Source organism: Nonomuraea sp. NPDC050556, assembly GCF_044457355.1.
Classification (GTDB): domain Bacteria; phylum Actinomycetota; class Actinomycetes; order Streptosporangiales; family Streptosporangiaceae; genus Nonomuraea.
Map to the genome: position 1 here is coordinate 619,476 of NZ_JBITGU010000002.1, position 113,127 is coordinate 732,602.

A 113,127-nucleotide genomic window follows, 5' to 3' on the forward strand; every position below is an offset into this window, starting at 1 on the left:
TGCCGGGCAGGTTCTCCCTCCTGAGGAAGCCGAGCAGCTCGCCGTGGTCCTCGTAGCGCGGCAGGGCGACCCTGGGGATGCGGTTGCCCGACAGGGTCTCGCGCCAGAGCGGGGTGTGGATCTCCCTGTCGCGTACCTTCACCACCAGCTCGTCGGCGGTGTACTGCTCCTTCAAGGCGGGCCACTCGTCCAGCAGCGCCCGGCTCTCGGCGCTGAGCTCGGTCTTCTTCAGGAGCTCGGCGATCTCGTCGCTCGCCGTACTGAGAAGCGCCTGGACGGCGGTGAGCTGCTGGCGGCGGCGGGCGAGCTCGGCCTGGAGCCTGGTCTCCTCGTGGTAGTCGCGCACGGTCTCGGCGATGTCGGCCAGGTAGCGGACCCTGGACGGCGGGACGATCGCCGCGGCGGCCTTGGAGGTGCGCCCCTCGACCTGCTGAAGGTGCTGCGGACCCTCGGGCAGGCCCTTGGCCAGCAGGAGACCGCGCAGCTCGTGGTAGAGCGCGGTGACGCCCGCGTCGTTGTAGCGGGAGGCGATGGTGCCGAAGACCGGCATGTCCTCAGGCTTGACGCCGAAGGCGGCCCGGTTGCGCACCATCTGGCGGCGCACGTCCCTCAGCGCGTCCTCGGCACCGCGCCGCTCGTACTTGTTGATCACCACGGCCTCGGCGAAGTCCAGCATGTCGATCTTCTCGAGCTGCGAGGCGGCGCCGAACTCGGGGGTCATCACGTAGATCGGCACGTCCACGTGGTCGACGATGCCCGCGTCGCCCTGGCCGATGCCGGGCGTCTCCACGATCACCAGGTCGTACCCGGCGGCCCGGCAGGCGGCGATCACGTCGTCGAGGCCGTTGGGCACCTCGTTGGGCGCGCCGCGGGTGGCGAGCGAGCGGAAGTAGGTCTGGCCGCCCAGGCTGTTCATGCGGATGCGGTCGCCGAGCAGCGCGCCGCCGCCCTTGCGCCGGGTGGGGTCGATGGCCAGGACGGCGATGCGCAGCTTGTCGTCGTTGTCCAGGCGGAAGCGGCGGACCAGCTCGTCGGTGAGCGATGACTTGCCCGACCCGCCGGTGCCGGTGATGCCCAGCACGGGTGCGCTCTTGCCGGTGCGCAGGCCGTCGAGGAGCGACTGCGGGGCCCTGCCGGACTCGATGAGCGTGATGGCGCGGGCCAGCGCGTGCTGGTCACCGGCGACCACGTCCTCGGGCTGCGGCGGGTCGCCCAGCTCGACGTCGCACTCGGCGATGAGCTCGTTGATCATGCCGGGCAGGCCGAGGCGCTGGCCGTCCTCCGGGGAGAAGATCCTGGTGACGCCATGCGCGTGCAGCCTGGCGATCTCCTCGGCGACGATCACGCCACCGCCGCCGCCGTACACCTTGACGTGGCCGGCGCCGCGCTCGCGCAGCAGGTCGACGAGGTAGGAGAAGAACTCGACGTGACCGCCCTGGTAGGAGCTGATCGCGATGCCCTGGACGTCTTCCTGGATGGCCGCCGTGACGATCTCGTCGACCGAGCGGTTGTGGCCGAGGTGGATGACCTCGGCGCCCTGGCTCTGAAGGATGCGCCGCATGATGTTGATGGCGGCGTCGTGGCCGTCGAACAGTGCCGCCGCGGTCACGAAGCGTACGGGATGGACCGGAACGTGCACGCCAGATCACTCCTTCGTGAGGTGCCCTCACTCACGAAGATACTAGGACGTCCTACTATTTGGATACTTGGACGTCCTACTATTTCCCCAGAGGTGCAGTGTCCCTCCTCACAGGCCGGGGCTTCGTCTCGTACGGCTTGCGCCGCGTGTTCGTCTGGTGCACACGCACAACTTCGGCGGGGGCGTGTTGCGCGGGTTTCCGCGCCACCGCAGGGGCGGGCTTTCCGGTGGCGGGCTGGGGCTTGGCCTTGGCGGGCGGCTTGGGTTCTGCGGCGGTCGGGCGCTTGGTGGCGGCCGAGGGCTGGGCGGCCGTCGGAGGCTTGGGCTTGGCTGCCTGCGGTGTGGCCGGGGCCGGAGTGAGCCACTTGAGGACCCCGCGGCGGTGCCGCCCCGCCCGGGTCCCGGCGAAGCGGAACGACACCACGATCGTCGTGATCACCATCAGCGCCAGCAACGCCTGCGGCGTCCCCAGCAGGTCGAACGGCGACCCCCCGCGCTCCCCCACCACCGTGAAGGTCTGCAGGGGCGCGTCGTCCACCAGGACCGGCGCGGAGGGCTGCACGTCGCGCAAGGCCTTGATCTTGCGCGGCAGCCCGTACCCGACCACCTTCTCCGTGTCACGAAATTTCCGCTTCAACCACACGCGGTCGACGTTCGCCTCGATGGTGTGGATCTTCCCGCCCTCGACCCGCTCGACGATCCCCACGTGGTCGATGCCCTTGTACGACTTCCCACCGCTCCAGTCGTAGAACACCAGCGCCCCGGGCTCAGGCACCGACGACCACGCGCCCTGCTTGATGAACCAGGACGCGTGCGAGGGGGTCCATGCGAACTGCCCGACATAGTCAGCGATCCCGGCCTTCTGTGCGGCCCAGGCGATGAACATGTCGCACCATGGCGCGTTCCGATACTGGGGATCCTGTGAACGATCCGCGTACCACTCGCCGAACTTCGTGTACTGGCCGCTCTTCTCCCGGTAGCCGAGCTCAGAGCGCACCGTCTGTAGCAGATCTTCAGCGATCGGGTCCAGGACGACTCCTCCCCAGAGGACCGGCGCAGCTAACGATGGACTGTAGTAGCCACACCGCGACCGCGCGCCGCTCATCGAGAAGTTGTCTAGCTATGTGGAGAAATATCGCCCCTGTGACAGGTGGGACTCGCTACTATTTTGGATAGTTATGCGCCCGCCCCCACGCGGTAGACCTGCGAGTCGCCCTCCCCCGGCGCCACGACGTCCGCCACGATCACCGTCACGTTGTCCGGAGACCCGCCCTGATTGGCCAGATCGATGAGTCGCTGGACGGCCGCCTCAGGCTCTGTCACCGTGGTCAGCACCTCGTGCAGGACCTCCGGCCCGAGCACGGTGGTCAGCCCGTCAGAGCAGAGGAGGTAACGGTCGCCTTGTTCCGCCTCGCGCAACGCCATGTCGGGCTCGGCTCTGCCCTCGCTGCCCAGCACGCGCAACACCATCGACCGGCGCGGATGCACCGCGGCCTGGTCCTCGGTGATGCGGCCTTCGTCCACCATCGACTGGACCAGTGTGTGATCCTTGGTCATCTGGTAGAGCGCGCCGTCGCGAAGCAGGTAGCCGCGGGAGTCACCAAGATGGGCAAGCGCGAATCGGGAACCGTCCCAGACCATCGCGGTCACGGTCGTGCCCATCCCCCTGCGCGAGGGGTCGATGTCGGCCAGCTCGACCAGCCGCCTGGCCGCCTCGTGCACGGCCCCTTCAAGCGCGGCCTCCAGATCGGCGCCCGCTTCTGGAAGCTTGGCATCCAGCTCGCGCAGCACGGCGATCGCCGCGGAGCTCGCGAGCTCACCGGCCGCGTGACCGCCCATCCCGTCCGCCACCGCTTGCAGGCGCACGCTCGCGTAGCCCGCGTCCTCATTCTGCTCCCTGCGGCGGCCCACATCTGACCCGGCGGCATAGCGGATGTTGTGCTTCATACCTAGCAGTAAATCATTGGTTGAAAGACTTCACAAGCAGATGCGCTGAAGACTGTTGTGAACTACTGTGGCTCTCATGAGCCATGACCCGACCGTCACCGCCGGGGACATCGCCCGGCTCGCCGGGGTCGGGCGGGCGGCGGTGAGCAACTGGCGGCGACGCCACGACGACTTCCCCGTGCCCATCGATGGAACGGCCAACCAGCCGCAGTTCTCACTGCGCCAGGTCGAGGCGTGGTTGCGGCGCTATGGGAAGTCCTACCAGGTCTCGCTGGCCGATCGGGTGTGGCAACGCCTGAAAGCAGCGGGAGATTTGCGCCTGGGCGAGCTCGTGGCCGACGCGGGCGCCCTGCTCACCGGCGGAGAGAGCGCTCTCGAACCCGAGCTGGCCGTGCTGGTCGAGGAACTGGCCGAGCAGCTCGGCCCGCTGGCCGCCTACGAGTTCCTCGTCGAGCGCTACCTGGAGGCCCACTCGCGGCAGCTCTCCGTCACCCGCGACGAGGTCGCCGAGCTGATGGTACGGCTGGCGGGCGCGGCAGGTCAGACCGTGTTCGACCCCGCGTGCGGCGTCGGCACCCTCCTCCTGGCGCCCAAGGCCGGCAGGGTCTTCGGCCAAGACCTCAGCACCACCTCCGCCTGCATCGCCGCGGCCAGGCTGCGGCTGCGCGGCGTCGAGGCGGAGATCGCCGCGGGCGACTCCATGCGCCACGACGGCTTCGCCGACGAGCGGGCCGACGCGGTCGTCTGCGATCCGCCGTTCAACGAGCGGGCCTGGGGCTTCGAGGAGCTCACCGGCGACCCGCGCTGGGAGTACGGCCTGCCGCCGCGCGGCGAGCCCGAGCTGGCCTGGGTGCAGCACTGCCTCACCCACGTGAAGCCGGGCGGCCTGGTCGCCATCCTCATGCCGGCGGCCGCCGCGAGCCGCAGGTCCGGCCGCAGGATCAGGGCCAACCTGCTGCGCAACGGCGCGTTGCGCGCGGTCATCACGCTGCAGGGCTCCGACCTGTGGCTGCTGCGCAGGCCCAGGACGGGCGACCGGCACCCGTCCGAGGTGCTGATCATGGAGGCCGACGTCAAGGACGTCGAGCCCGCGTGGGAGGCCTACCTCGCCAACCGCTCCGACAACGGCGTGCGCATCATCGACCTGCTGGTGGAGGACGTCGACGTCAGCCCGGCCAGGCACCGCCGCCCCGACGGGGACAACCTGGGCAGGGCGTTCGTCGAGACGCGCGAGCGGTTCCTGGCCGCGGTAGCCGTACCGCCCGACCTGAAGGTGCTCGACCAGCCGCTCGACCAGCCGATGACCACGGTCGGCGACCTGGTGAAGGCGGGGCTGGTGACGATCCTTCAGGCCCCGGCCAAGATGCGGGTGAGCGGCGGCGACCTGCCCGTGCTGACCGCCGACGACCTGGCCTCGGGCACCGGGGCCACGGGCAGCACCGAGGCGGAGTCAGGCCTGGTCCTGCTGGAGGCGGGCGACGTGGTGGCGTCCTTCTCCAGCGTGCGGGTGATGGCCGAGAGCGGCGCCGTGCTCGGCCCCTACCTGACCGCCTACCGGGTCGACCGGTCGAGCCTCGACCCCGACTTCCTCGCCGGATACCTGCGGGCCGCCGGCGGGCGGGCAACCTCGGGCTCCAGCAGGTTCGACGCGCGGCGCACCCGCCTGCCGCGACTCCCCCTCCCGGCCCAGCGCGCGTACGGCGAGGCCTTCCGCCGCCTCGTCGCCCTGGAAGACGCCCTGCGCGAGACGAACGCCCTCGGCCAGCAGCTGATCAGGCTCGGCCTCGACGGCTTGATCGGCGGCCGCCTGCACCCGCCCGCCTGACGGTGTAGTTTTTGCGGAGTAGGCGGGGAGAGGGGCTAAATGGTCATCGGCGACCGCTATGAGCTCGAAGACCTCCCTCTGGGCCAGGGCGGCATGGGAGCGGTCTACGCCGGGCACGACCGCCACCTGGACCGCCGCGTGGCGGTGAAGCTCCTGCGGCTGCCCAGCGGCCCGGACGAGGAGCTGGAGCGCCGGTTCATCCGCGAGGCGCGCATCCTGGCCAGGCTCGAACACCCCGGCGCCCCGGTGCTCTACGACTTCGGCACCCACGAGCAGCGGCTCTTCCAGGTGATGCAGTTCATCGAGGGCGTGACGGTGGCCGACCTGGTCGGCGAGCACGGCCCGCTGCCGGTCTCCTGGGCTGCCGCGATCGCCGCGCAGGCGTGCGCCGTCCTGTCGGCCGCGCACGCGCTGTCGATCTGCCACCGCGACCTCAAGCCGACCAACCTCATGCTCTGCCCGGACGGCAGCGTGAAGGTGCTCGACTTCGGCCTCGCCATGCTGCGCGAATCCGACCTGACGCAGTTCACCAGGATCGGCCAGATCCTCGGCACGCCCGCCTACATGGCCCCCGAGCAGATCCAGCGCGGGGTCGCCGACGCCCGCAGCGACCTGTACGCCCTGGGCTGCGTGCTGCACGAGATGCTGACCGGGCGCCAGCTCTTCACCGGCCCCACCGACTACGTCGTCTTCGAGCAGCAGGTCAAGGAGCGCCCACCGGCCATCCCCGGGCTGCCGCCGAAGCTCGGCAGGCTCCTGGGCGAGCTGCTGGAGAAGCAGCCGGAGGACCGCCCGGACAGCGCGGAAGCCCTGTATGACCGCCTCCAGTCCTTCGCCGTGGATCTCCCCCTCCTGCCGGGCTTCCTGACCGAGAAGAGCTCACCGGGCCGGATGTACGCCAGAGTCCTCGGGCGAGTTCTCGCCTGAGAGAGCGTTCTCTTTCGTTATCTAACCATCATTGACGGGTGCCCGTGGCGCTGCCGTATGGTCCGAGAGAGCGCTCTCTCATCCCCCAACGTCACCTTAGGAGGGCTCCATGCGTCTCATGGCCCCCGTTCTCACGGCATCACTGCTGGTCCTCGGCGTAGCGGCCTGCGGGAGCGGTTCCACAGGCACCACAGCGGCTCCCAAGCCGGCGGAGAAGGTCACCCTCACCATCGGGCTCTTCGGCGACTTCGGCTTCAAGCCGCTCTACGACGAGTACAAGAAGACGCACCCCAACGTCGAGATCGTGGAGCGCGTCACCCAGTTCAACGACCACCACAACAACCTCATCAAGCGGTTGGCCACCAACGCGGGGGCGGCCGACATCGAGGCGGTCGAGGTGGGCTACATCTCCACGTTCACGGCGCAGCCGCAGAAGTTCCACAACCTCAAGGACTACGGCCTCGACAAGCGCCAGGGCGACTACCTGGACTGGAAGTGGCAGCAGGGCCTGGGCAAGGACGGGCAGTCGGTGCTCGGCCTCGGCACCGACGTCGGCGGCCTGGCCATGTGCTACCGCAAGGACATCTTCAAGAAGGCGGGGCTGCCCGACGACCGCGCGGCGGTGGGCGCGCTCTGGCCGACGTGGGAGCAGTACATCGAGACGGGCAAGAAGTTCGCCGCCGCCAACGTCGCGGGCAGCAAGTTCGTCGACAGCCCCGGCGAGATCTTCCGCGCGATGGTGAACCAGGCGCCCACCGGCCTCTACGACGCGCAGGACCAGATCATCGTGGGCACCAACCCCGACGTGAAGAAGGCCTGGGACCTGTCCAACCAGATCACCCAGAACGGCCTGTCGGCCAAGCTCGCCGCCTTCTCCCCGCCGTGGAACACCGGCTTCGCCAAGGGCTCGTTCGCCACGATCATCTGCCCGGCGTGGATGACCGGGTTCATCCAGGAGCAGGCCAAGGACGCCACCGGCAAGTGGGACATCGCCACCGTCCCCGGCGGTTCAGGCAACAGCGGCGGTTCCCACCTGATGCTTCCCCAGCAGGGCAAGCACCCCAAGGAGGCGGCCGAGCTGATCGACTTCCTCACCTCCAAGGAGAACCAGGCCAAGGTCTTCAAGGAGGAGGGCACCTTCCCCTCGATCCCGGCGCTCTACGACGACCCGTCGATCCAGAGCTTCACCAAGCCGTTCTTCGGCGACGCCCCGATCGGCAAGATCTACTCCGAGGCCGCCAAGGCGCTCAAGCCGCAGCACCTGGGCCCGAAGGAGGCCGACGTGCGCGTGGCCATCGGCAACGGCCTGGGCCGCGTCGAGCAGGGCAAGCAGACCCCTGATGAGGCCTGGACGCAGGTCCTCGCGGACGTCGCGAAGATCAAGTAGCGGCATGGCGGACACCCTTGCGGCCCCGCGGCGGCACCGCGGGGCCCACCCCCTGCGCAGGTTCACGCACACGCTCGACGTGAAGGCCTCGCCGTACGCCTATGTCGCCCCGTTCTTCCTGCTGTTCTGCGCCTTCGGGCTGTTCCCGCTGGCGTACACGGCGTGGGTGAGCCTGCACGACTGGACGCTGCTGTCCGACGTGCACACCTTCGTCGGGCTGGACAACTTCGGCACGCTCTTCGGCGACGCCTACTTCTGGAACGCCACGTTCAACACGCTGTCGATCGGCGTGCTGTCCACGGCGCCGCAGCTCGTGCTGGCGATCTGGCTGGCGCACCTGCTCAACCGGCCGCTGCGCTGGCAGACGTTCTTCCGCGTCGCCATCCTCGTGCCCAACGTGACCAGCGTCGTCGCCGTGGTGGTGATCTTCAGCCAGCTCTTCGGCCGCGACTTCGGCCTGATCAACTGGGTCCTGTCGTGGTTCGGCGGTGAAGGCGCGGGCCAGATCGACTGGGCGGCGGGCACGGCCACCTCGCACATCGCCATCTCCACGATGGTCATGTGGCGCTGGACCGGCTACAACGCGCTGATCTTCCTGGCCGCCATGCAGGCGGTGCCGCGCGAGCTGTACGAGGCGGCCACGCTGGACGGCGCGCGCAACCTCACCCAGCTCCGCAGGATCACGCTGCCGATGATCCGCCCGACGATCATCTTCGTCGTCATCGTGTCCACGATCGGCGCGATGCAGATCATCGCCGAGCCCCTGCTGTTCGGCGCGAGCAGCGGCGCCGGCGGAGGAGCGGCGACCGGCGGGCCCGACCGGCAGTTCCAGACGCTGGCGCTGTTCATCTACGAGAAGGGCTTCACCGAGTTCGACTTCGGCTACGCCTCGGCCGCCTCGTGGATCATGTTCCTGATCGTCGTGGTCGTCGCCGGGGTCAACTACCTGCTCTCCAGAAGGATGAAGGGATGAGGCTCCGCTACCTGACGCTCACCGCGGTGGCGTTCTTCTCGATCTTCCCGCTCTACTACAGCGTGGTGGTGGCCTCACGGCACAACTCGGCGCTGGCCGAGGTGCCGCCGCCGCTGTTCCCCGGCGGGAACCTCCTGGCCAACGTGGCGCGCGTCTTCGACACCGTGCCGTTCGGCCTGGCGCTGCTCAACTCCTTCGTCGTCGCTGGAGCGATCGCGCTGGCGGTGATGTTCTTCTCCACGCTGGCCGGGTTCGCCTTCGCCAAGCTGGCGTTCAGGGGCAGGAACGCGATGCTGCTGATCACGGTGGCGACCATGATGGTCCCCGCCCAGCTCGGCATCATCCCGCTCTACCTGCTCATGGTGAAGATCGAGTGGACCGGCTCGATGTACGCGCTGGTGGTGCCCGCGCTGGTCAACGCGTTCGGCGTGTTCTTCATGACGCAGTATCTGTCCAGGGCGCTGCCCACGGAGCTGCTGGAGGCCGGGCGCGTCGACGGCTGCACGACGTGGGGGCTCTTCTGGCACGTGGTGGTCCCCGTCGCGCGCCCGGCCACCGCGGTGCTGGGCATGCTCACGTTCATGTCGGCCTGGAACGACTACTTCTGGCCGCTGGTCGTCCTGACCCCGGAGAACCCGACGGTCCAGGTGGCGCTGTCGACGCTGGCCAGCGGATACGTCAACGACTACGTCCTCGGGCTGGCCGGGACCGCGGTGGGGACCCTGCCGCTGATCCTGGTGTTCGCCCTGCTCGGCAAGCAGATCATCGGAGGAATCATGCAAGGAGCTGTCAAGGGATGACGATGACGACCATGGAGACTCGGGGGACCGTGGTCTTCCCGGAGGGCTTCGTCTGGGGCGCGGCCACCGCCGCCTACCAGATCGAGGGAGCGGTCAGGGAGGACGGCCGCGGGACGTCCATCTGGGACACCTTCTCCGCCACTCCCGGCAAAGTAGCCAACGGCGACACCGGCGAAATCGCCTGCGATCACTACCATCGCTACCGTGACGATGTCGCGCTTATGCGCGAGCTCGGTCTGCGCGCTTACCGGTTCTCTGTCGCGTGGCCCAGGATCCAGCCCGATGGCAGTGGTCCGATTAATCCAGCGGGGCTCTCCTTTTACGACAAACTCGTAGACGAGCTCCTAAATGCCGAAATTTCACCGTACGTCACGTTGTACCACTGGGACCTCCCCCAGGCGCTCGAGGATCGCGGCGGCTGGACCGACCGGGACACCGCCTACCGCTTCGCCGACTACGCGCGAGCCGTACACGACAGGCTCGGGGACCGGGTCGAGCACTGGACCACGCTCAACGAGCCCTGGATCAGCGCCTACCTCGGCTACGGCAACGGCGTGCACGCGCCGGGGCGCAAGGATCCGGCCGAGGCCGTGCGCGCCGCGCACCACCTGCTGCTCGGCCACGGCCTGGCGACCAGGGCGCTGCGCGAGGCCGGCGCGCAGGAGATCATGCTGGTGGTCAGCGCGGCCCCCGTGCTGACGCCCGCCCAGGTCAACGACCCGGACGCGGAGATCTCCGAGGCGGACGCCGAGGCGGTCGAGCGGGTGCACGCGCTGTCCAACGCGCACTTCCTCGACCCGGTGCTGCGCGGCGCCTACCCGTCGGCCGTCGCGCTGGGCGACCACGTGCTCGACGGCGACCTGGAGATCATCAGCGCCCCGATCGACCTGGTCGGGATCAACTACTACAACCCCTGCGTGGTGGAGGCCGACGCGGACGCCCCGGCCGACGCGGCCTGGCCGGGCGCGGCAGGCATCAGGTTCAGCCCAGCCGACGCGCCGACGACCGCGATGGGCTGGCCGATCGTGCCCAGCGGCCTGTCCAGGCTGCTCGTACGGCTGTCGCAGGACTATCCGCAGGTCGGCCTCATGGTCGCGGAGAACGGCGCGGCCTTCGAGGACACGGTGTCCGAGGACGGCCGCGTGCGCGACGCCGAGCGGGTGGCCTACCTCGACGCCCACCTGCGCGCGGCGCACCAGGCGCTGGCCGAGGGCGCCGACCTGCGCGGCTACCTGGTGTGGTCGCTGCTGGACAACTTCGAGTGGGCCTGGGGCTACCGCTGCAGGTTCGGCATCGTGCACGTCGACTTCGAGACGCAGGCGCGCACGGTGAAGGACAGCGGCCGCTGGTATAGCGACGCGATCAGCCACAACGGGTTCTAACTCCGGGAGCGCTCCCATAATCCACGCAACAAGGCCGTAACGTATTTTTCCCGTTATTGACATTGTTGCGTGCGACCACAAAATTTGGAGAGCGCTCTCAACCCTTGACCGGAGGAACTTGATGTCGCTCCTCTCCCGCCCTGCACGAGCTGGCCTCCTGGCAAGCACCGTGGGCGTCGCCATGATCATTACCGGCTGCGGATCCAGCAAGCCGGAGGCCACCAAGGCCACCGGCGGGGCCGTTTCTGCCGAGTGCCAGCCGTACGCGAAGTATGGCAAGCACGACGGCAAGAAGGTCACCATCTACTCGCCCATCCGGGACGCCGAGGCCGACCTGTTCCAGAAGAACTGGAAGACCTTCGAGCAGTGCACCGGCATGAAGATCACCTACGAGGGCACCGGCGAGTTCGAGGCGCAGATCCAGGTCCGCGTCGACGGCGGCAACCCGCCGGACCTCGCCTTCTTCCCGCAGCCCGGCCTGCTGGAGCGCTTCGCCAAGGCGGGCAAGCTCAAGGCGGCCGACGCCGAGGTCACCAAGCTGACCGACGAGGGCTGGTCGGCGGACTGGAAGAAGTACGGCACGGTCGACGGCACCTTCTACGCCGCCCCGCTGGGCGCCAGCGTGAAGTCGTTCGTCTGGTACTCCCCCAAGATGTTCACCGAGAACGGCTGGAAGGCCCCCACGACCTGGGCCGAGCTCATGACGCTCACCGACACGATCGCCGCCAAGGGCATCAAGCCGTGGTGCGCGGGCATCGAGTCCGGTGACGCCACCGGCTGGCCGGCGACCGACTGGATCGAGGACGTCATCCTGCGCGACCTCGGCCCCGACGGCTACGACCAGTGGGTGACGCACAAGATGCCGTTCAACGACCCCAAGGTCGTGGCGGCCGTCGACAAGGTCGGCGCGATCCTGAAGAACGAGAAGTACGTCAACGGCGGCTACGGCCCGGTCAAGTCGATCGCCAGCACCGCCTTCCAGGAGGGCGGCGTGCCGATTACCACCGGCAAGTGCGCCCTGCACCGCCAGGCCTCCTTCTACGCCAACTTCTGGCCCGAGGGCACCAAGGTGGCAGAGGACGGCGACGTCTTCGCCTTCTACCTGCCCGGCAACGACACCAGCAGCAAGCCGGTGCTGGGCGCCGGCGAGTTCGTGGCGGCCTTCACCGACCGCCCCGAGGTCAAGGCCATGCAGCAGTACCTGGCCAGCGCCGACCACGCCAACGGCCGGATGAAGCTCGGCACCTACGTGAGTGCCAACAAGGGCGTCGACCTGGCCAACGCGCAGAACCCCATCGACAAGCTGTCGATGGAGATCCTCAAGGACCCGCAGACGGTCTTCCGCTTCGACGGCTCCGACCTCATGCCGGCCGCCGTGGGCGCGGGCACCTTCTGGAAGGGCATGACCAACTGGATCAACGGCAAGGACACCAAGTCGGTGCTCGACGGCATCGAGCAGTCCTGGCCCAAGTCCTGACCTGATCTGAAGGGGTACGGCTGTCGCCGCCTGGCGACAGCCGTACAGCTGTAAGGAGACCTTCATGGATCTGGACTTCGACTTCGCCGCAGAGCAGCCGAAACTCATCCAGCTCGGGCTCGGCGTGGTGGCCTTCCTGGCCTTCGTCGGGCTCATGCTGCTCGTGCTCGACCGGGCGCCGATGCGGCAGAAGGCCCGCCTGCACGCGGCCATCCTTCTGGCCCCCGCGGTGCTGCTGCTGAGCATCGGCCTGCTGGTCCCCGCCATCAGGACCACGCTGCTGTCGTTCATGAGCGGCGACAGCGCCACCTTCGTCGGGCTGGACAACTACGGCTGGATGTTCACCCAGCCGGAAGCGCTCCTGACCCTGCGCAACACCCTGGTCTGGGTGGTCCTGGTGCCGCTCCTGGTGACCTCGGTCGGCCTGCTGTACGCGGTCCTCGTGGACCGGACCAGGTTCGAGGCGATCGCCAAGTCGCTGGTGTTCCTGCCGATGGCGATCTCGTTCGTCGGCGCGGGCATCATCTGGAAGTTCGTCTACGCCTACCGGCAGAGCGGCGAGGACCAGATCGGCCTGCTGAACCAGCTCGTGGTCTGGCTGGGCGGCGAGCCGGTGCAGTGGCTGCAGGAGCCGCCGCTGAACACGGTCTTCCTCATCGTGGTGATGGTCTGGATCCAGGCCGGGTTCGCCACCGTCGTGCTGTCCGCGGCGATCAAGGGCATCCCGCAGGAGATCGTGGAGGCGGCCAGGCTCGACGGCGCCGGGCCGATGCAGATGTTCTTCAGGGTGACGCTGCCCGCGATCCGGCCCGCGGTGGTCGTGGTGCTGGTGACGCAGTCGATCGGCACGCTGAAGCTCTTCGACATCGTCAGGACGATGACCGGCGGCCAGTTCGACACCAGCGTCATCGCGGTGGAGATGTACAACAACGCCTTCCGCTACGGCGAGACCGGCAAGGGCGCCGCGCTGGCGGTGTTCCTGTTCGTGCTGGTCACGCCGATCATCATCTACCAGATCAGGAACCTGCGGAGGGCCCGATGAGCGCTGCCTCTCGTGTGCGCAAGACGCTCACCAGCCGGACGGCCTCGCTCGTCGCGGTCGTCATCGCCCTGCTGTGGACGACGCCGTCGTTCGGCCTGCTGCTGTCGTCCTTCCGCCCGGAGGACGACATCAAGTCGACCGGCTGGTGGACCTTCTTCGGCAATCCGCAGCTGACCTTGGAGAACTACCAGCAGGTGCTGTTCGGCACGTCGTCCTCCTCAGGACAGCTGGCCAGTTTCCTCGTCAACTCGATCGTGATCACGATCCCGTCGGTGCTGTTCCCGCTGGCCATCGCCTCGTTCGCCGCCTACGCGCTGGCCTGGCTGCCGTTCAAGGGGCGCGACTGGATCTACATCGGCATCTTCGCGCTGCAGGTCGTGCCGCTGCAGATGGCGCTCGTGCCGCTGCTGTCGTTCTTCTCGCAGGGCGTCGAGGTGTTCGGCCTGCAGGTGCTGCCCGCGTGGGAGCTCGGCGAGACCGGGAGGTTCGTCCAGGTCTGGGTGGCGCACACCTGCTTCGCGCTGCCGCTGGGCGTGTTCCTGCTGCACAACTTCATGTCCGAGCTGCCCGGCGAGCTCATGGAGGCGGCCCGCGTCGACGGCGCGACCCACGGGCAGATCATCCGCCGCGTGGTGTTGCCGCTGGTGGCGCCGGCGCTGGCGACGTTCGCGATCTTCCAGTTCCTGTGGGTGTGGAACGACCTGCTGGTCGGGCTGATCTTCGCGGGCGGCACCGCCGAGTCCGCTCCGATGACGGTACGGCTGGCGCAGATGGCCGGGACCAAGGGCAACGAGTGGCAGCGGCTGACGTCGGGCGCGTTCGTCTCTGTCATCATTCCTCTCGTGGTCTTCCTTTCGATGCAGCGCTACTTCGTCCGCGGACTCCTCGCAGGAAGCGTCAAGGGGTGAAGCGACCCACGCTGGAGGCCGTCGCGGCGCGGGCAGGGGTCTCGCGGGCGACGGTGTCGCGCGTGGTCAACGGGCAGACGACGGTCGCGCCGGAGATCAGGGACGCCGTCGTGCGGGCCATCGACGAGCTCGGCTACGTGCCCAACTCGGCGGCGCGCAGCCTGGTCACCCAGCGCACCGACTCGATCGCGCTGGTCGTGTCCGAGCCGCCGACCAGGGTCTTCTCCGAGGACCCGCTGTTCTCCACGGTCATCCGCTCGGCCAGCTACGAGCTGGAGGCGGCAGACAAGCAGGTCGTGCTCATGCTGGCGGGCACCGCCAAGAGCCACGCCAGGGTGGAGCGCTACATCGCCAGCGGGCACGTGGACGGCGTCATGCTCATCTCGATGCACGGCGCGGACCCGCTGCCCGCCGCCCTGGCCAGGCTCCGGGTGCCGGTCGTCTCGTACGGCAGGCCGGCCGTACCGGTCGAGATCCCGTTCGTCGACAACGACAACGTGGGCGGCGCCGAGCTCGCGGTCGGCCACCTCGTGCAGCTCGGGCGGCGCAGGATCGCCACGATCGCGGGGCCCCAGGACATGATCGGCGGGCAGGACCGGCTGGCCGGGTACCGCAACGTGCTGCGCGAGTCCGACCACCGCTCGATCGTGGCCGTCGGCGACTTCACCCGCGAGTCCGGCGCGATCGCGATGCGGCAGCTCCTGCGCGACGACCCACAGCTCGACGCGGTGTTCGTGGCCAACGACCTGATGGCCGTGGGCGCGCTGCAGGCGCTGCGGCAGGCGGGCCGCCGGGTGCCGGACGACGTGGCCGTGGTGGGCTTCGACGACATCGAGGCGGCGAAGTACACCGACCCGCCGCTGACCACCGTGCGGCATCCGATCTTCGAGCAGGCGGCGGCGATGGTGAAGCTGCTGCTCGGCCTCTTCGAGGACGGCCCGACCGACCCGGTGATCCTGCCGACCGAGCTGGTCATCCGCGAATCCGCCTGATTTCGCGGCAACACCTTCGCGCGGGAGCCCTGCGTTCGCCATGGCCAGGCTGCACGTCAGGGCGATCTGTGGGTGCTCAACCTGAGGGCGATATCGTGACATGTGATACGAGTGGCATTGCTGGGGGTTGTCAGGGCGTGGCGTGACGGTGTCGAGGTCGACGCCGGGTCGCCGAAGATGCGGCTGCTGCTCGCCGTCCTCGCGCTGGCCGAGGGCCGGGCGGTGAGCAAGGATCGGCTGATCGACCTGCTGTGGGACGACGAGCCGCCGCGCACCGCGCTCAACTCGCTGCGCACCTACGTCTCCCGCCTGCGCTCCGTACTCGGTGACCGTGCGATCATGTCGGCCGGTGACGGATACGCGCTGGGGTCTTTCGACAGCGATCTGGCCGAGTTCGAGGCACTGGTCGCCGACGGGCGGCCGGGGCAGGCGCTGAAGCTCTGGGCCGGGGAGGCGCTGTCCGGGCTGGAGGGCGCCTTCGCCGCCGGTCAGCGGGCCAGGCTGGAGGAGCTGCGGCTGGCCGCGCTGGAGCTGCGCGCCGAGCAGGACCTCGACGCCGGCAGGCACCAGGAGGTCGTCGCCGAGCTGAGCGCTCTCCACGCCGCGCACCCCCTGCGCGAGCAGCTCAGCCGCCTGCTCATGCTCGCCCTCTACCGCGCCGACCGCCAGGCCGAGGCGATCGCCGTCTACACCGGGACCAGGCAACTGCTCGACGACGAGCTCGGCGTGTCACCCGGCCAGGGTCTCGCGTCGCTCTACCAGCGGATCATCACCGGCGACCCCGGTCTTCTCCTGTCGGCCGCGCCGCGCGTCGCGCAGTTGCCCGCCGACATCGCTGACTTCACCGGGCGCGCCGAACTGATCGACTCGCTGGTCAGGCGGCTGGTCCCCGGCGAGGCGCTGGCCATCGTGGCGATCACCGGCCCCGGCGGGGTGGGGAAGACCTCGCTGGCCGTACGGGTCGGTCACCGGGTGCGTGACCGCTTCCCCGACGGTCAGCTCTACGCCGACCTGGACGCCGACGACGACGTCCTCGGGTCCTTCCTGCGGGCGCTCGGCGTGGCCCGCGTTCCGGACAGCGCCACCGAGCGGGCCGCGCTCTACCGGTCCGAGCTGGCCGACCGCAGGATGCTCGTGGTGCTCGACAACGCGGCGGACACCGCGCAGATCAGGCCGCTGCTGCCCGGCTCCCCCGGCTGCGCGGTGATCACCACCAGCCGGGCCAGGCCGCTGGGCCTCGCCGGGGCGCACGTGGTGGACCTGGACGAGCTGTCGCCCGACGAGGCTCTGGCGCTCTTCGTGGCGGTTTCCGGGCGTACGGGCTCGGCGGCCGCCGCCGAGGTGGTCGCGGCGTGCGGACACCTGCCGCTCGCCGTACGGATCGCCGCCTCCAGGCTGGCGGCGCGTCCGGCCTGGAGCGTCGAGGTGCTCCGCGACCGGCTGGCCGACCAGCGCCATCGCCTGGCCGAGCTCAGGGTGGGCGATCTCGACGTGTCGGCGACCTTCGCGCTGAGCTACGACCAGCTGGGTTACGTCCAGGCGCGGGCGTTCCGGCTGCTGGCCGCCGCCGACGCTCCCGACCTGTCCGTACGGCAGGCGGCGCTGGCGCTCGACGTGACGGAACGCGAGGCGGAGTTCCTCTGCGAAACGCTCGCCGACCTCAGCCTGCTGACCGTGACGGGCCCCGGCCGCTACGGCTACCACGACCTGGTCAGGGCGTTCGCGCTGGGAAAGCTGCAGGAGGAGGAGCGGTCCGAGGCGATGCTCAGGCTGCAGACCGACTGGCTGGAGTCGCTGCGCGCGCACGTGGACTCGGCCGACTACGTGGCCAACGAGGCGGCCTGCCTGGTGGCGATGGTCGAGGGCGCCGCTCCGTGGCCGGGCGAGACGCTGGTGGTGGCGCGGGCGGTGGCGCTGCTGGGCGGCGGCGCCGACCTGGCCGGGATGACGGAGGGGCTGCTCGTCCTGGGCAGGCAGGCGCAGGTGATCGCGGAGGGCCGGCAGCCGTCCGTCGAGGGGGTCCAGCTGACCGCGCTGCGCAACGCGCTGGCCGGGCTGGGGCAGGTACACGACTGATACACGGCGGGCTTTATCGCCCGTCATGCGGGCTCACGCAGGCTGCGTACATGCATATTTCCGGATTCGACTACGACCGCGTCCCCGTCGGCGGCGTCACGCTCAACGTGGCGGCGGGCGGGGACGGCCCAGCCGTCCTGCTCCTGCACGGCTTCCCGCAGACCCACCTCATGTGGCGGCACGTCGCCGCCGACCTGGCTGCCGACCACCGCGTGGTCGCGCCCGACCTGCGGGGGTACGGCGACAGCGACAAGCCGGACGGCGACTACTCCAAGCGGGCGATGGCCGCCGACGTGGTCGGGCTCATGCGGGAGCTGGGCCACGACAGGTTCGCGCTGGCCGGGCACGACCGCGGCGCGCTGGTCGCGTTCCGCGCCGCGCTCGACCACGCGGACGCCGTCACCCACCTGCTGTCGCTGGACGTCGTGCCGACGCTCGACATGTGGGACCTGATGCGCGGCACCAGGGCGGCGATCGGCTTCCACCTGTTCCTCATGGCCCAGCCGCCCGGCCTGGCCGAGCAGCTCATCGCGGCCAGCCCGGACCTGTTCTTCGGCCATTTCCTCGACGTCTGGACCAAGGACCCCGCGGCGATCCCGCCCGAGGTGCGGGCCGCCTACCTCAAGGCGTCGCGGGAGGCGATCACCTCGATCGTGGCCGACTACCGGGCCAGCGCGACCGTCGACGTCGAGCACGACACCGTGGACCTGCGCGCGGGCAACAAGCTGCGGATGCCGGTGAGCGTGGTGCAGCAGGACTTCGGGGCCGTGCTGCCCTACGACGCCCCCGCCCTGTGGCGGGCGTGGGCGCCCGATCTGGAACACACGACGGTCCAGACCGGGCACTTCATGGCGGAGGAGGCCCCAGCCGAGATCGCCTCCGCCCTGCGTCAGCTGCTCAGGAGGTGAGCCAGACCGCGGTGTCGCTCGGCAGGTGGTCGCCCTCCAGCGGCCCGCTGGACAGCACCACCTCGCCCGGCGGCAGCTCCACCGCCGATGGACCGAGGTTGACCACGCAGGTCAGCCCAGAGTCCCTGGTGAAGGCGAGCACGTTCGCGCCCAGGTCCAGCCACTCCATCGTGCCGTCGCCGAGCTGCTCCCTGCGCAGGCGCAGGGCGGTGCGGTAGAGGTTGAGCATCGAGCCCAGGTCCGCGGCCTGCGCCTCTGCGGTGAGCTTGCGCCAGTCCTCCGGCTGCGGCAGCCACGTGTCTCCGGCGCCGAAGCCGTACGGGGGCTCCTCGCCCGACCAGGGCAGCGGCACCCGGCAGCCGTCGCGCCCCTTGACCGTGTGGCCGGAGCGGGTCCACATCGGGTCCTGGCGCAGCTCGTCCGGGATGTCGTCGACCTCGGGCAGGCCCAGCTCCTCGCCCTGGTAGACGTAGACGCCGCCGGGCAGCGCCATCGCCAGCAGCGCGGCCGCCCTGGCCCTGCGGTAGCCGAGCTCCAGGTTCGTCTCGGCGCCGTCCTTGCGGTCGTTGTTGGCCCACGAGGTGTCGGCCCTGCCGTACCTCGTGACCACGCGCGCCACGTCGTGGTTGGACAGCACCCAGGTCGGCGGTGCGCCGACGGTGGCGTGCATGTCCAGCGTGCGGCCGATCACCTGGCGCAGCGCGGCCGGGTCCCACGGGCACGACAGGAAGTCGAAGTTGAACGCCGTGTGCATCTCGTCCTGGCGCAGGTAGCGGGACAGGCGTTCCTGGTCGGGCAGCCACACCTCGCCGACCAGGATGCGCTCGTCGTACTCGTCGGCGACGCGGCGCCAGCTCCGGTAGATGTCGTGCACCTCGTCAAGGTCTTCAAACGCGGTGTCCGACTTGACGCACAGCGCGGCGGAGTCGATGCGGATGCCGTCCACGCCGCGGTCGAACCAGAACCGCAGGACGTCGTGGAACTCCTGGTGCACCTCGGGGTTGTCCCAGTTGAAGTCGGGCTGCTCGGGGGCGAACAGGTGGAGGTACCACTGCCCGTCCTCGACCTGCGTCCACGCCGGGCCGCCGAAGATCGACTGCCAGTCGTTCGGCTCGTCGCGGAACCAGAACCTGTCCCGCTTCGACCTGTCCCTGAGGGCTTCCTGGAACCACGCGCTCTGGTCGGAGCTGTGGTTCGGCACCACGTCAATGATGATCTTCAAGCCGAGCTCGTGCGCCTCGGCGATGAGCGTCTCGGCCTCCTCCAGCGTGCCGAACACCGGCTCGATGTCGCGGTAGTCGGCCACGTCGTAGCCCCCGTCGGCCAGCGGCGACGGGTACCAGGGGGTGAGCCAGACGGCGTTCACCCCGAGGTCGGCAAGGTACGGCAGGCGAGCCCGCAGCCCGGCGAGGTCGCCCACGCCGTCGCCGTTGCCGTCGGCGAAGCTGCGCGGGTAGACCTGGTAGATCGCGGCTCCCCGCCACCACGTGTCGGACATTGTGCTCCCTAACCCTTGAGACTTCCGGCGGTGAGTCCCGCCATGATGTGCCGCTGGAAGACGAAAAAGACAATGATCGTGGGAATGCTGGCGATCACCAGCCCTGCCATGATCTGGTTCTGCGACACCGCGCCCGCGGTCTGCGAGAGCCCGACACTGATGGTCATCTTGTCGCTGTCGGACAACACGAGCAGCGGCCAGACGAAGTCGCGGAACGCCGCGACGACCGTGAAGATCGAGACGACGCCCAGGATGGGCCGCGAGATCGGCAGCACGATGGACAGCAGGATCTTCATGGGTCCCGCGCCGTCGATCTCGGCCGCCTCGATCAGCTCCTTGGGAATGGAGTCGAAGAACCGTTTCAGCAGGAAGACGTTGAAGCCGTTGGCCGCGGCGGGGAACCAGATCGCCCAGGGGGTGTTGAGCAGGTCCCAGCCGAAGATCGGCACGTCGTGCACCGTCAGGTAGGCCGGGATCAGCACCACCATGGGCGGGATCATCAGCGTGGCCAGCATCGCCCCGAGGATGATATTTCCGAACATCGGCCGCAGCTTCGACAGGGCGTACGCCGCCGTGACGTCGACCGCCAGCGTGAACAGCCAGGCGCCCAGCGCGTAGAAGCCGGTGTTGCCCAGCAGCGTCCCGATGTCGAACAGCTCCCACGCCTCGGCGTACGTGCTCAGCGTGGGATGCGCCGGGAACAACGTCGGCGGCATCTGGGCGATCTCCTCGCCCGACTTCATCGCGCCGGTGATCATCCAGTACAGCGGGAAGACGAAGACCAGCGTGAACAGCGTGACGACGCCGATCAGCACGGCCCAGTAGATCCGCTTGCCCCAGCGGGTGTTGCGCTGGTGGGGAGAGACGATGGTACGGATCTCAGACATCGTTGCTCCTCGTCAGCCGCAGTTGCACGGCGGCGAACGCCAGCAGCACGACCATGAGCATCATCCCGAGCGCGCCGCCCGCGCCGTAATTGCCGCCATAGGTGAAGGCGTACTGGTACATGAGGTAGGCGACGGTCACCGTGGCGTTCTCCGGCCCGCCGCCGGTCAGCATGAACGGCTCGATGAAGACCTGCATCGTCGCCACGATCTGTAACATCAGCATGAGCAGCAGGATCAGCCTGGTCTGCGGGATGGTGACGTGCCTGATGCGCTTGAACATGCCCGCGCCGTCCAGCTCGGCCGCCTCGTACAGCTCGCCGGGGATCGTCTGCAGCGCAGCCAGGTAGATCAGCACCCCGCTGCCCAGGTTCATCCAGGTCGAGACGATGACCAGCGAGACCAGCGCGGTGCTCGACGAGTCGAGCCAGGCCAGCGGCGGCAGCCCGAAGAAGTCGAGCACCTGGTTGAACAGCCCGGGTCCCGGGTCGTAGAACCAGCGGAACAGCAGCACCGCCACGATCGGCGGCAACATCACCGGCAGGTAGACCACGAACCGCAGGTACGCCCTGGCGTGCCGCAGCTCGTTGAGCACCAGCGCGATGACGAACGGCACCGCGTACCCGCACAGCAGGGCGAGCAGCGTGAACGCGATCGTGTTCATCCACGCCTGGCCGAAGGCGGGGTCCTCGACGACCGTCTGGAAGTTCTCCAGCCCCACCCAGGTGGGCGGGTCGACGAGGTTGGTCTGCTGGAAGCTGAGGATCAGCTCCCTGACCATCGGATACCAGGCGAAGATCGCGAAGCAGAAGAGGGCGCCGCTCATGAACCCGTAGGCGGTCAGGTTGCGCCTGACCCCCGAGGGCCTCCTGGCTATGGTGTGGATTCCCATGGTTCTCCAGCTCGGAGGGGGTACGGCCGGGCCGTACCCCCTCGTCGGTCAGCTCTTGGCGAGGATGGCGTTGGCCTTCTTCTCCGCGTCAGCCAGCAGTTGGTCGATGTCGGCGTCCTTCCTGCTCAGGACCGCCGACATGGCGACGTCGAGGATGGCGTAGAGCTCCTGGGCCTTCGGCGGCTCCATCTTCAGCGCCACGTTGGCCGAGGCGTCGACGTAGGGCTGGTAGTTCTCGACCGGCAGGGTCGCGTTGTCCTTGCGGCCCTGGACGATCGCCTGGCCGGTGGGCGAGTCACCCATGTACGAGTTGTCCGGCACGCCCACGGGGTTGCCGATGGACTTGCCGCGGGCGAAGTTGAAGCGACCCTGGCCCGGGGTGTTGAACTGGAAGTTGACCCACTCGAGACCGGCCTTGGCCTCCTCGGGAGTGGCCTTGGGGTTGATCATGTAGGCCTCGCCGCCGGACAGCGACGCCTTGCCCTCGGGAATGCCGGTGATGCCGTAGTCGGCCACGTTGCCGTTGAACTTCTGCACCACGTCGGTGATGACGTCGGGCGCGCCCAGCATCATGCCGGTCTTGCCGGCGCCCATCTGCTGCATCAGCGCCTCCCAGGCGATGAGCAGCTTGCTGCCGACGCTGTTGTCGACCCAGCGCATGTCCTTGAGCTGCTGCAGGACGGCCTTGCCCTCGGGGCTGTTGAACGCGGCCGCCTTGCCGTCTGCGCTCACCATCTCGCCGCCGCGGCTGTAGATGGACTGGTTGAAGTGCCAGCCGCCGGTGTTGCCTCCGGCGTACTCGCCGTAGCCCACGTAGCCGGAGCCGAGCGCGGCGATCTTCTTGGCTGCCTCGCGGATCTCGTCCCAGGTCTTGGGCGGGTTGTTCGGGTCGAGACCGGCCTGGGTGAACAGCTTGCGGTTGTAGACCAGGCCGACGCTGTAGGCGACGTTCGGGATGCCGTACACCTTGCCGTCCTTGGTGACGAGGTCGCGGGCGTCCTGGCGGATGTCGCCGAAGTTCTTGACCACGCCGGTGTACTGCGTGATGTCGAGCGCCTGGCCCTTGGAGATCACCTCGTTGTAGTTGGTGACCGGGACCACGAAGACGGTCTCCATCTGGCCGCCGGCCAGCTTGGGGCCGAAGGTCTTGGGGTCGAAGCAGGGCTGCTGGTCGGTGCTGGTGACCTTGACGTTCGGGTGCTCCTTCTGGAAGGTCGCGACGTCGTCGTCCCACGCCTTGCGGTTCTCTGGGGCGGTCTTGGCCGGCTGGCAGGCGACTTTGATGCTTACCTGCTCCGCCGCCGCCTTTGCTCCCGGAGAGGGGGTGGCGGTGGTGCCTCCGCAGGCGGCGGCACCCATACCGAGGCCAGCCACGAGCAGCAGCCCCATCGTCCTGCGGTAGCCCGATCTGTTCATCGATCTGACCCTTCTGATGCATGCGAGAGAGGGCCTTACGATAAGCATCTTCGACAGATGTCCGCAATGTTTCGACAGATGATTGCAAGATAACGACTGCGTCACGTGGTGTGAGAGGTTGGTGCAGACCCGCCTTTATGGGCATGTGAGGGGTTACGTTCTGCGGCATGGGACTGACCGCATTGCTCGCGTTCGTCGCCGGGCTCGTCGGCGCGAACAGCGTTCCGCACTTCGTGAAGGGGATCACTCGGGAGCGGTATCCGACGGTGTTCGGGGACTCGCCGGTGACCAACCTCGTGGCTGGGTGGGCGGGGCTGGTGATCACCGTGTTCTGCGTCCATTGGGCGCATATCGACCGCGCGCCTTGGGTGGCGCTGGCTACCGGGGCGATCGGGGTGCTGGCGATGGGGCTCTTCCACGCCCGCTGGGGGGCGTTCGGCCGCTAACGTGGGCGGGGTGTCCGTCATCGCCATGATCGCGGTTGTCGCGATCGCTTTGTTGCACGTGTACATCCTGGTCCTGGAGATGTTCCTGTGGACCGGGCCCAGGGCGCGGGCCGCCTTCGGGACGACAGCGGAGTTCGCCGCCTCCACGAAGGCGCTGGCCGGGAACCAGGGGCTTTACAACGGTTTCTTGGCTGCGGGGCTCTTCTGGGGCGCGTTCGCCGCGGACCCGGTGGGGTTCCAGGTGCGGGTGTTCTTCCTGCTTTGCGTGGCTGTGGCGGGGGTGTACGGCGCGGCCACGGCGTCCCGCAAGATCCTCTTCGTACAGACGGTTCCGGCGCTGGTCGCACTGGCGCTGGTACTGCTGGGGCGCTAGACGCCAGAGGTCTTGCCAGGAACGCGCCCGGCAAACACGGCGGCCTCACCCCACCGCACGCCAGTGGCCAACCACCCAAAGGACCGTTCGACCATCAGTGGTGAGCAAGTCTCCTGAAAGGAGAGAGCCACGTGTGGGCGGAAGTGCCTGCGGTGGCTCGCCACAGCAGGACCGAGGGCGGGCGGGTTAGGGGCGGGCGCGGGCGGTGCTGGCTCGGACTACGAGTTCGGGTTCGAAGAGCAACTCGTCCGCAGGCACCACGGCGCGGTCGATCTGGGCAACCAGCAGCTCCACGGCAGCCCGGCCCATCGCGTCGATGGGCTGGCGGACGGTGGTCAGCGGAGGCTCCGTGCAGTTCATCAGCGCTGAGTCGTCGTAGCCGATCACTGACACGTCCTGTGGGACTGCCAGGCCAGCTCGGCGGGCTGCGCGGACGGCGCCCAGGGCCAGGAGGTCGCTGGCGCAGACGATGCCCGTCACGCCGCGCTTCACCAGACGGGTCGCCGCCGCGTGCCCACCCTCCAACGAGAAGATCGTGTGCTCCACATCCCCAGGATCCCCGCCGTCAGCCAGGAACGTGTCGAGCTTCCGGCGTGAAGGCATGTGGTCGCGCGGCCCCAGGACCAGCCCGATCCGTTCGTGCCCGAGCGCGCGCAGGTGCCGGATCGCCATCTCCGCAGCCACCACGTCGTCCGACGACACCTGCGGAAAGTGCAGATGCTCCACCGCCGCGTTGACGAGCACCGTAGGCAGCTTGCGCTCCAGGATCAGCTCGTAATGCGCATGCGACGCGTCCGCCTGCGCGTAAAGACCACCCGCGAACACCACTCCGGACACCTGCTGCTGCAGGAGCAGGTCGACGTACTCCGCCTCCGTCACCCCGCCCACCGTCCTGGTGCACAACACCGACGTGAACCCCTGCTGCGCCAGCGCACCCCCCACCACCTCGGCGAAGGCGGGAAAGATCGGGTTCTGCAGCTCAGGCAGCACCAGCCCGACGAGTCTGGCCCGGTCACCGCGCAACTGGGTGGGCCGCTCGTAGCCGAGCACGTCCAGAGCGGTCAGCACCGCTTCGCGGGTGGCGTCGGAGACCCCGGGCTTGCCGTTGAGCACGCGGCTCACGGTCGCCTCGCTCACCCCGACCTTCTTCGCCACTTCGGCCAGTCGTCGCGTCATGCGCAAACTATACGGCAATCGGCGCAAGCACTTGCAAGGGCTTGCGTCCACCTCTGACACCTCGCCCCCGCTGTTTTGTCGCCACTTTCAGCGAGGTGACCAGCACAGGTACGGCCCGCCTAGCCGTACAGCGACAGTCGTGTATTTGCGAAACCAAGTCGAAACATTGCAGTCGACTGTTCGTCATCTTATGGTTCAGCCATCGCACCCCCCGCTCTCACGAGAGAAGACCGCGATGAATGTTCTCTCCCGGCTGACGGCCTGCTTAGCCGTCGCCTGCCTGCTGGTCCTCGGCCTGGTCGCGCCCGCCTCGGCGGCCGGGCCGAACCTGGCCGCCGGAAAACCGGCCACGGCCAGCAGCTACACCGACGTCTACCCCGCCCCCAACGTCACCGACGGCAACCAGGCCAGCTACTGGGAGAGCGCCAACAACGCCTTCCCGCAATGGGTCCAGGTGGACCTCGGCTCAGCGGTCAGCATCGACCAGCTCATCCTCAAGCTGCCGTCGAACTGGGGCTCCAGGACCCAGACGCTGACCGTCCAAGGCAGCACGAACGGCTCCACCTTCACCCAGATCGCGGCTTCAGCCGGGTACGTCTTCAACCCGACCGCGACGATCACCCTCCCCACGACGACCACGCGCTATGTCCGCCTGCTGATCACCGCGAACACCGGCTGGCCCGCCGGCCAGATCTCCGAGTTCGAGGTGTACGGCCCAGCCACCGGCGACACGCAGCCGCCCACCGCGCCGACCGGCCTCGCCTACACCGAGCCGTCGAGCAGCCAGATCCGGCTGACGTGGAACGCCTCGACCGACAACGTCGGCGTCACCGGCTACGACATCTACGCCAACAACGCCCTCAGAGCCAGCGTGGCCGGAAATATCCTGACCTACACCGACAGCCAGCCCAGCACGGCCACGGTCTCGTACTACGTCAAGGCCAAGGACGCCGCGGGACTCGTCTCGGGCCCCAGCAACACGGTCACCCGCCAGGGAACCGGCGGTGGCGGCTCCAACCTCGCGGTCGGCAAGCCGATCACCGAGTCGTCCCACGTCCACACCTTCGTCGCGACCAACGCCAACGACAACAACGTGACCACCTACTGGGAGAGCGGCGCCTACCCCGGCCTGCTCACCGTCCAGCTCGGCGCGAACGCCACCGTCAGCTCGGTCGTGCTGAAACTCAACCCCGACCCCATCTGGGGCCCGCGCACGCAGACGATCCAGGTGCTCGGCCGCGAGCAGAGCGCCTCCGGCTACACGAGCCTGGTGCCCGCAACCGTCTACTCCTTCGACCCGGCCAGCGGCAACACCGTGACGATCCCGGTCTCGGCCACCGTGGCCGACGTGCAGCTGCGCTTCACCACCAACTCGGGCGCGCCGGGCGGTCAGGTCGCCGAGTTCCAGGTCATCGGCGTCCCGGCGCCGAACCCCGACCTGACGATCAGCGCGCTGACGGCTTCGCCGTCCGCCCCGACGGAGACGGACGCGATCACGCTGTCCGCGACGGTCAAGAACATCGGTACGGCTCCAGCCGGTGCCACCAACGTGAACTTCTACCTGGGCAGCACCAAGGTCGGCACCGCGAACGTCGCAGCGCTGGCGGCCGGCGGCCAGGTCACCGTGTCGGCCGCCATCGGGGCCAAGGACGCGGCGACCTACCCGCTGTCCGCCAAGGTCGACGAGGCCGGAACCATCGTCGAGCAGGACGACAACAACAACACCTTCACCGCCTCACCGCTCGTCGTCCGCCCGGTCGACAGCTCCGACCTGGTCGCCTCGCCGGTGAGCTGGTCGCCGAGCAACCCGGCGGCCGGTGACTCCGTGGCGTTCTCCGTAGCGATCAAGAACCAGGGCACGGTCGCGACGGCGAGCGGCGCGCACGGCGTCACGCTCAAGGTCCTCAACGAGTCCGGCGGTACGGTCACCACCCTGACCGGCGCCTACAACGGCGCGATCGCCGTGGGCGCGACCACCCCGCCGATCCCCCTCGGCGCCTGGACCGCGGCCAACGGCAAGTACACGATCCAGACCGTCCTCGCCGACGACGCGAACGAGCTGCCCGTCAAGCGGGCCAACAACACCAGCTCGCTGCCGCTGTTCGTGGGTCGCGGGGCGGCCATGCCGTACGACATGTACGAGGCGGAGGACGGCGTGATCGGCGGCGGCGCGGCGCGCGTCGGGCCGAACAGGACCGTCGGCGACCTGGCCGGTGAGGCGTCGGGCCGCAGGGCGGTGACGCTGAACAGCACGGGGAGCTACGTCGAGTTCACCACCAGGGCGGACACGAACACGCTGGTCGCCAGGTACTCGATCCCGGACGGACCGGACACGACGCTGAATGTCTACGTCAACGGCACGTTCCTCAAGGCGCTCCCGCTGACCGCCCGCTACTCGTGGGTCTACGGCGCCGAGGCCGGCCCGTCGAACTCCCCTGGCCCGAATCCACGCCACATCTACGACGAGGCGAACATCCTGCTCGGCACGACGGTCGCCAAGGGCAGCACGATCAGGCTGCAGAAGGACGCGGCCAACGGCACCACCTACGCGATCGACTTCGTCAACCTGGAGCAGGCCTCCCCCGTCGCCAACCCCGACCCCGCGCACTACGCGGTCCCGACCGGCTTCGGGCAGCAGGACGTGCAGAACGCCCTCGACCGGGTCCGCCAGGACGCCACCCTGACCGGCGTCTACCTGCCCGCCGGCGACTACACCACCTCCAGCAAGTTCAACGTGTACGGCAAGGCCGTCAGGATCGTCGGCGCCGGGCCCTGGTACACCCGGTTCAGGACCCCGCAGACGCAGGAGAACACCGAGGCCGGATTCGACTCCCAGTCGTCGGCCAACGGCTCCACGTTCAGCGGGTTCGCCTTCTTCGGCAACTACACCAACCGCATCGACGGCCCTGGAAAGGTGTTCAACTTCCAGAACACCTCGAACATGACGATCGACAACATCTGGGTCGAGCACACGATCTGCATGTTCTGGGGCACCCACGTCAGCGGCACCACGATCAGGAACTCCCGCATCCGCGACACGTGGGCGGACGGCGTCAACATGACGAACGGCAGCACGAACAACCACGTCGTCAACGTCGAGACGCGCAGCACGGGCGACGACAGCTTCGCGCTGTTCGCCGCCACGGACGCGGGCGGCGGGCCGCAGACGGGCAACGTCTTCGAGAACCTGACGTCGCTGCTCACCTGGCGCGCGGCCGGGGTCGCCGTCTACGGCGGGTACGGGAACACGTTCAGGAACATGTACATCGCCGACACGCTGGTCTACTCGGGCGTCACGATCAGCTCGCTGGACTTCGGGATTCCGATGGACGGCTTCGGTGCCGACCCGCCGACCCGGTTCGAGGGCATCTCGCTGATGCGGGACGGCGGGCACTTCTGGGGTGCGCAGACGTTCCCCGCCATCTGGGTGTACTCGGCGTCGAAGGTGTTCCAGGGGATCAGGGTGAGCGATGTGGACATCGTGGACCCGACGTATCACGGGATCATGTTCCAGACCGACTACGTGGGCGGGCAACCGCTGTTCCCGGTCGCGGACACGGTGTTCACGAACATCTCGATCTCGGGGGCGCAGCGGAGTGGGGACGCTTATGACGCCAAGTCGGGGTTCGCCATCTGGGCCAACGAGCTGCCCGAGCCTGGTGAGGGTCCGGTGCGGGGTTCGGTCACCTTCAACAACCTGCGGATGACGAACAACGCGGTCAACATCCGCAACACCACGTCCACCTTCACGATCACCGTCAATCCGTAGCCACCCGGTGGTTACGGCGCTCGGCCCGTGCGGCCGAGTGCCATGAAGGAAGGCCGCCCGCCCCTTGCGGCGGGTGGCCGTCCCTCGGCTCCGCCGTACCCCCTCTCAAGGCTCATAGAGCTCCTAACACCATGAACCCTCACCTCAAGAGCGCCCAGAAACCCCAAAGGGGAGACCCTCCCATCAATGCCCCTCTCTCCTTCTTGAGGGGAGAGATGTGTGTCGGAGGTCTTTGTTAGGTGTTCCTAGGGAAGGTCAGTTCTGGAAGGGAGGGCTTGCCAGTCGCTTGGGGAGGTTACGGCGAGACCGGCCACATATGCGCCGCGGGACAGTCGCTCGCCCGGGGTCAGCCCCTCCAGCAACGCGCTCAGATACCCGGCCACAAACGCCTCACGAGCTCCGAAAGGGTCGACGACCGGTACGGAGAACGCGGGCGCGTCATAGCGCACCCCCTCCGACCGCACGCTCGCCCCCTTCGCCCCCCGCGTGACGATCACCTCACGCTCCGGCAGCAGCGCAGGCTTGACCAGATCCAGCTCGTCCTGCCCCACGAACAGCACCTGCGACGAGCACGCCAGCTCCCCCAGCATCTCCTCCGCCTCCCGCACCGACCCCCACAACGAGCTCACATAGTCCACGGAAACCGACACCGGCACCCCAGCCGTCCGCGCCGCCCCGATCGCCGTCTCCACCGCGTCGCGCGCGTCCCAGCCCAACGCCACCGTCACCCCGGACACGTGCAGCAGCCGCGAGGCAGCAATCCGGTCGATCGGCACGTTTCCCGGCGCAAGACGCGAACCAGCAGAATCGGTCCGGTAGTGGACGGCTCGCGCAGGACGCCCCAGACGTGACTCCCTGAGTACGAGACCGGTGGACGCGCTCGGATCCATCCGTACGTCGGAGACGTCCACGCCCTCGCCGCGCAGCACCGTCACGATGCGCGTACCCAGCTCGTCTTCGCCGACTTTGCCCAGGTAGCTGATGCTGTGACCGAGCCGGGCGAGCCCGATGGCCGTGGTGAACTCGGGGCCGCAGACGTCCAGCCTGGCCTCGCTCTCATGGCGGACCCGGCCGCTGGAGACGACGCCCAGGGCCTCACCCAGCGTGTAGACATCGGTCATACGCCGAAACTCTACTCATCTCCGGACAGACCAAAATTCTTTTGCCACAAGATCGCAGGTCACGACCGTGATCAAAAAGTTTCCGTAACTTGAGCCAACTTTTTCCCCACCAGATCCATCAAAGTAGTACAAGGGGGTCGGTCCCGAGCCGGTCCCCGCACGTAGTCAACGGGGAGAGGAATCAGCACCCTCATGAAGAGATTCGCAGTAGGACTCACCGCTGCCGTCATCGGCGGCACGATGCTCCTGACGGGTGGCACCGCCAGCGCCGCGCGCACCGCGCTCGACGTAGAGATCGCCGACATCAGCCCCAACCCGGTCGTCGTCCCCAAGGGCGGCGAGGCGACGGTCAAGATCGACGTCATCGCCTCGGACGACGCCAAGAAGGTGGAGCTGTCCGTCAGGCCGCTCGACAGCCAGGCGCGTACCCTCGCGGCGAAGCAGAGCAAGCTCGACCAGCAGGGTCAGCACTGGGTCTTCAGCGTCCCCTTCACCGACGGCGACCCCACGGGCCGCTGGCGCGCGACCGTCATCGCCACCGACAAGGACGGCAAGACGGACACGGACAAGGCGACGTTCGCCGTCGAGGCCCAGCAGGGTAAGGCCGACACCCGCATCGCGCGGTTCGACGCCTCGCCCGAGCCGGTCCGCAAGGGCCGTACGCTCTGGTTCTCCGGCCGTCTGCAGGCCAACGAGGACGGTGACTGGGAAGGCGTGAAGGGCGCCGAGGTCGCCATCTACTTCCGTCGCGACGGTTCGAGCGGCTGGAAGTGGGTCGCGGACACCGAGACCCGCTGGGGCGGCAAGTTCACGGCCAAGACGCGCGCTTACAAGAGCGGCGAGTTCAAGGCCGTGTACGAAGGTGACGACGACACCAACGGTTCCACCAGCGCTCCGGACTATGTCCGCGTGCGTGGTGGCTGGCACCACTAGATCCACCTGAAGCAGCCCTCCTCTCCGTCACGGAGAGGGGGGCTGCTCCCTTTTCCGGGATCCCAACCCCCCCCAAACCCGCAGGACACCGGACATACAGGACCCCAGACCCGCAGGATCCGGACCAGGGACGCCCTGGGGCCCCGACCCTCAGCCCACAGACCCCAGGGCCCCCACCCTCGCGGCCTCGCCCCTAACGACTCCGGTATCTCGGAGACCTCAGGCAATAGACCCTTGGGACTGTGGTTTCACAGCCCAAGTGCAGGGGTTCGAGGGGGCGAGAGAATCCCGAAGGTCCGGGGTTTGCAGGGGTTTATGGGGTGTCCACAGGTTGTCGATCGCCGGGCGGTTGGCTGTGGGGCATGTTGCACTACATGATGGCGACGCTGCTCGTGCTGGGGCCCGGCCCGTCCATGGAGAAGACCGTCGAGCACGAGCTCACCCAAATCCTCGAAACCGAGGAAGGCGACCTCCGCCGCGTCCCCCAGCTCACCAAGGGCGCCATGGCCGTGATCGACCGCGTCAAGCTCGCCACGTCCGAGGAACAAGCCGCCCTCTCCCTGGCCAACACCAAGGACAAACGCCTCATCCTCGCCGCCGCAGAAGCCCGCCACCTCCTCGCCGGCAACACCACCATCGACCACCTGGGCAGCCCCACCCTCGCCTGCATCCTCTACGGCTCGAACCCCCACGCCTACCGCCGCATCAGGACCCAAGGCTGGGTCCCCGCCGACCGAGCCCCCGGCTGCGCAGCCGAATACGAAAGCGTCAAGCTATCCCTGGCCCCAGCGGGGTAAGAATGTCCCATGCTGACCGACTACGATCCCTTCGACATCTTCGACGCCGAAGCAGCCAGGCTGGACGAGCACTTCGCCACCCTCGACGCCGACGGCTGGGCGCAGCCGTCCAAGTGCGCCGGCTGGTCGGTGCGTGACGTCCTCGCCCACCTCGCCGGCGAGGAGCTCTACAACCACGCGGTGCTCGACAACCGCGTGGGCGAGCTGTTCACGCGCCTGCAGGGCGAGGGGATCGCCGGGTTCGACGAGTTCAACGACTGGTGCGTACGGCAGCGCCGTGACATGCCCGTCGCCGACGTACTGACGGAATGGCGCGCCAAGAACGGCGAGACCCGGCGGCGCATGCGCGAGCTCGGCAGGGACGCGATGGTGGAGACGGCGGCCGGGCCGTACCCCAATGGTCTGCAGGCGTTCCACTACGACTCCGAGTACGCCACCCACGCCGACGACGTCGGCGCCCCGGTCGCGCCGGACGAGGCCGCGTATCGGGTCGCGTGGCGGGTCGAGGTGGGGCTGCTCGCACTGTCGGAGCACGGCGGCAAGGCGCAGGTGGAGCAGACGTCCGACCTGGTCAGGGTGCATGTGGACGGGGAGACGGCGGAGCTGTCTCTCCCGCAGTTCGTGGCGGCGACGGTCGGCCGCGCGCAGGATGTCGACGAGCGGATCGCTGCGGCGCTGCGCTGCCTGGCTTGACAGGTGACCATACATAACTAGATAGTTATGTACATATGGACACCGCGCAGCTCGACGCCACCTTCTCCGCCCTGGCCGATCCCACCAGGCGCGCCATCCTCACCCGGCTCAAGTCGGGCGAGGCCACCGTGATGGAGCTGGCTGCGCCGTTCGCGATGAGCCAGCCCGCGATCTCCAAGCATCTCAAGGTCCTGGAGCGCGCCGGGCTGATCTCGCGTGGGCGCGACGCCCAGCGCCGTCCTTGCCGGTTGGAGCCGATGCGCCTCAAGGAGGCCACCGACTGGCTGGAGGACTACCGCGACTTCTGGGAGGCCAACTTCCAGCAGCTCGACACCCTGCTCGACGAGCTGAAGGACGGGTCATGACGCTCAGGGTGACCTCGCCGAGCGAGCTGGAGATCCTGCTGACCCGGTCGTTCGCCGCGCCGCGGCCACTGGTCTTCGCTGCCCTGACGCAGCCTGACCTGCTCAAACGATGGTACGGCGCGCGGGGCTGGACCCTCGTCTCCTGCACCGTCGACCTGCGGGTGGGCGGCGCCTGGCGTTTCGTGTCCGAGGGTCCCGGCGGCCAGCAGATGGGCCAGTCCGGGATTTACCGCGAAATAGTGCCAGATGAACGGCTGGTCTACACCGAGGTGTTCGACGACCAGTCGTACGACGGCGAATCGCTGGTCACCGCCGTACTGCGCGGTGCGACCACGCTGGAGACGACGGTGCTGCTGCCTTCGCGGCACGCGCGCCAGATCGTCGCCGGATATCCGATGGAACGCGGGTACGGCGAAAGCTGCGACCGCCTGGAAGCGGTACTCAAGGAGGAGTCAGCATGAACTGGACACTCGAGGTGGTCGTGGTCCCGGTCAAGGACGTCGACCGCGCCAAGTCTTTCTACGCCGACCAGCTGGGTTTCGCGGTCGACCATGACGTGTCGCCGGGGCCTGGGGTGCGGGTGGTGCAGCTGACACCGCCGGGGTCGGGATGCTCGATCGTGCTCGGCACGGGGATCGGGGACATGGCGCCTGGGTCGTTGCAGGGGGTGCAGCTGGTGGTCAACGACCTGCACGCGGCGCATCGGCAGTTGGTGGAGCGCGGGGTGGAGTGCACGGAGGTGCAGGTGGCGGGCCCGGCGGGCTTCCAGGCGGCCAAGGAGGACGACGACCTGAACAACAGCGGCTTCGTCTTCTTCGCCGACCCCGACGGCAACCGCTGGTCCATCCAGCAAATAACCGCCCGCCCCTAGAAGAACCCTTTCAGGGGGATATGGTCTTCCCTGGGAGCACTCGCCCAGCATGGGCCTGCGGGCGTGATTGGCGCTTCGCGCGAGTTGCGCCCTCCGGGCTGGCCTTATTGGGGGGCCGAGCCCCCAAGACCCCCAGCCGGGGGCAAGCCCCCGGACCCCCAAAACGTGCTGCCCCTCCCTGGGCGGAGAGTCGGGAAGCGCTTGGTGCGCGATCGCCGAAATCTTTGCACAAGAGATAGCCCCAGCTCACGCCCCCGGCCGAGAGCTGGGGCTTCGTGTTGCTCGCGATTGATCATGCCGGCGATTCGCACAGCTCTTGACTCCTCCGCTACCCAGAGTCACGCTCAAGGTGACCGTGCAACATGGGCAACATCGAAGGGAGCCCGTCGTGGCCGTTCGCCTGCTCGGAGGCCCAAGCGGAAATCAGGGATCACCAACCCTCTACGAGGACGGGGACGACATCCTCGTCCAGGGCTACGTGCTCACGCCCGAGGAAGTCGCCGCCATCCCCTTCCCCGCGGGTCGCACCCTGCCGGAAGGTGAGATCATCACCCGCATACCGAAGGCCCTCTTGGCTTTCCTTCCCGAGGAGTCCCGTGGAGCAACTAGGCCTTGAGCAGTGGGAAGGGCTATTCACCTCGTTCCAGGAGACTGCGTGGCACCTGGAACTGCGTGACTCCTACGCAGTGGACGACGAACAGAACTTCTTCGATCAATGGAGAGAGGGGAAGCTCGATCTCGAGGCGTACAAGGACTCCCGACACTGGTGGCTCGCACTCATGCGTCAAGCGACCGCAACGGGGAGACAGGTTCGCCGTGCCCGTGTCGTTTCAGAGCCCGTGAGCGAATACATCGCTTGGGAATATGCGGGCTCCTATCAGAATGTGGAGGCGGGCGAGGAGATAGCCTGGCTGCCACGACATCAGGCGGGAGCGATAGCTCTGCCCGCCAACGACTTCTGGTTGTTCGACGAGAGCACGGTCGTGCTCAACTACTGGACTGGCGCCGGGGAATGGTTGGGCAACGAAGTGACCGAAGACCCAGCGCTGGCTGAGCTCTGCGCGACCTCGTTCAAAGCGGTGTGGGGTATCGCCACTCCCCACAGCGACTACCACTTGATCTGAAGTGCCGCCGCACGCCGTCAAGCAGGCCAGAGAGGCTCTCGGCGCTCGCCTGCTGGAAATCAGGAAGACAGCCCGCCTGTCTGGTCGAGCGCTGGCCGGCCAGGCGGGCTGGCATTTCACGAAGATCTCGAAGATCGAGCACGGCACCATCATGCCGTCCGAAGACGATCTTTATCTGTGGTGCTTTCACTGTCACGCTCTGGCCGAGTTGCCCGAGCTGAAGGCGATGCGCAGCAATACCGAAAAGATGTATGTCGAACTGCGCCGCCTGATGAAGGTCGGCTCCTCTGCCTACCAGCAGGAACTCAAGGATCGGGAAGCAGAAAGCCGCACCATGCGGATCTTCTCCTCCTATCTGGTCCCCGGGGCGCTCCAGACCCGCGCGTATGCCACCTTCAGGTTCACCGAGTTCTCGGACATGTCGGGAGTAGTTCCCGATATAGCCGAAGCTGTTGCGGCCCGGATGGAGCGTTCGGCTTTGTTGATGGCAGGGAGGACTCTCTTTCATTTTGTGCTGTGCGAGACCGTTCTGGCCGCTGGCATGGCTCCTCCGGAGATCATGGTGGAGCAGCTTCGCCATCTCCTGGAGGCTTCGAGACTTCCGCGCGTGCATCTTGGCGTGATCCCGCTCGGCGCCCCGCACTATCCGCCCCTGTGCGATTTCTGGATCATGGATGATCGCGCTGCTGAGACCGAGACGTACACCGCCTTCATCCGGGTTACCCAGCCGCTGGAGGTAGCTATGTACGCCAAAGTCTTCGATAGCTTGTCCCGGTCTGCGGTCTATGGCACCGAGGCCCGCAAACTCATCGAGCGCCAGGTGAGCAATCTCGTGCAACCTTGAGCAACATCTTGGACGCGATGGGCTTCGGATTTCTACCGTTGAAGCATGTCTTCCGGACAGCTAAGCCCTCGCCCTCCCTGCGCTCGTGTCTGGAGCGTTGGGGATCTCACGCCCGAGGAACTGGACGAGCTCGGTCCAGAGCCTGTAGTCGGGTCGCCACTCTCGTGGACGCTGGAGGAGTACAAGACGCTGATGCTGTGCCGCGGCATCGCTGATGCCTGCGGCGGGATCCGCCTTGGCCTCGACGGCTATCTAGAGCTGGCTGAGGCATTCGGGGTGTTGGAGAAGCGCCCGAACACGTTGTGGGTCGCTGACGCCGGCCTCTGCTCTTTCGCTTCGGCGGCCCGTGGAGTATCAGCATGATCGCCGGGTCTGAGTCCGTGGGTTCTGCGTCAGGTGAGGATCTGAAGCAAGCGTCGGAAGATTCCTCCTCGTTGGGGTGGCTGCTGACGGCGTGCTTCCCGTCGGAGTTTCGGCGCAGGGGGCCGACATGACGGCGGCGGGCGTGGCGGCTGTGCATCAGCCCCGGATCACTGTGCCTTACGTGATCGCCTATAGCGATGAGTTGGTGGCGGATCCGATCTGTTTCGTACCGGATCGCTGGAACCATCTCAAGCTCAGCTACCAGGCGGCCAAGCCGGGCGATTGGGTGGACGGGGTCCTGAGAGCCCGCGTCCGCACCAAACGCAAAGGTCAACCGCAATGGCGCAAGCTGAACACTCGTCGTCAGTGGCTGTGCATGGCCAGGCTGTGGTGTCAGGTGTGCGGCAAGCCCGCCAGGGATGAGCGAGGGCGCTTTCCGTGGATCATGACGGAGAAGGTGTTCCGGTGGGATGAGGAGCAGCCGGGCACGATCATCACCAACGCTCCGCCCACCTGCTGGACCTGCATTCCCGATGCGTTGGCATCCTGCCCACAACTCGAAGACTCCTCAACGACGGTCTACACAGCGGGCGGCGCCCTGCCGGTCGGTGTGCTGGGCGATGTCTACCGGCCATGGGCCGCCGTGGCGCTACGGAATGTGGAGATGCGGTTCACAGACACCTCCCTGCTGCCCTACGTGCTAGCTCATCAACTCATCGTCAGGGTCTTCGATCTGCGATCGGTCGCGGCCTGACGTTCCACCCCGATCCAGCGACGAGAACTGCACGAAGGCGACGGGCGGCCCATAGCCCCCAGACATGCCTCCTATGAGGCCAGCACGGGAGTCGAGTCACCCACTACAGACGCACGGTTGGCGATCAGCGACCGGGCTTGGACCCCAGCCGTGACACCGACTCGGGCCATCCGGTCCGAGTCTGAAGGAGGGCAAAGGGATGGACCTGTACGCAATGGAATCCGGGCCGCTGGAGTTCCACCGCCTCTGCGGTGGCAACAACAACGAGGACGGAGAGGGCGAATCCTGTCTGGAGATCGCAGCCCTCCAGGGCGCGGACGACGCGTTCGCGCTGCGTGATTCGAAGAACCTCGATGCCGGGACGCTTCGCTTCACCGGTCACGAGCTCCGCGCGGCAGGGTTGCGGACCATCTAGAAACCACCGCCGGCAGACGGCTCCCCGCCCGCCTGAATCAAGCGGGGGGACGTCTGCCTTCGACCGTAGGGGGACCTGGTGCACTGGCACGCCTACACGTGGTTCGGTAACGGAGCCGACCTGGCGCGGGAGGCCGAACGGCGGCCCACCTCGACGGACTTCACCTCCTCGCCGCTGCCGCCGATGCGCACCGGCGAGTGGCTACGCAAACCAGCAAACCGGATTGCTGAGACCTTCGACGATGCAACCAGCGCCGTCGAGTGGATCGCACGTGAATATGCTCGGAACGGAGGAGCGGATGGCACGATTCCGCTCAGCACCCGCGCACTAGCCGCAACTGACCTGCTGCCGCGCGGCGTGGATGTGCAGTGGGGTGAATGGCTGCCAGGAGGCCGCTTCCTCACGATCGGCATGATCTGCTGCCCCAACCGGCACGTGAACCATCCCTGCCCCACAAAGGGGGCTGACGATGGCCGGCCGCTGTAGGAAGCGTTCTTCCCTCCGAGGGACTGAGACCTCAGGGGCCTAAAGGCCCTGCCTGGAGATCGCGGCCCTGCACCACGCGGATGACGCGTTCAGAGAATCCGGACGCCGGGACTCTCCGCTTCACCGGCGGCGAACGTCGCGCGATTAAGGGCGATCAAACGTCGAAGCGCTCGACCGTCGGCAGGACTCCAGACGCCCACAGCTCCACAAGAGCATCAATCAGCGAAGAGTAGCCGCTGCGCTCCGCCTCCATATGCTTCTCCAGCAGCTCCTGGCTGGCCCACTGTTCCAGTATCACCAGCCTGTCAGGGTCATCCAGACTCTGGAACAGCTCGTACTGCTCACAGCCCTCCTCCTGGCCCACCACAGCCTGCAACGCTTTGAATGCGTCGGCGAAACGAGCAGCCTGACCAGAGGCCACCTGGATCGTGATGACATGACGAACAGCCACGAGGCCTCCCTGAATCGGAACGACCAAAGCAGACTATTCGCCTTGGATCACCACAGCCCAGCAATTCGCCGGCGCGTCGGGCCAGACACTCCTCACCTGCCGAGGGGCCTGAGACCTCGGGGGTCCGGGGGCCGGTAGGCCGCCCGGCTGGGGGTCTTGGGGGGCTCGGCCCCCCAATAAGACCAGCCCGGAGGGTAATTCGCGCGAAGCGCGCCAACCCCCGAAGGCCCATGCCTATACGGCGCGCCCGCCATAGGCGGCGATACGGTCATATAGCGCCGCATCCTCCCCCACAACCGTCTCCGGCCCCATGTGGTACCCGTCCTCCTCCGCCCCGCGGAACTCCGGCCGGATCACCTCCCGCATCCACGCGTAAGCCGCCTCCCCCACCTCCCCGTCGAGGTCCACCGACTGCCCCGTGGACCGCGCGATGTCCCACGCGTGCCCCGCCAGTTCCGCGATCTGCTGCCCCAGCACCCACTCCGCGGTGACCTCCCCGAACGGCAGGGTCACCGTACGCTCCAGGACTCCAGGACGCCCCCACTCCGCCAGCAGGAACGCCGCCTCGCGGGCGAACGCGTCGGGCCACGACGCGCCGAGCACGTCGACGCCGAGGTGGTTACGCTCCCCACCCCCGGTGATCACCGCGAACTGGTGGACCTCGTCGACGACGTGGTTGACGAGCGCACGCACGTCCCATGATGCGCACGGTGTGGGCAGGTCCGCCTGCGAGGGCGTGATGGCCGCGATCAGCGTGCCGGTCTGGTCGAGCGCGCGGGCCAGAAGTGTCAGATTCATTGGTAGCTCCCTTCGCTGACACGTCGAACGAAGGGAGAGCGAATCGACATCAGGCGGTGATTACCGCCAGAACCAGAAGAGCAAGGATGACGGCGGCGGCGACCGCTATGACCCAGGGGCGTTTCACCCAGGCCAGCACCCGCTTGCCGTACATGACGGAAGATCCCTGGACGCCGGATTCGATCCGATCGATCATGGCGATGCGCCTGGCGAACTCGGGGTCCCCCATGGTCAGCGCTTGTTCGATCTCGGCGAAGGTCCGGCGCTCCTTTCCGGAAAGGCTCATGTCATCACCACATTCCACGTCGATGCCAAGCATCTACCCATAAGTAACTCGCACTAGCCGGGATGGGAAGGGTGAATTAGGACGTTTAGCGGCCAATTTCCGGGTTAAGGCCTGTGGCAGCATGGGCGCTATGGATCATGAAGGACTGATCGAATTACGGCGCGAGATCAATCGCCAACCCGAGCTGGCCGGAACGGAGCGGCGCACGGCGGCGCTGGTCGCGGACGCCCTGCGCGGGCGATGCCGCACTCGCCCGACTTCGTCCCTGACGAGCGCGCCATCGGCCTGAGCGTCGACGCTATGGCGGGCTTCCTGCTCACCCGCGGCTAAAGGCCGTGAAGCTGGTCGAACTCCTCGATCGTCATGCCGAGCAACACCACGTCCTCGAAGCGGCCGGCCGCGTAATGGCTGCGCCGCTTGCGGCCCTCCACCACGAACCCCAGCCGCTCATGCAGAGCGAGCGAGGCCGCATTGCTCCCATAGACCGTGATGTCACACTTCTGGAAGCGCCGTTCGGCGAACATGTAACGAAGCGTGAGCACCACCGCCTCCCTCGCCAGGCCCTTTCCTTGGTACGGCCGGCCAACCCCGATCCCGTAGGAAAACGTCCCAGACCGGGTGTCGATGTTCTGCGTGTTGATCATCCCAGCCGCAGCGCCGTCCTCCTTGACCGCGATGACCAGGCGAAACTCGTCGAACCCCGGATCCTGTACGGCGAGCTCCGCCGCCCACCTCTTGGCGGCCTCGGCGGAACGCGGCGGCGGCAGGAACCACGAGTTCCGCACATCATCCGAGAACTCGTCGAAACCCGCGAACGCCACCCAATCCCCCGGCTCAACCCCCCGTAACCTCACTCTCTCCCCCACCCAGGCCGACGTCATTTCCCAACCCCTCTCAGTGCGGAAAGCTCCTGGGCGGCCGCGGCGAGATCTCCTGCCTGAACGTCTCGATGACCGCGCTGATCTGCCGCATCAACACCGTGTCCTCGATCTGGTCCAGGTAGAGCGACCGCCGAGCCAACCCATCCAGATCTATCGCGAAATAGACCGACATGAGGGGGTTGATGAACAACTCACTCCCTCTGGTCCGCTCGCTGAAGTGCACGTCACCGAACTCGCCGCGCATCGCAGCCGCGATCGAGCCGTTGACGATGCTGGGATGCTTCGGGATCTCCTCCAGGGCATGCGCTACGGCGTCGAGATACAGCCGCCCCTCCCTGGTGGCCCGCGAAACGGAGAAAGCCCCCAGATAGGCGCCGTCACGCTCCAGCGCCGCCAGGTTCTCCAGTACTTGCACGTGGTTGACCCCGTGATGGGCGTCGATGCCGAACCCGAGACACGCGACGATCTTCTCGGGTACGGCGAGCCCATGGACGGCTCCGAGGCTGGCCATGTCCTCCTCCGGCGTACCGAGTCCGGATTCGTCACCACGCATCAGGATGTCGGTCCCACCGTCGACCAGCACGACGGCGTCGAGGTCCAGCCGCTCCACCAGCACCTGGTACGCGGCTCGCAGCCGGCGTACGCCGACCTTCGGAAAGGCGTGCACCACGGCGGGAAGCCCGTTGGCCGCCAGCCACCGGGCCAGAGCGCGCTCGGGGAAATACCAGTCCCTGGTCGCGGTGTCCGGCCGGATCGCCGCCACGTCCTCGTCGAGCCAGGCGTCCAGACCGAGCCCGTCGAGGTGGCTGAAGGACAGGTTGGCCAGGTGCACCTTCTTCCCCGCCTCCCACAGCGACAGGGCGAGCGGTAGCCCGGCGTAGACGTCGAACCCGCCGCCCGCCCGCCACCAGGACGCTGCGCGACCGCTCCAGCCGGGCGAAGAGCTCCGGAATCACGACTTGAGCGCGGGGAGGACGTCGATGGCCAGGCGTTCCACATCTTCGGGACCGTTCGCCATGAAGTTGAAGGCGGTGAAGCCGAGTTTGGTCAGGTCGGTGAGCTCCTCGACTGTGATGTCCGCGCCGACGTTGTAGGCGAGCGTGATGTCCTCAGACGTACGGCCGGCCGCCTCGGCCGCGCGGAAGATGCGGTCACGCATCGCCGGGATCTGCTCCGGCGGCGCGAACCCCATCGACGGGATCCACCCGTCGGCCAGCCGCCCCGTCACGTCCAGCGCGCGCGGCCCGAAGGTGCCGACCCAGATCGGGATGCGATGCGATGGCTTCGGCGCGATATCAGCGGATTCGACCCGGTGAACCGTACCCTCATGCGTGAAAGCGGACGAAGACCACAGCCCACGGGCGATCGTGATCGCGTCGGCCAGCCCGTCGACCTTCTCCCTGGGCGTCGGAACCCGCAGCCCGAAGGCGCGGAACTCCTCGTCGGAGTAACCACCGCCGAGCCCCAGGATCAACCGCCCGCCCGACAGCCGCGAGAAGGTCTCGGCCATCTTGGCCACCATCGCAGGAGGCCGGTACGGCACGCCGAGCACCCGGCTGGCGATCGTGATCCGCGAGGTCGCCGCCGCCATCCAGGCCATCATCGTCCAGGTCTCGAACGTGGGCGACGTCCCGCACGGATGGTCGGACGTCGACACGAAGTCGAACCCGAGCTCCTCTGCCGCCACCGCCTCACCCACCGGATCCGCCGACGATGCAGCCACATTCACCCCAACAAGCATTACGTCCTCCAAAATCACGATATGAGCGACCACCGCTGGGTGACCTTCGACTGTTTCGGAACCCTCATCGACTGGCGACACGGCATCGCCACGCTCGCCGACCTCGTCTCCCCGGGCAACGGCGCGCGGCTGCTGGCGGCCTACAACAGGCACGAACACCAGGTCCAGCAGGCAGAACCGACGCCACGCTACCGCCACGTACTCACCGAGACCCTACGCCGGGCGGCCGCGGAGGAGAAGATCGACCTCGCCGATGACGACGCGGACGTCCTGGCCACGGGCATCCCTTACTGGCCGGTCTTTCCCGAGGTACGGCAGGCGCTGGCGGAACTGCGGGCCGCCGGGTGGAATCTGGCGTTGCTCACCAACTGCGACCGCGACATCATCGGCCAGACGCTGCGCCGCCTGCGCGTGCCGTTCGACGCGACGGTCACCGCCGAGGACGCGGGTGCCTACAAACCCGCCCACAACCACTTCCTCAGGTTCCGCCAGTCGTATGAACCCGCTCAATGGGTGCATGTGGCGCAGAGCTACTTCCACGACGTGATCCCGGCCGGCGAACTGGGCGTCCGGTGCATCTGGGTCAACAGGCACGGCGCGCCTGATGATCCCGCTCTGGCTCACGCCGTACTGCCTGATCTGTCCGGTCTGCCGCTAGCTCTCGGGGTCCAGCCCCAGGACTGAGCGCCCGCCGTCCACCGGGACGACGGCGCCGGTGATGAAGCTCGCCTCGGCCGACAGCAGGTATGCCACGGCCGAGGCGATCTCGCTGCTGCGCGCCGCCCGACCGATCGGGTGCAATCGCGCCATCTCCCGCTCGACCCCGACGAGTTGCGCGTTTCGCTCGGTGGCCACGGAACCGGGCGCGACGGCGTTGACCCTGATGCCGTGCTTGCCGTATTCGACGGCAAGGGCCCTGGTCAGCCCCTCGATGGCGGCCTTGGCCGTGACGTACGGCAGGCAGCCGGGAACGGCGCGTTGCGCCTGGTGTGAGGTGATGTTGACGATCGCGCCCCCGGTCGCCATGAACCGCTTCACCGCGACCGCGCAACCGATCAGCGCCGGGTCGAGGTTCGCCGCGATCAGCCGCTTGATGAGGGAGATGTCGTCCTTGTCGGGTGAGGCGTCGCGGAAGGACGCGGCGTTGTTGACCCATCCGGCCAGCGCGCCGGACTCCTGCGCCAGGTCGGCGGCGTGTTCTGCCACGCTCTCGTGGCTGGCGTCGCCGATGACCGTGATGAGCCGTTCGTGTCGCCAGTCCGGGGCGTCATGGTCGACGATCACTACGGTGGCCTGCTCCAGCAGCCGCTCGGCGATCGCCCGTCCAATGCCGCGCCCGCCCCCGGTGACTACATACGAAACACCCACAGTGACTCCTATCACTAGATTTCGCCGCATGGGTGGAGTGCCCGCCGGGAAGGGGCCAAACGTGCTCCGTATGATCCCGGCGCTGGCGATCACCCAGACTGCTGGCTACGGCGTGCTTTATTACGCTTTCTCGGTCTTTCTCACCCCGATGTCGGTGTCATTGCGGACCGGGGTGGCGCAGCTCACCGCTGCCATGACGCTCGCCGTACTGATCTCCGGACTGGTCGCGCCCCTGGTCGGGCGGTGGCTCGACCGGCGCGGCGGGCGCGGGCTCATGACGGCGGGCTCGGTGATCGGGACGCTGGCCGTGCTCGCCTGGTCGCGCGTGGAGAACCTGCCGCAGTTCTACGCGGTATGCGTGGCGCTCGGCGTCGCCTCCGCGATGGTCCTCTACGAGGCCGCTTTCGCGGTGATCGTCGCGTGGTTCTCGCCCGCGCGCAGGTCGGGGGCGCTGCTGGCGGTGACGGTGGTGGCGGGGTTCGCGTCGAGCATCTTCCTTCCGTTGACGGGATTTCTGGTCGCTTCGTACGGCTGGCGCCAGGCATTGGTGTTGCTCGCCGTGGGGTACGGGGTGGTCTCGGTGCCTCTGCATGCTTTCGCGGTGCGGAGCCGTACATCGCCTCGTCTTTCTCCTCGCGTCGGTCCCGCGCTTCGTGAGCGGCCGTTCTGGCTGCTCGCAGCCGCTTTCCTCAGCCAGACCGGCGCGGTCGCGGTGATGGGCGTGCTGCTCGTGACGTACCTGATCGCGCTCGGCCACTCGCCGGTGTTCGCCGCGAGCGTGGCCGGGCTGCTCGGCGTGTTGTCGGTGACCGGCCGGGTGCTCACGACGGGCCTGCAGACCCGCTGGCCGATCGCGCTGATCACCGCGGCCGTCTTCACGCTCCAGGCCACGGCGGCCGTGCTGCTCCCCCTGGTCGGATCGAGCGTTCCCGGCGCCGTCGTGTCCGTCGTCCTGTTCGGGCTGGGCTTCGGCGTCGCCACGATCGCCAGGCCGGCCCTCCTGGCCAGCCGGTACGGCACAGCCGCCTACGCCTCGATCAGCGGCGCGCTGGCCCTGCCGATCACGGTCGCCAAGGCGCTCGCGCCGCTCGCCGCGGCGGCCGTCGCGCAGGTCGCGGGGTATCCGGCCGTAATGGCGGCGGTCGCCCTGTCGTGCGTGCTCGGCGCCCTCGCGCTGGTCGTATACGAACGCTCAGCCGTAGGCGAACCGGCGGACCCACCCGCCCCCGCCTCGTAAGGTTGCCGCGTGGAGTCCCCCTCAGAGATCCTCAACCGCGTCTTCGGCTACGCCTCCTTCAGGGAGGGTCAGCAGGAGATCATCGAGCACGTCGTCGCAGGTGGCGACGCGCTCGTCCTGATGCCGACCGGCGGCGGCAAGTCGCTGTGCTACCAGATCCCCGCGCTCGCGCGCGAGGGCGTCGGCGTCGTCATCTCCCCGCTGATCGCGCTCATGCAGGACCAGGTCGACGCGTTGCAAGCGCTCGGCGTCCGCGCCGGCTTCCTCAACTCCACGCAGGATTTCGAGGAACGCCAACGGGTCGAGGCCGCCTTCGTCGCAGGGGAGCTCGACCTGCTCTACCTCGCTCCGGAACGGCTGCGCGTGGAGGCCACGCTGCGGCTGCTGGAGCGCGGCAAGATCTCACTGTTCGCGATCGACGAGGCGCACTGCGTGGCCCAGTGGGGGCACGACTTCCGGCCCGACTACCTCGCGCTGTCCGCCCTGCACGAACGCTGGCCCGACGTGCCGCGCATCGCCCTGACCGCGACCGCCACCAGGGCCACGCACGCCGAGATCACCTCCCGGCTGGGCCTGGAGCAGGCGCGCCACTTCGTGGCGAGCTTCGACCGGCCCAACATCCACTACCGCATCACCTCCAAGAGCGAGCCCAAGCGCCAGCTCCTGGAGTTCCTGCGCACCGAGCACGACGGCGAGGCGGGCATCGTCTACTGCCTGTCCCGCGCCTCCGTCGACAAGATCGCCGACTTCCTGGTCGAGAACGGCATCCCGGCCGTGCCGTACCACGCGGGCCTCGACTCCCGGACCCGCGCCCACAACCAGTCCCGCTTCCTGCGCGAGGACGGCCTCATCGTGGTCGCCACCATCGCCTTCGGCATGGGCATCGACAAGCCTGACGTGCGCTTCGTCGCCCACCTCGACCTGCCCAAATCCGTCGAGGGCTACTACCAGGAGACCGGGCGGGCGGGGCGCGACGGGCTGCCCGCCACCGTCTGGCTCGCGTACGGCCTGCAGGACGTCGTGCAGCAGCGCAAGATGATCGACTCCTCCGAGGGCGACGACGCGCACCGGCGCAAGCTGGCCACCCACCTGGACGCGATGCTCGCATTGTGCGAAACCATCTCGTGCCGTCGTGTCCAGTTGCTCGACTACTTCGGCCAGGAAGGCAAACCCTGCGGCAACTGCGACACCTGCCAGAACCCGCCCTCGTCGTGGGACGGCACCGTCCCGGCGCAGAAGCTCCTGTCCACCGTCCTGCGCCTTGACCGCGAACGGCGGCAACGCTTCGGCGTGGGTCAGTCGGTGGACATCCTGCTCGGCAAGCGCACCCCCAAGGTGGTGCAACACGGGCACGACACGCTGACGGTGTTCGGGGTGGGGACAGAGCTGACGGCGCAGGAGTGGCAGAGCGTGGCACGGCAGCTGCTGGCGCAGGGGTTGCTGGCGGTGGAGTCGGAGTACGGCGCGCTGGTCCTGACGGAGGCGAGCGGCGACGTACTGCGCGGCAACCACGAGGTCCGCCTACGCCAGGAACCCAAACGCCCAGAACGCACCCGATCCTCATCGTCTTCGTCGTCGTCGTCTTCTTCTTCAAAGAAGGTCATAGAACTATCCGAAGAAGCCACCCCGGCCTTCGAACGCCTGCGCTCGTGGCGCGCGGCGATGGCCAAGGAACAGGGCGTGCCGGCGTACGTCATCTTCCACGACGCCACCCTCCGCGAGATCGCCACCTTGGCGCCTACGTCATTGGCGGAGCTGAGCAAGGTGAACGGGGTGGGCGAAAACAAACTCGCCAAATACGGCGACCAGGTCCTGGAAACCCTCTCCCCATAGAGGCGCCCGCGCCTATGGAACCTTTGCCTGATGGCACGCTCCGCTCGGCGCACGCATGGGCCTCCGCTATTAGCGCGCTACGCACGAGAAGTCTCCGGGCTCCCCTTATTGGGGAGCCAAGCCCCCCAAGACCCCCAGCCGAGGGCCTCCCGGCCCCCGGCCCCCGGCCCCTTGAGGCCTCAAGCCTCTCCCGAGAAGACGGCCAGAATCCACCGAACTTTTGACCCACGTCGACAATCCATCGCCCAGCTGGTCTCGCCCTGTCGGGCGGTGTAATTCCCTGCCCACATCGTGCTCAGAGCCCAGCAAGCGCGGAGCCGCTGCGCAGGCCAGGCACGTCATTCACCTTTCACCTCGGGCGCGTACGTCAGGGCGGGAGAAACATCTTCAGGGAGTGCGCGCGACCTGGGCTTGAAGGAGCCGGGGCGATGTTTCGAAACCGTGGCGTGAATAGGCTGGGATCGCGCGCGGGCTGGAGTGCACGGTTACTCGTTCGAGGCCGAGCTCCTGAGCGCGATCCAGAACCGCGTCGATGAGCCGACCGCCCAAACCACTGTCACGTTCGTCAGGAACGACATACACGCACTGCAGGTCACCTGATGCTCGGTGCAAAGCGCGTGGGCTGGGCACCCGAGGGAGGACCACGAGCCAGGCCATGCCGATGATCACCTCATCGCGGAGAAGGACCATGCAGCGGTGCGACGACGCGTTCTCCTCCGCCCAGCTGACGAAGTACTTCAGGAACTCGTCTCGCCCCGTGACAGGGATGCCGTCGTTCTCCAGGATCCACTCCCACCGGAGGTGGGCGACCGTCTCCAGCTCATCAGGTACGGCTGGACGGATAGTGATGGTGTTGTCCATCCGAGCATTGTGGCCGAGGCCAGGCTGCCATTGTCACCGTCCCAATGCAGTGCAGCTTCGGTGGCCTCGGACAATCCGTCCTCCTCAAGAGGCACCACGACTCTGGCCTTGTGGTCCCCCTCCCTGAAGTGGAGGGGTACCGGGCCGGCCGTTCCAATATCTCGTCCGCCAGAAAGTCGTGTGATCTAGAAGTCCTTGGCGTGGTCGGTCGCCCACTGGGCGTAGGTGCGGGGCTTGTGTCCGGTGATGCGTTCGACGGTGTCGTTGACCTCGGCTGGCTTGCCGACGGTGGCCGCCATGAGGCCGAACAGTGCGCCGATGAAGGCGGGGTCCATGAAGGCGCTCATCTGCTCAAGAACAGGCTCCGGGGCGAGGTCCTCGACGGTGAGCGGGCGGTCGAGCGCCTGACCGAGGATGCGGACCTGGTCGGCCTGGGTGAGCGACTCGGGCCCGGTCAAGCTGTAGGTCTGTCCGGTGTGGCCGTCGCCGGTGAGGGTGGCGACTGCGACGTCGGCGACGTCGAGCTCGTGGATGGCAGTGAAGGCGGCCTGGGTGTACGGCGCGCGGATCACGTCGCCCCCGGCCAGCTGCATGGCGAAGGTCAGCGAGTTGATCGCCGGGAACAGCAGCCGCAGCACCGTCCACTCCAGCCCGGACTCCTGAACGGCCCGCTCCACGTCAGCGTGGTACTGGGCGATCACATCGGGCTGCACCTCGACGCCGTCCACGACCGCGCCCGAGGACAGGAAGACGATCCGCCCGACCCCGGCCTCCTGGGCGGCGGCCAGGAGCGGCGCCGGGTCCATGCCGTACTGCAGGACCAGCAGGATCCCGCGCACCCCCGCCAGCGCGGCGGGCAGGGTCTCCGGCTTGGTCAGGTCTGCCTGAGCCAGCTCGACACCCTCAGGCAACCCCGCCTGCGAAGGATCGCGGGTCAGCGCCCGCACCGGGTGGCCCGCGGCGAGCAGGGCTTCGACGGCCTGACGGCCGAAGTGGGCGGTGGCACCAGTGACCAGGTACATCTGAACTCCTTCAAGGACGGATCAACGGAGCCCACCCTACCAGAACGGAATGATTTGTTCCATATTCTTTGACGGCTGCTGGATGCGGACCATGTTGCCCGAGGGGTCGCGGAAGGCGGAGTCGCGTGGTCCCCAGGGGCGTTCGATGGGCTCCTGGAGCACCTCGGCGCCCCACGCACGCACCCGTTCGAAGGTCTCGTCCAGATCGTCGGTGCTGAAGACGATCATCGGCAGGATGCCTTGGGTGAGCAGGTCCTGCAGTGCGTCCCCCTCGGATCGGGTACGGCCGGCATGCGGCACGGAGAGCACGAACTCCAGGCCCGGCTGGGTATCACTCCCGAGGGTGATCCAGCGGGACACCCCGCTCCCGACGTCCTGGCGCACCTCGAGGCCGAGCGCGTCGCGGTAGAAGGCGAGCGACTCGTCCAGATCGCTGACGGTGATGTGGCAATACTGGAGCGCGATGGTCATGCCGCCCACGCTAAGCAGCGCCGCCGTACCCCGCTTCTCTGATCCTGCTCACCGCGATGAACTCACCTCAGGAGTAGCGCCACATCCCGCTGTGTATACCGAGGGAGCACGACGCTCCTGCGACGGCCGGTTCACGAAGAACGACAAACATCCATGAGGGACCGCCCCGCCCTCTTTCCACGAAGGCCTCTCGTAGGGCGGGATAGACGCGGAGCACGCCCGGGTTGGCGAAGCGGTCAGAGCCAGAGCAGCGGCGAAGCACGGAACACCCGAGCCGAGGTCGGCCCAGATGCGAACAAGAGCCCAGAGAGGGCATAGGCCGAGGGGCGGGCGTAGACATGGGCCGAGCGCCGGGCGTGGGCCGGGGCCGGGGCCGGGGCCGGGGCCGGGGGCGGGGGCGGGGGCGGGGGCGGGGGCGAAGAGTGCCACGGGTGGGGTGAGGTCTTGGGGATCCCGGAGTTCGTGCGTCGGCTCGGGGATCCCCAAGGCGTGTCGGTCAGCCCAGCGCTGCCCTGCAGGTCGGGATGGGGTCCAGGCGGTCGGCGGTGTGGCGGAGGGTGCGGGCTACCCGCGTCCTGATCCGCCGTCGCGGTCGCTTGGGCGCACCGGGAAGGGCTGACCGGGGGTAGTCGGTGAAGCCCATCGCCGTCTGGTGGGCCAGTACTTGCATCGCGTCCATACCTGCCTCCTTAATCAATTAAGAGCTTAATGGATTAAGAAGCGCACCGCTAGGGTGTGGGCATGGCCGAGCGTGTGACCCTGCAGACGATCGCGGACCGGGTGGGCGTGTCCCGGGCGACCGTCTCCTATGCCTTCTCCCGCCCCGACCAGCTCAGCCACGAACTCCGCGAACGCATCCTCCAGGTGGCAGAAGAGCTCGGTTACGCCGGTCCCAACCCCACCGCCCGCTCCCTCAGGCTCGGCCGCGCGGGCGCGCTCGGGCTGATCTTCACGGAGACCCTGCCGTACGCCTTCGGTGATCCGTACTCCATCGGTTTCCTCCAAGGCCTGGCCGTCGCGGCCGAGGAGGCGGCGGTCGGGCTGCTCATCCTGCAGCAGCCGCGCGGCGTGGAACGTCCGGAGATCATCAGGGACGCCGTGGTCGACGCCTTCTGCGTGTTCTCGCTGCCCGACCGGCATGCGGCGCTGGACGCGGTGCTGGCGCGCCGGCTGCCGACGGTGCTGGTGGACGAGCCGTACATACCGGGCCTGCCGTTCATCGGGATCGACGAGCACCGGGCGGCCGGCGACGCCGTACGGCATCTGCTGGAGCTCGGGCACCGGCGGTTCGGGCTCGCGGTCGTGGGGCTCCATCAGGACGGACGGCACGGCTGGGCCGACCTGGCACGCCAGGAGAGCGCGGTGTTCGAGGCGATGCGCAACCGGGTCGCGGGATATCGGGCGGCGGCTGGGGACGACGTGCCGGTGTACGAGGTGTCGGGGAACGCGCGCGAGGCCGGGCGGGAGGCTGGGCGGGCGTTGCTGGCCCTGGGTCCTCGGCCTACCGCGATCCTGTGCAATACGGACGTGATGGCGCTTGGTGTGCTGGACGCGGCGGCGGAGGCGGGGTTGGAGGTGCCCGCCGATCTGTCGGTGGTCGGGTTTTCGGACAGCGGCGCCGCCGAGGCGGGCCTCACGACGATCAGGCAGCCCAAGCAGCTCATCGGTCAGACGGCGGGACGGCTATTGCTCTCAGGGGTACGGCCGGAGCCGGAGCGCATCATCCTCCCCCACGAACTGATCACCCGAACCACCACCGGCCCAGCCCCGAAAACCCCCTGACCCCCCTCCCGAATCCAACAAAGCCCCAGCCCGGAGCCGCATCACCTCCGGACACACCCCGAGATTTCTCGCTCACGCCCCAAGCCCAAAGGTCTTCTGGCCGCGACCCCCGGGATCCGGTCGCGCCGTGGGGCCACGGTGCATGTCTGGCCCCCGGAGCCCGTGTCGGGTCTAGGGGGCGGAGCCTGGGCGGGCCTGGGGCCCGGGCCGGGGCCTCGCTGGGTCTCTACGCGTGCGCCTGGGGCGGGCCTGGGGTCCGAGTCGGGGCTCGGGATCTGTGCAGGGCCCTTTAAGGCGTCTCAGGACATATGCGGGTCCCTAAAAGCGCTACTGCGGGTGCTTGATGCTGGGGTGGATGGCGATGACGAGGCGGTGGTCGCGGCCGCCTTCTGCGGACTCGTCGTGGTACTTGCCCACCAGGTGGGTCACCGCATGGGCCAGTTCCTCGGCGAACGCCGCACGATCGCCTGCGGAAGCGAACCGCACCTCGCCGTCGATCGCGAACGTCGCCACCCGCTGCTGCGCCTTCGTGGCCCCGGTGATCAGCTCCCCCACGTCACGGACCAGCCGCGCCGCCACCGCCAGCAGCCACCGCGCCGACAACCGGTCGGGCGAGCGAGAAGGGTCGGGTTGGACGGCGGCGAGGGCGGTGGGTGAGATCACGTAAGACGCCGCGGTCGCCTGCATGACCCGCTCGTGGACGTTGCCCTTGCGGCGCTCCTCCACCAGCTCGACCAGCCCGTGCTTCTCGAGCGTCTTGAGGTGGTAGTTGACCTTCTGCCTGGCCAGCCCGACCTTGGCGGCCAGCATCGTCGCCGACCCGGGCACGGCGAGCTCGGCCAGCAGCCGGGCGCGCATCGGGTCGAGCGACACCTCGGCCGCCGCCGGGTCCTCGATCACCGCGACATCGAACATGCCTCCACGGTCGCACCGACAATCAATATTGTCAAAGCATCACGAGTTGTCGGTGCTTCTTCCCAGGAAGGCCATCAGTTCCTCGTACGGATCACCTGTCGTCACAGGCGTCAGCGGTACGGCGAAGCGGGCGGGCCGGTCGAGCGGGGAGACGACGTAGGGGGCGAGGGTGAGCAGTTCCCGGGCCAGGTCTGGGGGGATCGGACGGGTTCGGCCGCAGGCCTGCGCCACGTCCCACCCGTGGACGGCGACCTCCACGGCTCCGACGCCGGTGAGCAGGGCGGAGGTGATCGCGCATCCGCCGACTGCTACGGACTCGCGGTCCTGGGCGAGGGTCCATGCTCCGAGCAACGCGCCCGCCAACTGCCGCAACCCGCCGACCAGCGCGCCGACCTCGCTGGGAGAGCCTCGGGTGGGCTTCGGAATGGGCGGGGGTCCCGGACGGGGTGAGGGGTCAGGGAGAGGGGGGAGTCCCACACGAGGGCCCAAAAGGGGGGGAAAGCCTGGAGGGGGTTCGAGGGCGGCGAGGGGCGAGGGGCGCTCGTGAAGTGGGAGGTGTTCGTGGGGTGATGTGGAAGGGGGGAGGGTGATGTGGCCTTCGTCGGCGGCTTCACGGAGGGCGGTCATGGAGTCGGTCAGGTGGTCCAGCAGCTCCCGCAGATCCCACTCCACGCAAGGGGTCGTACGCGACAGATCCCGCCACGTGACCAGTTGCAGGCTCCCCTGCGTGTACGCGATCGCGCGCTCCAACAGCGCGACCCCCCCGATCACAGCGTGTCCGGCAGGCCGAAGGTCTTGAACAACCGCGTGTCCAGGAAGTTCGCCGCATGCGTCAACGCGGACCCGGAGAACGTCAGCACCTGCAGCACGAACGCCCGATGCACCCCCGCCGCGTCCCGCATGTAGAGGGCGAAGGCAGGCTGCCCGTTCGCCGCCACCGGCAGCAACCGCATGCTGCCAGGCCCCCCAGGGCACCGCAGCGACAGGTGCCGCGCGATGCTCGCCCTCCCCTGGTACCACTGCTCGAACGGCGGCATCTCCCACACCGCCTCCTTCGTGAACAGCTCCACGATCGCGTCCACGTCCTTGCGCTCGAACGCCGCCACGTACCGGCCCAGCAGCTCCTGCTGCGCGGGCGTCAGCGGCGCCACCACCTCGTCCTGCGACGGCCCGACCTGGTCGAGCTGCGCCCGAGCCCGCTGCAGGATGCTGTTGACCGCGGTCGTCGTGGTGTCCAGCGCCGAGGCAACCTCGGCCGCCCGCCACTTGAGGACGTCACGCAGGATGAGTACGGCACGCTGCCTGGGCGGGAGGTGCTGCAGCGCCGCCACGAACGCCAGCCGTACACTCTCGCGGGCCGACACGATCGCGGCCGGGTCGCCCCCGATCAGGTCGTCGGGCGCCGGCTCCAGCCAGGGCACCTCGGAGGCGACCAGGTCGTCGTCGGGCGAGGAGCTGGGGCTGCCGAGCCCGGTGGGCATCGGGCGGCGGCCCCGGCTCTCCAGCGCGGTCAGGCACTGGGTGGTGGCGATCCGGTAGAGCCAGGTGCGCAGCGAGGAGCGCCCCTCGAACCCCTCGTAGGCCCGCCAGGCCCGCAGGTAGGTCTCCTGCACCAGGTCCTCCGCGTCGTGCACGGAGCCGAGCATGCGGTAGCAGTGCGCCATCAGCTCCCGGCGGTAGGGATCGGCCAGCGTGACGAAATCGTCCATAACCTATAGACCTACCTAAGGCGCGAAAGTCATCGGTAGTCTTTCAGCGAAATCGCTCCGGACACCTCGTTGACGTCGGGCTGCGGCTGGCTCATGTCCTCCTGCCACGCGCTCATGCGCAGCGCGAAGTCCTGGTTGAGCTCGGCGAACGGCCGCATCTCCCGCTCGTACCCGGCCAGGCCGCCGCCGGTGGCGAGCTCGCCCGCCAGGATGTACGCGCCGACGAACGCCATGCTCGTGCCCTGGCCCGACATGGGCGAGCCGCAGTAGCCCGCGTCGCCGACGAGCGTCACCCGGCCGGTCGACCACGCGGGCATCCGGATCTGGGCCATCGAGTCGAAGTGGAAGTCCTTGGCCTGCCACATGGCCTCGATCAGGCGCGGCACCTCCCAGCCGTCCTTGGCGAACTTGTCGGCCACGAGGTGCTTCTGCTGCTCCACGTTACGGAAGTCGTACGCGATGGGCGGCGAGACGAAGCCCATGATGCCCCTGGCCTCGGTGTTGGCCCTGACGCTGTAGAGGCCGGCCATCCGGTCCTCGCCCCTGAGGTAGGTCTGCCACCGGTCGAGGCCGAGGAAGTTGTCCATGGTGAAGACCGACAGGTAGGTGCCGAGGTGGGAGATGAACTGCGACTCCTCGCCGAACGCCAGGGAGCGCACGTTGGAGTGCATCCCGTCCGCGCCGACGATCAGATCGAAGCGCTCCTGCCGCCCGCTGTCGAAGGTCACTAGGGAGTCGTCGATCGCGGCGATGGAGTCGCCGAAGATGTAGCGGGTGGTGTCGCGGGTCACGTCGTGCAGGACGCGGGCGAGGTCGTCGCGGAGGATCTCGATGTCGGCGTTGGTCGTCGAGCCGCCGGTGATCGTCTCCTCGGTGGTGCTGTGCAGGACGTTGCCGTCGTCGTCGACGAAGGACATGCCGCGCATGGTGAGGGCCACCTCGCGCACCTGCGCGTCGATCCCCATCTGCTCGACGATGCCGAGGGCCGCGCCGCGGATGTCGATGGCCTGGCCGCCGGGGCGGATGTCGGGGCACTTCTCGACGATGGTGACGTTCATGCCGTGTTTGGTGAGCCAGAAGGCGAGGGCGGGACCGGCGATGCTGGCGCCGGAAATCAGGATCTTCATGGCTCTGAATGTACGCAGTACGCAAGGGCGAACACAAGCTGGAGCAGGGACTCTGTCCTAGGCTAGGGTGGGTGCTGTGCTAGAACAGCCGCCCTACATGAGGATCGTCGACGACATACGCGGCCGCATCGCGAGCGGCGAGTTGCGGCCGGGCGACCGGGTGCCGTCGACCAGGCAGGTGGCCAAGGATTTCGGGGTCGCGCTGGCGACCGCGGCCAAGGCGCTGACCACGTTGCGCATGGAGGGCACGGTGCAGACCGAGCCCAGGTTCGGCACGATCGTGTCCAGCCGCACGGTCAAGCCGCGCCCGCTCAAGGAGCAGGGGCTCAGCAAGGAGCGGATCGTCAGGGCGGCGATGGACATCGCCGACGGCGAGGGGCTTGAAGCCATCACGATGCGGGCGATCGCCCACAAGCTCGACGTGCCGACCATGTCCCTCTACCGGCACGTGGCCAACAAGGAGGACCTGACGCTGCTGATGGTCGACGCCGCGTTCGGCGACGCCGTCTACCCGGACGACGTGCCGCCGGGCTGGCGGGCCCGGCTGGAGGTCTCGGCGCGCACCCAGTGGGCGATGTACCGGCGCCATCCGTGGGTGGCCCTGCTGGTGCCGCTCGGCAGGCCGCTGCCGCTGCCCAACATGATCAAGCACGCCGACTGGATGATGTCGGCGCTGCAGGATGCCGACCTCGATCCGGTCACGACGTTCCACATCCACATCACGCTGTACGGGTACGTCAGGGGCACGGCGTCGAACCTGGAGGCAGAGGCACAGGCGCAGGCGGACACGGGGCTCACCGAGGACGAGTGGATGGACAGCCAGGAGGCCGCGTTCACCGCACTGATCGCCTCCGGTGAGCTACCCTCCTACAGCTCGCTGATCACCAAGCTGGTCGACGGCTACGACTTCGACCTCGACGTGCTCTTCGAGTTCGGGCTACAGGCTCTTCTGAACGGCTTCGCCCAGATAGTGGAATAAAGCATTCCGTTCTGCTATAGTAGAGACATGACGAACACGCTGAACGCCGCGCACACCGCCCTCCGCACCACGCTCGCCGCCGTTCCCCAGGACGGGTGGACGCGGCCAACCCCCTGCGAGCACTGGAACGTCACCCAGGTCCTGCAGCACGCCACCGGTGACCAGCAGGCCTACGCCTCCTTCATCACCGGCGAGCCGGGCCCCGACTTCAACCCCTTCGACCCCTCGGGCACCCTGAGCGAGAACCCCCTGGAGTTCGCCGAGCGCGCCATGACCGCCTCGGCCGGCGCGTGGGACTCGGTCGGCGACGACGTCCAGGACGCGCCCACCCCGCTGCCGCAGGGCAAGATGCCCAAGTGGCTCGGCGCCGGCGCCGCCGCACTGGACGCGGGCGTGCACGCCTGGGACATCGCGGTGGCGACCGGGCAGGCCTCGCCGCTCACGCCCGAGCTGTCCAGGGAGCTGCTGGTGGTGGCGAAGGAGATCGTCGAGCCGCTGCGGCAGTACGGGGCTTACGCCGCGGCGCTGGAGCCGCAGGAGGGCGACGACGACACCGCCGCCCTCCTCCGCTACCTCGGCCGCAACCCCGCCTGGACGGCCTGACTCCAACCCCAACCCACAGAAAGACTCCAAGGCCCTCAAACCTCAAGGTTCCTGAGGGCCTGGGGTAGTTATCGGGCGGTTTTGACGGTTGCGGTCTTTCCGCCGGGCACGGGGACGGTGGCCACGGTGTACGTCACCCCGTCGATCGTCTTGGCGAGCCCCGGGAAGCGGTGGCCGTTGACCTCCAGCCACCGGTGCTCGCCCAGGAACCGTGCCTCCCACATCAGCGACCCGGCCGACTCGTTCGTGAACGTGGACGCGTTCACACCGTCGTGCCGTACGCCGATCGTGCCGTCACCGACGGGCACGCCGGACACGGCCAGCCACCCGATGTCCCCCGGCAGCCGCGACTGCGTGGCCACCGTACGCCGGGGCGCGTCCGGCTGGATCCCCATCAACCCCTCCACCGTCTGACTGACCAGCGTGAACGACACCTCCGGGTAGTCCCCGTTGAGCCCCTGGCGGCTGACCGTGTGCCTGGCCTCCCGCTGGTCGTAGACGTGCTGCATCCACTTCCACGCCGTCTCGTTCCTGTTGTGCCTGAAGAACGTGTCCGGCAGGTACGTGATCGCCTCGATGTTCCCCGGCCGCCCGGCCCCTGAGGCCTCGGCGTCGACGAAGTCGAGGTAGGCGTCGTTGCGGGAACCCGCGTCGATGATGCCCTTGAGCGGCATGAACCAGCTGTTCTCCTTGCCGAACCCGGTCAGCGGCGTCCCGTCCACGGTGTAGGCGCGCACGAACTCCCCGCTGCCCGGCTTCACCGACCAGGTGGTGTTGAAGTACCGCTTGAGCTCGGTGGCCTTCCGCGCCGCCGACAGCGAGGTGCGCAGATCGCGCCGGTCGAGCGCGAGCGCGGCGAACGCCCGGTAGGCCTGGTACTGCGCGCCGATCGCGTCTCCCGCCTCGGCCAGCGGCTCGTCACCCGACTCGTTGTAGCTGGCAGCGCCCTGGAAGATGCCCTTGCCGGTGCCCTCGGCCACGCCGTTCGGCAGCAGCCCGTCGTGCAGCTCGACGAAGTCCTTCACCACGTGCCGGTAGTAGTCCCAGAACGCCTCGTCGTCGACGTACGCCCGGTCGCCGCTCCACCTGAACGCCTCGTTGGCCTTCTCGACCAGCTCGAAGGCGGCGGGCACCTCGCGCACGAAGTTCGTCGGCGACCGGTAGTCGATGGACAGGTAGGTGGAGGCGTCGAAGTTCAGCGCCCACACCGGGTAGTACCTGTGCTCCTCCGAGGCGGACGCGGCGAAGGAGCGCAGCATGGTCTTGTTCTGCTCGGCCAGGCCCAGGATGTGCGCGCCGGCGAGCTGGTGGGCGAAGTCGCGCGAGTAGTAGCCGCTGCGGTGGGCGTATCCGGCCCAGTACGTGGAGGCGTAGACGCCTTCCCCGGTGCCCGCAGGCCGGCGCTCGTCGACGTTCAACGGGCCCGGGGCGCCGTCCTGGTGCACCCAGCTGCCCGCCTTGTCCTTGGCCCAGGCGAACATCTCGGCGACCTTGGGGTTCGACGAGGTCACCACCGGGTTCGCGGCAGCGCCCGGCGAGACCATCACGTCGTCGGCGTTGACCCAGCCGGAGCCGGAGCCGAAGACGATCTCGAGCTGGTCGCCCTCGGCCACCTCGACGTTGGAGATCGTGTAGCGGGCGTAGGTGGACCGGCTGGGCAGCGTGATCCTGCCCGCCTCCGCGCCGTTGCGCCGGACGGTGAACGTGCCGTCCGGGCCGCCGGTGGAGATCCAGGCGGAGATCGAGTAGCGGCCGGCCCGCTGCACGTGGACGGTCTGGCTGACGGACCTGCCTGGACCCGCGTCGAGGTAGATCAGCTTGGCGCCGCCGTGTGGCCTGTTGGTGGCAACGCCGGTGCCCTGGGTGAACGTCCAGCCTGCCGTACCCTGCTCGAATCCGGGGTTGACGACGGTCAGGAGCATGGCGAATAAAGCTCCGTACTTCATGGTGACAAACTCCGATGGGTCAGCGCGGTGGCGCGGTGGAGCCCCGGACTACGAGCTCGGGGCTGAACAGCAGCTCGCCCTTGGGCACGTCCTGGTTGCTGACCAGCGCGACCATGCCGCGGGCCACCGCCTTGGCCAGCCGGTCGATCGGCTGGCGCACGGTGGTCAGCGGCGGGTCGACGAACTCCATGATCATCGAACCGTCGTGCCCCACGATCGAGACGTCGGCGGGCACGCTCAGCCCCTGCCTGCGTACCGCCCTGATCGCGCCGAGCGCCATGAAGTCGCTGGCCGCGACCACGGCGGTGACGCCCTGACGGAGCAGCTCGGTGGTGGCCGACTGGCCGCCCTCGATCGTGTAGTTCTGCCTGACGATCAGGGCGTCGCCCGCGCCGCGCTTCTCCAGCGCGGTGACGAAGCCCTCCACCCGGCGGTCGGCCGGGTGGTTGCCGGTCGGGCCTGACGCCAGGCCGATCCTGCGGTGGCCCAGCGACCACAGGTGGTCGACGGCCAGCTCTGCCGACAGGTAGTCGTCGGTGGAGAAGACCGGCGCGTCGTGCCCCTCGAAGCCGCCGTTGACGCCGACGAAGGGGATCCGCCTGGCCGCCAGCACGTTGTAGGTCTCGGGGTCACCGTTGACCAGCGTGTTGTTGGCGGACAGGAACACCACTCCGGCCACTCCGTGATCGGCGAGCGCGATCACGAAGTCGCGTTCCTGTATGCCGCCCGGCATCGCCGGGCAGAGCACGCCCTTCAGCCCGTGCGGCGCCAGCGCGGACTCGATGAGCTCGGCCACGTCGGCGAAGAACGGATTGGACAGCCAGGGCGTGATCACCGCGACGATGTGGCCCTTGGTCGAGCGTTCGTACCCCAGCTCGGCCATGGCCCGCTCGACGGCCTCCCGCGTCTTGGCCGACACGCCCGTGCGGCGGTTGATGACGCGGCTGACCGTGGCCTCGCTGACGTCGGCCAGCGCGGCCACCTCGGTGATGCCGATCTTCACTGGACGACCTCCAGCAGGGCCATCCCGGAGGGCGGCACGCTCAGGTTGCACAGGCCGGGACCCATCTTCCCGGCCGTCGGCTCGATCCTAGAGCCGGCGGCGTCGAAGACGTGCACCACGGCGCACTCCTGGGCGAGATCCAGCACCAGCCCCGGCCCCCCGGTGCCGTTGATCACGGTCACCCGGCGCCCGCCGGTCACCCGCACGACCCGGTCGGCGGTCACGGTGATCACGCTCTCGTCGCCGAGCGTGGCGGTGACCACGGGGTAGAGCTCGTCCGGCCGTCCGGGTTCCGTCTCGCCGTCGAGCAGCACGTGCGACAGCTCCCGCCAGCGGGCCAGCCAGAACCGCACCATCTCCCGCTGCTCGGCGGGCAGGCCGCCGAGCTTGCAGGAGATCTGCGGCACCGCGTGGAAGGAGCCGATGATCTGCCGCGCGGCGCTGTGCACGGGCCCGGCCGGGTCCCACATGAGCATGTCCCCGTGTACGGCTCCGCCGGTCGCGAGCAGCGCGACGTCGATCGTGCGCACCCGGTTGGCGGTGACGTCGGACGGGCAGTCGTCGGCGCGCATCAGGTCGCCGAACCCGGACAGGCCAGGTCCCGTGTACGGCTGGCGCAGCTCGATCAGCGCCTCCTCGCCCAGCGCCGCCCTGATCTCGGCGAGCAGCACCCGCATCGCCTCGCCGACGTCGGAGATGTCGGCGAGCGGGGAGGGGCGGCCCGCGTAGACCATCACCTGCTCCAGGAAGTCGATCTTCAAGCCGTCGAGCCGGTAGTCGTTCATCAGGCGTGCGCACATGGCCACGACGTGCCGCCGCACCTCGGGGATGCGCGGGTCGAGCGCCCGCGCGCCCGGCACGAGGGAGTCCGCCTCCGCATACGGCGAAATTTCGTCAAAACAGTGTGCGGACGGCCCGAGCAACAACGGCGCCACCCAGGCCAGATACCGCAACCCGAGCGCCTGAACCCGCGCCACATGCCCCGCGAAGTCCGGAAATTTCGTTAGATCGGGGACCCAGTCCCCCACGCCCGCATACCCGCGCCCGCTCCCGAACTCCTGCCACCCGTCGTCCAGGATCAGCGCCCCGCACCCCGCCTCGACGGCCAGCGCCGCCTCCGCCTCGACCCCCTCCGCGCTCACGTCCTGGTTGAACGCGTACCAGGTGGAGTACACCGGCTCCCGTGCCCCGTCGCGCGCCTTCACCGACCCCAGCACCCCGCGCAGCCCGCGCATCGCGGCGGCCACGCTGACCGCCGACGGCTCGAAGGCGATCCGGTACGGCCCTGGCACCGTGAGATGCACGACGAACGTCTTGTTCTCCTCCGAGACGCCGTATCGCATCCACACCTCGGGCACCGGGTCCAGCGCCGCGAAGGCCAGCAGGGTGCGCCCGGTGCTGTCGTACACGCACCCGGCCGCCGCGCCGTTCACCAGCGCCACCCGCGCCCAGCCCTCCCAGTCGGCCACCAGCGCCCTGGGCCACTCGCGGGTCGGGTGCCAGAACCCGACGGCGTCGCCCAGCGGGACGGACAGGCGGATCTCCGCCGCCCCGTCCACCGCGAGCACCCCGTCGTCGAACGTCCAACCGGCGTTCAGTACGGCCAGCCGTACGTCGTCGAGCAGCACCGAAGTGGGCGCGGGCGCCAGCCCGGCGGTCGTGACGCTCATTCTTTGACAGCTCCTGCGAGTAGTCCGGACACGAAGTGTCGTTGAAGGGCCAGGAAGAGGATCGCCATGGGCAGGGCCGCGACGGCCGTGCCGGCGAGGATCTGCCCGAAGTCGGTGTCGTTCGCGCCCTGGAGGGAGGCGATGGCCAGCGGGATGGTGTACGCGTCGCGGGTGCGCAACGCGATCAGCGGCCAGACGAAGTCGTTCCACTGGTAGAGGAAAAGGTAGATGCCGAGCGCCGCCAGCGCGGGGCGGGTGGGCGGCAGTACGACGCGGAAGAACAGCCGCAGCTCCCCGCAGCCGTCCACCCGGCCCGCTGCCAGCAGCTCGTCGGGCAGCGCCGACATCGACTGCCGCATCAGGAAGATCCCGAACGGCAGCGCCAGGTTGGGCAGGATGATCGCCTGGTAGGTGTTGAGCCAGCCGAGCTCCATCATCATCTTGAACAGCGGCACCAGCGTGACCTGGCTCGGGATCACCAGGCCGAGCATGAGCAGCCCGAACAGCAGCTCCTTGCCGCGGAAGGAGTATTTCGCGAAGCCGTACCCGGCCATCGTGCAGACCAGGCCGGACAGCAGCGTGTAGAGCGTGGAGATCAGCACCGAGTTGAGCACCACCCGGCTGAAGCCGACACCCGACTCCAGCCCGGCGAGGTTGTCCAGCAGGTGGGAGCCGGGCAGCAGCGGCGGCGGGCTGTCGAACACCTCGGCCGTGCTGTGCGTGGCGCCCACGACCATCCAGTAGAACGGCACGAGCACGACCGCCACGAGGATCAGCAACGTCGACGTGAGCATGATCCGACGCATTCTGAGCCCTCCTTCGTCGGGCTCAAAATGCAGCGTGCTGTGTTTATTGATGCTCGAACTTCGTTCGATCATGCCTTCTCCCCCAGCACCTTGAACTGCACGATGCCGAGCACGCCGATGATCACGGCGAGGGCGTAGGCGATGGCCGAGGCGTAGCCGAAGTCGAAGAACTTGAACCCGTTGTTGTACAGGTACAGGCCCACGGTGAGGGTGCTGTTGTCCGGCCCGCCGTTCGTCATGACGTACGGCTCGTCGAACAGCTGCAGGGTGCCGATCGTCGACATGACCACGGTCAGCAGCACGACGGGACGCAGGCCGGGCAGCGTGACGTGCACGAAGCGCTGCCACGCGTTGGCCCCGTCGACCGCGGCCGCGTCGTAGTGGTCCTGCGGCAGCGCCTGCAGCCTGGACAGGTAGATGACCGCGTTGTAGCCGGTGTAGTGCCAGGTGATCGCCAGGCCGATCGCCACCCGCGCCCAGAACGTGTCGGTCAGCCACGGCACCGGATCGCCGCCGAGCAGCCCGATGAACCAGTTGACCAGCCCGGACTGCGGGTTGAGCAGCACCGCGAACAGCAGGCCGTACGCCACCAGGCCCATGATCATCGGCAGGAAGAAGCCCAGCCGGATGAAGCCCTTGAACCGTAGCGCCGCCGAGTTGAGCGCCACCGCGAGCGCGACGGCCAGCCCCAGCATGATCGGCACCTGCACGGCGAGGATGACCGAGGTGTTGCCGAGCGCCTTCCAGAACAGCGTGTCCCCGGCGAGCCGCTCGTAGTTGGCCGTCCCGGCGAACGACGACAGCGCGCCGTCCGTCTTGAACAGGCTCAGCCAGAACGACCAGGCGATCGGGTACAGCTTGAAGATCGCGAACAGTGCGACCGCGGGCAGCACCCACAGGTAGGGAGCGAGCCTCATCGAAGAACCTTGCGCCCCGTCTGCTGGGCCACGAGATCCGCGGCCTCCTTGAGCGCGGCGGCCGGGTCGGCGCCCTTGAGCAGCACCTTGCCCTGCGCGTCGTCGACCGCCTTGAGCGCGCGGGCGTAGTCGGCGGTGTAGTTGGTCACGTAGGAGGGCTGCTTGAGCGCCTCCAGGAAGACCTCGCCCTTCTTCTGGCCGCTGAAGAACGCCGAGGGCTCGTGGAAGATCGGGTCGTCGTAGGCGCTCATCAGGGCCGGGGCGATGCCCTTGCCCTTGTAGATCTTCACCTGGTTCTCGGGGCGGGTGAGCACGAACTCGGCGAAGGCGTAGGCGGCCTCCTTGTTCTTGCTGGTGCCCGCGACGGCCAGGTGGGTGGAGTTGACGGTGGCGGAGACCTTGCCGCCGGGGGTGACGGCCGGCGGGAGCCGTACCTTCCACTTGCCCTTCTGGTCGGGGGCGCTCTCCTCGATGATGCCGCCGAACCAGGTCGGCATCGGCTGGACGGCGACGGCGCCCTTCTTGATCAGGCTGATCATCGTGTTCCAGCCGCCGCCCATGTCGGCGACCAGGCCCGCGTCGTTGAGCTTCTTGATGATCGTCATCGCGGTGACGGCCTGCGGGGTGTCGAGGGTGACGTTGCCCTGCATGTCGAAGTAGAAGCTGTCCTGGAGCTGCATCAGGAACTGGAAGACGTTGGCCGAGTCGGCCTGGGTGGCCGCCTTGTCGATGCCGAACAGCTGGACGCCGGTCTTCGCCTTGAGCTTGATCCCGGCCTCGATGACCTGGTCCCAGTTCTCCAGCGCCTCGACGTCGACGCCCGCCTGCTCGAACAGGTCGGCGCGGTAGTAGAAGCCGGCCGAGTTCGCCTCCCAGGGCAGGGCGTAGACCTTGCCGTTGCGGCTGACGGTCTCCCACATGCCCTGGGCGAACTTGGCCTTGTGCTTGTCGGCGCCGAGCGGCACCAGGTCGGCCAGGCCGTCGGGGAACTTCTCGACGTAGGCGGGCAGGTAGTCGACGCCGATGTGCAGCACGTCGCCGAGCCCCTGGCCGCCCGCGGCCATGCCAGTGGTGATCTTGTCCCAGATGGCCGGGTTGCCGATGTCCTGGACGTCGACGGTGATGCCCGGATTCGCCTGCTGGAAGGCGGGGACCAGCTCCTTCATCATGGCGGCCGGCCCCTGCCAGCTCCAGACGGTGATCGCCTTTTGTGTGCTCTCGCTGTTGCTTCCGCAGGCGGTCAGTACGGCGCTGCCCGCGGTCAGGGCGCTGAGCTGAAGGAATCGGCGACGGTCCATGGGCGAGTCTCCTGGGGGGCAGCGAGATGGTCTGACGCGCCGAGACGCTACCCCCGTCGGACTCCGACTTGCAAGACTGGAGCGAAAACTTTCAGCAGGCTTAAGCTGACTGGATGAAGCCCGTCACGTTTCCGTCCGCGTCCCTCACCATCGCGGTGATCGCGCCGCCGCCCACGTCCTTGACCTCCTGGACCAGCTCAGCGCCCGCGTCGAGCAGCGTCTGGACGGACGCCTTGATGTCGGGCACGTTCCAGAACACGACCGGGCCGGTCATGTTCTTCGCCGCGCCGTGCGGGTCGAGGCCGACGCTCGGGCCGTCGGTGTTGAAACCGACGAAGTAGGGCTCGTCCATGTACGGCTCGACCTGGAGGAACGAGCTGTAGAGGCTCTTGGCCTTCGCCAGGTCGGAGACCGGGTAGACGATCGTCTTGATGCCTTCTGTCATGGGGTACTCCTTCTGCCGCTCGTCACACTGACGAGGTTTCTTCGGTCAGTGCCTATGACACGACGCGACGAAGGAACGTGACCGATGAACGATTTTCTGGCGGGACAGTTCGAGGAGTACCGGCCGCATCTGCAGGCTGTCGCCTATCGCATGCTGGGGTCCGCCGCCGAGGCCGAGGACGCGGTGCAGGAGGCTTGGCTACGGCTGAGCCGTACGGACACCTCGTCCGTGGAGAACCTGGGCGGGTGGCTGACGACGATCGTGGGTCGGGTGAGCCTGAACATGCTGCGCTCGCGCGCCACGCGCCGGGAGGACTCCCTGGAGACCCGTACGGCGGAGCCACCAGGTGGGGCGGATCCCGAGCAGGAGGCGGTGATCGCGGACTCGGTGGGGTTGGCGATGCTGGTCGTCCTGGAGACACTGGCGCCCGCCGAGCGGTTGGCCTTCGTGCTGCACGACCTGTTCGGCGTCCCTTTCGACGAGATCGCCCCGATCGTGGACCGAACCCCGACGGCGGCCCGCCAACTGGCCAGCCGAGCCCGCCGCCGCGTCCAGGGCGCACCGCCCGCGCCGGAGACCGACCTGGTGCGGCAGCGCGAGATCGTGAACGCCTTCCTGTCGGCGTCGCGCGGCGGCGACTTCAACGCACTGCTCTCACTGCTGGACCCGGACGTCATATTGCGCGCCGACACCGCCGCCGTCTCCGTGGGCGCATCCGGTCTGCTCAGGGGCGCATCGGACGTGGCAGGCACTTTCTCCGGCCGGGCACAGGCGGCGCAGCTGGCCCTCATCAACGGCGCAGCGGGCGCGGTCTGGGCCCCTGGCGGACGCCCACGCATGGTCTTCGCCTTCACCATCGTCGACGGACGGATCGCCGGGATCGACATGCTCGCCGACCCCGACTACCTGGACACCCTCGACCTGGAACTCCTCACCAACTAACCGACACGAAGCACCAGGGCCCGGGTCGTAGGCTCCCAGCCACGCACGGACGGACACTGCCAGAGCCCCCCACCAGAGCCAAGGGAGGAAGCGCCCAACGAAAGGGCCCAGGGACTGGGCTGTCGCCGTGCGGGCCAGGCGTCAGGCCCACCGGCATGGGATGACAGCAACCATCGGTCGATAGGTGGATCTTCGCGGTGAACCTGCCACGCGACCCATCCGGCCGCCAACCCCCGACCGCCCCGCTTGTCGCCGCTGGATCTCCACGCCCCATCAACTATCGCACGACGACACCTGCAGTCAGCAGATCCAATAGCTAGCTCTTGGTCGCTTGGGTCGTGGGGTGAAGGTCCTCAGCCACGCACGGGCGGAAACTGCCAGAGGCCGCCCGCCCCAGCAGGACCGGGGGCGGGCGGGTGGGCGGGCGGAGGGTGGGCAGGCGGGCGTGAGGGAGGAAGAGGGAGCGGAAGAGGAGGAAGAGGAAATGGGAAAGGGAGGCTGAGGGATGAGAGGCGGGTTAGGGGAGTTTGGTGAAGAAGGAGCGGATGTCGGCGATCAGGAGGTCGGGGGCGTCGTGGGCGGCCCAGTGGCTGCCCCGGTCGTACTCGTTCCAATGCACGATGTTGTGGTGGTCCCGCTCCGCGAACCGCCGCAACGGGCGGAAGTCGTACGCGAACGACGCCAACCCGATGGGGAACGTCGTCGGAGAGGTGTCGGTCTCCTCGTGGTGGTTCTCGTAATAGAAGCGACCCGATGACGCCGCCGTGTTCGTCAGCCAGTAGATCGTGGCGTTCGTCAGGATGAGGTCCTTGTCGGGAAGCCCAGCCAGGAGCTGGCCGATCCATGCCAGTTGCCCCGCCGGAGAGTCGGCCAACCCGTGGGCCAGCGTCTGCGGCTGCGCCGCCTGTGCGCGGTCGTGGATGGCATGCTCCACGAACCCCTGCAAGAACCCCAAATACTGCATGTCCTGCTCAGACAACCCCTCGAACTCCGCCGGGTCGCCAGACGGGAACGAGAAGATCTGGTTCACGTGCACCCCGATCACCGCCTCCGGGTGCCGCCGAGCCAGGACAGGGCTGATGATGGCGCCCGCGTCATTGCCGTGCACACCGTACCGCGTGTAACCCAGCCCAGCCATGAGCGCCGCCCACGCGTCGGCGACCCGCGCGGCGCCCCACCCCTTGGCACGGGTCGGCCCGGAGAAACCGAAGCCCGGGATCGACGGAATGACCAGGTGGAAGTCCTGCGACAGCGGCTCGATCAGGTCGAGGTACTCGATGAACGTGTTCGGCCACCCGTGCGTGAGGATCAGCGGCGTTGCGTCCTCCCGCGCCGACCGCACGTGCACGAAGTGGATCGTCTGCCCGTCGATCTCGGTGGTGAACTGCGGGTAGGCGTTGATCTTCGCCTCCCATGCCCGCCAGTCGTACCCGTCGAGCCACCGCGCGACCAGGTCGCGCACGAAGGACCCCGGCACGCCGTACTCCCAGCCGGGCTGCACCGGACCGCGCTGCACGCCGTCGGTGACCTCGGACTCGGGGAGCTCCTCGGCGAAGCGGGTGCGGGCCAGCCTGTCGCGCAGGTCGTCGAGGTCGGCCTGCGGGATGTCGATGTGGAACGGCTTGATCTCCATGACGTTCACTCTACCAGAACGGAACGCTTCATTCCATGAGTTCGCCGGAGAAAATAGGCATAAGTCGCGGAAAAGAGGGCCAGGCCCCAGGGGAGCCACGACAGCGCGGGCCCGAAAGCGCCCCACGTCTCCGAGGTCATCGTGATCTCGCCGCGCACGAACCAGATCAGCGCGCGCAACCCCGCCTGCGTCATCATCGCCGCCGCCGCGAGGCCGGGAACCACGGCCAGCCAGACGGGCACACGCCTGCCGCGCAGGTAGGGGATCCAGCGAGGGAACACCTCGCCCCACCGCTGCACCAGCCCGAGCGTCAGCACCGCCCCGGCAACGCAGAGCCCGCCCAGGACCGCCTCGGCGAAAGCGGCCTCCGCACCTTCCATGAGGAACCCGTCGGGCACCCCGAGCGGGATCCCGGCAGCCCAGGCCAGCCGTACGGCAGCGTATGGCAGGGCCAGCAGAGCGGCGGCGTAAGTCGCCGCCCGCCCCCACCGCGGGACCTCGGACGACCCCCGCCAGCCCATGACCGCCCACAGCGCGCCGCCCGCGATGCAGAACACCATGAACAGCAGCGGCCCGTCCCACAGGCCGGTGTATCCCATGAACAGGTAGGCGAAGTTCTGCACCACCCGCGTGTCGGGCACCAGGATGACCAGGCTGAACGCCATCGCCCACGCGAACGGCCTGACCCTCACCAGCACCGCGCCGAGCAACCCGGCCACGACCATCACGATGCCGGTGGGCAACGGCTCCGCCGTACTGAACAGCGACCCCACCTGCGCTGCGCGCGGGTCGTTCGCGCCGAACGGGAACCCCGCCCCGCCGACCGCCCAGAACGCTCCCGCCAGGGCGAAGAGCAGCGACCAGATCCGTGTTGCCAGCGTCATGGGGACCACTCTTCAGGGGCGGTCCCCGTCACCCCTCCCCCGTGCGGGGGATCAGACTCCCTCGACGGCGTGATCGAAGTCCGCGCCCGAGCGGCGCAGGATGCGCAGCACCTTGCGCGGGTCGTCGGTCGCGCCCGGCTGGTAGAACGGCTTGCCGTCCCTGCCGAACGTGATCGCCGACGGCACCTCCCACTCCCCCAGGTGCTTCAACGCGGCCGTGAACTCGTCGTCGAGCTCGAACCCCAGCCCGTTGGCGTACTCCATCGACCCGAGCACCAGCTGCCTGGCCAGCTCGTCCGGGATCTCCTGCCACCCGGCGTAGTCGCTGAAGAAATACTCGCGGAACCGCCGGAACTCCACCTCGCTCATGACGTCCGGCCCCGCGGTGTTCTTGATCCCCACGCAGTAGACGTCGGCCAGGTACCCGCACACGGAAAGCTTGTCGTAGCCGTGCCGCCTGGCAACCAGCACGCTGACGGCCCCGGTGGTCGGCCGCTGGACCGGCTCCGAGTCGTGCCACCCTCGTCCCGGGTCGACCGTCAGCCCGACGCTCCACCCGGTGTTGACCCAGCAACCGAAAACCTCGGTGGAGCGCTCGACAGCGGCGGCCACCTCGCGCACGATGGGCGCGACGACCGACGGCGCGACGCCCAGGGCGCGGGCGATCTCCTTCGGGGACTTCCCCTCGCCGCGCAACTCCCGTACGCGGTCAAAAAGCTCACTCTGCTCCATATCCGCCGGAGCATACTCTGACCGCATGGAACTCCTCACACCCGAAGATCCGAGTTACGACCGGGCGCGGATGGTTTGGAATGCGATGGTCGACCGGCGTCCCCGGTTGATCGCCAGATGCTCGACCACCGACGACGTCGTGCGAGCACTCACCATGGCACGGCAGCAGGGCCTCGAGGTCGGCGTGCGCTGCGGCGGGCACGGCGTGCTCGGCCTGGCCGTACCCGAGGACGGCCTGATGATCGACCTCACTCCCATGGGCGCCGTGCGCGTCGACCCTCTCCAGCGGAAGGCGTGGGTCGAGGGCGGCGCGCTGCTGGGCGAGCTCGACGCCGCTTCCCAGGTCCACGGCCTGGCCACCACCGCCGGCAACGTCAGCCACACCGGGGTCGGCGGGCTGACCCTGGGCGGCGGCATGGGCTGGCTGGCCAGGCAGCACGGCCTGGCCTGCGACAACGTTTCCGCCTTCTTCATGGTCACCGCGTACGGCGAGCTCGTCAGAGCCAGCGCGGAGGAGAACAAGGAGCTGTTCTGGGGCCTGCGCGGAGGCGGCGGCAACTTCGGCATCGTCACCGAGTTCGAGTTCCACCTGCACGACGTCGGCACCAGGTCGCTGGTCGCCGAGTACGCCTTCCCGACCGGCGAGGGCAGGCGGGTGCTCAGGTCGTGGTGCGAGATGAACGAGTACGCGCCCAGGCAGGCCACCTTCACCGCGGCGATCGGCTCGGACGGCCTGCTGGCCGTGGGCTTCGTCTGGGTGGGCGACCCGGCGCACGCCGACCCGCTCCAGCGCGCCTTCGAGAGCCTGGGCACCTCGGAGCGCAGGGTGCGCGAGCTGTCCTACGTCGACCTCCAGCGCATGGACGACAGCGTCGAGGGCCACCACTTCCGCCGCTACTCCAAGGGCCACTACCTGCGCGCCTTCCCCGACGAGGCGATCGAGGTGTTCCTGGAGCGCGGCGGCCCAGCCGAGCACCCGCCGAGCGTCGGCCTCCAGGCGTACGGCGGAGCCATCGCGGACGTGCCCGACGACGACACCGCGTTCAGCCACCGTGCCACCCTGTTCGAGTGGGGCACCAGCGCCCGCTGGAGCGACCCGGCCGAGGACGCGGCCAGGGTGTCGGCCGCGCGGGACAGTGCCACGGCGCTGGAGCCGTTCGCCAGCGGCGTCTACGTCAACGCGCTGACCGACGACGGCGCGGAGGGCGTGCGCAGGGCGTACTCGCCGGAGAAGCTGGCGAGGCTAACGGCGCTCAAGAACACCTTCGACCCCGCCAACGTCTTCCACCTGAACCAGAACATCCAGCCTGACCCCCGCTGAGGACAGCACGCCCTTCGTGTAGGTCCAGTGCCCGTCGCCGGTGCACTGGCCCACGACGGCGGCCGATCCCACCGCTTCCAGGCACTCGTTGACCTTGTCCAGCTTGAGCACGCCGTTCACCAGCGTGAACCGCTCGTCACCGCACGGGCCTGGGACGATCCGCTGGCCGTCGGCACGGGCGAGCCAGCCGGGCGCGCCGAGGCACTCTCCGGTCTTGGTCATGAGCCTGGCGTGCGTGAAGGCGGGCTTCACCGGCCCGGCGGGCGTCCACGGCAGCAGGGAGGCGGGGGTGGCGAGGTTCTGGCTGTGGTTGAGGCCGGCGTAGAACTCGCAGGAACGCAGGTTGTGGCAGATGTCCCTGTCGTAGGCGGCGAACGTCGCGAACGTGGCGAGCTTGTCCTCGGCGTCCTGCCTGGTGAGGTTGTCCGGCGCGTATCTGCCCGGGTAGTCGCGGTAGTACTGGATCGCGGCGCCCGTTCCCGCTGCCGCGTCCCCGACGAGCTTGGCCACCGTCACGTGGTCGTGGTGGAACTCGTCGTACTCCTTGCCGCCGTGCAGGTCGGCGCTCGGGTCGAGGGTACGCACCAGGCGCGGCTCGAAGGCGTTGACCACGGCGGCCAGGGTGGCGGTGAGGTCGGCGCGGTCGTAGGTCTCGTGCCCGGAGTAGTCGCTGACCTTCGCGCCCTCCGTGTACAAGGCCCGCATGCGGCCGGTCGGCGCGGTGGCGTTGTCCGGCAGCCGGAACTCCAGGATCGACAGCCGCGGACCGAGCGTCCACAAGGTCAGCCGGTGCCCGTTGACGCTGGTCCGCTTCGACTTCCACGCCGACTCGGGCATCCCGGCCATCCGGGCGTAGGCGGCGCGCAGGCCGCGCTCGCGGGCGAGCATGTAGCGCTTGCGCCCGTGCGCGTGGTAGTCGCTGGCCACCAGGAAGGCCGTGCGCACGCACGCGCCCGCCCTGATCGACCGCGCCATCGCCGGGTTGAGGAAGAGCAGGTCGTCGTCGTGGTGCGCCACCACGTTGAGCTCCCTGACAGCGCACCTGGCGTGCGCGGGCGCCTGGCCGGGAAAGGCGAGGGCCAGAAGCAGACTCGCGACAGCAGCCCGCAACCAACGTCCCAACGAACCGCCCCCGAACACTCGGCAAACGTTCAGCCAAGAGTACGCAAATAGGCGGCCACCTGCACCTTTTCCCCGAATTCCGCCCAGCCCAGGGGCGTGGAGCCGTGCGTGGTGTCGGTGATGGCGGGGTCGGCGCCGAGCGCGACGAGCGCCATGGCCGTCTCCACGTCGTCGTTCCACGCCGCCTCGTGCAGCGGCGTGGTGCCGCGCCGGTGGTTGACGTCGAAGCCGAGCCCGGCCAGCACCCGCACCGCGGCCACCTGCCGATGCTCGGCCGCCCGGTTGATCAGGCACGGCGTCTCAGCGAGCGCCCGCGCGACCAGCTCGGGCCGCGCCGCCGAGGCGTCGCCGCGCATGCAGGCGGCCACGAACGCCTCCATCTCCCCCAGCGCGGTCGTCGCCCCCGCCCGCGCCAGGATCTCGCCGACCTCCACGTGCCCGCGCATCACCGCCAGCTCGTACGGCCGGCGCCCCTCGTAGGCGGGATGCGCCCCCACCCCGTCGGGATCGGCGCCGAAGGACAGCAGCAGCCGAGCCCGCCGGGGCCCGCCCCTGAGCGCGGCCGTCGCCAGCTCGTCCCGCAGCAACTCGGCGGGCGTCGGCAGCGTGGGCCCCAGCCTGGCCTTCCACGGCCCGCCGCTCCCCCTGCCGAGCCCGTAGTCGAGCAGCAGCTCCAGGTGCGTGGTGTCGTCCGACCACGACCCGCCGAGCCCCCTGTTGTAGAGCGTCTGCGCGTCGTTGGCGTCGGCCCCGGCCGCCAGCAGGGTCCTGGCCAGCTCCAGCCCGTCGGGGTGCGCGGGCTGGTCGCCCTCGCCGCCGCCGAACGCGCCGGTCAGCGCGGTGAAGGGCGAGGTCAGCCCGTCCCACAGGTACCCGGTGTCCGGGTCCGCCCCGTGGTCGAGCAGCAGCCTGGCCGTCTCGACGGCCGCGCCTGGACGGGCCAGCCGCGCGTAGGCGAGGTACATCAGCGGCTCCCACTCGAACGGCCCGCCCCGCGCGGACGCCAGCGAGGGGGTGAGCACCTCGCGCAGCGCGTCGGCCGAGCCGGTGGCCGCCATGGTGAAGACGTTGGCCGTGGCCAGGTCAGGATGGGTTTCCAGCAGCTCGTCCGCCTGGCGGGTCCTGTCGCGGTAGTCGTCGCCGTAGGTGAGGCAGGCAAGCCGCAGGAACTCGTCGGGCAGCACGCCGCTCGCACCCACCTGGTGCGGCGAGCGGGTGTAGCGGGAGACGATCTCCAGGTGGCGCTTGAGCGCGGGCCAGCTCGCGAAGCCGTACATGCGGGCGGTGACGAGCTGTGCGTCGGCGAGCCTGAGGTGCTGCGGCGGGTCCGGGTGGAACTCGGCGACGAGCGCGGCGTCGCCGTCCCGCATCAGGCGCTTGGCCTGCTTGCGGAGGTGTTCGAGGCTGGGGTTGTCGCAGAGACGCTGAACAGGCACGATGGCCTCCCTTCCGTCTGCGCCTGGCGTCCGCTCGGTCAGGCCGGAAAAGAGGTCGGTCCCGGTCACATGTGGAAGAGCTCAGGTGGGCTTCGCCCTTCCCGCGGACCGGTCGCGCCCTGAAAACGCCCCTCCATCATAGCCACGTGACCTGCGTAGAGGGATAGAAGTCCACGCCCATGACACGCCAGCGCGGGCTCTGCGCGCCGAGCCGTCCCCTGAACGCGGTCCAGTTGTGGGTGGCGTACGGTGACCAGCCCAGCTCGGCGATCGCGGGAAGCCTGGGGAAGGCCATGTACTCGAGGTCGTTCGCCGTTCTGAGCGTCTCCGTCCACAGCGGCGCCTCGACGCCGAGCACCTGGCCGGACGGCAGGCCGGTCAGGTAGGCGCCGGGGTCCCAGCCGTAGGCGTCCTTGACCTCGATGGTTCCCGCCCACGTCTGTCCGAGCGGGGTGCGCCGGTTGTACTTCATGTCGAGGTACGCCTTGCTGGCCGGCGACATGATGACCTTCCTGCCCGCGTTCGCCACCGCGGTGTTCCGCTGCGTGGTGCCCCAGTACTGAGCCACCGTCGAGGGCAGCGGCGTGGCGTTGACCACGTCGTGCCAGCCGACGACCGTCTTGCCGTGCGCCGCGACGATCTGCTGCGCCCTGTTGACGAAGGTCGCGTAGTCGGCCGGCAGGGTGGAGGCCGCCTCGTCGCCGCCGATGTGCAGGTAAGGACCTGGCGTGATCGCGGCGAGCTCGCCGATCACCTGGTCGACGAAGGTGTAGGTAAGCTCCTTGGCGGTGCACAGCGAGCTGAACCCGACGTCGGTGCCCGTGTACAGGGGTGGCGCGACGCCGTTGCAGTTGAGTTCGGCGTAGGAGGCCAGCGCGGCGTTCGTGTGGCCCGGCATGTCGATCTCGGGGACGATCGTGACGTTCCTGGCGGCCGCGTGGGCCACGATCGCCTGGTAGTCGGCCTTGGTGTAGTAGCCGCCAGGACCGCCGCCGACCGCCGTGCTCCCGCCGTACGTGGCCAGGCGCGGCCAGCTGTCGACGACGATCCGCCAGCCCTGGTCGTCCGACAGGTGCAGGTGCAAGTAGTTGATCTTGTAGAGGGCGATCTGGTCGATGTAGGCGCGCACGGTGTCGACGGAGAAGAAGTGCCTGGCGACGTCGAGCATCGCTCCCCGGTAGGCGTAACGCGGCTGGTCCACGACGCGGCCACCGGCCACGAGCCACGGTCCCGGCTGGACGGTCTGGCTGTCGGCGGCATACGGCAGGAGCTGGCGCAGCGTCTGCACGCCGTTGAACAGCCCGGCCGCGCTGTTGCCGCGCACCACGATGGAGGAGGCGGTCACGTCGAGCTGGTACGCCTCGGCACCGGCGGGGGCGCCGCTCAGCAACAGCGAGATGCCGCTGGCGGGCGGCGAGGTGACGATCGCCACCGGGTACCCGGTCGACCTGCGCAGGAGCTGGGCGAGCTGGTCGCCCGCGCCGGGGGCCTCCGAGTAGATCGTGGTCGCCGCGGTGATCTCGTAGGTGACACCGGCAGCGGGCGTCGCGGTGACCGGCACCGGGACGATCGAGCTGAAGGGAAGGGGTGCCGCGGCTGCCGCCTCGGCCACTCCCCCCAGGGGGTACAGGGCCAGGAGCAGTGCCAGGATCGCCTTCATGGTCGCCTCCCTGCTCACCATACGAAAGCGATCAGCCCCCGTAAATACGCCTAAGCGCGCACGATGAGCTTGGTGGGGATGACGGTCTTCTGGGCCTTGGAGCGCGTCCCGTCCAGCCGGGCCAGCAGCAGTTCAGCCGCCGCCGCGCCCATCGCGGCCGGGTCCTGGGCCACGACGGTCAGCGGCGGGTCGAGCACCTCGGCCAGCGGCAGGTCGTCGTAACCGACCAGCGCCACGTCCTTTCGCCCCGCCCGCGCCAGCGCGACCACCGCGCCCGTGGTGGCGAAGTTGTTGGCGGTGAACAACGCGGTCGGCGGGTCGGGCAGCGCCAGCAGCCGCAGCGTCGCCTCGGCTGCGGCGGAGGAGTCGTGCCCGCTCTCCACGAGCGCCCTGTCGAACGGGAGAGAGAAGGCCTCCAACGCGTCCCGGTATCCCGCGAACCGCTCGCGCCTGGTGTAGAGGGTGACCGGCTGGTCGCCGACGAAGCCGATCCTGGTGTGCCCGCGCCCCGCCAGGTGCTCCACCCCCGACCTGGCCCCCTCCCGGTTCGCGCTGACCACGCAGTCGGCGGCCAGCCCCACGGCCGGGCGGTCGAGGAAGACGATGGGCAGCCCGGCCAGCCGTTCCGAGCGCAGGTAGCGGTGGTCGCTGGCCGCAGAAGGCACCACCATCAGCGCGCTCACCTGGCGGGCGAGGAAGGCCGAGATGAGGGAGCGTTCCAGCTCGGCCGTCTCGCTGGAGGAGCCGACGATCACCGTCAGCCCCCGCTCGCGCACGGCCGACTCGATGCCGCCCGCCACGGTGCCGAAGAACGGGTTGCCCATCTCCGGGATGACCACGCCGATCGCCGCGTCGCGCGCGCCGACCCGCATGTTGCGCGCCATGAGGTTGGGCTGGTAGCCGAGCTTGCGCACGGCTTCCAGCACCTTCTCCCGGGTGTCGAGCGCGACCGGCCCCTCCTCGTTGAGGACCCTGGAGACGGTCTTGGCCGTCACGCCGACCTCGCGGGCGACGTCGGACATGGTGGGACGCCGCGTGGTGGCCATGGGATCAGATCGTAGTCATGAAAGCCCGACGGCCTCGGCCGCGTCCTGGTCCGCCACGACCGCCTTTCCCTCGGAGATCTGGATCGCGCCGGTCATCACCGCCACCACCTCGGCCATGCTGAAGTCGCCCGGCTTGACCACCGCGACCCGCTTGCCGAGCCGCTGGATGTGGATGCGGTCGGCGATCTCGAAGACGTGCGGCATGTTGTGGCTGATCAGCACGACCGGCAGGCCGCGGTCCCTGACCCGCCTGATCATGTCGAGCACCTGGCCGGACTCCTTGACGCCGAGCGCGGCCGTCGGCTCGTCCATCACCACGACCCGCGAGGCCCAGGCGACCGCGCGGGCCACCGCGACGCCCTGCCGCTGCCCGCCGGACAGCGACTCGACGGGTACGGCGAGCGACGGCAGCCCGATCTTGAGCGCCTCCATGTGCCTGGCCGACTCCTCGCGCATCCGCTTCTTGTCGAGCAGGCGGAACACGCTGCCGAGCAGGCCGGGCCGCCTGAGCTCGCGGCCGAGGAACATGTTGGTGGCGATGTCGAGCGAGGCGGCGACGGCCAGGTCCTGGTAGACGGTCTCGATGCCGTGGCGGCGCGCTTCGAGCGGGTCGCGGAACCTGACCGGCTCGCCGTCCAGCAGGATCTCGCCCTCGTCGGGCTGCACGGCGCCGGTCAGCGCCTTGATCAGGCTGGTCTTGCCCGCGCCGTTGTCGCCGATGACGGCGAGCACCTCGCCCGCCATCAGGTCGAAGTCGGAGCCGTTGATGGCGGTGACGTGGCCGTAGCGCTTGACCAGGCCGCGGGCCTGCAGGACGGGGGTCACTTCTTCCTCCTGTCCACCGCGACGGCGAGGATCACCAGGATGCCGGTGATGAGGGTCTGGTAGATCGACGGCACGCCCATGAGCTGCAGGCCGTTGCGGAAGACGCCGACGATCAGCGCCCCGATCAGCGTGCCGATGACCAGGCCGCGTCCGCCGAAGAGGCTGGTGCCGCCCAGGACGACCGCGGTGATGCTGTCGAGGTTGTCGGTCTGCCCGGCCTGCGGGTCGCCCACACCGGTGCGGGAGACCAGGAGCAGGGCGGCTATGCCGTACACGAGACCGGCGACGGTGTAGACGCCGATGGTCAGCCGGTGCGTGCGGATGCCGGTGAGCCTGGCCACCTCCTGGCTGTTGCCGAGCGCGTACACGTGCTTGCCCCAGGCGGTCTGGCCGAGCAGGTAGGCGAACACGACGAACAGCAGGATGGTCAGGAGGGAGCCGTAGGTGACCCTGGTGCCGCCGATCGGGAACGTCTGCCCGAGGAAGGTCAGCGCGTCCGGCAGGCCGCTGACCGTCTGGTCCTTGGAGTAGATGTGGGTCAGCGCGAAGACCACGTTGAGCATGCCCAGCGTGACGATGAACGGGGGTAGCTTGACGCGGGTCACCAGGAGGCCGTTGACCAGGCCGAAGCCCGCGCACACGGCGAGACCGGCGGCGATGGCGACAGGGGCGGGCAGGTCGAGGGCCAGCTTGGCCATCACGATGCCGCCGAACGCCATGATCGCGCCGTTGGACAGGTCGATGCCCGCGGTCAGGATGATCAGCGTCTGGCCGATGGCCAGCGTGCCGACGACCATGACCTGCTGGATGATCAGCGAGAAGTTGCCGCCGGACAGGAACCGGTCGGACTGGAAGGCGAAGAACACGCAGGCGATCAGCAGAGCCGCGAGTGGGCCTGCCGTCGGGGTGGACAGGATCCTGCGCGGCAGGGTGGCTTCGATGGCGGCCATCTCTAGCCCCAGCAGTTGGCGAGGCCGAAGGTGGTGTCCTTGGCGTCCACGCCGGTCGCGGGCTTGTCGGTGATCAGGGTGACACCGGTGTCGGTGTAGCCGGAGGACTTCTGGCCGCCCTTGGCGTACGCGACGACGGCCTTGACGCCCTGGTCGGCCATCTTCAGCGGATATTGCTGCGAGGTCGCCGCGATCACGCCGCTCTGCACGGCCTTGGTGCCGGTGCAGCCGCCGTCGACGGAGACGACCAGCACGTCCTTGTCCTTGCCCGCCGCCTTGAGCGCGGTGTTGGCGCCGAGCGCGGCGGGTTCGTTGATGGTGTAGACGACGTTGATGTCGGGCGCCTTCTGCAGGCAGTTCTCCATCGCGGTCTGGCCCTTGGACTGGTCGCCGCCGGTGTCCTGGGAGCAGACGATCGACGGGTCGCCCTCGGCGACGCCGAAGCCCTTGAGGAAGCCGTCGTGGCGCAGCTTGCCGACGGTGATGCCGGGCGCGAGGTCGAGGGTGGCGATCTTGGCTGGCTTGCCGGCCATGGCTGCCTTGGCGTACGCGCCGATGAGCTCGCCCGCCTTGAAGTTGTCGGTGGCGAACAGCGCGTCCGTGGCCTCCTGCGGCTCGGTCGGGGTGTCGAGCGCGATCACCAGCACGCCCGCGTCGCGCGCCTTCTTGATCGCCGGGACGATCGCCTTGGTGTCGCTGGGCGTGATGAGGATGCCCTTCACCCCGGCGGCGACCATGTTCTCGATGGCGGTGATCTGGCCGGCGTTGTCGCCGTCGAACTTGCCTGCCGCCGACAGCAGCTCGGCGCCCTGGGACTTGGCCGCGGCGGCCGCGCCCTCCTTCATCTTCACGAAGAACGGGTTCGTCTCCGTCTTGGTGATGAGGCCGACCTTGATCTGGCTGGAACCCTCGTTGCCCCCGCATCCTGCGACCAGGAGCGCGGTCGCCAGGACTCCCGCCGAGAGCCTTGCGATGGTGTGCATGTGACGTCCTTCTACGTGGGGGGATGAGATGTCATCGTTGACATATGTCAACGTTGACATCGCCGTGCTGCGATGATGAACTCCGATTCACCAAACGTCAATGCCTGGGGTGAAAACATGGACGTCGCCGTTCTGGGCGAGTGCGTCGCCGACGCCTTCGCGACCCGGCTGCCCGGCGAGCTGTCGATGCGGGTGCTGCCCGGCGGCGGCCCGGCCAACACCGCCGTGGCCCTGTCCAGACTCGGTACGGTCACCCGCTTCCTGGGCCGCCTGTCCACGGACGTGTTCGGCGAGCTGTTCCGCGAGCACCTGAGCGCGTCGGGCGTCGACCTGTCCGGCTGCGTGACCGCGGCGGAGCCGAGCACGCTGGCCGTCGCCACGGTCGACCGGGACGGCCACGCCAGCTACTCCTTCCACGCCGAGGGCGCGGCCGACTGGCAGTGGACGGCGGCTGAGCTGTCCGGCCTGGCGCCGATGGCGTGCCTGCACACCGGGTCGATGGCCCTGCTCAGGTCGGCCGCCGTCGAGGAGCTGCTCGCCTCGGTGGACGCGACGGTCTCGATCGACCCGAACGTGCGCCCGTCCTTCGGCACGCGGGAGGAGTATCTGGAGCGCCTGCCCCGGTGGTGCGCGCTCGCCGACGTGCTCAAGCTGAGCGACGACGACCTCGCCTACCTGCTGCCGGGCACCTCGGTGGAGGCGGCGTGCGACGGCTGGCACGCGCTCGGCGCCCGGCTGGTCGTCGTCACCAGGGGCGCCGGAGGGGCGCTGGTGTCGCTCGACGGGCGGCGTGCCGCCGTACCCGCCAGATCGGTGGCGGTCGTCGACACGGTCGGGGCCGGTGACTCGTTCACCGCCGGGTTCCTGCACTGGCTGGACGGGCACGGGCACCTGGGCGGGCGGCTCGACCTCGACCTGGACACGGCCGTGGAGGCGGCCGCGTTCGCCGTGCGGGTGGCGGCCTGGACCTGCTCGGTCGCGGGCGCCAACCCGCCCTGGGCCAGCGAGCTCAGTGTGACTCCCTAGCCACCTCGGGCCCGCTGGAGCCGGTCAGGAAGTCGAGGTCGGCGCCCTGGTCGGCCTGCATGACGTGGTCGACGTAGAGCCGCTGCCAGCCGCGTACCGGGTTGGCGAAGCCGGTGGTCACCGCGGTCCTGCTCGACAGGTCGGGCACGTCGAGCTCCAGCCTGCGGCCCGGCACGTCGAGCACGATCGGGTCGCCGTCCCGCACCAGCGCCAGCGGACCGCCCACGGCCGCCTCCGGCGCGACGTGCAGCACGACCGTGCCGTAGGCGGTGCCGCTCATCCGCGCGTCGCTGATGCGCACCATGTCCCGCACCCCCTTGGCCAGCAGCTTCGCCGGGAGCGGCAGGTTGCCCACTTCGGGCATGCCCGGGTACCCCTTCGGCCCGCAGCCGCGCAGCACGAGCACCGAGGTCTCGTCCACGTCCACGGTGTCGAGCCTGGCGTGCAGGTCCTCGACGCTGTCGAACACGACGGCCCGGCCACGGTGGCGCAGCAGCTCGGGCGAGGCGGCGGCGGGCTTGATCACCGCGCCGCGCGGGGCGAGGTTTCCCCGGAGGACGGCGATGCCCGCGTCGGGCAGCACCGGCCTGATCACCTCGGCGTCCCAGATCTCGCCGGGATAGTCGGTGAGCGGCCGCCCGGTCACCGTGACGGCCTCGCCGTCCAGCGACTCGCGGACCTCGTTCAGTACGGCGAGCAGCCCGCCCGCCCTGAACAGGTCGTCCATGAGGTGCCTGCCCGCCGGTTGCAGGTCGACCAGCAGCGGCACCCCGGCGCCGATCCGGTCGAAGTCGTCCAGCTCCAGCTCGACCCCGAGCCGTCCGGCGATGGCCAGCAGGTGGATGACCGCGTTGGTCGAGCCGCCCGTGGCAGCCAGCGTGACGATCGCGTTCCTGAACGAGCCCCGCGTCATGACCTGGCTGGGTGTGCGGCCCTCGCGCACCAGCTCGACGGCAAGCGCGCCTGACTCGTGCGCGCGCTGCAGGAGCCTGCTGTCGGGGGCCGGGATGCCGGCCGTACCTGGAATGGTCATGCCGAGCGCCTCGGCCATGAACGCCATCGTGGACGCGGTCCCCATGGTGTTGCAGTGGCCCTTGCTGCGGATCATCGAGGACTCGCTGGCCTGGAAGGCGTCGTTGGACAGGGTGCCCGCCCTGACCTCCTCGCTCAGCCGCCACACGTCGGTGCCGCAGCCCAGCGGGACGCCGCGGAAGTGCCCGGTGAGCATCGGGCCGCCCGGCACCACGACGGCCGGGAGGTCCACCGAGGCGGCGGCCATGAGCAGGGACGGGATCGTCTTGTCGCACCCGCCGAGCAGGACCACCCCGTCGATGGGGTTGGCGCGCAGCATCTCCTCGGTCGCCATGGCGGCCAGGTTGCGCCACAACATCGCGGTGGGACGCACGTTGGTCTCGCCGAGGGAGACGACGGGCAGGTTCAGCGGCACCCCGCCGGCCGCCCAGATCCCCGCCTTGACGCTCTCCGCCACCTCGTTCAGGTGGGAATTGCAGGGGGTGAGGTCGGAGGCGGTGTTCGCGATGGCGATCTGCGGTCTGCCGAAGGCGTCCCCGGGGATGCCGCGGCGCATCCAGGCGCGGTGGATGTAGGCGTTCCTGTCGTTGCCCGCGTACCAGTGCGCGCTCCTGAGCCCCATCATCGGGACCTTATCGGCCCCGGAGTGGACAGGGAATGGGCTGCTTTGCGGCTATTCATCCGGCCTACCTTCACGAGCACATCCACTCGAACTCGAAGGAGTAGCCATGAAGAAGCTCATCCTCGTCGCCCTCGCAGCCGGTGCGGCCGTGGTCGCGGCGGGCACGTCCGCCTCGGCGCAGGTCGGCTGGGGCGGCACGCTCACCCCGGGCAGCGTCGCCTGCGTCGGGCAGCACGCCAACACCCAGGTGCGCGGCGACGGCACGGCCACGGCGGACGGCGCCAAGTTCTTCATGTACAAGAACGGCGTGCAGATCTACACCACGGGCGGCCGGGTCAGCGGCTGGGCCAAGGAGTTCAAGGCCAACACCTACCCGCCGTTCCCCGGCGCCGACGACTACACGGTCTGCGCCAAGAACACCGGTACCCAGAACACGCTCGTCAACTTCTACATCCTGTCCGACGGCGAGTTCTGAGGCCTACTGATCAATACGGCGGGCGTCCAGCTCGCGCCGCCAGAGCAGCTCGACGAACCGGGCCTCCCCCGCGGCCAGGTGACGACGGTACGTGGTCGTGGGGAGGCCCAGCAGTTCGGCGGCGTCCGCCTGGGTCCTGGCCGGGCGCAGGTAGGTGTGGTGCAGCACGCGATGGATCTTCACGTCGCGGGGCGAGGCGGCGAGCTCCGCCGAGGTCTCCTCGAAGACCGCGCGCAGGTCGCCGTCGCGCACCATCATCGCGCCCAGGAGCGGGGAGCCGCGCAGCCCGTCGGCTCTGCCGTACGAGCGGAGGGCGGCGCGCACGGCGGCGGCGAACTCCTCCTCGGACAGCAGCGCCGGCTGGGTGGCGAGCGCGCCCTGCGCGGCCAGGCGGGCCACCCACGCCAGCGGCGGCACCGCCTGCCAGTCGTGCCAGAACACCGCGTAGGTGTGCCCGCCGACGGTGAAGTCGGCCTCGGGCAGCCGGTGGAAGTCGACGTGCGCGCACCCCTCCACCCAGGGCTCCGCCTCGGCGAACACCAGCAGCGTGCGCTCGGGGCACGGCGTGGTCAGGTAGGAGCGGAACAGGTGCGCGGTGATGAAGAGCTGCACCGGTGACGGATCCTGGTAGTGCGTGCCGTCCATCCAGAACCGCACCATGCGCGCGCCGTCTGGCAGGTCGACGAGCAGGTAGAAGCCGACCGCCTCGCCCGCCGCCGTCCTGACCACGGTCGGCGAGGACGGCTGGCTCGCCAGCAGCCGCTCGCACAGCCGCGCCGCCTCGTCGCCCTCGTGCTTGCGCACCCACGACACGATCGTCCCCAGCTCGGCCCTGGTCGGCCGGTCGGCGCTGAGCCCGGCGGTCTGCGGGTAACCGGTCACGAACGGGCCGAGCACCGAAGTGGCCCTGTGCAAGTAGACGTAGTCGAGCAGCGTCGACTGCCGCCCGGCGGGATCGGCGGCGGCGAACTGCCGCCGGTAGTAGGTGTCGGCCCGCGCACGCACCGAGGCGCAGCCCTCTGGGTCGCGCCAGCTCAGCTCGGCGACCAGCGCCTCCCTGGCCAGGTCGTGCGGGAACAGGCCGCGCGAGCCGTACTCGATGATCGACAGGCCGCGCAGCCAGGCGAACAGCTCAGCCCCGTCGTCCACCCCGAGCAGCGCGCCGAGCAGGGGTTCCGTGGTCGCCAGCACCTGGGCGCAGGCTTCGAGCGCCTGCTGGTGCAGCGGGCTCGGCACCGTGTCGACGAAGCTGCGCAGCAGCTCCCCCATCACCTCGTGCGCCGTCGAGGCGGAGAACCTGCGTTGCGCCGACACGTCGGCGACGAGCGCCAGGGCCAGCGGGTGGCCGCGGGTGAAGTCGAGCGCCGCCTCCCGCTCGTCCTCGGGCACGCCGCGCGCGGCCAGCAGCCGCCTGCCGTCCTCGTGGCCGAGGTTGCCGAGCGCCACGATGCTGACCAGTTCGCGCCAGCCGGGGTCGGCCCGCCAGACGGGCGAGGGCCGGTCGCGGCCCGCGATCACGACGAGGGCGTCGGCTGCCAGGCTGGGGATGAGCTCGCCGCGCAGCCATCGGTCCAGGTGGCCGAGGCGTTCCGCGGTGTCGACGAGCAGGACCAGGCGTTCTGCCCCGGTCACCTCCAACTCGGCCGACGGGTCGTGGCCGTCGAGCCACACGACCTGCCTGCCGTCCTGCGCGGCAAGCCACGCGTACTGGTGCAGCAGCGCCGTCTTGCCCACCCCGCCCGCGCCGTGCACGAGCAGGATCTGCGCGGCGTCGCCGCCGAGCATGGCGCGGAACGCGGCGAGCTCCCCGTGCCTGCCGACGAACCCGCGACGGCGCGCCGAGTCGAGCCGATCTCCCAGGCGAGCGGACATAGCGCGCAGTGTGCACCTCGCGTCGCCCCTTGACCAGTGCCACTCGAGCGAGCTTCTTAACGCCATAGCAAGTTGATTGGTCAAGCCTCCGTTAATCCAGATGCAACCGGGAGCCGTCTTCCTAGTAGAAGGTTCTATTACCTCGGGTGGGAGGCACTTGTGGAGGTGGCACAGGAGCTGGGGCGACTCCAAGCCGCATCCGTGGACGTCGAGGCGGCGCTGGTTGCAGGGGAACGGGCCCTGCACTCCGACGGCGACCTGCAGGCGTCGAGACGGCTGTTCGACGAGGCGTACCAGGCGGCCGACCGCGAGGGCGACGGTCCCGCGCTGGCCCGCGCCGCGCTGGGGCTGGGCGGGCTGTGGGTGCACGAGCACCGGACGGCCGCCGACGCGGGCATGGTCAGGGCCAGGCAGCGCCGCGCGCTGACGGTGATCGACCGGCGCTCGTCGGTCGCCTTCCGCCTGCGTGCCCGCCTGGCCGGAGAGCACGACTACCGCGCGGGGGGCCACGACGCGATCATGGAGGTGCTGGAGGAGGCAAGGAGCGGCGGCGACCCGGTCTGCCTGGCCGAGACGCTGAGCCTGGCCCACCACTGCCTGCTCGGCCCCGACCACGTGCGGCTGCGGCTGGAGCTGGCCGAGGAGCTCGTGGACCAGGCCACCAGGACGGGCAGGCGCGGCGACCTGCTGATGGGCCTGATGTGGCAGACCGTCGACCTGTTCCTCGCCGGGGACCCGCACGCCGAGCGCCGCCTGGAGGAGCTGCGCGTCCTGCTGGAGATGCAGGACCACCGCGCCGTCGCCTTCGTGGTCAGCGCGATCGAGGTGATGCTGGCGATCAGGGCGGGCCGGTTCGACGAGGCGGAGCAGCTCGCCGACGCGTGCGCCGGTCTCGGCGCCGCGGCGGGCGACATCGACATGACCGGCTGGTACGGCGGGCAGCTCGGCGCGATCCGCTGGTTCCAGGGCCGGATCGGCGAGCTCGTCCCGGTTCTGACCGAGCTGGTGCACTCGCCCGCGCTGAGCGCCGTGGACAACTCCTACTTCGCCGGGACGGCCGTCGCGGCCGCGGCCGCCGGTGAGCGCAGGCTGGCCGTCGGCATGCTGGCCAAGCTGCGCCTGCCCGAGCTGCCGCGCTCCAGCACGTGGCTGCTGTCGATGTACGGGGTGGTGGAGGCGGCCGGGCTGCTGGGCGACGCGGACACGGCGGCGGAGGCCTACGAGCTGCTGCTGCCGTACGCCGGTCTGCCGGTGGTCGCCAGCCTGGGCGTGGCGTGCTTCGGCTCGGTGCAGCACGCGCTGGGGGTCGCCGCGCTCACGGCCGGTCAGGTGGACCGGGCGATCGAGCATCTGCGCGCGGGCGTGGCCGACAACCTGGCGCTCGGCCACTGGCCTGCGCTCGCCCTGACGCGGTGGCGGCTCGGCCAGGCGCTGGCCGTGGTGCACGAGCCGAGCGCCGAGCGCGAGCTGGCCGAGGCCAGGCGGGAGGCGGACGAGCTGGGCATGGTGCTGCCGGGGGCGCAGGGGGCGCCGCGCTCGGTGGCTGCCGAGTGCAGGCGGCACGGCAAGCAGTGGCAGCTGGAGATCGCCGGCCGGGTCGTCCTCGTCGACCACAGCGTCGGCATGCGCCACCTGGCCATGCTGATCGCCAACCCGGGGTCCGAGATCCGCGCCACCGACCTGGCCGCCGGTCCAGGAGCGGCGGAGAGCCTGGTCGAGGCGGCGCAGCCGATCCTGGACGACCAGGCCAAGCGCACCTACAAGCAGCGGCTGGAGCAGCTGGCCGCCGAGATCGACGAGCTCGAGGCGATGAACGACACGCACCGCGCCTCGGCGTTGCGCGCGGAGCGCGACTGGCTGCTGGAGGAGCTGGCGGCGGCGACCGGCATGGGCGGGCGGGCGCGCGGGTTCGCGGGCAGCTCGGAGCGGGCGCGGATCGCGGTGGGCAAGGCGATCAGGCGGGCGCTGGCCCGCATCGCCGAGGCCGACCCCGTGGTGGGCGAGGAGCTGCGCAGGACGGTGCAGACGGGGGTGCGGTGCTCCTACAGGCCGCGGTGATGGAACGGGATGGAACGCCGTAGGGGGAAGGGGATCAAAAGGGGATAATCATGCGTAACGCACGGAGGCTCAGCGTGCCGATCCGGCTCGACCGGGATCGCCGCGAGCCGCTTCAGGACCAGCTCGCCGACCAGCTGCGCAGGGCGATCGACACGGGCCAGCTGGCGGTGGAGACCCGGATCCCGTCGACCAGGACGATGGCCGGGGTGCTGCGGATCTCCAGGGGCGTGGTGCTGTCCGCCTACGAGGTCCTGTACGCCGAGGGCTACATCGTGAGCAGGCCGGGCTCGGGCACCTACGTCGCGCCGGGCAGGATGCGGGAGCGCGGCAGCGCGCAACGCGCCCACGAGGACACCAGCGGCCTGATCGACATGACGCCCGGACGGCCGGGCGTCGAGGGCTTCCCGCTGGCCGCGTGGCGCGCCGCCTGGCGCAGGGCCACGCACAGGGAACCGCCGAACGAGGACACTCCCGCGCTCGGCCTGCCCGAGCTGCGCGCGGCGATCGCCGCGCACCTGCGCGACTCGCGCGGGCTGGTGCTCGACGGGCACGAGGTGATCGTCACCTCCGGCTACGGCCAGGCGCTGCGGCTCGTCATGCGCGCCTCCGGCAGGCGCACGCCGGTCATCGGGCTGGAGGACCCTGCGCCGCCCGGCCTGCGCAGGGTGGTGCGCGGGCTGGGCGCCGTGCTGCCGATACCCGTCGACCTGGCCGGGGCGCGCGTGGACCTGATCCCGCGCGCCTGCGACACGCTGGTCGTCATGCCGGAGCGCAACGACCCGCTGGGCGTGCGCATGTCCCTGGGACGCAGGGAGGCGCTCGCCGCGTGGGCGGCGGAGCGGGGCGCGCTGGTGATCGAACCGGCCTTCGACGGCGTCTTCAACGCCGGGCTCGGGCCCAGCCCCAGCATCATGGCGGTCGGCGACCCCGCGCTGACGGTGCTGGTCGGCGGGTTCTGCGACGTGCTGACGCCGACGCTCAGGCTGGCGTACGCGGTCGTGCCGCGCCGCCTGGCCAAGGGCATCGAGGCGGACATCGAGCAGCCGTCCTACCCGTGCCAGGTCGCCGTGACGGACCTGCTGACCTCGGGGTGCGTGGCCCGCCGTACGGACCGGTTGTCGGCCGTCTACGCGCGCAAGCGCGCGCTGGTGCGGCGCGCGCTGGGCGGGACGGTGCTGCTGGGCTCGGAGACCGGCGCGACCGCGACGGTCCTGCTGCCCGGGTACGGCGCGGCCGAGCTCGTCGCCCACCTGCGCGAGCGCCAGGTCCGGGTCGCCGACCTGGCGGACTACTACCACGAGCGGCGCACGCCTGGCAGCGGGATCGTGCTCGGCTACGCCCATCTGGACGAGGTGACCCTGCGCCGGGCGCTCGCCGTCGTCACCCGTTCCATCGCCGATGGAACGGGATGGAACGCCCCCACGGTGAAGGGAGGCACCATGTGGGAGAACACTGAGGCCGTACCAGGCTGCGTCTGACGGCGTCTGACGGCGTCTGACGGCTCGAAAGCGGCTTGCAAGGGGTTGGTGCTCTGATCGGAGGCCAACCCCGTTCGAGGAGGCCGTGGTGACCTTCGTTCCCGCCGTTGCGGCCGTGGCCCTGTGGGCCGTGCTCCTGCTGGTCCTCGCCGTGCGCACGCGCAACCCGGAGATCCAGCCGGTGCCGCCGACCGCCGCCTTCGCCGGCGAGCCGCCGGCCGTGGTCGACCTGATCACCGGTGGCTGGCGATTGTGCGAGGAGGCGAGCGCCGCGACGCTGCTCGACCTCGCCGCCCGCGGCGCCGTCCAGATCGAGGAGGTCGGCCCGGAGCTGTCCCTCGTACGGCTGCGCAGGGCCGACGCGCTCAACCCCTACGAGCAGCTCGTCTACGATCACGTGCGCGCGCTGGCCACGGACGGCGTGGTCGCCACGGGCGCGCTGGCCGAGGGGTCGCGCCACCTCGGCACCTGGTGGAAGACGTTCCGCAAGACCGTCGTCGCCGACGCGCGGGCCCGCGGCCTGTCGCGCCCGCGCTGGAGCCGGTCACACCTCACACTGCTCACCGCGGCGGCGACCGTACCGGCCTTCTTCCTGGCGCTGGGCGTGACGCTGTCGGACACCGACCACGACCTCGGCGCGGGCATCGGCCTCGCCGTGATGGCGTTCTTCCTGCTGATGACCTGGGTGGGCAAGCTCAACGGCGAGCGCGGCACCGCTCTGGGGGCGCGGGCGGCCGGCCACTGGCTGGGCGTCCGCGCACATCTGGCCACCGCGCGGTTCGGCGACCAGCCGGCCGCCGGGGTCACGGTCTGGGGGCGGCCGCTGGCTTACGCGGCCGCCCTCGGGCTCGCTCCGCGCGCGGTGAAGAGCCTGCCGGTGAGCGTCCCGGCCGACGACCGCCGCGCCTGGTCCTCCTACGGCGGCATGTGGCACGCCGTCGAGGTCCGCTACCCCTCGCGGCTGGTCTGGGGCAGGAAGCCGCTGCACACGGTGGGCCGCGCGCTGGCCGCCGGGTTCTTCGCCGGTTTCTGGTCGTGGATCGTGCTGGTGGTCCTCAGCGCCTTCGACCTGTGGCCGCACTCCCTGACCACGCTCGGCGGGCTGGCCGTCGGCGTCGCGGTCGCACTCGTCCCGCTGGCGCGCGGCCTGAACTCGCCGGCCCACCTGGAGGGCCAGGTCGTACGGCTGCGCAGGCAGCGCGTCGGCGGCAACGAGAACCACACGAACTACGCCCACTGGTGCGCCATCGACGAGGGCACCAGCAGGCAGCTCCGCGCCTACGGCATCGACGAGGAGCTGTGGAACCGCCTCTCCGAGGGCGACGTGGTCAGGGCGAGGGTCATCAGGGGGCTCGGCTGGATCGGCGAGATCCAGCCGATCGATCAGTTCCCCCAGGTGGCCAGGAGCTTGTCGTAGTCCAGCGTCTCGGGCTTGCCGCGCTCGTCGGCGAGCTTGGGCGCGGGCGCGCCCGGCTGGTCCAGCCAGTATTGGGCGTCGCGCTCCTGGTTGAGCTTCGGCGCGCAGTTTCCGCCGTAGCCGCGCCGCTCCAGGCGGGCCAGGATGTCGTCCTGCTGCTTGGCGAGGTTGTCCATCGACTGCTGGGCCGTGGTCTCACCGGTGACGGCTGTTGCGACGTTCTGCCACCAGAGCTGGGCGAGCTTCGGGTAGTCGGGGACGTTGGTGCCGGTCGGCGTCCACTGCTTGCGCGCGGGCGAGCGGTAGAACTCGATCAGCCCGCCGTACTTCTTGGCGTTGTCGGTGAAGTACTGGCTGCGCACGTCCGTGTCGCGGATGAAGGTCAGGCCGGTGATCGACTTCTTCAGCGACACCGTCTTGGACGTGACGAACTGCGCGTAGAGCCACGCGGCGGCTCGGCGCTCCTTGGGGGTGTTCTTGAGCAGCGTCCACGAACCGGCGTCCTGGTAGCCGAGCTTGTTGCCGTCCTTCCAGTACGCGCCGTGCGGGCTGGGCGCCATCCGCCACTTGGGCGTGCCGTCGGCGTTCACCACGGGAAGCCCGGCCTTGGTCATGTCGGCGGTGAACGCGGTGTACCAGAAGACCTGCTGGGCGATGTTGCCCTGGGCGGGCACCGGCCCGGCCTCGCTGAAGTTCATGCCCGCCGCCTCCTTGGGGGCGTACTTCTTCAGCCAGTCCACGTACTTCGTCAGCGCGTACACCGAGGCGGGGCCGTTGGTGTCGCCGCCGCGGGTGACGGAGGAGCCGACCGGGCGGCAGTTCTCGACCCTGATGCCCCAGTCGTCCACCGGCAGCCCGTTGGGGATGCCGGGGTCGCCGTTGCCCGCCATGGACAGCCACGCGTCGGTGAACCGCCAGCCGAGGCTCGGGTCCTTGCGCCCGTAGTCCATGTGGCCGTAGACCTTCTTGCCGTCGATCTGGCCGTTGCCGTTGACCTTGTTCGTGAAGAAGTCGGCGATGTCCTCGTAGGCCGCCCAGTTGACCGGGACGCCGAGGTCGTAGCCGTAGGCGTCCTTGAACTGCTTCTTGATCTTCGGGTCGGTGAACCAGTCGTAGCGGAACCAGTAGAGGTTGGCGAACTGCTGGTCGGGCAGCTGGTAGATCTTCTTGTCCGGCCCGGTGGTGAAGCTGATGCCGATGAAGTCGTTGAGGTCGAGCGTCGGCGAGGTGACGTCCTTGCCCTCACCGGACATGTAGTCGGACAGCGGGAGGACGTAGTCGCCGCGCGAGTGCGTGCCGATCAGGTCGGAGTCGTTGACGTAGGCGTCGTAGATGTTCTGGTTGCCCTGGATCTGCGTCTGCAGCTTCTCGATGACGTCGCCCTCCTGGATCAGATCGTGCTTGATCTTGATCCCGGTGATCTCGGTGAACGCCTTGGCGAGCTGCTGCGACTCGTACTCGTGGGTGGTGATGGTCTCGGAGACGACGTTGATCTCCATCCCCCGGTACGGCGCCGCCGCCTTGATGAACCAGTCCATCTCGGCCTGCTGCTGCTCCTTGGACAGCGTCGACGGGGTGAACTCCGAGGCGATCCAGCGTTGCGCGGCGGCTTTGCCGTCCGCCTCCTTGAAGTCGCTCTTGGGTTTCTCCCCGGCCCCTGTGGAGCAGGCGGCGGCCAGCAGGCCGACCACGGCCAGCCCGATCGTTGCCCTCTTGAGTCTCACGACTACCTCCCGGCTCATCCCCATATCCCGATCACCAGCGCGACGACGAGCGCGCACCCGAGCGCGAGCCACATCGACAGGTCGGTGAGGGCTATCCATCCGGCGAGCACGACGGCCGCGCTGATCAGCCCGATGTAGAGCCGGTCGCCGCGGTCGGTCTCGATGCGCAGGAAGCCGCGCCGCGCCACGGGCGGCGAGATCCTTCCCCATACGGTCATCACGATCAGGAGCAGGGCCAGCCCGGCGAAGACCAGGGCGGTCGGCGGGGTCCACACCATCCACTCGAGCACGGTCAGACCCTCCCGAGCGCGAAGCCCTTGGCAATGTAGTTACGGACGAACCAGATGACGACGGCGCCCGGGATGATCGTCAGGACGCCCGCCGCCGCGAGCAGGCCCCAGTCGACGCCCGCCGCGCTGACGGTCCTGGTCATGGTGGCGGCTATCGGCTTGGCGTTCACGCTGGTGATCGTCCTGGCGATCAGCAGCTCGACCCAGCTGAACATGAAGCAGAAGAAGAGCGTGACGCCGATGGCCGAGCGGATCATCGGCAGGAATATCCGGAGGAAGAACCTGGGCAGCGAGTAGCCGTCGATGGCGGCCGTCTCGTCGATCTCGCGCGGGATGCCGGACATGAACCCTTCGAGGATCCATACGGCGAGCGGCACGTTGAAGAGCATGTGGGCGATGGCCACGCCGAGGTGGGTGTCGAACAGCCCGACCGACTGGTAGATCTGGAAGAAGGGCAGCAGGAAGACCGCCGGTGGGGCCATGCGGTTGGTGAGCAGCCAGAAGAACAGGTGCTTGTCCCCCGCGAACCTGAACCGCGAGAAGGCGTAGGCCGCGGGCAGCGCGATGACCAGCGACATGACGGCGTTCATCGAGGTGTAGATGATCGAGTTCAGGTAGCTGGAGTACCAGACCTCGTTGGTGAAGAACGTCGCGTAGTTGTCGAACGTCACCCGCTGCGGCAGGAGCGAGAAGCTGCCGAGGATGTCCTCGTTCGGCCGGATCGACATCCCGAACATCCACAGCAGCGGCAACATCAGCGTCGCCGCGTACAGCCAGAACACCAGGCGCGACCACGGCAGCCTCATCGCCCGCTCCTCGTCAGCACGGTGAAGAACACGTAGGACACGATCTGCACGATGAGGAAGTAGAGCAGCGAGAACGCCCCGGCCGGCCCGAGGTCGAACTGCCCCACCGCGATCTTCGACAGCAGGATGGACAGGAACGAGGTCGCGTTGCCCGGTCCGCCGCCGGTCACGACGAACGGCTCGGTGTAGATCATGAAGCTGTCCATGAACCTGAGCAGGATCGCGATCGTCAGCACCCCGCGCAGCCTGGGCAGCTGGATGTGCCTGAACGTCGCCCACGCCGACGCCCCGTCGATCTGCGCCGCCTGGAAGTAGGGGTCGGGGATCGACCGGAGCCCCGCGTAGGCCAGCAGCGCCACCAGCGGCGTCCAGTGCCAGACGTCCATGACCAGGACGGTGATCCAGGCGTCCGTCGAGTCGAGCGTGTAGTTGAAGTTGATCACGTGGTTGATCGCCCAGCCGCCCAGCCCGATGTCGCCGCGGGCGAAGATCTGCCAGATCGTGCCGACCACGTTCCACGGGATGAGCAGCGGCAGGGCCACGACGACCAGCGCCACCGACACCCAGAAGCCGCGCCGCGGCATGCACACCGCGATCGCCACCCCGAGCGGGATCTCGATCAGCAGGACCTGGGCCGAGAAGAGCAGCGTGCGGACGAACGCGCCGCGCACCTCGGGGTCGCGGGAGATGGACCTGAACCAGTCGAGGCCGACGAAGATGCGGTCGGTGGGACTGAAGATGTCCTGCACCGAGAAGTTCACCACGGTCATCAGCGGGATGACGGCGGTGAAGGCGACCGAGAGCACCACGGGCAGGACGAGCAGCCAGGCGCGGTTGTTCCTCATCCGAGCTCCCCGCATCTGACCTGGTCGCGGAAGAGGAACGCCCTCTCGAAGGCGACCTGCACGGTTTGGCCGGGCGACGGGGTGACGTCGGTGCCGGTCTTGGCGGTCAGAGGGTGTCCGTCGATCTCGGCGTGGACGAGGTGGTGCGACCCCATCCGGTCGACACCCGTGACGGTGGCATGGAGGCCTTTTCCGAGCTTGACGAACTCGGGCCGCACCCCGATGTTGACCGGTCCCGGTTCCAGTCCTGTTATCCGCCCGGCCTCCTGCGCGCCTAACATCACCATTTCTTGCGAAATTTCGGCAGGTAGGAGGTTCATGCCCGGCGAGCCGATGAAGTGGCCGACGAACTCGTGCGCCGGAGACAGGAACAGCTCAGCCGGTTCGCCCGCCTGCACGATCTCGCCGTCCTTGAGCACCACCACCTCGTCGGCGAACGTCAGCGCCTCGGTCTGGTCGTGGGTGACGTAGATCAGCGTGTGCCCGGTGTCGCGGTGGATCTCCTTGAGCTTGCTGCGCAGCGTCCATTTCATCGCCGGGTCGACCACGGTGAGCGGCTCGTCCAGCAGCACGGCCGCCACGTCGGCCCGTACGAGCCCGCGGCCCAGGCAGACGATCTGCTGGCGGCCCGCGTCGAGCCTGCGCGCCCGGAGCTTCAGGTGACCGTCGAGCCCGAGGAGCTCCGACACCTTACGGACCCGCTCGTCGACCTCTTTCTTGGGAAATTTCCGGTTCCTGAGGGGGAAGGCGAGGTTGTCGTAGACCGACATCTGCTCGTACAGCACGGGGAACTGGAAGACCTGCGCGATGTTGCGCCCCGCGGTGGGCACGCCGGTGACCTCGCGGTCGTTCAGGAAGATGCGCCCGACGGTCGGGGTGAGCAGGCCGGAGACGATGTTCAGCAGCGTCGTCTTGCCGCAGCCGCTCGGCCCGAGCAGTGCGTAGGCCCTGGCGCTCTGCCAGGTCCACGTCATCGGCTTGAGCGCCCACGTGGTGCCGCCGTCGTAGCTGTGCCCGACGCCCTCCAGCCTGATCTCAGCCACGCGCCGCTCCCGCCTCGTCGAAGACCAGCAGGTGGGCGGGGTTGATGTAGGCGGTCGTGCGCTCGCCTGGCGTGAACAGCTGGGTGCCCGGCAACTGGGCCACCAGGTGCCTGCCGTCCTCCAGCAGCAGGTGCAGGAACGTGACGCTGCCGGTCACCTCGGCCACCCTGATCTCGGCGGGAAGGACCAGGTCGTCGTCGCCGGTCCGCTCGATGGCGACCTGGTGCGGGCGGACGCCGAGCAGGCCACCCTCCCCCGGCAGCACGTTCAGCGGCGGATCGCTCAGCGCGGCGGCGACGGCCAGCGAGGGCGGCCGGTCGTAGAGCTCGGCCACGTCGCCGACCTGCTGCACCCGCCCCTCCCCCAGCACCACGGTCGGCGCGGCGAACAGGAGCGCCTCGGCCGGGTCGGTCGTGGAGTAGAGCACCATGCCGGGCACGTCGGCGAACATGCCCTTCAGGTCGGCGCGCAGCTGCTCCCTGAGCTTGTAGTCGAGGTTGGCCAGCGGCTCGTCCAGGAGGAGCACGTCCACGGGCCGGGCGAGCGCCCTGGCGATCGCCGTGCGCTGCTGCTGGCCGCCGGACAGCTCGGACGGGCGGCGCGCGAGCAGGTCCTCGATGCCCATGAGCGCGGCGACCTCGCGGACCCTGGAGTCGATCTTCTTCCGGTCATATCCGCGCAGCGGAGAGGCGATGTTCTGGTAGACGGTGAGTGACGGATAGTTGATGAATTGCTGGTAGACGAAGGCGACAGAACGCTTTCGCACCGAAATCGCGGAGACGTCCATTCCATTGACCACGACTCGGCCGGAGGTCGGCGCGGTCAGTCCGGCCACGACCCGCATGAGCGTGGTCTTTCCCGAGGTCAGCGGGCCGATGAGTGTCGTCATTCCGCTGGATAATTCTAGATTTATGTCGTCTAGCCAGGTCTCGCCCTGTTGTCGTACGCAAACGCCGTCGAGAATGAGCGGCACGGCGTACAGCCCTCTCTGCCGGAATGGTGGAGATCCTCCCATCCAACATGAAGGAATTCAGTGGAGCCGTAAATGGTCCCGCTGCGCCTGATACAGGTCCGTGACACTCGGCCTGACTCCCAGATCGGTCTGCAGGTTCTCCAGATCTCCGGCGAAGTCGGCGGGAAGCTCGCTGACCGTGCCGGTGACCCCCTGGACGCCGACGGTGACGCTGCGCGGGGCGACGTCGCCGATCGTGATGGCGTACGGGCTGCCGCTGGTGATCACCACGTTCCAGTGCGCGATCCGCGCGCCGAACAGCGGTCCGGACGCCTGCGACCCGCCGACCCTGCCGTTGTTGACGAGGGTGATGCTGGTCCTGGCGTTCTCGAACGGCATGGCCCGGTGCGTGTCGAAGGTGCCCTCGGCCATCCTCCCGCGCCGCCACACGTTCCCCGCCGACAGCCCCTCCAGGTTCAACCCGTGGTGTACGGCTCCCGCCGGGACGGGCACGGTGAACGCCTCGATCTCGAAGCCGTCGACCAGGTTGTCGTGCGACTGCATGCGGCAGGCGAAGCTGTGGTGCGCCGACCTGCCGCCCACGACGACGTCAGACAGTGTGCACGACTTGGCGGTGGTGAAGCCGAAACCGAGGTCGCAGTTCTCCACCTTCACCTCGCTCGCCCAGCAGTCGTGCGCCGCCTGGAAGCACACGCCGTTGGATCCTGGGTGCTTGTTGTGGGCGGTCATCGCGACGAGCTCGTTGCGCACGGTGAGCTGCTCGACGCCGCTGTCGTGCACCGCAGGGCCGATCTCGCGCAGCCTGGACGGCCAGCTCGGCCGCAGGTCGTAGCGGAGCGGCTGGGCCAGCCGCACCAGGCGGCCCTCGACCGAGGTGATCCGTACCGGCCACTGGAGGGAGGCGTACTGCACGTACTGACCGCCCGATCCGGTGGTGAGCTGCGGGGCCCTGCGCGGCCAGTCGTAGGTCTGGGCGCCGGCCACGTCGCCCGCCAGGTGTTTCAGCAGGCTGGCGTCCGCCGGGTTGTCGCTCTCCAGGACGACCAGGTCGCCCGCCTTGAGCTTGGTGGCGTCGTCCACCAGCAGGGTGTGCTGGCCGCGGGACGCGGCGGCGACGGTCGCGAGGGTGTCGCCGAGCAGCCAGCCCTCGGTGCCCGCGAAGTCCTCGGCCTCCGAGCGGGCCTTGCGCTCCTGGGTGATGAACCAGATCTGGCCGCCGGTCCAGGACCAGCGGCTGTTGCCGGTGGACTGCCTGTTCTGGCGGTAGGAGTCGTCCAGGGGCCGGGTGAAGTGGAGGATCGTCCTGTCCTTGCCCGCGCCGCGCAGGACGACGTTCGACCAGTGGACGAAGACGGGGGCGGTCATCAGGTAGGTGCCCGGGGGGACGATCACGGTGCCGCCGCCGCGCTCGCCCGCGTGCTTGAGTGCGGCGTTGAAGGCGGGGGTGCAGTCGGTGACGCCGTCGGCGCGGGCGCCGAAGTCGGTCACCCTGGCGACCGTCTTGTACCTGGGGGTTCTGGAGCCGAGGCGGTAACCGGCTCTGGCGATGTTCGCGACGAGAGGATGCGTGCCCGGCGCCTCCGCCCACTGCGCGAACAACGCTTCGTCCTTTGTGACACTCGGTGTCTGGGTGTAGCTTGCTGGCCCGGTTTCCGCGCCGGCGGGCGTCGCGCCCAGCGCGGCGGCCGGTAAGGCCGCCGCGGCGCTGCCGATCAGCGTGCGGCGGCTCATCGAGGGGGTCATGACGCTCCTTGTCCGAGGGAGATCCGATCGAGGTCCGGTGCCGCGTCGTGGTCGTTGCCGAGCTTGATGGTGTTCGTCCCCGCCTTGAGGGTCACCGGGAGGCTGACCGTGTACGGCGTGCTGTTGCCTGAGCCGGTCACCTTCACCTCGCCCTGCGGCTCCCCGTTCACCGTCACGGTGTAGGAGCGCTCGCCGTTGACCGTGGCGTCGACGTACAGCGTGTACGTGCCGTCCTGCGGCACCGTGACGTTCTCGAACAGCACGTACGCGTCGGGAGCGCCGCCGAGGTTGCGCACCTTCTGCCCGCCCGAGCAGCGCCCGCAGCCGGTGATGCCCGCGCTGCCCACCTGGTTGGCCGAGTCCTCCGCCTCCCGCATGAACACCCGGTCGGCCGGGCGCAGCCGTACCTGCACCTGCTTCCTGACCTCCTGCTGCCGACTGAGCAACTGGTATCGCGCGACGACCGGGAGGTCCGACGGAGCCTGGACGTTGACCGTCCACGTGCTATCGAGGACCTGGCCCAGGCGCATGGTCGGGGTCGTGGCGGCCCCGAGCGTCACCTGGTCGAGCTGGTCGTCGCTGTCGAGGCGGAAGCGCGCCGACACCGTGATGTCGTGCTCGCCGGGACCGACCCACTGCAGGCCGGACGGCGTGACGGTCATCGTGGTCCTGGGCGTGTAGTCCTGCGGCGGCAGCGGCGAGACGGCGATCCTGTCGACGCCCACGTCACCTGCGATGGTGACCGTGTTGGCCCCCGCACTGAGCTGTACGGCTGTCGCCGTACTGGACAGCACGTCCTTGGCGACCGGCACCTTCTCACCCTGCACGGTCATGACCGTGTCGGCGGCGGCCGAGTAGTCGATCTGCAGGCGGTAGGTGCCCGCTTCAGGCACGGTCACGTTCCTGAAGGTCAGCGGGGCGCGTGCCTGGAAGCCGCCGGAGCAGGACAGGCACGGGATCGGGCGGCCCGCCTCTTCGCCCTCCAGCGGGAGCCGTACCGGGGAGAAGGGGTGGGCGAACACGGTCCTGATCTCGTCGATCAGGAGCTTCCCGTAGAACCTCGGCGCCTGCGGGCCCGCCCACGTGTTGAGCACCTCCAGGCGGATGTGCCTGGTCAGCCGGCCGCCCAGCTCGATGAACCGCACGCCGCGGGCGCTCTGCAGGGCGCCCTCCTTGATGGGTTCGCCCCAGTTCTTGCCGTCGTCGCTGACGTAGACGCGGTAGTCCTTGATCCGCGCGGAGTCCTCCGGCCTGCCGAACGTCTCTCTCGCGTAGGTGGGCGACCACTCGCGCTGGTTGATCGCGAGGGCAGTGACGATCTTGCGCCTGCCCAGGTCGATGGGGATGTCGAAGGTGTCCGTGTCCTTCTTGACCGTGGTGGTGAACGGCTGGCCCGCGGTCTCCACCTGGAAGACGGTGTCGTACGGGTCCCAGTCCGTGATGTTCCTGATCGTGAGGTGGCCGCCCGACTGGGCGAAGGGCTGCGGCCTGCCGGTGCGCAGGTTCTTCACCGCTGTGACCCAGTAGCCGTTGTCGCGCAGCCGTACCTGGTCGATCCTTGGCCTGGTCACGACGTGCACGTACTGGGTTCTCGCGCCCGGTTCTACGGTGATCACGCCGTGGGCGCCGTCGTTCCAGAAGCCGGGCTGCATGCCGCCGTACATGTAGCCGCCGCCCTCGGTGCCCTTGAGCGCCTTGCTGATCGGCGGGACCCAGGTGGACATGAAGGCGTTGAACGCCTCCTGCTGCGGTGGGAACCTGCCGTTGACCATCGGGGTCTCGGCCATCAGGGACTTGATCGAGGATCCGGCGTTGGTGATGTAGCGGCCGGTGCTGAGGCGGGTGTCGACCGGGTGGTCGCCGCCGTCGTACCACCAGTCTCCTGTGGTGGGCAGCTTGTAGTCGGCCTCGACCAGGCGGGGCATCGGGGTCCAGGCGGCTGCCGGGTAGTCGTAGGACGGGGTCATGCCGGTCTTCTGCTCGTTGCTGACCGTGTCCATGATCGGGGTGTCTTCATTGTTGTTGCTCAGCAGCCAGTCGGGGCGCTTCTGCCTGATCTGCTCGTAGAGGTGGTTGTCTTCCCAGTACTCGTTGTCGTTGTCGATCCAGAACCCACCCAAGTCCGGATATTTCTCCATAACCTCGGTGAACAGGTCGTAGCTGTACTGGCCGAACCCTCTTCTGGTGGTCAGGTCGATCTGCTGGCCCTTGTAGGCGGAGTAGGCGGCCGAGTCGAGCGTTTCCACGCCCTGCTCGTTGTGCCACTGGGGGTCGTCGGTCATGTAGAGCAGGATTTTCACGCCTATGGCCTTACCGGCCGCCTGGAGCTCGCCGAGCAGGTCGCGCTGGGTGGCGCAGCTTCCCGGAACCCTGGACGGCCAGGGCCTGGCGTAGCCGAGGCGGCTGTGGAAGGTGGCGAGAACGATGTAGGAGGCGCCGAGCTTGCGCGCCTCGTCCACCCAGTAGTCGGCGCTCCAGCCGCCCTCGGTGACGTCGCGCTCCCACTGGGCGCAGTCGAGGTGCTTGGGCGCCGTGAACATGCCCCAGTGCAGGAACAGTCCTGCGGTGGACTTGCGTAGCCACTCCTGGCGCGGATGCTCCACCTCGGCGGCGGAAGCACCGATGAATCCACATATGAGGACAACCACTAAACCTGCACATACCCATATCCGACGCACCATGCTGGCGGCTCCCTGGGTAGATCACAACCTCAGAGATCCGATGATTACAACGGTCGTCAAGCCGGTCAAGACCCAGATATTCTTCCTTGGGGTTCTAGGTTGTGGAGGGTTGGGCGATGGCGCGTGCGGGGTTGACGGCCGAGCGGGTGACGCGGGCTGCGGCGGAGCTGGCTGACGAGGTGGGGTTCGAGAACATCACCGTGTCGGCGCTGGCCCGGCGGTTCGGCGTCAAGGACGCGAGCCTGTATTCGCACGTCAGGAACCTTCAGGACCTGCGGGACCGGGTGACCGTGCTGGCGGCTTTGGAGCAGGGGGAGCTGGTCACCGACGCGGTGGCGGGGCGGTCGGGGTTCGATGCTCTCACGGCTTTCGCGGGGGCCTACCGTGCTTACGCGCTGGCGCATCCGGGGCGGTACACGGCCACCCACGTGCAGATCTCCCCTGACCTCATCGCGGCCACCCCGGGGATCGCCCGCGGCGGGCAGACCGTGTACGCGCTGCTCCAGGGCTATGGGCTGGCGGAGCCGGACATCACGGACGCGGTGCGCCTGCTGCGGAGCACTTTCCACGGCTTCGTGACGCTGGAGGCGGTGGGCGGCTTCGGCGCTCCCCGCGACCTGGACACGTCGTGGTCCCGCATCCTGACCGCCCTCGACCACACCCTGACCACCTGGAACTCCCCCTCCTGACCCTCGGGTTCTCGAAGAAGCCGCGCGAGGTGCGCCGTGACGGCGGGCGGGCCGCGCGGCCGGTGACCGTCCCCCTGGAATGCCCCCGGCCACCTACGGCGGAAGGCGCATCCCCCGGCCCCGCCGTACCCCACAAGACCTTCAAAAGACCCCGGCCACGTGCGGCGGGGCAGGAATGGAAGCACCCCAGCCACCTACGGAGGGCAGAGGGTAAACGGTTTGTGGGATTGTCGGCGCGGCGTGGCATAGTGGCGCAGGTGAATGGGGTTTTGATCGGGCGCTCAGCCGAGCTAGGCCGCCTGGTCGGCGTGCTCGAAGCCGCCGCCACCGGCACCGCCGGCGTGGCGCTCGTCGGCGGCGACGCGGGCATCGGCAAGACCCGCCTGATCACCGAGCTGGTCGCCGAAGCCCGCGAGCGCGGCTTCAACGTCATGGTCGGCCAGTGCGCCGAGCTCGGCGACGCCCTCCCCTACCTCCCCCTCGCCGACGCCCTCCGCACCCCCTCCCTCCGCGCCGCCCTCGCCAGCCGCCCCCTCCTCGAACAGCTCCTCCCCGGCGAGCAGGCCAGCGGCGTCTCCTCGGGCCTGGCCCAGCAACGCCTGTTCGGCTCGCTGCTCGGCCTGCTGTCCGAGGTCCAGCCCGTCCTGTTCGTCATCGAGGACCTCCACTGGGCCGACCGCTCCACCCGCGACCTGCTCGTCTTCCTCAGCCGCATGCTGCAGTCCGAGCAGGTCTGCGTCGTCGGCACCTACCGCACCGACGACCTGCACAGGCGCCACCCGCTCCGCCCGGTCCTCGCCGAGCTGCAACGCCTGCCCGCCGTCACCGCCGTCGACGTGCGCCCGCTCCCCTCCGGCGACATGTCCACCTATGTCGCCAGCCTCGGCCAGGCCGACGCCCAAGTGCTCGACCAGGTCGTCTCCCGCGCCGAAGGCAACCCCTTCTACGCCGAGGAGCTGTTCGCGGCAGCCTCGGCCGGCGAGAGCCTGCCCGACGGGCTGGCCAGCCTGCTGATGTCCAGGGTCGAGGTGCTGTCCGAGCCAGGCCAGCAGGTGCTCCGCGCCGCAGCCGTCGCCGGCCGCCGCGTCGAGGACGAGCTGCTCCGCCAGGTCTCCGGCCTCCCCCTCGCCGCCTTCGAGGAGGCCGTCCGCGAGATCGTCTCCCACGGCCTGCTCAGGGTCGACGGGTACGGCTACGCGTTCCGTCACGCCCTGCTCCAGGAAGCCGTCTACAACGACCTGCTGCCCGGCGAGCGCACCAGGCTCCACTCCGCCTTCGCCACGCTCCTCACCCTCCCGGCCGAGCTCGCCCACCACCACCTGGCCAGCCACAACCTGGCCGGCGCGCTGACCGCCTCCGCAGAAGCGGGCCGCCTGGCCGAGCGCCTCGGCGCGCCGGCCGAGGCCCACCGCCACTACGACCAGGTGCTCAGCCTCTGGGACCAGGTCGAGGAGCCGGAACGGCTGGCCGGCGAGAGCTGGTCCGAGCTGGCCAGGCGCAGCGCCGTCATGGCCGCCGACAGCGGCGACAACCACCGCGCCGTCGTCCAGCTGCGCGCCATCGAGCCGTCGGCCGTCGTCTACGAACGGCTCGCCTACTACCTCTTCGAGCTCGACCAGCGCGACGCCGCCATCGCCGCGGCCGAGTCCGCCGTCGCGTCGGCCAGCGACCCGCAGACCCATGCCAGGGCCCTGGCCACCTACGCCCGCACCCTCCACTGGACGCCCAGACACTGCGAGGTGCAGCCGCTCGCCCGCGAGGCGCTCGAAGCGGCCCGCGCCTCAGGCGCCCGCGACGCCGAGGTGAGCGCGCTGGTCACGCTGGCGACCTCCACCGAGCTGCGCGGCGAGTACGACGAGGCGCTGCGCCTGTTCGAGGCGGCGTCCGGCATCGTCACCGGCAACCTCGCCATGGACCTGCGCGCCACCTTCCAGCACTCCAGGATCCACTACGAGCAGGGCAATCTCCTCAAGGCCGCCGACATCGCCGACCGCGGCATCACCGTGGCCTACGAGGCCGGGCTCAACTGGAGCACCTACGGCACCGACCTGCGCTTCCTCCGCTTCCTGATCCACTACGTGGCCGGCGAGTGGGACGAGGCGCAGGCCGTGGCCGCCGGGTTCGGCGCCCGCGTGGGCACCATCCCGGAGGCCACGCTGTCCAGCTTCGCGCTGTTCATCGAGGTCGCCAGGGGCCTGCCCGCCGTGGAGCCGCGCCTCGACTGGCTGCGCCCCTTCTGGAGCGACGGCCTGGTCACCTACATGTCCCGCGGCATGGCCGCGGAACACGCCCTCTGGAACGGCGAAGCCGCCCGCGCCCTAGACCACATCGACGCCGTCCTGGCCGTGCTCGACCCGGGCGATCCCGGCGCGATCCGCATCGCGGCGACCGGGCTGTGGGCGCTGGCCGAGCTGGGCCGTACCGACCGCGCCGACGAGCTCCTCGCCCTGGCCCGCTCCTCGGTGGCCAACGGTCCCGTGGGCGAGCGCGGCCCGATGGGCCTGGAGGGCCAGGCGTGGGCGCTGCGCGTCGAGGCCGAATACCAGCGGGTGCAGGGCAAGACGGACGTGGCGCTGTGGGAGCGCGTCGTGACCGCGTTCGACTACGGCTTCGTCTACGAGGTGGCCCGCGCGCGATGGCGCCTCGCCGAGGCGCAGCTCGCCGCCGGGGCTCGGGAGGCGGCGCAGGAGTCGTGGTCCCAGGCCTCAGCCGCGTCCGCCACGCTGGGCGCCGCACCCCTGTCCGCCGCCCTGGCCGACTTCGGCAGGCGCGCCCGCTTCACCGTCGCCGCCCCGGCCGCCGTACGCTCCACCCTGACCGCCCGCGAGGTCGAGGTGCTCCGCCTGGTGGCCGAGGGTCTGCAGAACCGCGAGATCGGCGAACGCCTGTTCATCGCCAACAAGACCGTGAGCGTCCACGTGTCCAACATCCTCGGCAAACTGGACGTCTCCACCCGCACCCAGGCAGCCGCGGAAGCCCGCCGCCTGGGCCTCATCTAGAACCTGAGACCCCAACCGGACAAGTCCACGGACACGACGGCCGAGTGCGTGCACACTTGCAGGCGGGCCATCGTGCGCCCCTTTCCCGCGTCGCTTGCCGGTGTCGCGAAGGACAGTCACGCACGATGGCCCGCCACTACCGTCCAGCGCGCTGGGTGGCCAGATCCCGCACGATGCGAATGAGCTCCGCCGGATCGAACGGCTTGGTCAGATAGGCGTCGACCCCGAGCCCGAGGCCGCGTTTCCTGTCGTCCTCCTGCGCCCGCGCAGTGATCAGCAGGACCTTGATGTGCGTGGTCGCCTCATCGGTACGCAGCCTGGTGGCGGTCTCCCAGCCGTCGAGATGCGGCATCATCACATCGAGCGTGACGACGTCCGGCATGACGTCCAGGACCCTGTCGAGGCAGTCCTGCCCGTCGGTCGCCGTGGCGACCTCGAACCCCTCTAGGGTCAGATTGACCGCGATGAGCTGCCGGATGACCTCGTCGTCATCCACAACCAGAACCCTGCCCAGTGCCTCGCCCACGGCCGCAAAGCTAACTCGTGGGGAGGGGGTCACGTGCGGTTTTCGATGGATGTGTGCTGGGAGCTTTATCGTGGTGACGAGTGGTGGGCAGGAACTGATATCGTTATCCCTCGTTGAGCCCCCTTAGCTCAGGGGATAGAGCACCGGCCTCCGGAGCCGGGAGCGCAAGTTCGAATCTTGCAGGGGGCACCGAGAACAAGGGAACGGTTCATGATCGCCGATCCGCCTTCGGGCGGGTCGGCGATTTCCTTTGTGAGAGCCTGGATCATGGGCAGTTGGTCCTCCTTGATGGTGACGCGGACGAGCACGTCATGGGTGGCGTACCTGTAGCGGACCTGCAGGTGGAAGGCGTCGAAGACCTTCCGGAGCAGCTCCTCGTCAAGCTGGTGAAGGTTCACCGACAGCAGGGGGAGATCGTCCAGTAGCTCAGGACTATCCGCCGGCTCGCTGCGGCGCTGGATGCAGGACTGCAGTTCCTCGGTCTTGGCCTTGCGCTGGCGGGCCACCTCGCCGAAGCGGTGCTGGAGACGGTCCCGGAACTCGCGATCGACCTCTCGGTCTCCGCTGGGTTCGTACTCTTCGATCTGGGTCAGCAGGTTGCTTTGACACCTGTCCAGATCGGCGATTTCGGCCGTGAGACGGTCGACCGCTCCAGCGATCACCGGGCGTAGAGAACTCCATGATCATTTAAGCCTGTACCTGTCTCGTACCCGGCGCCACCATTCGCCCGTCGGTCGCAGCCTGTCTTTAGCCTCCGTCAGCGTCGTCCGGCACGGACGGAGGTTGTGACGGCGTCACACCAGCGGTTACTTGAGATCGAGGACGGCTTTGCCGTGGAGGCGACGGTCGAGCAGAACCTTGACTGCCTCGGAGTGGCGAGTCCAGGGGCCGCGCCAGCTGATGCCCGGATCGAGGCCGCCTGCGGCGATCTCTCCGGCCAGCCAGGTCAGATCCGCAGAGAAGTCAGTGGTGGGGTCGCCGAAGAGGAAGAAGGTGCGGATCGACCGGTCGTGCCGTCCTTCGGTGCCCAGCAGGGCATCCGGTGACAGCACCGCGTCGGCCTCGGAGGAGCGGCCTACGCTGATGAGCGTACCGCCGGCCGACAGGGAGGCGAAGGCGTCAACGAGGTGCTGTCCGCCGACGTTGTCAAGAACGGCCGACACGGGCTGCTGCACGGCGGCTGGCTCGGGGTGGATCTCGTGGGCGCCCAGGGCTCGCAGCCCGTCCGCTTGAGCGGTGCTCCGGCTGATGGCAACGACGTGCGCGCCGGCGCGGGCGGCCAACTGGACGGCGTAACGGCCGACGCCGCCGGAAGCACCGGTGACCATCACGCGGCGACCGAGCAGCGATCCCATCTGACGTAGCACGTGCAGGGCGCTCAGCCCGGCCACGGGAACGGTGCTCAACACGCCGGGATCGGCGTCCTTCGGCGCGGTGCCGAGCAGGGCGGCGGGTACGGCCCGCAACTCGGCCCAGCCGGCCTCCCCTCCAAGGGTGACGACCCTCTCTCCCTCGGCCGGACCGGAACCGTCGGCGGCCGCCTGGACGACCACGCCAGCCGCGTCCCATCCGAGCACGGTGCCGTCCGGCATCTCCGGACGGGTGGCCCCATGGACCTCACCGAAGTTCAGCGAGACCGCCTCGACCCGCACGAGCGCCTCGTGGGCGGCGGGTGCCGGGGCAGGGACGTCCGTCAGCGACAAGTGTCCAGGTGAGGTGTGATCCACGACGAGTGCACGCACAGGAAGATTCCCCTTCATAAAGTGCCACAGTGTGGCGTTTGCTCTATTAGAGCATATGCGTGGTCTCGGCGGACTTGGTACAGTGATGGTGATGATGACCCTTGAACAGCCCGTCACCCTGCGCGAACGCAAAAAGCTGCGTACGCGCCAGGCACTGATCGACACCGCCATCACGCTCTTCGGCGAACGCGGATTCGACAACACTCCGCTGGACGCGCTGCTGGAGCAGGTGGAGGTGTCCCGGCGGACCTTCTTCCGCAACTTCCACTCCAAGGACGACGTGGCACTCACCGCCGTCAAGCAGCTCTGGGACATCTACCTGGAAGTCTTGGACGGCATCGAGAAGTCCGGGCCGCTGGCCGATGTCTTCCTCGCTGCCATGCTGACCACCCTGGAGCGCATGGACGAGGACTGGTACCGGCGCTTCCCGCTCACGCTCCGGCTGATCGCCGACTCGCCCGCACTCGACGGGTACACGCTGCGGCACTGCGCCGAAGTCCAAGCCGAGATCGCATGCAGACTTGATGCACAAAACCGTCTCGAACTGCGGCTCCTCATCGAATTCTTCGTGGCCACCTGGCGCTGCGCTCTGGACGAATGGCTGCCCGACTGCACACCGGGCGAACTGCCCGCGCTCTTGCGCCGGGCCTGCTCAACCATGAACTCCGCCCTCAGCCTGGAGGCATGAGCTCGTTCTGTGCCCCCTGGCCTCGAATAGGGCCCGGACGTGCTTATCCACGGGGAAGAGCAGCAGCGCCGTGGACTTCTACCCATACCTCGCCGCCGCCTTCGTCACGCTCCGCATGCTCACCCGACGCTCGACGACCCGCTATCGCTGAGACCACCGCCCCACCACTCGACGCCTGACACGCTTTCCGTGGCGCACTGACAGCGTCCTCGTCGGCATCCCTATGCCCCAGAAATGTCCAGGGCTGTGCCGTACAGACGCTTGACGCGCAGCCTGATCACCACGCGGCCCTCCTCGACCAGTTGCCGCAGGAAGGCGGCCTCCTCGGCCGGGTCCCGGAAGCCCGGGGTGAGGGCCAGCAGTTCCCTGCCGGTGGCGTCGCCCGGCTCGGCGGTCACCTCCGACACCTCCGCATCGCCCTCGGCCACGGCGAAGGACCAGATGTCGGGCCCGTTCACGTGCAGGGAGACGTGCGGGTTGTTGCGCACCTGGCGGGCTTTGAGTCGTTCGGCGGTGGTGGAGACCCGGATGATCCGCTCGATCGGGTCCCAGCCGTACATCACGGTCGACATGTGCGGGTGGCCACTGCGCTTGACGGTGGCCAGCACGCCGAACTGCTGGCCGGCGAGCAGTTCGCTGAGTTCCTGGTCGGTGAGGATGCGGGGCTCGGCGGGCTTGGTCATGTGAATCAGTCCTATACGGGTTCGAGGGGCTGCTGGCGGGTGGTGTCGGTCTTGGGGAGGCGCAGGATGAGGAGGGTGAGTGTCAGCCAGGGTGATTGAGCTGACATGGTGGCTCTCCTGACTCCTTTGGAGACGGGAGAGACCATAGCAGATAGTTTTGTTGTAGACGATCCGCTATGGACCTACTTGCGCCTTCTGGCTGGCCCGTACTACTTGCTGAGTCTCGACTGAAGCGACCAGATGCCCCGCCACCAGCCGGTTTATCGCCCCGGCAAACGCCTCGCGCTCCTTGGCTCCTGGCGACCGTCCGTCCCGGCTGATCGCGATGCCCCGCGAAGTCCTCCTGCCGGGCGTTTCACAGACGGTCACCTGTGAACACGACAAGCCCGCTCGCGCCACGCCGATCGGGCAGGTGCGGATCGGGTACGCCCCGCGTCTACCGTCCGCCAGGCGCTGGACACCAAAACCAGCCCTCCGCTCCCGAACGTGACCCAGCCCCAAGTAGGCGATCACCGGCCGGGCCGTGCGTGCAGAGAAGCAGGTCGACCAGGAGCGGACCGAGCGCGCCGCGCTGGCCGCCCGGGTGGAGCGGCTGCAGGGCGGTCCAAGGCGCAGCAGTGATCCCCGGAGGGCCAGATACCCACCCTCCAGGACCACCCGCGAAGAGAGGACGGGCCTGGATCGAGACGTGGTTGTGGGCGCTGGTCGGGGCGCCCCGGACTCCGTGGGGATCGGAGTCCACGTCCAGGGCACGTATGGACGAAGCTGCGGTGCCGCTTGGCCGACCGCTCGGCGGCCTCGGCCAGCAGCGCATCGTCAGGCAGCCCGATGACGGAACGGACGTGCTGGGTTACCGCGGCCGGGACATCCGTCAGTTTGGGGAAGTAGCCCAATCGCTTCTATGCCTTCAACCACACCAGCAACGCCCCCGGCTGGGAGACCAAGGCCCGCGACACCGTCGCCAACCTTCGTTTCGACGCTGGACGACACCCCGACGACCCCCAACTGGCCATCCTGGTCGGCCAACTGTCCCTGCGCTGCGCCGACTTCCGCCGCCTATGGGCCGACCACAACATCCCCGAAAAGGCCCACGGTCGCAAACGCTTCGTCCACCTCTGACTCGGCGAGCTACGTGGCCATGCGTGCTCTCGGCGATCCCGAAATGACCCTGATGATCTACAGCCCCCGCCGGTTCCGACGCTGCGGCGTCTCTCCACCTCCTCGCCAGCCTCACCGCCTCCACCGCGGGCCACAGTCGATCTTCAGACCCAGCGCAGCCTCTGAACTCCCAGAGCTCCACACCAACAACGGCGTTCTAGGAGCCCGCAATGCCGACTGGTCGTCTGCGGAGGGAATCCGGCCACGAAGTGCGAAGAAATGGGCCGCAACTGCGGAGCAGCGGGCCATCTACATCGCGCCCTGCTCCCTCCTGCTGACCGCCACGGCCGTCACCTCCGCGACACACAGCCTCCGCCCGGCCTCGGCGAGGCGCTGTTCCTCCCGACCGACACCCTGCACCGGCAGGTCGTATCCGGCCAGCGTGGGTGATGACCACCTACATCGCCACCCAGTACCTTCTGGCCTCAAGCCAGGAGTCACGCGACGAGCAGCAGCGCGCTGATCGCCAGCATCACCACCGCCGTAGCGCCGTGGACGCCGTAGGCGGCCCTCCTGGGTCCGTTGCTGCGCAGCACGATCACCGCGTCGCCGACCGGGATGGCGCTGGCGGCCAGCATGACCCACCCCAGCAGATGGGTCGTCCCGCCGATCAGGACGACGAGGATGAGCACCCCCGCCGCGATGTCGCGTAGGCCCTTGACCGACAGCCAGGCGTGAAAGCTCCGGCCCTCGGCCGGTGTGCCGGGAATGCCGAAGCCGACCGCCGTCTGCGGCGCCCAGAAGAAGCTGCTGCCCATGAGGATGACGGCGGCGGCGACCAGTCCGGCGAGCAGGGTGGCGATGGTGCTGAGCATGGTGAGTCATCCTTTCGATCCCGGACCGGTTCGCGTCCGGTCCGGGGTGGTGTGGTGGTTTCTGAAGCCGGTAGTTCAGGCTTCCTGATGCGCGGCTTGGAGGTGGGTGGCCAGGAACCGGCCCGCCCGCTCCAGGGCCGCTGAAGCCTCGGGCGAGCTGTCGTCGAGCTGGAACACGTGCGGCTGACGCGGAACCACTTCCAGCGTTACCTCGACCTCGTCGGCTCCGGCGCGCCCGGCCAGCCGTACGGCATCGTCAAGCAGGAGCTCGCTTGATCCGACCTGAATCAGCAGGGGCGGCAGCCCGGCGAGGTCGCCGAAGATCGGGCTGAGCTCGGGCGCGGATCTGTCACCGCCGTTGGCGTACTGCTCGAAGAGCCACTCGAGAGCGGCCGGGACGAAGATCGGATCCACCCCGTCCTTGGACCGCATGCTCGCTCCGCTGAGCGTCAGGTCGACCGCCGGGGAGAACAGGACGGCCGCCGCAGGCATGGGCAGACCCGCGTCTCTGGCGCGCATCATGGTGACGACCACCAGCCCGGCGCCGGCCGAATCGCCCGCGATCACCAGTCGCCGGGGATCGACGCCGGAGTCAAGCAGTTCGCGGTAGGCCGCCAGGCAGTCGTCGGGAGCCGCCGGGTAGGCGTGCTCGGGTGCCAGCCGGTAGTCCAGCGAGAGCGCCCGGCCGTCCAGATGCCGCAGCAGCGCGGCGGTGAGGTGGGCGTTGACGCGCGCCGACCCGACCACGAAACCGCCCCCGTGGAAATACAGCAGCACGTCCGCACCAGGCGCAGCTTTCCGCAGTTCCAGCGCCGGCTGCCCGCCCAGGGTCGTCACCGACGAGGCGACATCCTTGTGCAGGGGCCGGGTGAACAGGGCGGCGAACTGCTCACGTTGTTCGGCGACGTTCGACATCAATCCTCCAGATATGGTGAAGCAGCCTGACAGTCAGGCAACCTTACCGCCCCGCGGCCTGATATCGTCAAGCCGCCTGACGAAAGGGGACCGGCACACGATGACGACGCGATCAGGACAGGCGCCCAGGCTCCCTCTGTCCGCCCTGCTCACACAGGCCAGGGACCTGGCCCTTGAAGGGCTGCACCAGTGGCTGAGAACGGAGGGGTTCGAGTCGATCCGGTACGTCCACGGCTCGGTCTTCCGCTACATCGACCCCGAAGGCTCACGGCTGACCACGCTCGCCGAACGCGCCGGGCTCACCAAGCAGGCGATCGCCGAATTCGTCGACGACCTGGAGAATCACGGCTACCTGGAGCGGGTGGCCGACCCGGGAGACCGGCGCGCGAAGATCATCAGACTGACCGATCGAGGCCGGATGGCCCAGCTCGCGGCCGGCCGGTTCTTCGCCGACGTCGAGCAGCGGTGGGCACGGCACGTCGGCGAAGAGCAGGTCGCCGTGCTGCGACACACGCTGGAACAGGTCATCGCCCTCGAAACCGCGCCGACCTCGTCGTAGAGGCTCAGCAGTCCAGCAGGTCGAGGAAGGCGGTCGCCGCCGGAGTGCGTCCGGCGCCGCTCCAGATGAGGTACGCGACGCGCATACGGAGAGGTTCCCGGGGAGGTCTGATCGAAGCATGACCTAATGGGTCCGGCCAGCGTCCTGCACCTGCAGCGGAGGGCATCTCCAAGTGCGAGGTGTCGCGAATCCGCGCCGACCTGGACGAGGAAGTCGCCGCCTTCCGGGACCGGTCGCTGGGCGGGCAGGCATACCTGTATCTGTTCCTGGATGCCAACTACTGCAAAGCCTGCATCAACCGCAGGGTGGTCTCCAGGCGGTCATCATCGCCACCAGTGTCACCGCGGATGGCCGCCGGGAGATCGGGATTCTGCGTGGGTGACAGCGAGGACGGCGCGTCCGTTCCGATGGCGTCGCCGTACTGCTTATTGAGGCGGGAGCGGAGCAGGGGCAGCAGCCCGAATGCCCGGACCTCCTTGGCCTCTTCGCGTCCGGTCAGGACGCCCAGCAGGTAGCCGCGCGCCAGCGTGTTCTCCAGCAGGGCCAATCGCAATGCGAACTCGCCGCGGCGTCGGCGCGAGGCGACCCGTAGGGCGGGCAGGATCGCCAGGGCGATGACGGGGAGCAGCCACCAGGCCAGCGTCGCCATGACCAACGCCGCCGCCACCACAGTCAGCTGGGCGCTCACCGCTCCGTCCAGTACGGCCAGCAGCATGCCCAGGTGGGTTCGGGCCGCCGACACGCCTCGTTGGAGCCGGTCGTGGAAGGCTGGGTTCTCTATCTCGATGAGGTCGGCCGTGGCGGCGACCTCGACGACCTGCCCAGTGGCGAGCTGTTCGGTCTTGAGCCGCAGGCCATACTCGACGGTCGACCGGATCACGCCCAGCACCATCGTCAGCAGCGCGACCCCGGCCATCACCCCCAACGACCAGGCCACGCAATGCATTCGCCCCTTTACGGCCCTGCCGAGGTACGACTACACAAATTGACGGTTCGGGGCGTCATGTCGATCCCGAACGCGGCAGCGTGCGACCTTCTTGGACGCATGGAAAGAGATCCGATACTCGCTCACCGCTGATCGCTTGCTTCAGTACGCACAATGGGGAGCCCTCTACATGGGCGCAGAAAACTCTGTATATACCAACCCAGATCGACAAACTCGGGCATATGCACGATAGTGCGATACTCCAACAATGGAATCAATGAGACGCTCCGCCGTTCTTCGTGGAACAACACGTTCGCGAACGTAGTCCCATCGGGCAGGCAGGTCGTGATACCCACTGCATCGCCGGCCTCATATGAAGTGCGCATGTCTTGTCTAATGTCGGCCAAGCTGTCGCGAGGGAGGTCCTTCCAATCATAGTCCGTCATGTACCAAATTGCGGTCTCTTCGCGAAAGAATTTCCAGCCTGCATCGGCGAGTCAGTCGAGGATCTCCTCGAAGTCTACTTCGCTGTTGAAGTCCAGGCTGATGGCCACATCATGGCTCATAGTCTCAAACCCATTCACTTTTGAAGATGGTTCCGACAATGATCGCTCGCCCGGATTCCTTCAGGCGAGCGATCTGAAATCTCTTGCTACTCACGATCTTGGCAGGAGGTCATCTCGGGAAGTCGCAATGACTGAGCACCCAATGCGACTCACCGGCCCGCGAGGTCACACTGCCGTTACCCCAGCTGGCCCCTTAGGCGTTGTTGCAGTCCGCGGTTCGATCCGGCGGTTGATTCCCTTCTTGGTCAACCACTTCTTGATCTCCTCCGGGATGGGCTTCTCCGAGATGATCTCAAACTTGGCATTGTTCTCCCTGGCGTACTTCACCGCCTCACCCATCTTGTCTTTGAAGCGCGCCATCTCCTTGGGAATGTTCGTCAGCCTGTCCCAGAATGATCCCGACTTAGCTTCATACCAGACCTCGGCGTCTCCCTCGAAGCGCTTACCATCGAATTGACGCTTACCCATCTTGAAGCCGCCTTCATGGCCATCCTTATCTCAAGGAATCGTCGGCCGGGAAGCCGTTCGCATCAGCCCGGAGATGCTCGTGGATATCACGATAAGCCGCTCGGCCTTGGACATCATCCGGCGAAACAATCCCATGCTCATCCGCGACCTCATAGCCGATGACAAGGCAATCCAGACTCTTGTGGCCATCAAGCTTCGCCGAGCTCAGGTCGATCGGTTCAGGCGTCTCCTCAACGACGACAGCTTCTTCGACAGCGAAGCCGTCCGACTGAAAACTCAGCGGAAAGAGGATGTCTGGCAGGGGTTCTTCGAAGACAACCCATGGATTCTGGGCGCGATGAGCCCCGGACAGCTCTTCACCTCCTGGGATCGTGAGCGCCTCGAAAAGATCGCGGCGGGAGCCTTCGCCGACGTACCCGGCAAGCGGGCGGATGCGCTGATGCGGACCTCCGGCATCATGTCCTCGCTCGTCTTCGTAGAGCTGAAGACCCATCTGACCCCCCTCGTGGAGAACAGGGAATACCGAAGCGGCTGCTTCGCACCTTCGCGCGAACTCGCTGGAGGCGTGACTCAAGCCCAAGGGACTGTCCACCTCGCGGCCAACGCCATACGCGAGCGCTACGCAGACCTTGCCTCGGACGGCTCGGAGATACCAGGACAGTTCACCTATCTCATCCAGCCTCGATCGTTCCTGATCATCGGAAGCCTCGATCAGCTGAAGGGTGAACAGGGCGGGGACCACACGCACAAGGTTCGATCTTTCGAGCTCTTCCGTCGACAACTCCACGGGCTCGAGGTCATCACCTTCGACGAACTCCTCGCCCGGGTCGAGTGGACAGTCGCCATGGACGAAGAACACTGACGGCATCGGGTGGAGCGATCCACACTAGATCAGCTCAACTCCCCGGCTAGCCCGGCCTTCTTGACCAGACGCCCCCATCGGTGCGAGCGCTCGAAGGTTTGGGCGATTACTACGCCATTGGGGAGATCGCTGCCGACGCGATTGGCTTGAGCCCACTGCCAGGCTTGCCGCTGAAGTTCCCGATCTCCTGTCGACGACGCCTGAATACTGACCCCCTCCGGGCGGATGAAATTTGACCCCCTTCACTCTCTGGAGGGTGATCAAGGTGGAGGACTGGGCGGAGATCCGTCGGCTGCATCGGGCCGAGGGGATGCCCATCAAGGCGATCTCCAGGCGTCTGGGCATCGCGCGGAACACGGTCCGCAAGGCGTTGGCGGCGGCGGAGCCGCCGAAGTACGAGCGTCAGAGCAAGGGGTCGATCGTGGACGCGGTCGAGCCGCAGATGCGCGAGTTACTGAGGGAGTTCCCGCAGATGCCCGCGACGGTGATCGCTGAGCGGATCGGGTGGAAGCGGTCGATGACCGTTTTGAAGGCCCGCGTCCGGGTGCTGCGGCCGGAGTATCAGCCGACCGATCCAGCCTCGCGGACGACCTATCTGCCGGGCGAGCTCGCCCAGTGCGACCTGTGGTTTCCTCCGGCCAGGGTCCCGGTCGGCGGGACCTCGCGGACGAACCTGCCGGTCCTGGTGATGGTCTCGGGGTATTCACGCTGGTTGATGGCGCAGATGCTGCCGTCGCGGGCTGCGGGTGACTTGTTCGCCGGGATGTGGGCGCTCCTGGCGCTGCTCGGGGCGGTCCCCAAGACGCTGGTCTGGGATAACGAGTCCGCGGTCGGCGGGTGGCGGCAGAGCAAGCCCGCGCCGACCCGGGACGCGACCGCGTTCGCCGGGAGTCTGGGGGTTCGGATTCTGCAGTGCCGGCCGGCGATCCCGAAGCCAAGGGCCTGGTCGAGCGGGCGAACGGCTATCTGGAGACGTCGTTCCTTCCTGGCCGCGCCTTCGCCGGGCCCGATGATTTCAACGCCCAGCTGGCGGACTGGTTGGTGCGCGCGAACCAGCGGCAGCACCGCCGGATCGAGTGCCGCCCCGTCGACCGGCTGCCGGCGGATCTGGCCGCGATGGTCGACCTGCCACCGGTGGCGCCGCTGGTCGGCTGGCGGACCTCGACCAGGCTGGCGCGTGACCATTACGTCCGGATCGCTTCCAGAGGGCAGGCCCGCCGTGGGCTGCGGGCCTGCCCTCTTCGTTCAACGACGCCGCTTGCGGTGGCTACCGCTCCACCGCGAGGGGCTTCCGTGTGACGCTGTCCACCACCACGCGTTCACCCAGCGGCGCCTTCAGCCGGAGCGGTATCGGATGCGGGTACCCCGTCAGCATCTCGTACGTAGGTTCCTCCCACGGCCACGGCCTGTCGCAGACGTCCTGCTCCACGAGAACCCCGACGACGACCTGGGTGGACGATTCCTTCACCGAGGTGTCGGCAACCCGCTCGCACTGCTCAGGATTCGACGCCGGACGGGTGAACATGACCGTCGCGGTCAGCAGCCGCCCGTCAGGCGACAGTGTCACCTTCTTGACCTGCTGCCATTCCGACGTGCTGCATCCCGCCGCGCCCAGCGCGACGCACGCCACAGCCAGCGCTCTCCCTACCAAACCGGTCCTGAACGAGGCCACGAGTTCGATCCGCCCTACTTGCGCTTCATGACGTCGCCACCGTAGGCCTGCTTCACTGTGGTGATGTCGGTGAAAGCCAGCCAGCAGTCGGTCAGGCTGGACGTACCGCTGCTCACGAGCCCCTTCGCGACCACCGACCCATCGGACTGGAAGGTGTAGAGGGGCCCACCGGAGTCGCCGGCATCGAGGCACTCCGACGCGTGGGTGGCGCCGATCGCGTTGTCCAGCAGCCCTCCGACGGTCTTGAAGTAGTCGTTGGATTGCAGAACCTTCCACGAGCAGTGCTGCCCGTAGTACCGGCCGCCGGCGCAGAACAGATCACCCGGGATCGACCGTCTCGACCAGCTTCGCTTCACAGGCCGCTTCGTCCGCGACGTCTGATCACCGATGAAGACGGAGGCCGTCGGCTGGATTGGAGCGTTCGTTGTCACCAGCGCCGAGTCGCCCTGGGCCTCGTTCTTTCCGGGCAGGATCACCGTGCCTGTCCCTTCGGTCCAGGTTGTCAGCACCCGCTTGCCGTACTCACGATAACTGTCCGGCTTGCCGGAAAAGAGCACACCTGTGCTGTCGCCGGTCGGCAGGCAATGCC

General features: G+C 68.7%; 106 protein-coding genes, 1 tRNA gene and 3 pseudogenes (2 of these 110 running past the window's edge). 51 read left to right on the plus strand and 59 right to left on the minus strand.

The window, feature by feature from the left end; translation table 11 throughout:
* From icmF to ACIBG8_RS21050, 3 genes are all read right to left on the minus strand, one after another.
* A protein-coding gene (icmF, locus tag ACIBG8_RS21040; RefSeq protein WP_397344545.1) for a fused isobutyryl-CoA mutase/GTPase IcmF crosses the window boundary here: on the minus strand, positions 1–1,639 show its 5' portion. The gene continues 1,553 nt to the left of window position 1, outside the view; the window shows 1,639 of its 3,192 coding nt (coding positions 1–1,639); the start codon lies at positions 1,637–1,639; the stop codon falls past the left edge of the window.
* Positions 1,640–1,718: 79 nt separating this feature from the next.
* Positions 1,719–2,636 (minus strand): CHAP domain-containing protein, encoded by a 918-nt coding sequence (locus tag ACIBG8_RS21045; RefSeq protein WP_397344546.1) that lies wholly within the window; start codon positions 2,634–2,636, stop codon positions 1,719–1,721.
* 179 nt (positions 2,637–2,815) lie between these two features.
* Complete coding sequence (locus ACIBG8_RS21050; protein ID WP_397344547.1) at positions 2,816–3,586, minus strand: PP2C family protein-serine/threonine phosphatase; 771 nt, start codon at positions 3,584–3,586, stop codon at positions 2,816–2,818.
* 76 nt (positions 3,587–3,662) lie between these two features.
* Between ACIBG8_RS21050 and ACIBG8_RS21055 the strand changes: the two genes are divergently transcribed.
* The 12 genes from ACIBG8_RS21055 to ACIBG8_RS21110 all read left to right on the plus strand — a co-directional run bounded on the left by ACIBG8_RS21055 (position 3,663) and on the right by ACIBG8_RS21110 (position 18,283).
* The gene (locus tag ACIBG8_RS21055; RefSeq protein WP_397344549.1) at positions 3,663–5,411 is read left to right on the plus strand and encodes an N-6 DNA methylase; all 1,749 of its coding nucleotides are present in this window, start codon (positions 3,663–3,665) and stop codon (positions 5,409–5,411) included.
* Between the two features lie 39 nt (positions 5,412–5,450).
* Positions 5,451–6,338 carry a serine/threonine-protein kinase gene (locus ACIBG8_RS21060; protein WP_397344550.1) on the plus strand — a complete coding sequence of 296 codons (888 nt, stop codon included), beginning with the start codon at positions 5,451–5,453 and terminating at the stop codon, positions 6,336–6,338.
* Positions 6,339–6,447: 109 nt separating this feature from the next.
* A complete protein-coding gene (locus ACIBG8_RS21065; RefSeq protein ID WP_397344551.1) occupies positions 6,448–7,725 on the plus strand; it encodes an extracellular solute-binding protein in 1,278 nt (425 codons plus the stop codon).
* Positions 7,726–7,729: 4 nt separating this feature from the next.
* A complete protein-coding gene (locus tag ACIBG8_RS21070; protein ID WP_397344552.1) occupies positions 7,730–8,698 on the plus strand; it encodes a carbohydrate ABC transporter permease in 969 nt (322 codons plus the stop codon).
* Complete coding sequence (locus ACIBG8_RS21075; protein WP_397344553.1) at positions 8,695–9,498, plus strand: carbohydrate ABC transporter permease; 804 nt, start codon at positions 8,695–8,697, stop codon at positions 9,496–9,498. The genes ACIBG8_RS21070 and ACIBG8_RS21075 overlap by 4 nt, the downstream gene beginning before the upstream one ends.
* A gap of 2 nt (positions 9,499–9,500) precedes the next feature.
* Positions 9,501–10,880, plus strand: a complete 1,380-nt coding sequence (locus ACIBG8_RS21080; protein WP_397346153.1) for a GH1 family beta-glucosidase — start codon at positions 9,501–9,503, stop codon at positions 10,878–10,880.
* A gap of 181 nt (positions 10,881–11,061) precedes the next feature.
* The gene (locus ACIBG8_RS21085; RefSeq protein WP_397344554.1) at positions 11,062–12,357 is read left to right on the plus strand and encodes an ABC transporter substrate-binding protein; all 1,296 of its coding nucleotides are present in this window, start codon (positions 11,062–11,064) and stop codon (positions 12,355–12,357) included.
* Between the two features lie 70 nt (positions 12,358–12,427).
* Positions 12,428–13,399, plus strand: a complete 972-nt coding sequence (locus tag ACIBG8_RS21090; RefSeq protein ID WP_397346154.1) for a carbohydrate ABC transporter permease — start codon at positions 12,428–12,430, stop codon at positions 13,397–13,399.
* Positions 13,396–14,307: a carbohydrate ABC transporter permease gene (locus tag ACIBG8_RS21095; protein WP_397344555.1), complete on the plus strand. Its 912-nt coding sequence runs from the start codon at positions 13,396–13,398 to the stop codon at positions 14,305–14,307. Before ACIBG8_RS21090 ends, ACIBG8_RS21095 begins: the two co-directional genes overlap by 4 nt.
* Positions 14,304–15,299, plus strand: coding sequence for a LacI family DNA-binding transcriptional regulator (locus ACIBG8_RS21100; RefSeq protein WP_397344556.1), 996 nt, complete (start codon positions 14,304–14,306; stop codon positions 15,297–15,299). The genes ACIBG8_RS21095 and ACIBG8_RS21100 overlap by 4 nt, the downstream gene beginning before the upstream one ends.
* 111 nt (positions 15,300–15,410) lie before the next feature.
* Positions 15,411–17,375, plus strand: a complete 1,965-nt coding sequence (locus ACIBG8_RS21105; protein ID WP_397344557.1) for a BTAD domain-containing putative transcriptional regulator — start codon at positions 15,411–15,413, stop codon at positions 17,373–17,375.
* 50 nt (positions 17,376–17,425) lie between these two features.
* On the plus strand, positions 17,426–18,283 hold the full coding sequence (locus tag ACIBG8_RS21110) for an alpha/beta fold hydrolase (RefSeq protein WP_397344558.1): 858 nt from the start codon (positions 17,426–17,428) through the stop codon (positions 18,281–18,283).
* On the opposite strand, the gene ACIBG8_RS21115 is transcribed toward ACIBG8_RS21110, so the two are convergent.
* The 4 genes from ACIBG8_RS21115 to ACIBG8_RS21130 are packed head-to-tail and all read right to left on the minus strand — an operon-like array spanning position 18,273 to position 22,973.
* Positions 18,273–19,781 (minus strand): glycoside hydrolase family 13 protein, encoded by a 1,509-nt coding sequence (locus ACIBG8_RS21115; protein ID WP_397344559.1) that lies wholly within the window; start codon positions 19,779–19,781, stop codon positions 18,273–18,275. The genes ACIBG8_RS21110 and ACIBG8_RS21115 overlap by 11 nt on opposite strands.
* A gap of 8 nt (positions 19,782–19,789) precedes the next feature.
* Entirely contained in the window at positions 19,790–20,668 is an 879-nt protein-coding gene (locus ACIBG8_RS21120; RefSeq protein WP_397344560.1) for a carbohydrate ABC transporter permease, read from the minus strand.
* Complete coding sequence (locus ACIBG8_RS21125) at positions 20,661–21,557, minus strand: carbohydrate ABC transporter permease (RefSeq protein ID WP_397344561.1); 897 nt, start codon at positions 21,555–21,557, stop codon at positions 20,661–20,663. Before ACIBG8_RS21125 ends, ACIBG8_RS21120 begins: the two co-directional genes overlap by 8 nt.
* A gap of 48 nt (positions 21,558–21,605) precedes the next feature.
* A complete protein-coding gene (locus ACIBG8_RS21130; protein WP_397344562.1) occupies positions 21,606–22,973 on the minus strand; it encodes an ABC transporter substrate-binding protein in 1,368 nt (455 codons plus the stop codon).
* Positions 22,974–23,140: 167 nt separating this feature from the next.
* Here ACIBG8_RS21130 and ACIBG8_RS21135 point away from each other — a divergent pair, with 167 nt between their 5' ends.
* Together ACIBG8_RS21135 and ACIBG8_RS21140 are read left to right on the plus strand one after the other, a co-directional pair.
* Positions 23,141–23,419 (plus strand): hypothetical protein, encoded by a 279-nt coding sequence (locus ACIBG8_RS21135; protein ID WP_397344563.1) that lies wholly within the window; start codon positions 23,141–23,143, stop codon positions 23,417–23,419.
* A 10-nt stretch (positions 23,420–23,429) separates the two neighbouring features.
* Positions 23,430–23,792 carry a DUF1304 domain-containing protein gene (locus tag ACIBG8_RS21140; protein WP_397344564.1) on the plus strand — a complete coding sequence of 121 codons (363 nt, stop codon included), beginning with the start codon at positions 23,430–23,432 and terminating at the stop codon, positions 23,790–23,792.
* Between the two features lie 186 nt (positions 23,793–23,978).
* Here the strand turns inward: ACIBG8_RS21140 and ACIBG8_RS21145 are convergent, their stop codons facing one another.
* A complete protein-coding gene (locus tag ACIBG8_RS21145; RefSeq protein WP_397344565.1) occupies positions 23,979–24,968 on the minus strand; it encodes a LacI family DNA-binding transcriptional regulator in 990 nt (329 codons plus the stop codon).
* 235 nt (positions 24,969–25,203) lie between these two features.
* Here ACIBG8_RS21145 and ACIBG8_RS21150 point away from each other — a divergent pair, with 235 nt between their 5' ends.
* Positions 25,204–28,737: a discoidin domain-containing protein gene (locus tag ACIBG8_RS21150; protein ID WP_397344566.1), complete on the plus strand. Its 3,534-nt coding sequence runs from the start codon at positions 25,204–25,206 to the stop codon at positions 28,735–28,737.
* A gap of 245 nt (positions 28,738–28,982) precedes the next feature.
* Here the strand turns inward: ACIBG8_RS21150 and ACIBG8_RS21155 are convergent, their stop codons facing one another.
* Complete coding sequence (locus ACIBG8_RS21155; RefSeq protein ID WP_397344567.1) at positions 28,983–29,858, minus strand: sugar kinase; 876 nt, start codon at positions 29,856–29,858, stop codon at positions 28,983–28,985.
* A 192-nt stretch (positions 29,859–30,050) separates the two neighbouring features.
* Between ACIBG8_RS21155 and ACIBG8_RS21160 the strand changes: the two genes are divergently transcribed.
* The 13 genes from ACIBG8_RS21160 to ACIBG8_RS21220 all read left to right on the plus strand — a co-directional run bounded on the left by ACIBG8_RS21160 (position 30,051) and on the right by ACIBG8_RS21220 (position 37,503).
* Positions 30,051–30,791, plus strand: coding sequence for a hypothetical protein (locus ACIBG8_RS21160; protein WP_397344568.1), 741 nt, complete (start codon positions 30,051–30,053; stop codon positions 30,789–30,791).
* A gap of 362 nt (positions 30,792–31,153) precedes the next feature.
* Positions 31,154–31,588, plus strand: a complete 435-nt coding sequence (locus ACIBG8_RS21165; RefSeq protein WP_397344569.1) for a DUF4344 domain-containing metallopeptidase — start codon at positions 31,154–31,156, stop codon at positions 31,586–31,588.
* A 9-nt stretch (positions 31,589–31,597) separates the two neighbouring features.
* The gene (locus ACIBG8_RS21170) at positions 31,598–32,281 is read left to right on the plus strand and encodes a maleylpyruvate isomerase family mycothiol-dependent enzyme (RefSeq protein ID WP_397344570.1); all 684 of its coding nucleotides are present in this window, start codon (positions 31,598–31,600) and stop codon (positions 32,279–32,281) included.
* A gap of 35 nt (positions 32,282–32,316) precedes the next feature.
* Positions 32,317–32,646: an ArsR/SmtB family transcription factor gene (locus ACIBG8_RS21175; protein ID WP_397344571.1), complete on the plus strand. Its 330-nt coding sequence runs from the start codon at positions 32,317–32,319 to the stop codon at positions 32,644–32,646.
* On the plus strand, positions 32,643–33,107 hold the full coding sequence (locus ACIBG8_RS21180) for an SRPBCC family protein (protein WP_397344572.1): 465 nt from the start codon (positions 32,643–32,645) through the stop codon (positions 33,105–33,107). Before ACIBG8_RS21175 ends, ACIBG8_RS21180 begins: the two co-directional genes overlap by 4 nt.
* Positions 33,104–33,517 (plus strand): VOC family protein, encoded by a 414-nt coding sequence (locus ACIBG8_RS21185; protein WP_397344573.1) that lies wholly within the window; start codon positions 33,104–33,106, stop codon positions 33,515–33,517. The genes ACIBG8_RS21180 and ACIBG8_RS21185 overlap by 4 nt, the downstream gene beginning before the upstream one ends.
* A 388-nt stretch (positions 33,518–33,905) precedes the next feature.
* Positions 33,906–34,133 (plus strand): hypothetical protein, encoded by a 228-nt coding sequence (locus ACIBG8_RS21190; protein WP_397344574.1) that lies wholly within the window; start codon positions 33,906–33,908, stop codon positions 34,131–34,133.
* Positions 34,114–34,641: a DUF6879 family protein gene (locus ACIBG8_RS21195; RefSeq protein ID WP_397344575.1), complete on the plus strand. Its 528-nt coding sequence runs from the start codon at positions 34,114–34,116 to the stop codon at positions 34,639–34,641. The genes ACIBG8_RS21190 and ACIBG8_RS21195 overlap by 20 nt, the downstream gene beginning before the upstream one ends.
* Before the next feature lies 1 nt (position 34,642).
* Positions 34,643–35,485 carry a helix-turn-helix domain-containing protein gene (locus tag ACIBG8_RS21200; RefSeq protein WP_397344576.1) on the plus strand — a complete coding sequence of 281 codons (843 nt, stop codon included), beginning with the start codon at positions 34,643–34,645 and terminating at the stop codon, positions 35,483–35,485.
* 45 nt (positions 35,486–35,530) lie between these two features.
* On the plus strand, positions 35,531–35,848 hold the full coding sequence (locus ACIBG8_RS21205; protein ID WP_397344577.1) for a hypothetical protein: 318 nt from the start codon (positions 35,531–35,533) through the stop codon (positions 35,846–35,848).
* Positions 35,849–35,924: 76 nt separating this feature from the next.
* Positions 35,925–36,602 (plus strand): hypothetical protein, encoded by a 678-nt coding sequence (locus tag ACIBG8_RS21210; protein WP_397344578.1) that lies wholly within the window; start codon positions 35,925–35,927, stop codon positions 36,600–36,602.
* Positions 36,603–36,801: 199 nt separating this feature from the next.
* The gene (locus tag ACIBG8_RS21215; protein WP_397344579.1) at positions 36,802–37,017 is read left to right on the plus strand and encodes a DUF397 domain-containing protein; all 216 of its coding nucleotides are present in this window, start codon (positions 36,802–36,804) and stop codon (positions 37,015–37,017) included.
* 78 nt (positions 37,018–37,095) lie between these two features.
* Positions 37,096–37,503, plus strand: coding sequence for a hypothetical protein (locus ACIBG8_RS21220; RefSeq protein WP_397344580.1), 408 nt, complete (start codon positions 37,096–37,098; stop codon positions 37,501–37,503).
* A gap of 154 nt (positions 37,504–37,657) precedes the next feature.
* Here the strand turns inward: ACIBG8_RS21220 and ACIBG8_RS21225 are convergent, their stop codons facing one another.
* From ACIBG8_RS21225 to ACIBG8_RS21250, 6 genes are all read right to left on the minus strand, one after another.
* Complete coding sequence (locus ACIBG8_RS21225; protein WP_397344581.1) at positions 37,658–37,954, minus strand: putative quinol monooxygenase; 297 nt, start codon at positions 37,952–37,954, stop codon at positions 37,658–37,660.
* 234 nt (positions 37,955–38,188) lie between these two features.
* Positions 38,189–38,752: a TIGR03086 family metal-binding protein gene (locus tag ACIBG8_RS21230; protein ID WP_397344582.1), complete on the minus strand. Its 564-nt coding sequence runs from the start codon at positions 38,750–38,752 to the stop codon at positions 38,189–38,191.
* 49 nt (positions 38,753–38,801) lie between these two features.
* Positions 38,802–39,071, minus strand: a complete 270-nt coding sequence (locus tag ACIBG8_RS21235) for a DUF3040 domain-containing protein (RefSeq protein WP_397344583.1) — start codon at positions 39,069–39,071, stop codon at positions 38,802–38,804.
* A gap of 293 nt (positions 39,072–39,364) precedes the next feature.
* Positions 39,365–39,919, minus strand: coding sequence for a GNAT family N-acetyltransferase (locus tag ACIBG8_RS21240; protein WP_397344584.1), 555 nt, complete (start codon positions 39,917–39,919; stop codon positions 39,365–39,367).
* A gap of 13 nt (positions 39,920–39,932) precedes the next feature.
* Entirely contained in the window at positions 39,933–40,751 is an 819-nt protein-coding gene (locus ACIBG8_RS21245; RefSeq protein WP_397344585.1) for a DUF1152 domain-containing protein, read from the minus strand.
* 120 nt (positions 40,752–40,871) lie between these two features.
* Positions 40,872–41,648 (minus strand): LLM class flavin-dependent oxidoreductase, encoded by a 777-nt coding sequence (locus tag ACIBG8_RS21250; RefSeq protein WP_397344586.1) that lies wholly within the window; start codon positions 41,646–41,648, stop codon positions 40,872–40,874.
* A 33-nt stretch (positions 41,649–41,681) separates the two neighbouring features.
* Between ACIBG8_RS21250 and ACIBG8_RS21255 the strand changes: the two genes are divergently transcribed.
* The gene (locus ACIBG8_RS21255; protein WP_397344587.1) at positions 41,682–42,344 is read left to right on the plus strand and encodes an HAD-IA family hydrolase; all 663 of its coding nucleotides are present in this window, start codon (positions 41,682–41,684) and stop codon (positions 42,342–42,344) included.
* Here ACIBG8_RS21255 and ACIBG8_RS21260 read toward each other — a convergent pair.
* Positions 42,315–43,028 carry an SDR family NAD(P)-dependent oxidoreductase gene (locus ACIBG8_RS21260; protein ID WP_397344588.1) on the minus strand — a complete coding sequence of 238 codons (714 nt, stop codon included), beginning with the start codon at positions 43,026–43,028 and terminating at the stop codon, positions 42,315–42,317. The genes ACIBG8_RS21255 and ACIBG8_RS21260 overlap by 30 nt on opposite strands.
* 70 nt (positions 43,029–43,098) lie before the next feature.
* Here ACIBG8_RS21260 and ACIBG8_RS21265 point away from each other — a divergent pair, with 70 nt between their 5' ends.
* Both ACIBG8_RS21265 and recQ read left to right on the plus strand, forming a co-directional pair.
* Positions 43,099–44,265 carry an MFS transporter gene (locus ACIBG8_RS21265; protein ID WP_397346155.1) on the plus strand — a complete coding sequence of 389 codons (1,167 nt, stop codon included), beginning with the start codon at positions 43,099–43,101 and terminating at the stop codon, positions 44,263–44,265.
* Positions 44,266–44,274: 9 nt separating this feature from the next.
* Positions 44,275–46,098, plus strand: a complete 1,824-nt coding sequence (gene recQ / locus ACIBG8_RS21270; protein ID WP_397344589.1) for a DNA helicase RecQ — start codon at positions 44,275–44,277, stop codon at positions 46,096–46,098.
* A 387-nt stretch (positions 46,099–46,485) separates the two neighbouring features.
* Here the strand turns inward: recQ and ACIBG8_RS21275 are convergent, their stop codons facing one another.
* The 4 genes from ACIBG8_RS21275 to ACIBG8_RS21290 all read right to left on the minus strand — a co-directional run bounded on the left by ACIBG8_RS21275 (position 46,486) and on the right by ACIBG8_RS21290 (position 49,131).
* Entirely contained in the window at positions 46,486–46,959 is a 474-nt protein-coding gene (locus tag ACIBG8_RS21275; RefSeq protein ID WP_397344590.1) for a GNAT family N-acetyltransferase, read from the minus strand.
* A gap of 185 nt (positions 46,960–47,144) precedes the next feature.
* The gene (locus ACIBG8_RS21280) at positions 47,145–47,981 is read right to left on the minus strand and encodes an SDR family oxidoreductase (protein ID WP_397344591.1); all 837 of its coding nucleotides are present in this window, start codon (positions 47,979–47,981) and stop codon (positions 47,145–47,147) included.
* 36 nt (positions 47,982–48,017) lie between these two features.
* Positions 48,018–48,452: a VOC family protein gene (locus ACIBG8_RS21285; RefSeq protein WP_397344592.1), complete on the minus strand. Its 435-nt coding sequence runs from the start codon at positions 48,450–48,452 to the stop codon at positions 48,018–48,020.
* A 496-nt stretch (positions 48,453–48,948) separates the two neighbouring features.
* Positions 48,949–49,131 carry a hypothetical protein gene (locus ACIBG8_RS21290; protein ID WP_397344593.1) on the minus strand — a complete coding sequence of 61 codons (183 nt, stop codon included), beginning with the start codon at positions 49,129–49,131 and terminating at the stop codon, positions 48,949–48,951.
* Positions 49,132–49,193: 62 nt separating this feature from the next.
* On the opposite strand from ACIBG8_RS21290, the gene ACIBG8_RS21295 reads away from it, so the two are divergent.
* Positions 49,194–50,234: a LacI family DNA-binding transcriptional regulator gene (locus tag ACIBG8_RS21295; protein WP_397344594.1), complete on the plus strand. Its 1,041-nt coding sequence runs from the start codon at positions 49,194–49,196 to the stop codon at positions 50,232–50,234.
* A 327-nt stretch (positions 50,235–50,561) separates the two neighbouring features.
* Here ACIBG8_RS21295 and ACIBG8_RS21300 read toward each other — a convergent pair whose 3' ends face one another.
* From ACIBG8_RS21300 to ACIBG8_RS21315, 4 genes are all read right to left on the minus strand, one after another.
* Positions 50,562–51,149: an ArsR/SmtB family transcription factor gene (locus ACIBG8_RS21300; protein ID WP_397344595.1), complete on the minus strand. Its 588-nt coding sequence runs from the start codon at positions 51,147–51,149 to the stop codon at positions 50,562–50,564.
* A 39-nt stretch (positions 51,150–51,188) separates the two neighbouring features.
* Positions 51,189–51,521 carry a hypothetical protein gene (locus ACIBG8_RS21305; protein WP_397344596.1) on the minus strand — a complete coding sequence of 111 codons (333 nt, stop codon included), beginning with the start codon at positions 51,519–51,521 and terminating at the stop codon, positions 51,189–51,191.
* Between the two features lie 395 nt (positions 51,522–51,916).
* Positions 51,917–52,858, minus strand: coding sequence for a sigma-70 family RNA polymerase sigma factor (locus ACIBG8_RS21310; protein ID WP_397344597.1), 942 nt, complete (start codon positions 52,856–52,858; stop codon positions 51,917–51,919).
* A 29-nt stretch (positions 52,859–52,887) separates the two neighbouring features.
* Positions 52,888–53,985, minus strand: coding sequence for an FAD-dependent monooxygenase (locus tag ACIBG8_RS21315; protein ID WP_397344598.1), 1,098 nt, complete (start codon positions 53,983–53,985; stop codon positions 52,888–52,890).
* A gap of 76 nt (positions 53,986–54,061) precedes the next feature.
* On the opposite strand from ACIBG8_RS21315, the gene ACIBG8_RS21320 reads away from it, so the two are divergent.
* A complete protein-coding gene (locus ACIBG8_RS21320; RefSeq protein ID WP_397344599.1) occupies positions 54,062–54,964 on the plus strand; it encodes a TetR/AcrR family transcriptional regulator C-terminal domain-containing protein in 903 nt (300 codons plus the stop codon).
* Positions 54,965–54,991: 27 nt separating this feature from the next.
* Positions 54,992–55,567 (plus strand): TIGR03086 family metal-binding protein, encoded by a 576-nt coding sequence (locus ACIBG8_RS21325; protein ID WP_397344600.1) that lies wholly within the window; start codon positions 54,992–54,994, stop codon positions 55,565–55,567.
* 68 nt (positions 55,568–55,635) lie between these two features.
* Here the strand turns inward: ACIBG8_RS21325 and ACIBG8_RS21330 are convergent, their stop codons facing one another.
* From ACIBG8_RS21330 to ACIBG8_RS21360, 7 genes are all read right to left on the minus strand, one after another.
* Positions 55,636–57,513: a hypothetical protein gene (locus tag ACIBG8_RS21330; RefSeq protein WP_397344601.1), complete on the minus strand. Its 1,878-nt coding sequence runs from the start codon at positions 57,511–57,513 to the stop codon at positions 55,636–55,638.
* 19 nt (positions 57,514–57,532) lie between these two features.
* Complete coding sequence (locus tag ACIBG8_RS21335; protein WP_397344602.1) at positions 57,533–58,516, minus strand: LacI family DNA-binding transcriptional regulator; 984 nt, start codon at positions 58,514–58,516, stop codon at positions 57,533–57,535.
* Complete coding sequence (locus ACIBG8_RS21340; protein WP_397344603.1) at positions 58,513–60,186, minus strand: glycoside hydrolase family 36 protein; 1,674 nt, start codon at positions 60,184–60,186, stop codon at positions 58,513–58,515. The genes ACIBG8_RS21335 and ACIBG8_RS21340 overlap by 4 nt, the downstream gene beginning before the upstream one ends.
* Positions 60,183–60,992 carry a carbohydrate ABC transporter permease gene (locus ACIBG8_RS21345; RefSeq protein WP_397344604.1) on the minus strand — a complete coding sequence of 270 codons (810 nt, stop codon included), beginning with the start codon at positions 60,990–60,992 and terminating at the stop codon, positions 60,183–60,185. Before ACIBG8_RS21345 ends, ACIBG8_RS21340 begins: the two co-directional genes overlap by 4 nt.
* Before the next feature lie 68 nt (positions 60,993–61,060).
* Positions 61,061–61,909, minus strand: coding sequence for a carbohydrate ABC transporter permease (locus tag ACIBG8_RS21350; protein ID WP_397344605.1), 849 nt, complete (start codon positions 61,907–61,909; stop codon positions 61,061–61,063).
* Positions 61,906–63,207 (minus strand): ABC transporter substrate-binding protein, encoded by a 1,302-nt coding sequence (locus tag ACIBG8_RS21355; RefSeq protein ID WP_397344606.1) that lies wholly within the window; start codon positions 63,205–63,207, stop codon positions 61,906–61,908. Before ACIBG8_RS21355 ends, ACIBG8_RS21350 begins: the two co-directional genes overlap by 4 nt.
* A gap of 100 nt (positions 63,208–63,307) precedes the next feature.
* Positions 63,308–63,652: a VOC family protein gene (locus tag ACIBG8_RS21360; RefSeq protein ID WP_397344607.1), complete on the minus strand. Its 345-nt coding sequence runs from the start codon at positions 63,650–63,652 to the stop codon at positions 63,308–63,310.
* Between the two features lie 84 nt (positions 63,653–63,736).
* On the opposite strand from ACIBG8_RS21360, the gene ACIBG8_RS21365 reads away from it, so the two are divergent.
* Entirely contained in the window at positions 63,737–64,594 is an 858-nt protein-coding gene (locus tag ACIBG8_RS21365) for a sigma-70 family RNA polymerase sigma factor (protein ID WP_397344608.1), read from the plus strand.
* Between the two features lie 517 nt (positions 64,595–65,111).
* Here ACIBG8_RS21365 and ACIBG8_RS21370 read toward each other — a convergent pair.
* The 3 genes from ACIBG8_RS21370 to ACIBG8_RS21380 are packed head-to-tail and all read right to left on the minus strand — an operon-like array spanning position 65,112 to position 67,843.
* The gene (locus tag ACIBG8_RS21370; protein WP_397344609.1) at positions 65,112–66,227 is read right to left on the minus strand and encodes an epoxide hydrolase family protein; all 1,116 of its coding nucleotides are present in this window, start codon (positions 66,225–66,227) and stop codon (positions 65,112–65,114) included.
* Positions 66,228–66,232: 5 nt separating this feature from the next.
* A complete protein-coding gene (locus tag ACIBG8_RS21375) occupies positions 66,233–67,111 on the minus strand; it encodes a hypothetical protein (RefSeq protein WP_397344610.1) in 879 nt (292 codons plus the stop codon).
* A gap of 51 nt (positions 67,112–67,162) precedes the next feature.
* Positions 67,163–67,843: a helix-turn-helix domain-containing protein gene (locus ACIBG8_RS21380; RefSeq protein ID WP_397344611.1), complete on the minus strand. Its 681-nt coding sequence runs from the start codon at positions 67,841–67,843 to the stop codon at positions 67,163–67,165.
* A 25-nt stretch (positions 67,844–67,868) separates the two neighbouring features.
* Between ACIBG8_RS21380 and ACIBG8_RS21385 the strand changes: the two genes are divergently transcribed.
* Positions 67,869–69,164, plus strand: a complete 1,296-nt coding sequence (locus ACIBG8_RS21385) for an FAD-binding oxidoreductase (protein WP_397344612.1) — start codon at positions 67,869–67,871, stop codon at positions 69,162–69,164.
* On the opposite strand, the gene ACIBG8_RS21390 is transcribed toward ACIBG8_RS21385, so the two are convergent.
* The 7 genes from ACIBG8_RS21390 to ACIBG8_RS21420 form a co-directional block, all read right to left on the minus strand.
* A complete protein-coding gene (locus ACIBG8_RS21390) occupies positions 69,087–70,274 on the minus strand; it encodes a PIG-L family deacetylase (protein ID WP_397344613.1) in 1,188 nt (395 codons plus the stop codon). The two genes, ACIBG8_RS21385 and ACIBG8_RS21390, sit on opposite strands and share 78 nt — an antisense overlap.
* A gap of 41 nt (positions 70,275–70,315) precedes the next feature.
* Positions 70,316–71,722 (minus strand): ankyrin repeat domain-containing protein, encoded by a 1,407-nt coding sequence (locus ACIBG8_RS21395; RefSeq protein WP_397344614.1) that lies wholly within the window; start codon positions 71,720–71,722, stop codon positions 70,316–70,318.
* Between the two features lie 136 nt (positions 71,723–71,858).
* A complete protein-coding gene (locus ACIBG8_RS21400; RefSeq protein WP_397344615.1) occupies positions 71,859–73,382 on the minus strand; it encodes a beta-N-acetylhexosaminidase in 1,524 nt (507 codons plus the stop codon).
* A 50-nt stretch (positions 73,383–73,432) separates the two neighbouring features.
* A complete protein-coding gene (locus tag ACIBG8_RS21405) occupies positions 73,433–74,428 on the minus strand; it encodes a LacI family DNA-binding transcriptional regulator (protein ID WP_397344616.1) in 996 nt (331 codons plus the stop codon).
* A gap of 15 nt (positions 74,429–74,443) precedes the next feature.
* Positions 74,444–75,253 carry an ATP-binding cassette domain-containing protein gene (locus tag ACIBG8_RS21410; protein ID WP_397344617.1) on the minus strand — a complete coding sequence of 270 codons (810 nt, stop codon included), beginning with the start codon at positions 75,251–75,253 and terminating at the stop codon, positions 74,444–74,446.
* Positions 75,250–76,203, minus strand: coding sequence for an ABC transporter permease (locus ACIBG8_RS21415; protein ID WP_397344618.1), 954 nt, complete (start codon positions 76,201–76,203; stop codon positions 75,250–75,252). The genes ACIBG8_RS21410 and ACIBG8_RS21415 overlap by 4 nt, the downstream gene beginning before the upstream one ends.
* A 2-nt stretch (positions 76,204–76,205) precedes the next feature.
* A complete protein-coding gene (locus tag ACIBG8_RS21420; RefSeq protein WP_397344619.1) occupies positions 76,206–77,186 on the minus strand; it encodes a sugar ABC transporter substrate-binding protein in 981 nt (326 codons plus the stop codon).
* Positions 77,187–77,303: 117 nt separating this feature from the next.
* Between ACIBG8_RS21420 and ACIBG8_RS21425 the strand changes: the two genes are divergently transcribed.
* The gene (locus ACIBG8_RS21425; protein ID WP_397344620.1) at positions 77,304–78,212 is read left to right on the plus strand and encodes a carbohydrate kinase; all 909 of its coding nucleotides are present in this window, start codon (positions 77,304–77,306) and stop codon (positions 78,210–78,212) included.
* Here ACIBG8_RS21425 and ACIBG8_RS21430 read toward each other — a convergent pair.
* On the minus strand, positions 78,196–79,866 hold the full coding sequence (locus ACIBG8_RS21430) for an IlvD/Edd family dehydratase (RefSeq protein WP_397344621.1): 1,671 nt from the start codon (positions 79,864–79,866) through the stop codon (positions 78,196–78,198). The genes ACIBG8_RS21425 and ACIBG8_RS21430 overlap by 17 nt on opposite strands.
* A 106-nt stretch (positions 79,867–79,972) precedes the next feature.
* Between ACIBG8_RS21430 and ACIBG8_RS21435 the strand changes: the two genes are divergently transcribed.
* Entirely contained in the window at positions 79,973–80,341 is a 369-nt protein-coding gene (locus ACIBG8_RS21435) for a hypothetical protein (protein WP_397344622.1), read from the plus strand.
* A gap of 3 nt (positions 80,342–80,344) precedes the next feature.
* Here ACIBG8_RS21435 and ACIBG8_RS21440 read toward each other — a convergent pair whose 3' ends face one another.
* The gene (locus tag ACIBG8_RS21440; RefSeq protein ID WP_397344623.1) at positions 80,345–82,213 is read right to left on the minus strand and encodes an ATP-binding protein; all 1,869 of its coding nucleotides are present in this window, start codon (positions 82,211–82,213) and stop codon (positions 80,345–80,347) included.
* Positions 82,214–82,372: 159 nt separating this feature from the next.
* Here ACIBG8_RS21440 and ACIBG8_RS21445 point away from each other — a divergent pair, with 159 nt between their 5' ends.
* The 3 genes from ACIBG8_RS21445 (at position 82,373) to ACIBG8_RS21455 (ending at position 87,166) form a co-directional block, all read left to right on the plus strand.
* Positions 82,373–84,271 carry a hypothetical protein gene (locus tag ACIBG8_RS21445; RefSeq protein ID WP_397344624.1) on the plus strand — a complete coding sequence of 633 codons (1,899 nt, stop codon included), beginning with the start codon at positions 82,373–82,375 and terminating at the stop codon, positions 84,269–84,271.
* Positions 84,272–84,321: 50 nt separating this feature from the next.
* On the plus strand, positions 84,322–85,749 hold the full coding sequence (locus ACIBG8_RS21450; protein WP_397344625.1) for a PLP-dependent aminotransferase family protein: 1,428 nt from the start codon (positions 84,322–84,324) through the stop codon (positions 85,747–85,749).
* 88 nt (positions 85,750–85,837) lie between these two features.
* Positions 85,838–87,166, plus strand: a complete 1,329-nt coding sequence (locus tag ACIBG8_RS21455) for a DUF2207 family protein (protein ID WP_397344626.1) — start codon at positions 85,838–85,840, stop codon at positions 87,164–87,166.
* On the opposite strand, the gene ACIBG8_RS21460 is transcribed toward ACIBG8_RS21455, so the two are convergent.
* From ACIBG8_RS21460 to ACIBG8_RS21495, 8 genes are read right to left on the minus strand one after another with little or no spacing between them, the layout of a single operon-like run.
* A complete protein-coding gene (locus tag ACIBG8_RS21460; protein WP_397344627.1) occupies positions 87,133–88,890 on the minus strand; it encodes an ABC transporter substrate-binding protein in 1,758 nt (585 codons plus the stop codon). The genes ACIBG8_RS21455 and ACIBG8_RS21460 overlap by 34 nt on opposite strands.
* 14 nt (positions 88,891–88,904) lie before the next feature.
* A complete protein-coding gene (locus ACIBG8_RS21465) occupies positions 88,905–89,180 on the minus strand; it encodes a DUF2160 domain-containing protein (RefSeq protein ID WP_397344628.1) in 276 nt (91 codons plus the stop codon).
* Between the two features lie 2 nt (positions 89,181–89,182).
* Positions 89,183–89,935, minus strand: coding sequence for a carbohydrate ABC transporter permease (locus ACIBG8_RS21470; protein ID WP_397346156.1), 753 nt, complete (start codon positions 89,933–89,935; stop codon positions 89,183–89,185).
* A gap of 47 nt (positions 89,936–89,982) precedes the next feature.
* Positions 89,983–90,831 (minus strand): carbohydrate ABC transporter permease, encoded by an 849-nt coding sequence (locus tag ACIBG8_RS21475; protein WP_397344629.1) that lies wholly within the window; start codon positions 90,829–90,831, stop codon positions 89,983–89,985.
* Positions 90,828–91,874: an ABC transporter ATP-binding protein gene (locus ACIBG8_RS21480; protein ID WP_397344630.1), complete on the minus strand. Its 1,047-nt coding sequence runs from the start codon at positions 91,872–91,874 to the stop codon at positions 90,828–90,830. Before ACIBG8_RS21480 ends, ACIBG8_RS21475 begins: the two co-directional genes overlap by 4 nt.
* The gene (locus ACIBG8_RS21485) at positions 91,867–92,889 is read right to left on the minus strand and encodes an ABC transporter ATP-binding protein (protein ID WP_397344631.1); all 1,023 of its coding nucleotides are present in this window, start codon (positions 92,887–92,889) and stop codon (positions 91,867–91,869) included. The genes ACIBG8_RS21480 and ACIBG8_RS21485 overlap by 8 nt, the downstream gene beginning before the upstream one ends.
* A 15-nt stretch (positions 92,890–92,904) precedes the next feature.
* Positions 92,905–94,590 carry a glycosyl hydrolase family 28-related protein gene (locus ACIBG8_RS21490; RefSeq protein ID WP_397344632.1) on the minus strand — a complete coding sequence of 562 codons (1,686 nt, stop codon included), beginning with the start codon at positions 94,588–94,590 and terminating at the stop codon, positions 92,905–92,907.
* A complete protein-coding gene (locus tag ACIBG8_RS21495) occupies positions 94,587–97,238 on the minus strand; it encodes a CBM35 domain-containing protein (protein ID WP_397344633.1) in 2,652 nt (883 codons plus the stop codon). Before ACIBG8_RS21495 ends, ACIBG8_RS21490 begins: the two co-directional genes overlap by 4 nt.
* 149 nt (positions 97,239–97,387) lie before the next feature.
* Here ACIBG8_RS21495 and ACIBG8_RS21500 point away from each other — a divergent pair, with 149 nt between their 5' ends.
* Positions 97,388–97,960: a TetR/AcrR family transcriptional regulator gene (locus ACIBG8_RS21500; protein WP_397344634.1), complete on the plus strand. Its 573-nt coding sequence runs from the start codon at positions 97,388–97,390 to the stop codon at positions 97,958–97,960.
* 257 nt (positions 97,961–98,217) lie between these two features.
* The gene (locus ACIBG8_RS21505) at positions 98,218–100,959 is read left to right on the plus strand and encodes an AAA family ATPase (RefSeq protein WP_397344635.1); all 2,742 of its coding nucleotides are present in this window, start codon (positions 98,218–98,220) and stop codon (positions 100,957–100,959) included.
* 136 nt (positions 100,960–101,095) lie between these two features.
* On the opposite strand, the gene ACIBG8_RS21510 is transcribed toward ACIBG8_RS21505, so the two are convergent.
* The gene (locus ACIBG8_RS21510) at positions 101,096–101,485 is read right to left on the minus strand and encodes a response regulator transcription factor (protein ID WP_397344636.1); all 390 of its coding nucleotides are present in this window, start codon (positions 101,483–101,485) and stop codon (positions 101,096–101,098) included.
* A 117-nt stretch (positions 101,486–101,602) separates the two neighbouring features.
* Here ACIBG8_RS21510 and ACIBG8_RS21515 point away from each other — a divergent pair.
* Positions 101,603–101,674, plus strand: a tRNA-Arg gene (locus tag ACIBG8_RS21515).
* A gap of 86 nt (positions 101,675–101,760) precedes the next feature.
* The gene (locus tag ACIBG8_RS21520) at positions 101,761–101,910 is read left to right on the plus strand and encodes a hypothetical protein (RefSeq protein ID WP_397344637.1); all 150 of its coding nucleotides are present in this window, start codon (positions 101,761–101,763) and stop codon (positions 101,908–101,910) included.
* Positions 101,911–102,291: 381 nt separating this feature from the next.
* Here the strand turns inward: ACIBG8_RS21520 and ACIBG8_RS21525 are convergent, their stop codons facing one another.
* A complete protein-coding gene (locus tag ACIBG8_RS21525) occupies positions 102,292–103,188 on the minus strand; it encodes a zinc-binding dehydrogenase (protein ID WP_397344638.1) in 897 nt (298 codons plus the stop codon).
* Between the two features lie 130 nt (positions 103,189–103,318).
* Here ACIBG8_RS21525 and ACIBG8_RS21530 point away from each other — a divergent pair, with 130 nt between their 5' ends.
* Entirely contained in the window at positions 103,319–103,915 is a 597-nt protein-coding gene (locus ACIBG8_RS21530) for a TetR/AcrR family transcriptional regulator (RefSeq protein ID WP_397344639.1), read from the plus strand.
* Positions 103,916–104,136: 221 nt separating this feature from the next.
* On the opposite strand, the gene ACIBG8_RS21535 is transcribed toward ACIBG8_RS21530, so the two are convergent.
* Positions 104,137–104,598, minus strand: coding sequence for a PPOX class F420-dependent oxidoreductase (locus tag ACIBG8_RS21535; protein WP_397344640.1), 462 nt, complete (start codon positions 104,596–104,598; stop codon positions 104,137–104,139).
* A 939-nt stretch (positions 104,599–105,537) separates the two neighbouring features.
* On the opposite strand from ACIBG8_RS21535, the pseudogene ACIBG8_RS21540 reads away from it, so the two are divergent.
* Positions 105,538–105,717 (plus strand): annotated as a pseudogene (locus ACIBG8_RS21540) (transcriptional regulator); the annotation flags it as partial.
* Between the two features lie 476 nt (positions 105,718–106,193).
* Here the strand turns inward: ACIBG8_RS21540 and ACIBG8_RS21545 are convergent.
* Positions 106,194–106,571, minus strand: coding sequence for a DUF4267 domain-containing protein (locus ACIBG8_RS21545; RefSeq protein WP_397344641.1), 378 nt, complete (start codon positions 106,569–106,571; stop codon positions 106,194–106,196).
* Between the two features lie 75 nt (positions 106,572–106,646).
* Complete coding sequence (locus ACIBG8_RS21550) at positions 106,647–107,486, minus strand: alpha/beta hydrolase (RefSeq protein WP_397344642.1); 840 nt, start codon at positions 107,484–107,486, stop codon at positions 106,647–106,649.
* Between the two features lie 100 nt (positions 107,487–107,586).
* On the opposite strand from ACIBG8_RS21550, the gene ACIBG8_RS21555 reads away from it, so the two are divergent.
* A complete protein-coding gene (locus tag ACIBG8_RS21555) occupies positions 107,587–108,045 on the plus strand; it encodes a MarR family winged helix-turn-helix transcriptional regulator (protein WP_397344643.1) in 459 nt (152 codons plus the stop codon).
* Between the two features lie 161 nt (positions 108,046–108,206).
* Positions 108,207–108,443, plus strand: a pseudogene (locus ACIBG8_RS21560) (transposase); the annotation flags it as partial.
* Between the two features lie 1,258 nt (positions 108,444–109,701).
* Here ACIBG8_RS21560 and ACIBG8_RS21565 read toward each other — a convergent pair.
* Entirely contained in the window at positions 109,702–110,004 is a 303-nt protein-coding gene (locus ACIBG8_RS21565; RefSeq protein WP_397344644.1) for a hypothetical protein, read from the minus strand.
* Positions 110,005–110,077: 73 nt separating this feature from the next.
* Between ACIBG8_RS21565 and ACIBG8_RS21570 the strand changes: the two genes are divergently transcribed.
* Together ACIBG8_RS21570 and istA are read left to right on the plus strand one after the other, a co-directional pair.
* A complete protein-coding gene (locus ACIBG8_RS21570; protein WP_397344645.1) occupies positions 110,078–110,866 on the plus strand; it encodes a Shedu immune nuclease family protein in 789 nt (262 codons plus the stop codon).
* A 256-nt stretch (positions 110,867–111,122) separates the two neighbouring features.
* Positions 111,123–112,069, plus strand: a pseudogene (gene istA / locus ACIBG8_RS21575) (IS21 family transposase); the annotation flags it as partial.
* A gap of 64 nt (positions 112,070–112,133) precedes the next feature.
* On the opposite strand, the gene ACIBG8_RS21580 reads toward istA, so the two are convergent.
* Positions 112,134–112,496: a hypothetical protein gene (locus ACIBG8_RS21580; RefSeq protein WP_397344646.1), complete on the minus strand. Its 363-nt coding sequence runs from the start codon at positions 112,494–112,496 to the stop codon at positions 112,134–112,136.
* A 56-nt stretch (positions 112,497–112,552) separates the two neighbouring features.
* Positions 112,553–113,127, minus strand: the 3' end of a protein-coding gene (locus ACIBG8_RS21585; protein WP_397344647.1) for a trypsin-like serine protease. 928 nt of this gene lie beyond the right edge of the window; the window shows 575 of its 1,503 coding nt (coding positions 929–1,503); its start codon lies beyond the right edge, outside the window; its stop codon occupies positions 112,553–112,555.

Bases quoted from the DNA above. Each gene is read 5' to 3' on its own strand.
- ACIBG8_RS21280 (WP_397344591.1), bottom strand. From the start codon at position 47,981: ATGTACCTGGTCACTGGTGCCACCGCCCACTTCGGCCGTCAGGCCGTC.
- ACIBG8_RS21230 (WP_397344582.1), bottom strand. From the start codon at position 38,752: ATGAATCTGACACTTCTGGCCCGCGCGCTCGACCAGACCGGCACGCTG.
- ACIBG8_RS21350 (WP_397344605.1), bottom strand. From the start codon at position 61,909: ATGAGGCTCGCTCCCTACCTGTGGGTGCTGCCCGCGGTCGCACTGTTC.
- ACIBG8_RS21170 (WP_397344570.1), top strand. From the start codon at position 31,598: ATGCTGACCGACTACGATCCCTTCGACATCTTCGACGCCGAAGCAGCC.
- ACIBG8_RS21160 (WP_397344568.1), top strand. From the start codon at position 30,051: ATGAAGAGATTCGCAGTAGGACTCACCGCTGCCGTCATCGGCGGCACG.
- ACIBG8_RS21290 (WP_397344593.1), bottom strand. From the start codon at position 49,131: ATGGACGCGATGCAAGTACTGGCCCACCAGACGGCGATGGGCTTCACC.
- ACIBG8_RS21415 (WP_397344618.1), bottom strand. From the start codon at position 76,203: ATGGCCGCCATCGAAGCCACCCTGCCGCGCAGGATCCTGTCCACCCCG.
- ACIBG8_RS21570 (WP_397344645.1), top strand. From the start codon at position 110,078: ATGCTCGTGGATATCACGATAAGCCGCTCGGCCTTGGACATCATCCGG.
- ACIBG8_RS21470 (WP_397346156.1), bottom strand. From the start codon at position 89,935: ATGTTGCCGCTGCTGTGGATGTTCGGGATGTCGATCCGGCCGAACGAG.
- ACIBG8_RS21375 (WP_397344610.1), bottom strand. From the start codon at position 67,111: ATGACGCTGGCAACACGGATCTGGTCGCTGCTCTTCGCCCTGGCGGGA.
- ACIBG8_RS21430 (WP_397344621.1), bottom strand. From the start codon at position 79,866: ATGGGGCTCAGGAGCGCGCACTGGTACGCGGGCAACGACAGGAACGCC.
- ACIBG8_RS21145 (WP_397344565.1), bottom strand. From the start codon at position 24,968: ATGACGCGACGACTGGCCGAAGTGGCGAAGAAGGTCGGGGTGAGCGAG.
- ACIBG8_RS21205 (WP_397344577.1), top strand. From the start codon at position 35,531: ATGTCTTCCGGACAGCTAAGCCCTCGCCCTCCCTGCGCTCGTGTCTGG.
- ACIBG8_RS21450 (WP_397344625.1), top strand. From the start codon at position 84,322: ATGCGTAACGCACGGAGGCTCAGCGTGCCGATCCGGCTCGACCGGGAT.
- ACIBG8_RS21175 (WP_397344571.1), top strand. From the start codon at position 32,317: ATGGACACCGCGCAGCTCGACGCCACCTTCTCCGCCCTGGCCGATCCC.
- ACIBG8_RS21490 (WP_397344632.1), bottom strand. From the start codon at position 94,590: ATGACCCCCTCGATGAGCCGCCGCACGCTGATCGGCAGCGCCGCGGCG.
- ACIBG8_RS21310 (WP_397344597.1), bottom strand. From the start codon at position 52,858: ATGGACGATTTCGTCACGCTGGCCGATCCCTACCGCCGGGAGCTGATG.
- ACIBG8_RS21360 (WP_397344607.1), bottom strand. From the start codon at position 63,652: ATGACAGAAGGCATCAAGACGATCGTCTACCCGGTCTCCGACCTGGCG.
- ACIBG8_RS21385 (WP_397344612.1), top strand. From the start codon at position 67,869: ATGGAACTCCTCACACCCGAAGATCCGAGTTACGACCGGGCGCGGATG.
- ACIBG8_RS21365 (WP_397344608.1), top strand. From the start codon at position 63,737: ATGAACGATTTTCTGGCGGGACAGTTCGAGGAGTACCGGCCGCATCTG.
- ACIBG8_RS21055 (WP_397344549.1), top strand. From the start codon at position 3,663: ATGAGCCATGACCCGACCGTCACCGCCGGGGACATCGCCCGGCTCGCC.
- ACIBG8_RS21275 (WP_397344590.1), bottom strand. From the start codon at position 46,959: ATGGACAACACCATCACTATCCGTCCAGCCGTACCTGATGAGCTGGAG.
- ACIBG8_RS21165 (WP_397344569.1), top strand. From the start codon at position 31,154: ATGTTGCACTACATGATGGCGACGCTGCTCGTGCTGGGGCCCGGCCCG.
- ACIBG8_RS21330 (WP_397344601.1), bottom strand. From the start codon at position 57,513: ATGAAGTACGGAGCTTTATTCGCCATGCTCCTGACCGTCGTCAACCCC.
- ACIBG8_RS21075 (WP_397344553.1), top strand. From the start codon at position 8,695: ATGAGGCTCCGCTACCTGACGCTCACCGCGGTGGCGTTCTTCTCGATC.
- ACIBG8_RS21370 (WP_397344609.1), bottom strand. From the start codon at position 66,227: ATGGAGATCAAGCCGTTCCACATCGACATCCCGCAGGCCGACCTCGAC.
- ACIBG8_RS21345 (WP_397344604.1), bottom strand. From the start codon at position 60,992: ATGCGTCGGATCATGCTCACGTCGACGTTGCTGATCCTCGTGGCGGTC.
- ACIBG8_RS21110 (WP_397344558.1), top strand. From the start codon at position 17,426: ATGCATATTTCCGGATTCGACTACGACCGCGTCCCCGTCGGCGGCGTC.
- ACIBG8_RS21300 (WP_397344595.1), bottom strand. From the start codon at position 51,149: ATGTTCGATGTCGCGGTGATCGAGGACCCGGCGGCGGCCGAGGTGTCG.
- ACIBG8_RS21185 (WP_397344573.1), top strand. From the start codon at position 33,104: ATGAACTGGACACTCGAGGTGGTCGTGGTCCCGGTCAAGGACGTCGAC.
- ACIBG8_RS21125 (WP_397344561.1), bottom strand. From the start codon at position 21,557: ATGGGAATCCACACCATAGCCAGGAGGCCCTCGGGGGTCAGGCGCAAC.
- ACIBG8_RS21380 (WP_397344611.1), bottom strand. From the start codon at position 67,843: ATGGAGCAGAGTGAGCTTTTTGACCGCGTACGGGAGTTGCGCGGCGAG.
- ACIBG8_RS21535 (WP_397344640.1), bottom strand. From the start codon at position 104,598: ATGACCAAGCCCGCCGAGCCCCGCATCCTCACCGACCAGGAACTCAGC.
- ACIBG8_RS21325 (WP_397344600.1), top strand. From the start codon at position 54,992: ATGACGAACACGCTGAACGCCGCGCACACCGCCCTCCGCACCACGCTC.
- ACIBG8_RS21295 (WP_397344594.1), top strand. From the start codon at position 49,194: ATGGCCGAGCGTGTGACCCTGCAGACGATCGCGGACCGGGTGGGCGTG.
- ACIBG8_RS21070 (WP_397344552.1), top strand. From the start codon at position 7,730: ATGGCGGACACCCTTGCGGCCCCGCGGCGGCACCGCGGGGCCCACCCC.
- ACIBG8_RS21115 (WP_397344559.1), bottom strand. From the start codon at position 19,781: ATGTCCGACACGTGGTGGCGGGGAGCCGCGATCTACCAGGTCTACCCG.
- ACIBG8_RS21135 (WP_397344563.1), top strand. From the start codon at position 23,141: ATGGGACTGACCGCATTGCTCGCGTTCGTCGCCGGGCTCGTCGGCGCG.
- ACIBG8_RS21545 (WP_397344641.1), bottom strand. From the start codon at position 106,571: ATGCTCAGCACCATCGCCACCCTGCTCGCCGGACTGGTCGCCGCCGCC.
- ACIBG8_RS21405 (WP_397344616.1), bottom strand. From the start codon at position 74,428: ATGGCCACCACGCGGCGTCCCACCATGTCCGACGTCGCCCGCGAGGTC.
- ACIBG8_RS21085 (WP_397344554.1), top strand. From the start codon at position 11,062: ATGATCATTACCGGCTGCGGATCCAGCAAGCCGGAGGCCACCAAGGCC.
- ACIBG8_RS21420 (WP_397344619.1), bottom strand. From the start codon at position 77,186: ATGCACACCATCGCAAGGCTCTCGGCGGGAGTCCTGGCGACCGCGCTC.
- ACIBG8_RS21355 (WP_397344606.1), bottom strand. From the start codon at position 63,207: ATGGACCGTCGCCGATTCCTTCAGCTCAGCGCCCTGACCGCGGGCAGC.
- ACIBG8_RS21120 (WP_397344560.1), bottom strand. From the start codon at position 20,668: ATGTCTGAGATCCGTACCATCGTCTCTCCCCACCAGCGCAACACCCGC.
- ACIBG8_RS21485 (WP_397344631.1), bottom strand. From the start codon at position 92,889: ATGGGAGGATCTCCACCATTCCGGCAGAGAGGGCTGTACGCCGTGCCG.
- ACIBG8_RS21080 (WP_397346153.1), top strand. From the start codon at position 9,501: ATGACGACCATGGAGACTCGGGGGACCGTGGTCTTCCCGGAGGGCTTC.
- ACIBG8_RS21285 (WP_397344592.1), bottom strand. From the start codon at position 48,452: ATGACCATCGCGCTCCAGTATTGCCACATCACCGTCAGCGATCTGGAC.
- ACIBG8_RS21235 (WP_397344583.1), bottom strand. From the start codon at position 39,071: ATGCTTGGCATCGACGTGGAATGTGGTGATGACATGAGCCTTTCCGGA.
- ACIBG8_RS21265 (WP_397346155.1), top strand. From the start codon at position 43,099: ATGATCCCGGCGCTGGCGATCACCCAGACTGCTGGCTACGGCGTGCTT.
- ACIBG8_RS21095 (WP_397344555.1), top strand. From the start codon at position 13,396: ATGAGCGCTGCCTCTCGTGTGCGCAAGACGCTCACCAGCCGGACGGCC.
- ACIBG8_RS21180 (WP_397344572.1), top strand. From the start codon at position 32,643: ATGACGCTCAGGGTGACCTCGCCGAGCGAGCTGGAGATCCTGCTGACC.
- ACIBG8_RS21530 (WP_397344639.1), top strand. From the start codon at position 103,319: ATGATGACCCTTGAACAGCCCGTCACCCTGCGCGAACGCAAAAAGCTG.
- ACIBG8_RS21130 (WP_397344562.1), bottom strand. From the start codon at position 22,973: ATGAACAGATCGGGCTACCGCAGGACGATGGGGCTGCTGCTCGTGGCT.
- ACIBG8_RS21155 (WP_397344567.1), bottom strand. From the start codon at position 29,858: ATGACCGATGTCTACACGCTGGGTGAGGCCCTGGGCGTCGTCTCCAGC.
- ACIBG8_RS21565 (WP_397344644.1), bottom strand. From the start codon at position 110,004: ATGGGTAAGCGTCAATTCGATGGTAAGCGCTTCGAGGGAGACGCCGAG.
- ACIBG8_RS21475 (WP_397344629.1), bottom strand. From the start codon at position 90,831: ATGAGGAACAACCGCGCCTGGCTGCTCGTCCTGCCCGTGGTGCTCTCG.
- ACIBG8_RS21435 (WP_397344622.1), top strand. From the start codon at position 79,973: ATGAAGAAGCTCATCCTCGTCGCCCTCGCAGCCGGTGCGGCCGTGGTC.
- ACIBG8_RS21150 (WP_397344566.1), top strand. From the start codon at position 25,204: ATGAATGTTCTCTCCCGGCTGACGGCCTGCTTAGCCGTCGCCTGCCTG.
- ACIBG8_RS21255 (WP_397344587.1), top strand. From the start codon at position 41,682: ATGAGCGACCACCGCTGGGTGACCTTCGACTGTTTCGGAACCCTCATC.
- ACIBG8_RS21555 (WP_397344643.1), top strand. From the start codon at position 107,587: ATGACGACGCGATCAGGACAGGCGCCCAGGCTCCCTCTGTCCGCCCTG.
- ACIBG8_RS21500 (WP_397344634.1), top strand. From the start codon at position 97,388: ATGGCGCGTGCGGGGTTGACGGCCGAGCGGGTGACGCGGGCTGCGGCG.
- ACIBG8_RS21065 (WP_397344551.1), top strand. From the start codon at position 6,448: ATGCGTCTCATGGCCCCCGTTCTCACGGCATCACTGCTGGTCCTCGGC.
- ACIBG8_RS21340 (WP_397344603.1), bottom strand. From the start codon at position 60,186: ATGAGCGTCACGACCGCCGGGCTGGCGCCCGCGCCCACTTCGGTGCTG.
- ACIBG8_RS21215 (WP_397344579.1), top strand. From the start codon at position 36,802: ATGGACCTGTACGCAATGGAATCCGGGCCGCTGGAGTTCCACCGCCTC.
- ACIBG8_RS21425 (WP_397344620.1), top strand. From the start codon at position 77,304: ATGGACGTCGCCGTTCTGGGCGAGTGCGTCGCCGACGCCTTCGCGACC.
- ACIBG8_RS21050 (WP_397344547.1), bottom strand. From the start codon at position 3,586: ATGAAGCACAACATCCGCTATGCCGCCGGGTCAGATGTGGGCCGCCGC.
- ACIBG8_RS21400 (WP_397344615.1), bottom strand. From the start codon at position 73,382: ATGAAGGCGATCCTGGCACTGCTCCTGGCCCTGTACCCCCTGGGGGGA.
- ACIBG8_RS21315 (WP_397344598.1), bottom strand. From the start codon at position 53,985: ATGAAGATCCTGATTTCCGGCGCCAGCATCGCCGGTCCCGCCCTCGCC.
- ACIBG8_RS21440 (WP_397344623.1), bottom strand. From the start codon at position 82,213: ATGTCCGCTCGCCTGGGAGATCGGCTCGACTCGGCGCGCCGTCGCGGG.
- ACIBG8_RS21240 (WP_397344584.1), bottom strand. From the start codon at position 39,919: ATGACGTCGGCCTGGGTGGGGGAGAGAGTGAGGTTACGGGGGGTTGAG.
- ACIBG8_RS21060 (WP_397344550.1), top strand. From the start codon at position 5,451: ATGGTCATCGGCGACCGCTATGAGCTCGAAGACCTCCCTCTGGGCCAG.
- ACIBG8_RS21550 (WP_397344642.1), bottom strand. From the start codon at position 107,486: ATGTCGAACGTCGCCGAACAACGTGAGCAGTTCGCCGCCCTGTTCACC.